The organism is Sphaerisporangium perillae (assembly GCF_023276435.1).
GTDB lineage: Bacteria > Actinomycetota > Actinomycetes > Streptosporangiales > Streptosporangiaceae > Sphaerisporangium > Sphaerisporangium perillae.
In genome coordinates, this window is record NZ_JALLPO010000011.1 from 56,205 (window position 1) to 170,923 (window position 114,719).

Here is a 114,719-nt window from a genome sequence, read left to right on the forward strand (position 1 = left end):
CGAGTCGAACATGACGCTCAACGCCCAGATGGAGGTGCGCTTCGACCCGCCGAGCATCGGCTGGTTCACCGGCGCCCCCACAGGGCGCCCAGAGTCCCGGGCGTACTTCCGCATGTCCGAGCCGCAGGACCCCGACCCCTTCGTCCTGGCGCTCGCCGTGGACGCGCTGCCGCCCGTCGCCTTCTCGGCCGGAGCCCGCGGCTGGGCGCCGACCGTGGAGCTGACCTGGCACCTGAGGGCGCTGCCCGCCCCCGGCTGGCTGAAGATCGTCGGCCATGGACGCCTGATCAGGGACGGCTGGTTCGACGAGGACGTCGAGGTCTGGGACGCCGGGGGCAACCTGGTCGCGCAGTCGCGCCAGCTCGCCAGGCTCGGGCGGGGCTGACCGGACGCGCGGGGGACGGTACCCCCGCAGGGATTACTCGAATGTGAGCATTCTTACCGAGAGCGATTGTTCACAGTCCCCTAGTGTTGGGAATCATGTCGGATATCGGGAGCGTCGCCCACGCGCCGTGGGTCAGCCTCATTGAGGCCCAGGACGAGCAGCTTGACCAGGACGGTCCCTCGATCGGGATCTTCGACAGCGGCGTGGGAGGTCTGACGGTCGCCCGGGCGATCATCGACCAGCTCCCGAGCGAGTCGATCCTGTACGTGGCGGACACCGCGCGCCAGCCGTACGGGCCGAAGCGCATCGCCGAGGTGCGTGCCTACGCCCTGCAGGTGATGGACCACCTCGTCGAGCACGACGTGAAGATGCTCGTGATCGCCTGCAACAGCGCCAGCGCCGCCGTCCTGCGCGACGCCAGGGAGCGGTACGACGTGCCGGTGGTGGAGGTCATCCAGCCCGCGGCGCGCAGGGCCGTCCGCGCCACCAGGAACGGCCGGGTCGGCGTGATCGCGACCCGCGCGACGATCGAGTCCATGGCCTATCACGACGCCTTCGCGGCGGCCCCCGACGTGCGGCTCACCGGCGTGGCCGCCCCCCGGTTCGTGGAGTTCGTCGAGCGGGGCGAGACCATGAGCGCCGAGCTCATCGAGGTCGCCCGCGAGTACCTCCAGCCGGTGATCGACGAGGGCTGCGACACGCTGATCCTCGGCTGCACGCACTACCCGCTGCTGACCGGCGCGATCTCCTACGTGGTGGGCAACGGCGTCACGCTCGTGTCCAGCGCCGAGGAGACCGCCAAGGACGTCTTCCGCGTTCTGCACGACAGGGGGCTCGCCGTGCAGAACACGACGCCCCGCCACCGGTTCCGCGCGACAGGTGACGGCGCCCTCTTCGCGCACCTCGGGCGGCGGTTCCTCGGCCCGGAGATCGGTGCCGTCGAACGCGCGCTGGTGGGGGACGTTTCGGGCGAAGAGGCGCTGACCGCGCCGAGTTAGGAGGCCGCCGTGAAGTTGACGATCGTAGGCTGCTCCGGAAGCTTTCCGGGCCCCGACAGCCCCGCGTCGTGTTACCTGCTGGAGGCCGAGGGCTTCCGCCTGCTCCTGGACTTCGGCAACGGCTCCCTGGGAGCTCTGCAACGGCACATCGGCCTGTACGACGTGGACGCCATCTGCCTGTCGCACCTGCACGCCGACCACTGCCTGGACCTGTGCTCCTACCACGTCGTGCGCACCTACGCGCCGTGTGCGCCGCTGCCGCGCGTGCCCGTGTACGCGCCGGACGACGCGCCGCGCCGCCTCGCCGCCGCGTACGGAATGGACGACGAGCCGGGCCTTGAGACCGCGTTCGACTTCACGGCGCTCGCGCCGGGCGTCTTCTCCGTGGGCCCGTTCGAGGTGACGGCCGCACTGATGAACCATCCCATCGAGACCTACGGGTTCCGGGTCTCGCACGGCGGGCGCTCGGTGGCCTACTCCGGCGACACGGGTGAGTGCCCCGAGTTGGTGAAGCTCGCGGCGGGCGCCGACATCCTGCTGTGCGAGGCGTCTCTGCTCGACCGGCCCGGCATCCCCGCCGGTCTCCACATGACCGGCCGCCAGGCCGCCGAGCACGCCGCCCGCGCCGGCGCCGGCACGCTCGTGCTCACCCATCTGGTCCCGTGGAACGACAAGGGCGAGGTCCTGGACGACGCCTCCCGAGGGGGGTACGAAGGCCGCGTGGAACTCGCTCGGAGCGGGGCCGTGTATGACCTAAGGTGAGGCTCATGGCACGTGAAGATGGACGCAGTCCCGACCAGCTCCGGCCGGTCACGATCAGCCGCGGCTGGCTCGCCCACGCCGAGGGTTCGGTCCTGGTGGAGTTCGGCAACACCAGGGTGTTGTGCGCCGCCTCGGTGCAAGACAGCGTGCCGCGGTGGCGCAGGGGGAGCGGGCTCGGCTGGATCACCGCCGAGTACGCCATGCTGCCCCGCTCCACCAACACCCGCAGCGACCGCGAGTCGGTGCGCGGCAAGATCGGCGGGCGCACCCACGAGATCTCGCGCCTGATCGGGCGGTCTCTGCGCGCCTGCGTCGACTACAAGGCCCTAGGCGAGAACTCCATCGTCCTCGACTGCGACGTCCTCCAGGCCGACGGTGGCACCCGCACGGCGGCCATCACCGGCGCGTACGTCGCCCTGGCCGACGCCATCGGCTGGATGCGCAAGCGCAAGATGTGCCCGGGTGACCCGCTGGTCGACTCCGTGGCCGCCGTCTCGGTCGGCATCGTCGGCTCGACGCCCCTGCTCGACCTCTGCTACACCGAGGACGTCGCCGCCGAGACCGACATGAACGTCGTCATGACCGGCTCGGGGGAGTTCGTCGAGGTCCAGGGCACCGCCGAGGGCCGCCCGTTCGACCGCTCGACCCTCGACTCCCTGCTCGACCTCGCCGCCGCGGGGTGCGCCGACCTGACCGTGCGCCAGCGCGAGGCCCTCGCGTGAGCGCGTTCCTCCTGATCCGCGACAAGGGGAGGGTTCTGTCATGAGCGCGATGCCGAGGGTGGTCCTCGCGACACGCAACGAGGGCAAGATCGTCGAACTGCGGCGCATCCTGACCGAAGCCGACCAGAAGATCGAGCTCGTCGGCCTGGAGGAGTTCCCCGAGATCGGTGAGGTCGCGGAGACCGGCCTGACCTTCGCCGAGAACGCCCTGCTCAAGGCGCACGCCGTCTCCTCCGCGAGCGGCCTGCCGGCGGTCGCCGACGACTCCGGCCTGTGCGTCGACGCGCTGAACGGCATGCCCGGCGTCTTCTCGGCCCGCTGGTCGGGGTCCCACGGCGACGACGCGGCCAACCTCGCGCTCCTGCTCGCCCAGGTCTCCGACGTTCCCGACGGCCGTAGGGGCGCCCACTTCGCCTGCGCCGCGGCGCTCGCGCTGCCCTCCGGCGAGGAGCGCGTCGTCGAGGGCACGCTCACCGGGTCGCTGATCCGCGGCCCGCGCGGCACCAACGGGTTCGGGTACGACCCGATCTTCGTGCCCGAGGGCGAGAGCCGCACGACCGCGGAGCTGTCCCCCGCGCAGAAGGACGCCGTCAGCCACCGGGGCCGCGCCTTCCGGGCCCTGGTCCCCGTGCTGCGCCAGGTGCTCGGCGCCTGAGAGGGCGGCCGCGGCGGCGGAGCGAGGTACGGAGAATGCTCCGTAACCAGGGCGTAAGATCCCGGCCGCGGGTACAGGCGTAGCGTTCCACCTGTGAACGACAACAAGACGCGCCCGCGCGGCCAGGCATGGGCAGCGGCGCTCATCGGCGTGGTGGCGGGAGCGGTCGCCCTGGGCATCGGCCAGCTCGTCGCGGGGCTGATCGACCCGAAGGCATCTCCGGTGATCGCGGTCGGCGACGCGGCCGTCGACCGCACGCCGGCCGCGCTGAAGGAATGGGCCATCAGCACTTTCGGCGCCAACGACAAACTCGTGCTGATCTCGGGCATCGTCGTGGTGCTCGCCCTCATCGCCGCCGGCATCGGGCTGCTGGCCCGCGACCGGATGGGCTTCGCCATGGCCGGCCTGGCCGTGCTCGGGCTGGTCGGCGTGCTGGCCGCCATGACGCGGCCCGACTCCGGCCCCCTGTCGGTCCTGCCGTCCGCGCTCGGCGTCGCGGCCGGGGCCTGGGCGCTGCGCATCCTGGCCCGCCGCGCGTGGCCGGCCGTGGAGCGCGGCTACGAAGACCTGCGCGCGCACCTCGAAGCCGAGGACGAGGCCCGCCCGCCCGCCGGTGACGATTCCGTCCCGGCCGCGGCTGACGGGGCCGCCTCGGCCGCGGAGGCTGCTCCGGCCGGGGGCGGCGGGGCGGTGGACCGCCCGGTGGTCATGCGGGCGGGCGCCGAACTGTACGCGTTCGACCGGCGCGGCCTGCTGACCGGGGTCGTCGCGGGCGTCGCCATCGCCGGGGCCGGCGGGCTGGCCGGCCGCGGGCTGGCCGGGCGGCTGGACGTCGACACCGAGCGCGCCCAGGTCCTGCTGCCCAGACCGGCGAAGCCCGCCACGCCGCTCCCCGCCGGGGTCGACCTCCGCCTGAAGGACCTGAGCCCGTTCACCACCCCCAACCGGGACTTCTACCGCGTGGACACGGCGCTGGTCGTCCCGCAGGTGGACCCGAAGACCTGGACGCTCAAGATCCACGGCATGGTGGACAAGCCTGTCGAGCTCACCTTCGCCGACCTGCTGAAGCGGCCCCTCATGGAGGCCGACGTGACGCTGACCTGCGTGTCCAACGACGTCGGAGGTCCCTACATCGGCAACGCGCGCTGGCTCGGCGCCCGCCTGGCCGACGTGCTGCGCGAGGCCGGCATCCAGGCGGGGGCCGACATGCTGCTGTCCACCTCCTCCGACGGCTGGACCTGCGGCACGCCGGTGGACATCGTGATGGACGGCCGCGACGCGCTGCTCGCCATCGCGATGAACGGCGAGGTGCTTCCCGTCTCGCACGGCTTCCCGGTGCGGCAGGTCGTCCCGGGACTGTACGGCTACGTGTCGGCCACCAAGTGGGTGACAGACATCAAGGTGACCCGCTACGACCAGGACGAGGCCTACTGGACGCCGCGCGGCTGGGCCGCCAAGGGGCCGATCAAGACCGAGTCCCGCATCGACCTGCCGCGGGGCGGTTCCACGATCCCGGCCGGGCGCACCGCCATCGCCGGCGTGGCCTGGGCCCAGCACCGGGGCATCGACGCGGTCGAGGTGCGGATCGACAAGGGTGCCTGGCAGCGGGCACGGCTGGCCGAGGTCCCGGGACCGGACACCTGGCGCCAGTGGGTCCTCGACGGCTGGCAGGCCACCCCGGGACGGCACACCATCGAGGTGCGGGCCACCGACGCGACGGGACAGACCCAGACCGCCGACTACGCCCCCCCGGCCCCGGACGGCGCCACCGGCTGGCACTCCGTCCTCGTCGTCGTGAAGTGACCTCCGGACGCCGGCTCCGGCCGCCGCCGGCCTGAGCCGGTCCGGGCCGTGGCCGCCGTCACGATGGAGCGACCGCGGCCGTGCTCCCGCCCGCGCATGTGGTCCCAGGTGAATGCCGGAATCGGCCGCCGGGTCCCGGCGGCACCCCTACGATCGGCCTTCGACCGGGTCAGTGCGGAAGTAGGGGGAAGCACATTGTCCGGAGCAAGTCACGGGGGTCCGTCGGGCGCGGGGGCGTCGCGGCGGCCGCCCACGGAGGCGGGGTACAACCCCGTCGTCACGACCGATGGTGTCCGATGGCGTGATTACGAGCTCGCGGCGGAGGTCCCCGCCGACGAATGGCGGCCGCTGTTGCGGCCGCTCACGATCAACCAGGGGCTGCTGTCCCAGCGGCACGACGGCCCGGCACCACACCAGGAGCCACCTGCGCACCAGCGGCAGGACGAGCCGGCGCTTCAGCGGCAGAGCGGGTCCTCCGCCCATGGCCAGGCTCAGGCGGTGAACGGGTCCCGTCCGCGATCGCAGGGCGGCACCTCGCTCCCGGAGGCGAACGGCGCCCTGGCCCTCGGAGCGAACGCGGCGTGGTCCGCCGGCCAGAACGGATGTTCCGGGCAGGAGGGGGCGTCGGTCCCATGGCAGGACGGGTTCGCCTTCCAGCCGCGGAACGGGAACGGTGTCGCGTCCCGGGGGTTCGAGGGCGTGCCGGTGGTGCGAGAGGCGCCTTCGCCGCCGGCGCAGGACGGGTCCTCGCGTTCGTCCCCAGGGCAGGAGCCGCGTTCGTCCCCAGGGCCGGACGGGCCCTCGCGTTCGTTCCCCGGACCGGAGGAGGTCTCGTCCCGGCAGAACGACGAGCCGCCGCGCTGGCCGGGGCCGATGGGCGACTGGTTCGACGCGCAGGACAGGCCGCCCCGGCTCGACGTCTCCCGGCCGTACGGCACGCCCGGCGGGCTGGCCTGGCCCGACCCGCAGGTCCAGCGCGATCTGTGCCAGGCGGTGCCCGACGGCGCCCGGTTCCCCGATCCGCGGGGCACCTGGATCCGCCTGATCAACGGGGAGGGCCCGTCGGAGGATCCCTTCCGGGCGACCAACTCACTCGACTGCGCGCTCGCGGTGCTCTCGACGTGGCACGGCGAGCCGGTGGTGGCCGCGCCGCGCCGGCCGGAGTACGACCGTCTGGGGCGGCCGTCGCTCGACGGCGAACCCGGCGGCGTCGCCCGCGCCGAACGCTGGCTCGGGCACCGCTTCGAGTACGTCGGGCAGGGCCGCCGCGCGTACACCGCGGTGGCGCAGCGGCTGGAGTCCGGCGGCCACGGCGCGGCGGCCGTGCTCGTCACCCGCTGGCCGTCCGGCGGCAACCACGCGTGGAACGCCGTCAACGCCGCCGGGGAGGTCGTCTGGATCGACGCCCAGCGCGGGCACACCTCGGTGGATCCGCCCGCCGGGCCGGTGACCGGGGTCTTCTGCGTCGCCGTCGACCGGCGCGGGAGGCGGCTGTGAGCGGAGTCCTGTGCGCGGTGATCGACTGGCGGGGGAGGCGGCCGTGAACGGGCGAGCGGTGTCCCCCGAGCAGGCGAGGGTGCTGGCCGAGGAGTACTTCAACGGCCCGCTCCCCGCCGAGGAGGCCACGGAGGTCGGGCTGTACGCCTTCGACGACGGCTACGTCGCCTGGGCGAAGCCGCCCGAACCCGAAGATCCCAGCACGCTGCCCGCCACCGTGGGCGGCGGGTGCGTCGTCATCGACCGGATCACCGGCGAGATCTCCATCCGTCCTCTGCTGACCCCGGAGACCGTGGCCGACCAGTGGGCGGGGCGCCGCCCCCGCTAGGCCGGTGCCCTGTCACGGGTGGCTGAGGACGTTCACCACGCGGCCGTTGGGATCGAGGACGAAGAAACGGCGTACTCCCCACGGCTCGTCCTGGAGCGGATGCACGATCTCCGCGCCGCTCGCGACCACGGCCGCGTGCACCGCGTCCACGTCGTCCACCTCGATGCTCATTTCGGGCTGGACGGCGGCGGACGCGTCCCCGGTCACGAACGTGATCTGCGCGGTGGGGTTGGACGGGGAGGCGAGCGTCATCACCCAGCCCTGGTTCATGACCTCCTCGAAGCCGAGCAGGCCGTAGAATTCCCGGCTCTGCCGCAGGTCTCCGGTACGGATGTCGGGCACGACACGGCGGATGGTCACAGGGTGGCTCCTTCTGGTCGGCGGACGCCGGCAACGGCGGCCGACCTCGATTGTGCGGCAGGAAGCCGCCGGCACGGTGGTCGGTATCGAACAGTTTGGCGAATAGAGGCGTCGGCGGCCCTCGCGCCTCGTACCCTTTACACCGAATGGAGGAGATGATCGATTCGGGTCACGGCCTCTTCCGTCTCGCTGACCGTCCACGAAGGTGCCGCACCGCGCCAGTAGCAGCAGCAAAGGAGAGCCCCGCGTGGCCACCGCCCCCTCCCGTCACGAGCCGCCCGTCGCCGACGACCACAACCTGATCCAGGTGATCGACCTCGGGCCGGGCGCGGGCCACGACGGCGGCAGGGTCGTGTTCACCGGCACCCCGGCCCGGCTGGTCGCCGACGCCGACACGCTCACCGCACGCCATCTCCGTGAGTACGTGGGATTCGGCGTGGGTGAGCGCTGACCGGGTACGACTAGTCGCTCCCCAGGGAGCCGACGATGGAGGCGCGGGCGGCCTTGCGCGCGGGCAGGGCCGCCGCGAGCACCCCGGCCGCGCCGGACAGGACGACGAACAGCAGCACCTGCGTGAAGGGCACCCGGAAGAGGATGTCCTCCACCAGGGTCTGGGTGGCGGCCCAGCCGAACGTGACGCCCAGCGCCACGCCGACGATGGCGCCGATGAGGCCGAGGATCAGCGCCTCGACCGACAGCATCCGCCGTAGCTGCGGCCGGGTCAGGCCGAGGGCTCGCAGCAGCGCCGACTCCCGGGTCCGCTCGTGCACCGACAGGCTGAGGGTGTTGGCGATGCCCAGCAGCGAGATCAGGATCGCCAGGCCGAGCAGACCGGCGACCATCATGAGCAGCATGTCCAGCGCGTCGTCGAACTCGCTCCTGACCTCGGTGGAGCTGAGGACCTTGGCGGTCGGGTACGGCTGCGCCGCGGCCTCGACGGCCCTTCGCGAGACGTCGGCGGTCACGCCGTCCTTGGCGTTGACGAGGAGCCGGGTGTCGTCCAGCGGGCCGAAGTAGCGCTCGAAGGCGGCCTCGGGCACGGTGACGTCCGGCAGCGGCACCGTGTCCGGGTCGAAGACCCCGAGCACCTTCAGCCGTACCGTGCCCGCCTTCGGCGTGGCCATCGCGATCGTGTCACCGGGCTCGGCCGTGAGCCTTCGGGCGACGTCGTCCGCCACCACCGCCGACGCGCCTTCGAAGCCGCGCAACGATCCCTTCCGCAGCGCGACCTCGTACGGGCCGTTGAACGTGCCGACCTGGTCGGTGGCGCGGTCCTTGCCGGCCTGGCCGCCGGCGCCGCCAGCACCGGTACCGCCGGTGGCGGCGTCCTCCGCGACCCGGGCCTGCGACTGCCGGATCTCCACGACCGAGGTCAGCTCCGGCCGGGCGCGAAGGCCGGCGGCCAGCGCCCAGGGGAGTGCGGCGTCCTTGCCTGCGGAGGCGGCGATCTGCGCGGAGACCAGATAGTCGACGGGGAACTGCTTGTCCAGCCGGGCGGTGAAGGTCGCCCGGCTCGTGGCGGTGATGACCGAGATCAGCGTCATGAGCGTCACGCCGATCGTCAGCGCGATCGTCGTGGTGGCCGAGCGCTTCGGGTTGCGGCGCGAGTTGTCCATGGCGAGCCTGCCGGGGACGCCGAACAGCGTGGCGGGCGCCCACCCGGCGAACGCGCTCAGCGGCCTGACGATCACCGGGCCGAGGATCAGCACCGCGCAGAAGGTGAGCACGCCGCCGGCCATGACGATGTACAGCGCCTGCTCGCCGGGGGACAGCAGGACGCCGGTGACCGTGGTGCCCACGCCCGCGAGCAGGAACAGCGAGGCGAACACCACCCGCAGCACACCCGTCCTGAAGGTGTGCTCGTCGGTCTGGGTGCGCAGTGCCGCGACCGGGGCGACCTTGGTGGCCGAACGCGCCGGCAGCACCGCCGCGGCGACGGTGACGACCAGGCCGATGGCGAGGGCGAGCACGATGGTCCGCGGCGCGAGGGAGACCCCGGCCGAGGGCACGTCCTGCCCGGCGGCCTTCAGCAGGGCGAGCGCGCCCGCGCCGAGCCCGAGCCCGGTCAGCAGGCCGAGGACCGACGACAGGAGCCCGACCACCACCGACTCCAGCAGGATGGAGCCGAAGACCTGCCTGCGCGTCGCTCCGATGCAGCGCAGCAGCGCCATCTCCCTGGTGCGCTGTGCCACCAGGATGTTGAAGGTGTTGTAGATCACCAGGGCGGCGACGAACATCGCCACCAGGCCGAACATCAGCAGCGCCGCGGCCATGACATCGATGTCGGCGCCGTTGCTCCTGGCCAGTTCCTGGGCGAGCTCCTGCCCGGTGTAGACCTTGTACCCTTTGCCGCCGAGCGCGGAGGAGACGGCGGCCTTCAGCCCCTCCGGGGTGACGCCGGCCGCCGCGGCGACGTCGATCTCCACGAAGCCCTTCGCCCCGGTCATCTCCTGCGCCGTGGCGGTGGTGAACCCCACCGCTCCCCTGTAGGCCAGCCCCTGGTCCACGCCCACGTCGAAGAGCCCGACCACCTGGAAGGCGTGCGGCTTGCCGTGCCCGTCGAGCACCTTGACGGTGTCGCCGGGCGCGAAGCCGCGGGTCTTCGCCGTGTTCGCGTCGATGACGACCTGGTCGGCGGCGGCCGGCGCGGCGCCGGAGGTGATCGCCGTACGGTTCAGCCCGCCGGTGGCGATCGAGATGCCCGCTGTGGAGAGGTCGCCGACGGCCTTGCCGTCCTTGCCGATCAGGGCGGCGTCCCCCTGGACCACGCCCTGCGCGTCCGCGACGCCACTGACGCCGCGGATCGCGGCGAGGTCGCCCGGCGGGAGCAGGGCGGGCTCGTCGCCGCGCGTGCTCTGCGGCACCACCGCCACGTCCACCTTGTCGGCCGAGGCCGCGATGCGCTCCGTGAACCCCGCCTGGATCGTGTCGGTGAGCACGAAGGTGCCGGCGATGAAGCCCACGCCGAGCGTGATCGCCAGCGACGTCAGCAGCAGGCGCAGCTTGTGCGCCCGCAGTCCCGCCAGAGTGGTCTTCAGCACCTCAGCCCTCCAGCTTCATCAGCGTGTCGAGCACGGTCTGCGGGGAGGGATGCGCCAGCTCGGTCACCAGCACGCCGTCGCGCAGGAAGACCACGCGGTCGGCGTAGGAGGCGGCGACCGGATCGTGGGTCACCATGACGATGGTCTGCTCCAGCTCGCGCACCGAGGTGCGCAGGAAGGACAGCACCTCGGCGCCGCTGCGCGAGTCCAGGTTGCCGGTCGGCTCGTCCGCGAAGATGACCTGGGGCTTGCTGATGAGCGCCCGGGCGACCGCGACGCGCTGCTGCTGGCCGCCGGACAGCTCGCTCGGCCGGTGCTTGAGCCGGTCGCCGAGCCCCACGGTACGGATCACCGTGTCGAACAGCTCCTGGTCGGGCCGGCGGCCGGCGATGTCCAGCGGCAGGAGGACGTTCTGCTCGGCGGTGAGCGTCGGGAGCAGGTTGAACGCCTGGAAGATGAACCCCACGCGCTCGCGCCGCAGCAGCGTTAGCCGCTTGTCGCTGAGCCGGGTGATCTCGATGTCCCCGATGCGCACCTCGCCGTCCGTCACGGTGTCCAGGCCGGCCAGGCAGTGCATCAGGGTCGACTTCCCGGAGCCGGACGGGCCCATGATCGCGGTGAAGGCGCCGGTGTCGAACCGCACGTCCACCCCGCGCAGCGCGTGGACGGCGGCGTCCCCCTTGCCGTAGACCTTCGTCACCCCTCTGGCGACGACGGCGGCGGTGGACGCGGCCGCCCGGCGGACGGCTTCCTCTCCGGTGACGGTCACGTCTGGCTCCTCAAGCGGTAAGTGTCTGAGCTGCGGAATCTCCGCGAGATCAACGCTATTGCCGCATGTGCCGCGATTCGTGGCCCCTGGGAACGGACTTGGGGTACGCCTGGAGAGGGTGCCGGACGGGCCCGTGCGACTGCTGAGGTACCGGGGACTCACCCTTTCGGCCGACCCCGCCGGCCGGATGCGGGTCAGTGCTCGGGCGCGGTGCCGCCGAGCGGAGTGATCAGGCCGGTCTCGTAGGCGTACACGACCGCCTGGGCGCGGTCGCGCGCGCCGAGCTTCGCCAGGATCCGGCCGAGGTGCGTCTTGACCGTGGCCTCGGCCAGGACGAGCCGCTGCGCGATCTCCGCGTTGGACAGGCCCCGCCCGACCAGCACCAGGACCTCGCGTTCGCGTGCGGTGAGCTGCCGGAGCCCGTCGGGCTCGGTCGCCTCCACGCCGGGCAGGTGGACGGTGAAGCGCTGCAGCAGCCTGCGGGTCGTGCTCGGCGCCACGACCGCGTCCCCCGAGTGCACCGAGTGGATCGCGCTGATCAGGTCGGACGGGGGCACGTCCTTCAGCAGGAATCCCGAGGCGCCGGCCTTCAGCGCCGCGAAGGCGTACTCGTCGAGGTCGAAGGTCGTCAGGATGAGCACCTTCGGCGGGTCGGCCATGGTGCCGATCAGCCGGGTCGCCTCCACGCCGTCCACGCGCGGCATGCGCACGTCCATCAGGACGACGTCGGCCCGCACCGCGCGGAGCAGCTCCAGCGCCGCGGCGCCGTCGGCGGCCTCCCCGACGACCTCGATGTCAGGCTGGGCGCCGAGGACCATACGGAAGCCGGCGCGGACGAGCTGCTGGTCGTCGACCAGCACGACCTTGATCGCCGCCCCGTCCTGCTCGCCGGGCATGCTCATGCGGCCCTGGTCACGGGGAGTCGTACGGCCACCTGGAATCCTCCTCCTGGGCAAGGGGAAGCGTGCACGCTGCCCTCGTACATCGCGACACGTTCGCGCATGCCGATGAGCCCGTGCCCGTCGATGCTGCGCGGCGCGGCCGCGCCCCGCCCGTCGTCCGTCACCCGCAGCATGATCTCCTGTGGACCGTACTCCATCTCGACCCGGGCCCTCGCGCCCGGTCCGCCGTGTTTGAGGGTGTTGGTCAGGGCCTCTTGGACGATGCGATAGATCACCAGCTGTTCCCCTTCGGGCAGGTCGCGGTGGGTGCCGGTGACGGTGTACTCGACCGGCAGGCCGGACCGCCGGATGTGGGTCACCAGCCCGTCGAGCTCGGCCACCCCCGGCTGCGGCGCGTACTCCTCCTCGCTCGCGTCGTCCTGCCTGAGCACGCCGACCAGGCGGCGCATCTCGGCGAGGGCCTGCCGCCCGGTGCTGGAGATCGTCTGGACGGCCCGTCGCGCCTGCTCGGGATCGCTGTCGATGGCGTACCCCGCCCCGTCGGCCTGGACGATCATCACGCTCACGTTGTGGGCGACCACGTCGTGGAGCTCGCGGGCGATGCGCGCCCGTTCGGCCGCGGCGGCGATGCGCGCCTGCTGGTCACGCTCGTGTTCGGCGCGCACCGCCCGCTCCTCCAGGCTCTCCAGGTACCGCCGCCGGGTGTTGGCGTAGATGCCGCCGATCCAGGTGGCGGCCATGAAGAGCGAGCCGGAGGCCAGGGCGAGCACGGTCAGCTCTCCCCAGCGGAGCAGCACCAGGCACACGCCCAGCTCGACGATCGCCCCCGCCGCGATGGCCCAGCGCAGGGCGCAGAGCGACGCGACGCTGTACATCGCGACCAGGACCGCGAGGTTGGCGGGGAGCGGCTCGACGCGCAGGAGCCACTGCAGGAAGCTGATGAGCGCGACGGCCGCGAACGCGTGGACGGGGCGGCTGCGGCGCCAGAACAGCGGGGCGATGAGCGCCGCCGACACCGCCAGGTATCCGGGGACGCCGAGGCCGATGGCCCCCGGCAGGTGGCTGGTGCCGCGGTCGTAGTTGGCCATCGACGTCAGGCACATGAGGAGGAGCGGTACCAGGAACAGCAGGTCCACCAGCTTGGCGTGGCTGGCCCCCCATGAGCGCACTCTCCCGAACACGTGACCAACCCTACGTTCGCCCAGCTCACCGCCCTTCCGCCTGGAGAGGGATCTGTGTCTACGACCCAGGTCGTACGGGACAAATGGCTTACACCGGTCTTACGGCTCGTCCGGCATAGTTCTTTTTGGGAGCACACCTTCGGGTGAGTAAAGGGAGAACGAGATGCAGGGGACAAAGACGACGGGTCGCGTGGCCGGGGGGACTGCCACGCGACCCCGAGACCCCGAATCCTCTCCCCTTTCCCTCGCTTGACGCCCTCTGCCCAGCGGGCCGATGCGGGAAAGAGCCGCCTCCACCACGTGGAGGCGGCTCTCGTGTGTCGCGGGGACGTCGCAGCCGTGCGTAGGGCCGCCTCGGCCCGCCTGTGCGGAGGCCTTGCTGCTTGCGCGGACGCCTCAGCGGCCGTGGCCGGTGGCGCCCACCGTCGCCTGCTCGGCGTTGGCCCAGTTGCCCGCCACCGTCCTCAGCGCGGGCAGCCACGTGCCAGGCTGATCGCGGCCGGCGGTGAGATGCCGTAGCGCGCTGTCGCGCATGGCGAGGCAGACACCGGCCAGATGGACGCCGGCCCCGCCGAACCCCGGAAGGCCCACATCGTTCCCTCCTGCCAGGGCGCAGGCCTCGTCGAGCGATTCGGACGCGCTGAGGTCGAGATCTCTGCCCAGGGCCTCGATGGAGGGGGGACGGATGCTCTTCAGGGCGTCGAGATCGGCGGCCGTCGCGCGACGGTACCCGGAGGGCAGGGAGGACTCGCCCCCGAGGTCCTTCGGCCACGGCACCGACCTGACGCTGTCGCGCATTGTCGGCGCGGCGCGGCCGAAGGTCTGGTAACCGCCCGCGGCGCCCAGCGTGCCGGCCCCGAGCCCCAAGATCACCGACTCCGAGACCCCGAGCCGGACGGCGAGGCCGGACAGCACCGACGCCAGCGCGCCGTTGACCTTGGCCAGGCCCGCCACCATCGACCTGACGACCGTTCCCGCCTCCACCATGGCCGTGTTGGCGACATAGGTGGCGGAGGCGTTCAGGCCGGGCACCACCGCGGCCGCGAGAAAGGGCGCCACGAAGCTGAGCAGCGCCGCCCCGACGGTCGCCGAGGACAGGCCGAGCGCGGTGTAGGAGACCGAGCTCGCCTTCAGCGCGTGGTCCATGTCGTCGTACATGCCGGCGGCCTCGTCCAGCGCAGCCTGGTAGGGCTGGAGCCGGTTGGCCATGAAGGCGTCGCGTCCTCGCTCCGTCCAGTCGTCGGCACGGGAGCGGCGCGTCACCGCCTCGGTCATCTGGTCGTTCGCCTGCCGGACCAGCCGGGCGACGGTGCCGTACCGGTCGGCGGCATGCCAGATCTGGGCCGGATCGGAGACCAGCGCCATCAGCGCGACCGCGACAGGCCAGCCGAGCGGGAAGACCCATGCCGCGGCGGTCGCGTTGGACGCCCCCCAGGCACTCGGCGCGGAGGTGACCACATCACTGAAGGCGACACCCATGATGATCGTTCTCCAGAGGAGGCGACGAACGACGGCGGGGTGGGGTCGGTGGGATTCGAACCCACACTGTCAGGTACCTAAAACCTGTGCCTCCTGCCGTTGGGCTACGACCCCGTGCCTGTGCGGCTTGCGCCATCTTAGTTGAGCGCGCGGCTCTCGCCGTACCGATCAGGCGAGACCGAGATCTTTGCGCAGGCGCGCCACGTGACCCGTCGCCTTCACGTTGTAAAGAGCCTTCTCGATCTTGCCGTCGGCGTCGATGACGAAGGTGGAGCGCAGCACGCCGACCGTCGTCTTGCCGTACATGGTCTTCTCGCCGTAGGCGCCGTACGCCTGGTGGACCGCCAGATCGGGGTCCGACAGCAGCGGGAACGTCAGCGAGTCGCGCTCGACGAACTTGGCGAGCTTCTGCGGGGAGTCCTTGGAGACGCCCAGCACGACGAAGCCCGCGGCGGTCAGCCCCGCCAGGCTGTCACGGAAGTCGCATGCCTGCTTTGTGCACCCCGGCGTCATCGCGGCGGGGTAGAAGTAGAGGATGACCCGCTTGCCGCGGAAGGATTCCAGACTGATGTCCTTGCCCTCGGCGTCGGGCAGGGTGAAGTCGGGTGCGGCATCGCCGGGCTCGAGTCTCGTCTGCGTCACGGGAACAACCTACCGGCACGCCCCCCGTGCCGGGTGGTCACCCGACCTGACAGACTGATCGCTGCAAGGTAGCGGCGAGCCGGGCGAGGGCGGCTCGCCCGGGAGCAAGAGAAGGGGATCGTCATGGCGGACACCGATCCCGAGGCGCTCGAGAAGGAAATCGAGCGCACCCGGGCGGAGCTGGCTGTCACCGTGGACGCCATCGTGGACCGCGTCAGCCCTAAACGGGTGGCCGAGCGCGGCGTCGCCCGGGTCAAGGCCAATGCCGAGCATCTGGTCACGGCGGCCCGCGACATGATCGGCGCCTCGTCCCCGGCGGGATACTCCCAGTACGGGTCCGACGAGGAAGGCTGGCAGGACGACTACCCCGCCAGGAACCTCGCCCCCATCCTCATCGGCGTGGGCGCCATCGTGGTCGTCGGCGCCGCCATCGCCCTCTGGCGCCGCCGCCGCTGACGTCGCGCCGGTCCGGGCCTGTTCGCGCGGGCGCTCAGAGGAAGGTCTTGCCCTCGCCGCGGTAGGTCGGCACGGTCTCGGCGATCCGGTCACCCTCGATGAGGTGCAGCGCGTCGAAGCGCTCGCACAGCTCGCCGGCCTTGGCGTGGCGGAACCACACGCGGTCGCCGATCCGGAGGTCGTGGGCGGCCCGGCCGAGCAGCGGGGTCTGCACCTCGCCCGCGCCCTCCCGGCCGCTGTAGCCGAGACCCGCGGGCAGGTACGGCTGCGGCAGGCGCGACGCGCCGGGGGAGCCTGAGGCGTGGTAGCCGCCGCCGAGCACGGTCACGACCCCCGGGGCGGGCCTGCGCACCACGGGGAGGGCGAACAGCGCGGCCGGACGCCCGGTGAAGCCGCGGTAGAAGTCGAACAGGCGCGGGTGGTAGAACCCCGACCCGGCGGCGATCTCGGTGACCGCCCGTTCGCGCGTGGTCTTCTCCAGCGAGCCGGTGCCGCCGCCGTTGACGAACTCGAGGTCGGCGACCTGCCGGACGGCCTCGACGATCCGTCCCCTCCGGACGATCAGCTCGCGCCGCGACCGCTCCTGCATCCACCGGACCACCCGGCCGTACGGGCCGGGAACCCGGTCGCCGACGCCCGCGATCTGCGCCTCGTAGGCCATGAGGCCGACCAGCCGGAACCCGGGGCGCTTGGTCACCTCGGTGGCGAGGTTCACGGCCTGCTCCGGCTCTCTGACCGGGGAGCGCAGCACTCCGGCGCGCATCGTGCCTCCCAGCGCGACGAAACCCGCGTCTATATCCAGACATATGCGGATCTCGTGGCGGGACGGCACGCCACCGACCGCCTCGTCGACCAGGTCGAGATGCTCGGGACAGTCGGCGATCAGCGTGATCTCCCGGGCCGCCCGCGTGTCGCCCGCGAGCCGGGCCAGCGCCTCCCTGTCCACCGTCGGGTAGGCCACCAGGATGTCGGTGAACCCCTCGGCCGCCAGCCACAGGGCCTCGGGCAGCGTGAACGCCATGACGCCCTCGAAGCCGTCCATCTCCAGCACGCTGCGCAGGATGGCCCGGCAGCGGACGGACTTGCTCGCCACCCGGATCGCCTTGCCGTGGGCCCGGCGGACCATGGCGGCGGCGTTCGACCGGAGCGCGTCCAGGTCGACGATCGCGAAGGGAGGATCAAGGTCCGCGGTGGCGCGGTCGTACCGCTGGCGCTCGTCCATGCCCGCAGCTTAGACCGGCGACATTAGATGAGCCTAGGTCACGTTAGCCGCCTGTCACCGGGGCGCCGTTCCCCGGCACGGGCTCGGAGCGCTCCCGCGTACTCCGTGGCGCTTCCCGGCCCGCGCGCCGCAGGCCCTCGAACGCCAGCCCCGCCGCCATGCAGGCCACCGGGATGACCGGGACGACGTACCGGTGGTCGAACGCCGCGATCAACGGCGGCAGCAGGAGCAACGTCATGGCGACCGCCCACGGCAGCAGCGCCGGGCCGCCGAGCCGCCGCCACCGCACGAGCACCCCGAACAGGCCGATCAACATGATCACGGCCAGGAACGGGCCACGTAGATAGCCCTGCTCCTGGTAGGCGCGCAGCCACCGGGCATAGGGCTCGACGAGCACCGTGTCCGCGCTCCGGCCCTGGTAGGCCGCCGTGAGCTGCGGGGCCGTGCGGCCGGACGACGCGATCTTGTCGGTGAACGGCTTCGCCGAGGGCGGGAAGACGTACGCGCTCTGCGGCCCGGGGGTGGGGTAGACCCTGCGCGTCCACTCGAAGCTCCACAGGGCGTCCCTGACGCCGGTCATCAGGAAGTCCAGCGGCTGCGCCGTGATCGCCTCCTTGGCGAACACGCCGGTCAGCCGCTCGCGGTCGGCGTCCTTGGCGACCTTGGCGAGCGGCGAGGCGGCGTCCCAGATGTAGGACGGTGGCGCGGGCCGCCCCTCTGCCGGCCCGGCGGGACAGAGGACCTTCTCCTCGCCGGCCGGCTTGATCTTCGCGCAGTCGGCGAAGCTCATCGTCCGCGCCCACAGCCAGACGTTGCTCCCGCCGAGACCGTAGACGCCGTGGTCGCTGTGGTACCAGGCCGCGTACCCGCCGAGGCCGACGACCGCCGCGAGCGCGCAGGCGAGCAGGACCCTCCAGCGTGCTCGTGCCAGCAGCATGCAGACGAGCACGACGATCAGCACGGGAAGCCCGACGGTGCGGGTGACGGTGGCGGCCGTGAGCAGCAGCCCCGCGGCGACGGCCGTCCCCACCCCCGGGCGCTCGCGCCAGAGCAGTACCGTCACCGCCGCCGTCACCAGGAACGTGAACAGCAGATCGGCCATGACCAGGTGCTCGAGCTGCACCATGTGCACGTCCAACAGCACCGGGACCGCGGCGAGCGTCGCCCCCCAGCCGGGCAGCCCGGCGCGGCGCCGGAGCACCGCGTAGACGCAGGCCGCCATGGCCAGCCCGAGCAGATGCTGGACCGTCACGACGGCGGTGAAGCTCGAGAGGGGCCGCAGAGCCCACAGGAAGAGCGAGTACCCGGCCGGGCGCGACTCCAGCGGTTGCGGATCGATCGCCGCATTGACGTACACGAACGAGTCGGCCCAGAACCACAGCGCCGGCCGGTACCCCATCATGGCGACCAGCCGCAGCCCGGCCCCTGCCGCCAACGCGACGAGGAACACCCAGTGGGCCGCGAAGCCCTGACGCGCCGCCGCGAACGACCACAGGGACGCGTGACGACCGCCGGAGGCCTCCGTGGCCGGGGTTGCGACCGTGCTCGACGTTGTGCCGGGCAGCACCGGAACCTCCTCAGGCAGACGGCGGGCCTCCATGTTAGGCGCCTTCCGAGCGAGCCTCCCCGACCCCTCAGAAGAACGCCGCCGCATCGGTCGCCTGTCAGGTGGCATCGCCGAACAAGGTGATCTTCAGTTTGTAACGGCCCTGATGCCTGCTCGCCTGGTGAGCGAAGATATCGAGGTTTACAACTCGTGGGACCGCTTGGACGCGGAAGCCGAGTTCAGGGCCGCGGTCAGCCTGCCGCCGGCCGCCCTCGCCGGCGTACGCCGGGGTGGGCCTGTTCATCGCGCCGATCTTCCCCACCGGCCTGCCATGGCTGTACCGGGCCATCCCGGAGGCCCGGCAGGCCGGCGCCTACGTCGTCGCCGCCTCCATGGTCGGGGGAGTGGCGTTCCTGCTCCTCGGCGCCGGGATCGAGCGGATCGGCACCGCCTCGGTACCGGTGCTGCTGTTCGGGGTGAACGCGCTCTGCCTCGGCGCCCTCTGGTGGATCATCACGGCCGAGCGCCGCTCCACCGAGGTCACGCGTGGGCGAAGGTTCGCCGGTAGTGGGCGGGGGCTGTCCCGACGAGGCGGGTGAAGTGGCGGCGGAGCATCGTGGCCGTGCCGAACCCGCATCGGGTGGCGACCTGCTCGACGGACAGGTCGGTGGTCTCCAGCAGCCGCTGCGCCTCGGTGATCCGCTGCCGGATCAGCCATTGGGCCGGGGTGGTGCCGGTGAGCGCGACGAAGGTGCGGGCGAACGTGCGCGGGGCCGTGCGGGCGTGCCGGGCCAGGTCGGTGACCGTGAGCGGCCGATCGAGGCGGGCGCGCGCCCATTCCAGCGTGGCGGCGACGCTCGACCGGGCGCCGGTCGGCTCGGGGACCGGCCGCTCGACGAACTGCGCCTGGCCGCCGTCACGATGCGCCGCGGTGACCATGCGGCGGGCGATCGCGTTGGCCACGGCCGCGCCGTGTGCCCGCCGGACGAGTTCCAGGCAGAGGTCGACGCCCCCGACCGTGCCCGCCGCGGTCCAGACGCCGTCATCCTCCATGAATAGCACGTCGGGGACGACGGTGATGTCCGGATGGTCGCCTGCGAGCCGTTCGGTGAGCAGCCAGTGGGTGACGGCGCGCCGGCCGTCCAGCAGACCGGCTTTGGCCAGGACGAACGCTCCCGAGCACAGGGAGGCGATCGTCTTGCCGCTCGTCCGCGCGGCGCGGAGGGCCTCGATGATCTCGTCCGGGACGGGCGCGCAGGGCTGCTCCCGCCCAGGGGCCACGATCAGGTCGGCGCCCGCCAGGCCGTCCAGAGTGTGGGTGGCCTCGACCAGCGCGCCCGGGTGCATCCGCACGGGCCGGCCGTCCACCGAGCAGCGGCGCAGCTCGAACGGCGGCACGCCGCTGTCGGTCCGGTCCATGCCCCAGACCTCGGCGATGACCGCGTAGTCGAAGGCCCGCATGTCGTCGTAGACGAGGGCCGCCACAGTGCGCATGGCAGGAATGTATCGCACAATGACATTCCTGCCACTCGCCCAGGTGCGGGGCGCCGGGCGAGGCTGGTGGCCATGAGCGAGAACAATGTCATGGTCACCGTCGAGGACAACGCAGCCCTTGTCGTCATCGACGTGCAGAAAGGCTTCGAGGCCGCCTACTGGGGCCGCCGCGACAACCCGGACGCCGAGGAGAACATCGCCGCCCTGATCCGCAAGTGGCGCGCCGAGGAACGGCCCATCGTGGTGGTACGGCACGACTCGCACACACCCGGTTCGCCCCTCGAGCCCGGGACGCCCGGCAACGAGCTGAAGGACGTCGTGACCGAGGCCCTGGGCGCGGACGCGCCGGACCTGTTGGTCACCAAGACCGTCAACTCCGCGTTCTACGGCGAGCCGGACCTGGGCGGGTGGCTGCGCGACCACGGGGTCCAGCAGATCGTGATCATCGGGATCCAGACCAACATGTGCAACGAGACGACGGCCCGCATGGCCGGCAACCTCGGCTACCGGGTGCTGTACCCGATCGACGCGATGCACACCTTCGACGCCGTGGGCCCCGACGGCGAGGTGGTCACCGCCGAGGACCTCACCCGGGCCACCGCGGCCAGCCTCCACCACGGCCGCTTCGCCCGCGTGGTCCGCACCGCCGACCTCCTGCGGGTCCCCGCCCCCGCCTGAGGACCACGGTCCGTCAGTTCGGTGCGGTGGGCGCCTTGGGCGGTCCCGGACAGAAAGGACCGCTGCAGGTGAAGTGGATCGGGGGCGCCGACAGCGCCGGTGCGACAGGAGCCTCCGGCAGTGCGCTCCCCTTCGGCAGGAGATGGGCGCACGTCTTGGCCGCCTGCTGGAACCGTGACGACACCGGGTCGAGGTCCTCGCCGGTCAGGTCTATCTGCATCCCCCCGCCCGCCGAGATGGTGACCCCGGGGAAGCCGGGTACGCCGTTGGCGCGCATGCACGCGGTGAACTCCTCGGCCTGCTTCGACCTGTCCCGCACGCCGGTGCCGGTCGGAGCCGGTGTGGCCACGTTCACTGTGGCGCCGGCCGTCGGGGTGGCGGAGGTGGTACCCGCCGCGGCACTGGGATCGGTGGCGCCATGCGCGGCGGTGCACGCCGCCGCCGCGAGCGCGAGAACCGCCAGGCCGACCCCCAGCCGGGCCGGCCGGATGCTGACTGCGAGCCTTCGGACGAACATGGTTCCCTCCATGGGGACGTGATGACCGCTTGTCGAGATCCAGCAAATCCCGGAGGGGGTTACCGGGGCGGAACGGCCGCTGTTACCGCGCTGTAACCCCGCGGCAGGAATCATGGGAATCCGGGCGCCTGGAAGGAGACCCATGCGGGTCCTGGTGGTTGACGATCATCGCGAGCTGGCCGAGACGGTCGCGGCGGGGCTGCGCCGTGAGGGGCTGGCGGTCGACGTGGCCTTGGACGGCCCGGCCGCGCTCGAGCGGACCTCGACCAACAGGTACGAGGTCGTCGTGCTCGACCGCAACCTGCCGGGGATGCACGGGGACGATGTCTGCATGTCCCTGGTCGCGCAGGGCAACCCGGCCCGCGTGCTGATGCTGACGGCGGCGGCGACGATCGAGGACCGCGTCGACGGTCTGACCTTCGGCGCGGACGACTACCTTCCCAAGCCGTTCGCGTTCGCCGAGCTGGTGGCCCGCATCCGGGCCCTTGCCCGGCGGAACCAGCCCGCGCTGCCGCCGGTGCTGATCCACGGCGAGCTGCGGCTGGACCCCGGCAAACGGGTCGCGCAGCGGGCCGGGCGGCGGCTGGAGCTCAGCTCGAAGGAGTTCGCCGTGCTGGAGCTGCTGCTGGCCGCCACCGGCAGGGCGGTGTCGGCGGAGGAACTGCTGGAGCGGGCGTGGGACGAGGCGGCGGACCCCTTCACCAACACGGTCAAGGTGACGGTCAGCCGGCTGCGCCGCAAACTCGGCGACCCGCCGCTGATCGAGACCGTTCCCCAGGCCGGCTACCGGATCGTGGAACCGTGACGTCGTATCGACCCGGACGGGGCTCCGCGCCCGGTACTTCCGGATGACGCTCCACCGGGTCCGAGGCCTGTTCCGGTGGACCGTCCAATTGCGGCTCACCCTCATGTACGGGGCGCTGTTCCTGGTGACGGGCGCGCTGCTGCTCGGCGTCACGTACATGCTGGTGGCACACTCTCTCGACTGGGTCACCGTCACGCCGTCCGTACCACCGGCGAACGTGCCGGCCGGAGGGCCGCCCGCGCCGCAGGCCCCGGTCCTCAGCTCGGAACCGCACCCCCAGGCCGCCCTCCAGCGGGCCAACGACATGCAGAGGCTGCTCGTGGCGTCCGGCATCGCTCTGGTGCTCATGACGCTGGTCTCGGGTGGGCTCGGCTGGCTGATGGCCAGGCGCGCGCTGCGGCCGCTGCGGACGATGGCGGTCACGGCGAAGGAGATCTCGGAACGCAACCTGCACAGGCGCCTCGCCGTACCGGGGCCGCAGGACGAGATCAAGGACCTGGCCGACACGTTCGACGGGCTGCTCAGCCGCCTGGAGGACGCCTTCGAGGCGCAGCGCAGGTTCGTCGCCAACGCCTCGCACGAGCTGCGCACCCCGCTCACCCTCGAACGCAGCCTGCTGGAGATCGCGCTCGCCGACCCGGAGGCGACGGCCACGGAGCTGCGTGAGACCTGCCGGCGGGTCCTGGCGAGTAACCAGGATCAGGAGCGGCTCATCGAGGCGCTCTTGACACTGGCCCGCAGCCAGCGTGGCCTCGACCGCCGCGTCGGCCTGGACCTCGCCACGGTCACCGCCGAGCTCGTGGCCGCCACCCGCGCCCATCCTCTTCGTGGTGCAGACGGCGGTGAGCCGGTGCGGGTCGAGGTGGACCTGGCGCCGGCACTCACCGAGGGTGATCTGCCGCTGGTGGAGCGGATGGTCGGCAACCTGCTGGACAACGCCGTTCGCCACAACGTGGCAGGTGGGTGGGTGCGGGTGCGGACGGGCGTCGACGGCGGCAGGCCGACGCTGCGCGTCACGAATAGCGGTCCGGTGATCCCCGCCGACCAGGTCGGCGCGCTCTTTCAGCCGTTCCACAGGATGAATGCCGTCTGGGCCGGCGGTCAGGACGGCCTCGGCGTGGGGCTGTCCATCGTCGCGGCCATCGCCACCGCGCACGCCGCCGACCTCCACGCCGAGCCGGTACCCGGCGGCGGCTTCGATATCCGGGTAAGGTTCCCGCCCACCTCGGGGGCGTCGTCACGGTTCCGCCAGTCCCGCCGCTCCACCACGACGCGGTAGCGCCGCTTTCCTCGCATCATCACAACTCGCATCACTACGACTCGCATCACGACGATGCGGTAGCGCCGGTCCCGCCAGGTCACTGAGCCCCGGTAGCCCCAGTCCGCCGCTTGCGGCTTCCACGCCGGCTTTCGGCGTTCAGCGGAGGAGCAGCAGAGCACCTTGACATCATCGCTCTATATAGAGAGCATTGCTCTCGAAGTGGAGCGATGGGCTAGCCGCTTCCCCCCATAGGAGTCACTTGTGAGCACATCCTCGCTGCGGTCCCGCCTCGGGGCCGCGGTCTTCGCAGTCGCTGGCGTGCTGTTCCTCCTGTATCCAGCGGTGCGGCCGTATTCCGACGAGAAGTCGATGGCCGGCGCCGAGGCCATGGCTTCCTCGGCCTGGGTGGCGGCCCACCTATTCGCCGTGGCCGGGTTCATCCTGCTCACGCTGGGTCTGCTCGGCCTTCACCTGATGCTGGATCAACGCCTGACGCTTCGTGCGGTCGTGGTGACGTGGATCGGCGTGGGGCTCGCCCTCCCGTATTACGGCGCCGAGGTCTTCGGGTTGAACGTCATCGCGCGCCGCGCCGTCCAGGATCAGAGCACCTCGTTGCTGCAACTGGCGGACGACTTCCGCTTCGGGCCTGCGGCGGTCACCATGTTCGCGGGCGGGCTCCTGCTGCTCGGCGCAGGCGTGGTGCTGGCGGCGGTCGCGGTCTGGCGTTCGGGAACGCTGGCACGCTGGAGTGCCGTCCCGCTCGCCGCCGGTTTCGCCCTGTTCATCCCGCAGTTCTTCGGCCCGCCCGCGCTCCGGATCGCACATGGCGCGCTGATCGCGATCGGCGGCGTCTGGCTGGGCCTGGAGCTGTGGCGAGCACGGCAGGAGGCTCTGCTCCGGTGACGAACGGGCTTCCGAGCCGAGACCTTTCCGGTTGCTATTTGGGCCGGTGCCCCCAGGCGCTGTGATCAGCGGCGCCGGCGGTCACGAAGAGACGGATCGGCAAGACGCGTCAACAGAACATGGCGGTATGCATCGGATGCCTCGGGACCGGAATCGTCACACCAGTCAGGCACACGCCAGTCATCACACACCAGTCATGTCCGATGGTGTGGCTCCGAGGCGTGTTTCCGATGGCGTGGGCCGGAGGCCCGCCCGAGGTAGGTGTAGGCCCAGCGGTCTTTCCCGGCGCGGCGGCGCTGGTATCGCTCAGGATGGCGGTAGCGGTCACGATTATGGAACTGACACGCTGGCCCGAGATTGGCCAGATCAGTCGGTCCTCCTTCGGCCCAACTGTCGGCATGATCTATCTGGCACATGGTGGCAGGCAAGGGACAGTCGTCAACCCAGCAGGTCGCATAACGGGCGAACACCGCCCGTCGCTGGGCGGGGGTGGCGAGCCGTACCCGGCGGCCCATGTTCAGTACCTGCCCCTCGGCGTCCATCACGATCCGGATCAGAGCGGACGTGCGGGCCAGGCGGTGGATGTCACCCAGCGGCAACAGCTGTCCAGTGGCCGGCAGCAGGGCGGGGAGCGCCCGGTCAACCCGGTACCCGCACGTTCGGCACACGTCATCAACTGAGCTGGTAGGTCTGGCGGAGGTTGTAGATCCAACAGGTCCAACAGACCCGGCAGCTCCAACAGCTCCAACAGGCCCGGCAGGCGTGCCCTGGGAGGTCTGCGTGGGTCGGCTGCCGCTGTCTCCCGCAGGGACGTCGCCATCTTCCGGGAACTGGGCGGGAGGGGCATCGGGCAGGGACCCGGCATTGACCAGAACCAGCAGCTCAGTACTGATCTTCTGCTCCAGCAGGGCGATGAAAGCGTCCGCGTTACGCACACGCAGTGGACGATCATCCCCCTCGGTCCGGGGCTTGGCGTAGGCATCCAGAAGGGTCTTCAACCGGGCGGCGGCCTCGCGTGGCAGGTGAAACTCCCCCTCCATCCCACCTGAAGCGCTCTGCCGCACGATGAGGAATCGTGCGGCGTGATCAGCGTCCGCGTCTCCGGTCAGTCCACCGGGGGTCAGCGCCTCGCGCAGATAGCGGCCCGCTTTGGCGACCTCGGCCGGGGTCGCCTCGTCGGCCAAACGGACCAGGATCGCCTCGGCCGGCCGCACCTGCTCATCGCTCAGAGACCTGGTAGCGGTACAGATGGCCGACACCATCCCTTCGGGCAAGACTCCCGACGCGAACCGGGCACGTACCACCGGAAGGCGCGCCAACTCCACCGCCAAACCCACGAGGTGCCCGGCACCGGCCATACTCATCCCGCACTCGGCCCGCAGCCACGTCTTCGTCGAGGCATGCCCCTGGCGCCTGGCCTCACCCGTCGTGTGCACCCGTCCCACTCGGTCCGCGATCGCCGAGGTCAGCCGATCTCGCGCGATCACAAGATCTTCCGCCTCGGCCATACAGATCGTCGCCGACTCTGGCACCCGCCCAACCGCCAGCGCCTCCGCCGCTTCCCGCACAGAATTCACCAAGGCCCAGGAGGCCCGGCCACCGGCCGGCGTATCCGTCTGCTCACTAGTGCGGGCGGAGCCGAACTCCGTATCAACGCCACCCACGTTCGGGTCACGCGCGCCGGTGCCGCGTGAATCCTGGTTGTATGCGTCCCGGTCGTGTGGGCCTTGGTGGCGTAGGTCCTGGTCGTGCAGGTCGTTCAGCGGATCGAAGCCATGCGCGGCGGAGCCATCACTGGACCAGCCGGAGGATCGAGCGACCAGTGCCGCCCACCACTCAGGGCCAAGTGAGCCCGAGCCCGGCGGTCGCGCCTGACCGTGCTTGGAGACCTCCGCCATCTACCCTCCCAGCAAATTCGAAAGCCTGTGCGAATAGTTTCACATTCCAGGAACCCTCGCAACCCGATTGTCGTCGACAATAAATGTGTAGTTTAAGTGCTTGGTCCCTGATTGCTACATATAGACCAATTGCCAACTTTGGTGGTGAAATTGAGCAAATCTGTTGCCGTGCAGCGAACCAGCCCATCGCTTGGGAGTGGCGGCGACTTTCCCGTACGCCTGGACAGGAACGGGAGGCGGACGACGGAAGTCCCCTGCCCTTTGTCGTCACTACTGAGAAAACTCGTGGGGGGAATGGGGACGGCGGATATCGGCCTTCCCCATCCCTGGCGAAACTGTCACGCGCTGCACAGAATCGAATGGGAGGACTGGGCTCGGCGCTCAGACCGGATCTCGCCCCGAGAGACAGGAAAGGCATCCGTCGTTCCCCTTACGCTCGTATCTCACCTGAAACCAGACCGTTCGGCCGGCGGCGTCCTCGTAGACGTCCCAGCGGTGAGAGAGCGTTTCGACGAGCATCAGGCCTCGCCCGCCTTCGGCGAACAGGTCTCCGCGGACGTGCGGCACCGTGTCGCCTCCGGCGTCCACCACGTCGACGTGGACGACGTCGTAGCAGTCGGCGAGGGCGAGCGTCACCCTTCCGCCGTTTCGGGAGTCCGAATGCACCACCGCATTGGTGACGACTTCGGAAACCAGCAGCGTCACGTCGTCCAGAGCCGGATGGTCGTCGCCGAGTTTCCGTCTTACGTACTCGCGCGCCAATGAGACCGACTGCGGGACGCCGGGCAGATCGATGACGCCCAGCAGGTTTCCCATCCTCATGCGTTCGCCTTTTCGCTCGTTCGCCGGAAAGTCGCATGTCCTTTCGACTTCGCTTTACCAGACTGTCAACGGGGACTTACGATCGGTAGCGAAACGCGTGCACACCGTATCCACAGTGCGCGTCAGCAAAACGGTCAGCCAGCCCGAGACAATCCCTTTGCATGGGTAGGTGAGATTTGTCCCCCCAAAGAGAAATAGACCCTCACGAGTCCCCGCGGGCCGTCTTCGCTTTCGAGCTACGCCGTTACCGCCAGGCGGCCCAGCTCACGCAGCGGCAACTCGGAGACCGCATGGGATTCTCCGATTCCATGGTCAACATGATCGAGCAGGCCAAGCGCCCGCCGTCCCGGCGCTTCGCCGAACTCTGCGACGAGATCTTCGGCCTCGACGGCACCATGGTGAGGCTCTACACCGCCACGACATGGAACAAGGCCCCGGAGTATCTGCGGCCATGGCTGGAGGAAGAAGAACACGCGACAGGCTTGCGGACGTGGCAGCCCACGATCGTTCCCGGCCTGCTCCAGACACAGGCGTACACCCGTGAGATCCTGGCCGCCACCCCTGGCCTCACCGTCGACGAACTGGAGAAACGCCTCGCGAACCGCATGCAGCGGCAGGCGATCCTCCAACGCGGCAAGCCTCCTACGCTCAACGTGGTCATCGACGAAGCGGTGCTACACCGGATGATCGGTGATATAGAAATCATGCGGGAGCAACTGACGCACCTGCTCGAAGTCGCCCGGCATCCCAATGTGACGATCCAGATCGTGCCCTCCACGGTCCGGGCGCACTGTGGGATGGCAGGCGGGTTCATCATCGCCGAACGGAACGGGTCCCCCTACGCCGCTTACACCGACGCGCAGCCTTTCGGGCGTACCTTCGACGATCGTCTCCTGATCGCCGAGTTGGTCCTCCGGTACGACGCGCTCCGAGCCGAGGCCCTTCCGTTCAGCCAGACACTCCGACTCCTAGAGGAAGCGGTGAGCCAAATTGGCGCAGAACCTTCAAGGTGCACGGTGGCGTAAGAGCCGCTATAGCGCTGACCAGGGCGAATGCATCGAGGTAGCATCGAACCTTCCCGGCCTGCGGGCGGTCCGGGACAGCAAGAACCGTGCCGCCCCGGCACTCGTCGTCTCCCCCGACGAATGGGCCGCCTTCCTGAGCGGTGTCAAGCGCGGCGAGATCGGATGATCTATACCGCCTGACCATCCGCGCGGATGCGCTCGCGGGCCGTCCGATCATGCACCCTAGATCGTCGGGAAGAACATCCTCTGCTGGAGAACATCCCGGCTGAAAACGTCCCGGCCGGAGTCGGAGACCATTCTCCGTGAGGATGACGACGCGGGATGGAAATAGAATCCGCGGCTTCCATCACGAATCAGGTCGAGCCGGGACGATAGCGGTGAACAAGACCCTCTGGTCGGCGGACCGGTGACGAGGAGGTTCGGAATGAACGACGAATTGGTGCTCGTCACCGGTGGGTCCGGATTCGTAGGTGCACACTGCATCCTGCGACTGCTGGACGCGGGTTATCGCGTACGGACGACCGTGCGCTCGCTCGAACGTGAAGCCGCTGTGCGCGCGATGCTGAGGGTCGGCGGCGCCGAACCGGGCGAGGCGCTCTCGTTCGCCGTGGCCGACCTCATGACCGACGCCGGCTGGCCGGAGGCCGTCGCCGGTTGTGACTTCGTGCTTCACGTCGCCTCGCCCTTCCCGCCGGGCGTGCCGAAGCACGAGGACGAACTCGTCGTGCCGGCCCGCGAAGGAACGCTGCGCGTTCTGCGGGCCGCGCGGGACGCGGGCGTCAGGCGCGTGGTGCTGACGTCCTCGTTCGCCGCGATCGGCCGCGGCCACCAGCGTGCGGATCGGCCCTTCACCGAGGAGAACTGGACCGACCCGGACGGCGGTGGCGTGGGCGCCTACGTGAGATCGAAGGCGGTGGCGGAGCGCGCGGCGTGGGACTTCATCGCCGGTGAGGGAGGGGCCCTGGAGTTGTCCGTCGTCAACCCGGTCGCGGTGTTCGGGCCGGTGCTGGGGCCGGATTACTCGAGTTCGATCCACCTTGTGCGGCGTTTGATGGACGGGGCGATGCCGGGCCTCCCGCGCCTGTATGTCAGCGTCGTCGATGTGCGGGACGTGGCGGACCTGCACCTGCGTGCCATGACCGATCCCGCCGCCAAGGGGGAGCGGTTCCTGGCCGTCGCCGGCGACTCCATGACCATGCACGAGATGGCCCAGGTCCTGAAGTCGCGCATGGGCGACGCGGCGGGCCGCGTCCCGACCAGAGTGCTGCCCGATTGGGTGGTGCGGCTGGCCTCGCTGGTCGACCCGGCGCTCAAGCTCATCGTTCCCGAGCTGGGCAAGATCACGAACGCCTCCAACGAGAAGGCCAGGCGCGTGCTCGGCTGGGAGCCGCGATCGAGGGAGGACGCCCTCATCGCGACCGCCGAGAGTTTGGTACGGCTCGGATTGCTACGGCAATCGGGAAGGGCGGCGGCCTGAGCCGCCGGCCGGGATCACGACGCCCTCGCTCCATGACCACTGACCTGGACTGGGTCCCTCGGACTCCTGGCGCGGACTGGTCACCTTTGGTCCGGCGGCCGACGAGTTCGCCTGCCCAGGCCCACTACGACGCCGGCTGACCAGCGGCCCGTCCGCGTACAGGGTGACCCAGCGGCCCGTCTGAACGCAGGCTGACCAGCGGCCTTTCTGAACGAGGTGAAGTGCGGCGAGGTCTGAGACCCGGCTATGGGGCGAAGCGGTCATCCGGGCTGGTGCAGCACCTTGTCGGCGAGGTTTTCGATGACCTGGGCGACCTCTGCGGGGTGCTTCAGGTCGGCGCCGTGGTCGCGTTTGTGCATGACGACCCAGTACGCCAAGGAGCTCCGCTCCGAGGGCATCCTGGTCAACGCCGCCGCTCCCGGAGCCTGCGCCACCGACTTCACCAAGGACATCCCGATGACGATCACCCGGACGGCCGCGCAGGGCGCCGCGATCGTGGTCCGCCTGGCCACCCTCGGCCCGGACGGCTCCACCGGCGGCTACTTCCACGACGACGGCCCGGTCCCCTGGTAGACGACGGCGGTACCGTCCCCGCTGTGACGATCGGCGTGACCGCCGCCGCTGTGGCCGGTGGCGGTTCAGGGCAGGCCCGCCGCGCCGGCGCCGTACATGATGATCTTCCGTTGCCTGGGCGACAGGCGCGGGACCGGTCCGGCGACGAAGCGGCTGGAGCCGGGCACGTCCGGCGAGGACCGCCCGCCGCGGCGGTGCCGCCAAGGCGTTCTGCACGGGTATCCCGGACGCGGCCGCGAAGGCCGCCACGCCGCCGGCCGACCACCTGCCGGGAATGTCCAGCAGAACCAGGCCGTCGGCGTCCAGCGCCGCGAGCCCGTTGACGCCCTGCGCCTCCTGCTTCGCCTTGTCGTTGAGGATCGTGCGGTCGTACCGGTAGTGATACAGCGAAGCAGGCGTGACCCGCGCCGAACGCCCGGAGGCGGTGTCGGTCACCATCAGTCTCCCCGCGTCCCAGGAGACGACCATCGAAGCAGCAGGCGAGCCGTACAACATCCCACCAGCGGGATGGAGCTCCGCCTGCGGCGCTAAACCGGCACCCTCACGATCATCCATCGCCACCCCGGCACGCCCTGAGAACCCCGCCCCCCGACCGAATCCACTCTCCAGCCTACGCGCTGACAGCGCGGATCTCGGTGCTGTCAGGGCAGGGCGTCGCTGGTGCGGTCCGGGTGTTCGGGGCTGTGGCGGTGCGGGGGTGGACCGGTGACCGGCCGGTCCCCGTGAGGCTGGGACCACCACACGCCCTCGCCGTGCGACAGGCCCCGGATCCGCCGCGCTGCCTCCGGTACGCTCCTGGCCGGGATCTCGCCCCTGATCAGCCACGTCTCCCGCACGGCCGAGGTGTCGGAGAGCCGCGCGCCGAGCCCGGCCAGCAGTGTGGCGGCCGCGCTGAGCGACTCGTGCGGCACCTCCAGCTCGAAGGCGTGACATGGCTCGAACACCGTCGTCCCCGCCTCGCGGAGGGCCCGGTGGACGACCAGCGGGGTCACCGTGCGGAAGTCGCCCGCCGTGCTGAGCGGCGCCACGAATCCGCCGCGGGTCAGCGTGACCGCGCAGTCGGCGACCTGCCAGCCGTACAGCCCTCGCTGGAGCGCCTCGTGCACGCTCTCCTCGATGGCCCGGTGGAAGGCGAGCGGCAGCGAGCCGAGGTCCACCTCGCGGCGGTAGGTGACGCCCGTACCGGGTTCGACCCGCAGCCCGACGGTGGCGTAGAACTCGTTGGGCCCGCGCCGGTCGATCTCCGTGACCGCCTCCGCGCTGCCGCGCGGGCGCTCCAGGCAGACCAGGCGGCTCTCCTCGAAGACGGCCTCCACCCCGAAGTCGTCGCGCAGCGTCTGGGCGATCACCTCCTTCTGCACCTCTCCGTAGAGCAGCACCGAGACGCCCTCGCCGGGGACCGTGCGGGTCTGGATCAGCGGATCCTGGTCGGCCAGGGTGACCAGCGCGGCGTGCAGCCGGGCGGCCTCGGCCCCGCGGCGTGGCCGCACCAGTGTCTCCAGCGTGGGCCGGGCGAATCGCGGCCGCTCGGAGAGGCCGGCCGAGGCCCCCACGCGGTCGCCGACCCGCACCCCCGGCAACCCCCACACCTTGGTGATCGCCGGAGTGGCGCCGACGGTCTGGAGCGCGGTGACCCGCCCGGTGTGCTCGCCGTCGGGGCGATGCAGGGTCAGCGGCCGGCGCGGGTGAAGCTCGCCCGCGAACAACCGCAGGTAGGCGACCTTCTGCCCGTTCTCGGCGCGTTCGACGGCGAAGACGGTGCCGCGCGGCGCTCCCCCGGCATGCGGGGCGGCCGGGAGCAGGCCGGTGATGCCGTCGATGAGCTCGGCCATGCCCTGCCCCCCGATCGCCGAGCCGAAGAACACCGGGTGCGCCTGCCCGGCCGCGGTCTGGGCGCGCAGGCGGTCACGCAGGAGGCCCGGCGCGGGGGCGCGTCCGTCGACGAGGTCGGCCAGCAGGCGGTCATCCTGCTCGGCCAGGGCCTCCGCCGCGCGCTCGATCGGCAGCGGCCGGGTGCGTACGGCCGGGGTGCCGATGCCCTCGACCGTGTTCATGGCGATCGCGTGCGGCGACAACCTGCGGCGGATGTCGGCCAGCACCTCGTGCTCCCGCGCGCCGGCCCGGTCGATCTTGTTGACGAGGATGAGGGTCGGCAGCCGCATGCGATGCAGCACCCTGGTCAGCACGCGGGTCTGCGCCTGGATGCCCTCGACCGCCGACAGCACCAGCACCGCGCCGTCGAGCACGCCCAAGGCGCGTTCGACCTCGGCGATGAAGTCGCTGTGCCCCGGCGTGTCGATGAGGTTGACCTGCAGGTCGCCGATGATGAAGGGCGCGACGGCGGTACGGATGGTGATGCCGCGCTGCCGCTCGATGGCGCCGCGGTCGGTCTGGGTGCTGCCGGAGTCGACGCTGCCGAGCCGTTCTATGGCCCCGGTGTGGAACAGCAGCCGCTCGGTGAGGCTGGTCTTACCCGCGTCGACGTGTGCCAGGATTCCGATGTTCAGGACGTGCATGGGCGTTGGAGACCTCGAATACTCGCGTGCCGATCGGGCGCTGGGAGATTTCGAGGTCCTGCCGCATCGCGTGCTCCTGTTTCGTCGGAAGAACGCACACCGTCCCACCGGCCACGAAGAACCGCAACCGATTTTCCGGCCGCCCGCCGTCGCGGGGCGGTGGGAAGGGCGAGTTCGAGATCAGGGCAGGGCTTCGCGGCCATGCGCGGTGAGGTCGAGCGAGGTCAGCACTCGATGACGTTGACGGCGAGGCCGCCGCGGCTGGTCTCCTTGTACTTGTCGAGCATGTCGCGGCCGGTGTCGCGCATGGTCTTGATGGCCTTGTCCAGCGAGACGAAGTGGCGGCCGTCGCCGCGCAGGGCCATGCGGGCCGCGGTGATGGCCTTGATGGAGGCGACGGCGTTGCGCTCGATGCACGGGATCTGCACCAGGCCGCCGATGGGGTCGCAGGTCAGGCCAAGGTTGTGCTCGATGCCGATCTCGGCGGCGTTCTCGACCTGCTCGGGCGTGCCGCCGAGCGCCTCGGTCAGGCCGGCGGCGGCCATCGAGCAGGCCGAGCCGACCTCGCCCTGGCAGCCGACCTCGGCCCCGGAGATCGAGGCGTTCTCCTTGAACAGCACGCCGATCGCCCCAGCCGTCAGCAGGAACCGGATCACGCCGTCGTCGTCGGACTGCGGCGTGAACCGGTCGTAGTACGTCAGCACGGCGGGGACGATGCCGGCGGCGCCGTTGGTCGGCGCGGTGACGATGCGGCCGCCGGCGGCGTTCTCCTCGTTGACGGCGAGGGCGAAGAGGGTGACCCAGTCCATCGTCTGGAGCGGGTCCTTCTCGGGGGCCTCGCTCTGCAGGCGGCGCAGAAGCTGGTTGGCCCGCCGCTTGACCTTCAGGCCGCCCGGGAGCACGCCCTCCTTGGCGGTGCCGCGCCGCACGGACTCGGACATGACGTGCCAGAGGTGCAGCAGCGCCGCTCTGATCTCGGCTTCGGTACGGCCGAAGGCCTTCTCGTTCTCCAGCATGAGCCCGGAGACGGACAGGCCGGTCTCAGCGCAGTGCCGCAGCAGCTCCGCCGCCGTGGTGAACGGGTGGGGGAGCTCGGTGTCGTCGGCCTTGATGCGGTCGGCGCCGGTGGCGTTCTCGTCCACGACGAACCCGCCGCCCACCGAGTAGTAGACCTTCTCGCGCACCGGCTCGCCTTCGGCGGTGAAGGCGGTGAAGCGCATGCCGTTGGGGTGGTGCGGGAGCGAGATCTTGCGCTCGAAGATCAGGTGCTCGCCGATCACGAATGGGATCTCGCGGGTGTCGTACAGCCGCACGGTGCCGGAGTCGCGCATCCGCGCGAGCCGGTCGTCGACGGTGTCCACGTCGACCAGCTCGGGCTTCTCGCCCGACAGCCCCAGCAGCACCGCCTTGTCGCTGCCGTGTCCCTTGCCGGTCAGCCCGAGGGAGCCGTAGAGGATGACCTCCACCCGGGCGGTCTTCTCCAGAAGGCCGTCCTCGTGCAGGCCTCGCGCGAACTTGTGGGCCGCCGCCATCGGGCCGCCGGTGTGCGAGCTCGACGGCCCGATGCCGATCTTGAACAGATCGAAGACGCTGATCGCCATTGATCTCCGTCCGTGTACATGTCGTGCGAGGTGTGTGCTCGGGCGAGCGCGGGTCGCTAACCGAAGTCGTTGTCCGCCCCGAGGGGGTCGCCATTCGGGACGTGGTGCGCCGCGGGCCCGGCGGATGGCCGGGCCTGCGGCCGGTGGTGGACGGGTGGGCTGAGTCAGGACTCGGCCGAGGTGACCGTGAGGTCAGGCCTCGGACGAGGTGACGGTGACGTACTCCTCGGAGGTGAGAAGGTCCTCAGGGGTGCCTTCGATGCGCACGCGGAACAGCCAGCCCTCACCATAGGGGTCGGAGTTGACCAGCGAGGGATCGTCGACGACGGTCTGGTTGACCTCGACGACCTCGCCGGTGACCGGCGCGTAGATGTCGCTGACGGACTTGGTGGACTCGACCTCGCCCACGGCGTCGCCCGCCTCGATGGTGCCGCCCACCTCGGGCAGCTGGACGTACACGACGTCACCCAGCGAGTCGGCGGCGTACGCCGTGATGCCCACGGTCACGGTGAGGCCGTCGTCGAGCCCGGCCACCCACTCGTGCTCCTTGGTGTAGCTGAGCTCCTCGGGAATGCTGCTCACTTGCTCCTCCGGTAAAAAGGCAGGTCAACCACGTCGACCGGTTCATGGCTACCACGGATGTCGACCGCGAGGCCCTCGGACAGGTTGGTGTCCACGTAGGCCATGGCGATCGGCTTGCCGAGAGACTGCGAGGGTGCGCCGCTGGTGACCTCCCCAACGACGGTGCCGTCAGTCAGCAGCACCACGGGATAGCCGTGGCGCGGCACTCGGCGGCCCCGCGCGACCAGGCCGGTGAGGCGCCGGCGCGGAGGGACGTCCTTCAGCGGCGCGAGCGCCGCGCGGCCGACGAAGTCGCCCGGCTTGTCGAACCGCACGACGCGGCCGAGGCCGGCGTCGAACGGGGTCAGGCCGGCGTTCAATTCGTTGCCGTACAGCGGCATGCCCGCTTCGAGGCGGAGCGTGTCCCGGGCGGACAGCCCGGCGGGACGCAGGCCGTACCCGTCGCCCGCCTTGGCCAGCTCCTGCCACAGCGACACGGCGTCGGCGGCGGCGACGAAGAGCTCGAAGCCGTCCTCGCCGGTGTAGCCGGTGCGCGCGATGAGGGCCTGGACGCCGGCGACGGTGCCGGGCAGGCCCGCGTAGTACTTCAGACCGGCCAGGTCCGCGTCGGTGAGGCTACTGAGGATCTCCTGCGAGCGCGGCCCCTGGACGGCGATCAGCGCGTACTGGTCGGACCGGTCGTCGACCTCGGCCTGGAAGCCCTCGCCCCGCGCGGTCAGTTCCGCGGCCACCCGCTCGTAGTTGGAGGCGTTGGCCACGACGAGGAACTCCTCGGAGCCGAGGCGGTAGACGATCAGGTCGTCGAGCACGCCACCGCCGGTGGCGCAGATCATGGTGTAGCGGGCGCGGCCCGGCACGAGCTCGGACAGGTTGCCGACGAGTGCGTGGTCGAGCGCCTCGCCGGCCTGCGGGCCGGTGACGAAGATCTCTCCCATGTGGGACAGGTCGAACAGCCCGGCGGCCGTGCGCACCGCGTTGTGCTCGGCGGACTCGCTGCCGTAGCGCAACGGCATCAGCCAGCCGGCGAAGTCGGTGAGCGTCGCGCCGAGGGTCTCGTGCACCTCGCGGAGCGGTGTGGATCGGGACATGATGCGCACCTCAGACAGGGTTGGATGAGAGCATCCTCCCCCTCTGTCATCGGTGCCTGAGAGTTTCGCCCGGGTTTTGGCCGGACTTTCACCTTCGGCGAGGCCTCGTGGAGGAGGCCTGCTTTCCAGAGATCACCTGGCCCGCGCGGTCCTTTGCCTTGTGAGGTTCGCGGGGAGGACTTGCTCCTTCAGGGGCCCTGACCGGATGTCAGGACGCTCTCCCGCACGGGATCATCGGTGTTCTCGACCACCCTACCAATGACCGCCCTACCTGTGACCGTCCGCCGTGGCGGCGTCGACCAGAGCCTCGAACAGGTGGCCTTCCTCGCCCGCCTCGGGGTGCCACTGGACGGCGAGCGCGAAAGGATGCCCGGCGAGCTCCACGGCCTCCACGGTGCCGTCGTCGCTGCTCGCCGACACCGTGAGCCCGTCGCCGAGCCGGTCGACGGCCTGGTGGTGGTAGTGGGCGGCGTCGACCTTCTCCGCGCCCAGCACCTCGGCGAGCCTGCTGCCCGGCACGGGGGACACCGGGAGGTGGCCGAACTCGCCGGGGGCGGGGGAGTGGCCGCCGTGGCCGACCACGTCGGGAAGGTGCTGGTGGAGGGTGCCGCCCAGGTGGACGTTCAGCACCTGAAGTCCCCGGCAGACGCCGAGGAACGGCAGCCCGGCGTCCAGCGCCGCGCCGACCAGCTCGAACTCGGCCGTATCACGAAATTTCCGGATATAGCCGGTCTGTTGGTGCGGGTCCTCGCCGTACCTGCCGGGATCCACGTCGCCGCCGCCGGCCATGATCAGGCCGTCCAGCCGCCCGGCGAGCGGGGCGGGATCGCCCGCCGGGGGCAGGATGACCGGCTGGCCGCCCGCCCGCACGACGTGCTCGACGTAGGTGTACGGCAGCAGCGCGGCCGGCATCCGCCACACAGTGAAGGCGGCGGGCTCGACGTAGCAGGTGATGCCGATGACGGGACGTGACATGGCCGGGCCTACAGCGGGGTCACGTAGGCGCCGGAGATCCCGCCGTCCACCAGGAACTCGGCCCCGGTGATGAAGCTGGCGTCGTCCGAGGCCAGGAACGCGACGGCGGCGGCGATCTCCGAGGCCTCGGCGAACCGGCCCACCGGGATGTGGACGAGGCGCCGCTGGGCCCGCTCGGGGTCCTTGGCGAACAGCTCCTGCAGCAGCGGGGTGTTGACCGGCCCCGGGCAGAGAGCGTTGACGCGGATCCCCTCGCGGGCGAACTGGACGCCCAGCTCGCGCGACATGGCGAGCACGCCGCCCTTGGAGGCGGTGTAGGAGATCTGGGACGTCGCCGACCCCATCACGGCCACGAAGGAGGCGGTGTTGATGATGGAGCCCTTGCCCTGTCGCCGCATGTACGGGATGGCGTGCTTGCAGCAGAGATACACGCTGGTCAGGTTGACGTCCTGAACTCGGCGCCAGGCATCGATGCCGGTGGACAGGATGGAATCGTCGTCGGGAGGGGAGATGCCCGCGTTGTTGAAGGCGATGTCGACGCTGCCGTAGGTCTCGAACGCCGTCTCGAACATCCGGCTGACGTCCTCCTCGCTGGTGACGTCGGCCCGGACGAACAGGCCGCCCACCTCCTCGGCGGCCTTGACGCCGCCCTCCTCGTCGAGGTCGGCGCACACGACCTTCGCGCCCTCCTCGGCGAAGCGGCGGGCCGTGGCGAGGCCGATGCCGCCCGCCGCACCCGTGATGACGGCGACGCGGTCGCGCAGACGTTGCATGGTGACGAACTCCCTGGTGCTGGTTCGGTTCCTGATGTGTGCGGCGGCCACCCGGACCGGCGCCTGATCCGCGTACGCGCCTCCGCGGCGCGCGGCGGTCAGTGGGCGATGAAGACGTTCTTGGTCTCGGTGAAGGCGGCCAGCGCGTCCGGCCCGAGCTCGCGGCCCAGCCCCGACTGCTTGAAGCCTCCGAACGGCGTCCAATAACGGACCGAGGAGTGGGAGTTGACCGACAGGTTCCCCGCCTCGACCGCACGGGCCACCCGCAGGGCCCGGCCGACGTCCCGCGTCCAGATCGACCCCGAAAGCCCATATTTCGTGTTATTGGCGATCTGGATGGCTGCCGCCTCGTCGTCGAACGGCACCACGCTGACCACCGGCCCGAAGATCTCCTCGGTGAACGCCCGATCGTCCAGCGAGTCGTGGGTCAGCACGGTCGGCGGGAACCAGAACCCCTTCCCCGAGGGGCACGTCCCCTGGTAATGCGGAGTGCCGGTGACGAACGACGCGACCCGATCGCGGTGCTCGGCGCTGATCAGCGGCCCCATGTCCGTGCCCGGGTCCAGGGGGTCGCCCACCGTGAGCGCGCCGACGGCCGTGCGGAGCCGGTCGAGGAACTCCTCGTACACCGGGCGCTCCACCAGGACGCGCGAGCGCGCGCAGCAGTCCTGCCCGCTGTTGTCGAAGACCGCGGAGGGGGCGGTCGCGGCGGCCTGCTCAAGGTCGGCGTCGGCGAAGACCACGTTGGCGCTCTTGCCGCCGAGCTCCAGGGTGACCCGCTTGACGTGCTCCGCGGCCCTGGCGAGGATCAGCTTCCCGACCTCCGTGGAACCGGTGAAGACGATCTTGTTGACGCCAGGGTGCTCCACGAGGCGGGCCCCGGCGACCTCCCCTGCTCCAGGAAGAACCTGGAGCACCCCCTCGGGGAGGCCGGCTTCGAGGGCCAGCTCCGCCAGCCTCAAAGCCGTCATCGGGGTCCACTCCGCCGGTTTAACGATAACCGTGTTGCCCGCCGCGAGCGCGGGAGCGGCGCCCCACATCATGATCGCCATGGGGAAGTTCCACGGCACGATCACTCCCACGACGCCGAGCGGCTCGGCGAAGGTGATGTCCACCCCGCCCGGCACCGGGATCTGCTTGCCGTGGTTGCGCTCCGGCGCCCCCGCGTAGAAGTGCAGGACGTCGCGGACGTTGCCCGCCTCCCAGCGGGCGTTGCCGATCGGATGGCCGGCGTTGGCCAGCTCCAGCCCGGCCAGCTCGTCGCCGTGCCGGTCGACCAGGTCGGCGAAGCGCCGCAGCAGCCGGGCACGGTCGCCGGGCGAGACCTCCCGCCAGGCGGCGAACGCCTTCCTGGCGCGCTCCACCACGCGGTCGGTCTCGGCCAGGTCGGCGAGCTCGACGTCGGCGAGCACGTCCTCGGTTGCAGGGTTGATGATCTTCATGTCACATCCGCTCGAATCCCCGGAAAAGCTCCCAGTCGGTGACCGCCGCGTCGAAGGCGGCCAGCTCGATCCGGGCGTTGTTCGCGTAGTGCTCGACGACCTGCTCGCCGAGCGCGTCTTTGGCGATCTTCGAACCCTCCCACAGCGCGAGCGCGTCCCGCAGGGTGGCGGGCACGGTGTCGGCGCCCGCAGTGTAGGCGTTCCCCGTGTACGCCTCCTCCAGCGGCAGCTCGTTCTCGATGCCGTGCAGCCCGGCCGCGATGAGCCCGGAGACCGCGAGGTAGGGGTTGACGTCGCCGCCCGGCACGCGGTTCTCGATGCGGAGCGAGGGCCCGTGCCCGACCAGCCGCAGGGAGCAGGTGCGGTTGTCCACGCCCCACTTGACCGCGGTCGGCGCGAAGCTGCCCGGGACGTACCGCTTGTAGGAGTTGATGTTGGGCGCGTAGAGCAGCGTCAGCTCGCGCATGGCGGCGAGCTGCCCGGCGATGAAGTGCTCTCCGAGCTTCGACAGCCCGTGCGGGCCGTCCCCGGCCATGACCGGCTCGCCGTCGTCGGCGCGCAGCGAGATGTGGACGTGGCAGGAGTTGCCCTCGCGCTGGTTCGGCTTGGCCATGAAGGTGATCGACATGCCCTCCTGGGCGGCGATCTCCTTGGCCCCGTTCTTGTAGATCGAGTGGTTGTCGCAGGTGGCGAGCGCCTCGGCGAACCGGAACGCGATCTCGTGCTGCCCGAGGTTGCACTCGCCCTTGGCGGACTCGACGTACATGCCCGCCCCCTCCATGCCGAGCCTGATGCGGCGCAGCAGCGGCTCGACGCGTGCGCCGCCGAGCAGGGAGTAGTCCACGTTGTACTGGTTCGCGGGGGTCAGGTCGCGGTAGGCCCTGGACCAGGCGTTCTCGTAGCTGTCGTTGTAGACGATGAACTCCAGCTCGGTGCCGACGTACGCCGCCCAGCCGCGCTCGGCCAGCCGGGCGGTCTGCCCGCGCAGGATCTGGCGCGGAGAGGCGGCGACGTCGGCGCCGTTCTCCCAGACCAGGTCGGCCATGAGCATGACCGTGCCCTCCTGCCAGGGCACCCGGCGCAGCGTGGCCAGATCGGGCCGCATCACGAAGTCGCCGTAGCCCCGCTCCCAGGACGACATGCTGTAACCGTCGACCGTGTTCATGTCGATGTCCACGGCGAGGAGATAGTTGCATCCCTCCGCGGCATGGTGCAGCACCTCCTCGAGGAAGTACCGCGCGGACAGCCGCTTGCCCTGGAGGCGTCCCTGCATGTCGGCGATGGCCAGAAGCACGGTGTCCACCCGGCCGGCGGACACCTGTTCACGCAGTTGGTCGACGGTGAGCACCGCGCCCCCTTCTCGCAAAAGTCTGGAAACAGACCATTGGAGGCATGCAAGCACCAGGGGCCGCCCCGCGTCAACGGTTGAGGAGACCCGAGCCGCCGAATGGACTAATCTCCAACCATTGAGGCCGGTCTGGGGAGGAAGTGATGGGCGAGCAGCAGCTCGTCGCGCTCCTGCGGCCGGTCCGGGCCGGCAACGCCTTCGAGGAGACCGTCGAACGCCTGCTCCAGGCGATCAAGCTCGGCGTGGTCGCGCACGGCGACAAGCTCCCGCCCGAACGTGAGCTGGCCGTCCAGCTCGGCATCAGCCGGGTCACGCTGCGAGAGGCGATCCGCGCCCTCCAGCAGGCCGGCTACCTCGACGTACGGCGCGGCCGGTACGGGGGAGCGTTCGTCGTCTACGAGCCGCCACGGCCGCGCCACGGCGACCTTCGCAGGGCCGTCAACCAGATGGGCGCCGACGATCTGGACGACGCGCTGACCTTCCGGATGGCGATCGAGTGCGGTGCCGCGCAGGTCCTCGCGGCCATCGACCTCACCGAGGAGCAGCGTGCCCTCCTCCGGCGGCGTCTCGCTGACGTCAACGACGCCGCGCCCGGCGACTACCGGCGGCTCGACACGGCCTTCCACCTGTCCATCGCCGAGCTGACCGGCTCGGCGCTCCTGGCGGCGGCCGCCGCCGACGCGCGGCTGCGGGTCACCGACCTGCTCAACGCCATCCCCGTGCTCGGGCCCAACATCGACCACGCCGCCGCGCAGCACGCCGCGATGGTCGCCGCCATTCTCGCCGGCGACCCCGAGGCCGCGAGGAAGGCCGTCGTCGAGCATCTGGACGGCACAGCCGCGCTCCTGCGGGCGTTCCTGGCCTGATCCGGCCGGCCCGCGACCTGCCCGGATCCGGCCGCTCGCCTCGCCGCGCCCATCGCCGGCGCCGTGGATCGGAGGATCACCCCCCGAGGGCCCGTAGCATCGGTACCGGGGGATACCTGTGGGAGTCTGGTTTCACGAGCGGATCATCGACACCGGACGTCTGCCGCTCTTCTGCTTTCTGACGGCGCTGATCGTCACGTTCATCTTCACGCGCGTCAACGTGCGGCTCATCCGGGCGAAGGTCGGCTGGTTCCGCAACGTCAACGTCGGCGACGTCCACGTTCACCACGTCGTGTTCGGCGTGGTGCTCATGCTGTTCGGCGGCGTCGCCGGGCTGATCAGCGCGGGCCTGTCCTCCGGGTGGTACGCCGTCACGGCCGCCGTCTTCGGCGTCGGCGCGGCGCTGGTGCTGGACGAGTTCGCGCTGATCCTGCACCTCCGGGACGTGTACTGGTCGGAGGAGGGACGCACCTCGGTCGACGCGGTCTTCGTCGCCATCGCGGTGACGCTGCTCCTGCTGGTCGGACTGCGTCCCTTCGGCTGGGAGGCGCCCACCCCCACGCCGGGCGGGTGGTGGACGGCGGCCCTGCTGTTGCTGCTCAACCTCGTGCTCGCGGTGATCACGCTGCTCAAGGGCAAGATCTGGACCGGGCTCGCGGGCCTGTTCGCCCCGTTCCTGCTGATCATCGGCGCGGTACGGCTCGCGCGTCCGGGATCCCCGTGGGCCCGCTGGTTCTTCGCCCCTGGCTCCCGCAGGCCCAGCCCGTACAAGATGGCGAAGGCCGTCCACCGGGAGGACCGCTGGCGCCGCCCCGCGATCAGGGTGAAGATCGCCGTCCAGGAGTTCGTCTCCGGCCGCCACGACCTGCCCTCGGCCTGGACCGGCGAGCGTGGCGCCAAACTGAAGTAGGAGCGGCCGGGCGCCGGTCACCTGCGCAGATGGGCCACCAGGCGCCTGATCTGCTCGGCGTAGTGCTCGGTGAACTCCTCCGAGGCCGGGTCCGCCCCGCAGATCGCGCGGACGAGGTGCGGGAAGGCGACGCCCGCGCTGGTCACGGCGAACAGCGCGAGGAGCAGGCACGCGGGGTCGAGGTCGGCGGGGAACTCGCCGTCCGCTTGGCGGCGCCGCAGATCGTCGAGGTCGCGCCGCATGTCGTCACTGAGACGGCGGCAGGAGAGCCTTCTCCTGAAACGGCCAAGGCCCCGCGATGGTGAAAGGCACGCGATGGCCGCTAGGTGCCGACGCCGCCCGACCCGCCGACCTGCAAGAACGCATGACCGGGGCATGGTCGGCGGATTCCAGGGGAGTGTGCGGGGACGGACGATGATCGGGGATCAGGGAGGCGCGGCACGATGGGCTTCATGGACAGGTGGAAGATCCGGGAGCTGAAGGCCCGGGCCAAGCGACGGTTCGGCGCGAGCACGGGGAACCGCACCATGGCCGCCGAGGCCCGCACCGAAGCGGCAGAGGCCCGGCTCCTCCAGACCGAACACGAGATCAAGGAGACGGCCCAGCAGATCCGCCGCGAATACGGCACCCGCCCCTGACACCCCGTCCACCGTCGCGCGGTGCGCGGCCTCGACTCCCGTCCGATGCGGCGCTTTGGACGGCACCCGCCCCTGACACCCCGCCCACCCGTCGGATGCGGCGCTTTGGTTCGCGTCGGGTGGGTGCGGGTCTGTGGGCGCCGCGTCGGCGGGAAGAGGGTACGGCGATGCCGGCGCCATGTACGGCGAGAAACCGGCCGGCGATCGTGGTTGTCGGACTGGGCGCCCGTGCCCGTGCCCGTGCCCGTGCCCGTGCCCGTGATCGGGATCGGGATCGGTCAGGGCAGGCGGCTGAGGAATGAGGCGATCACCTGGCGGATGTCGTCCCTGGCGAGATCGGCGTCGTGCCCCCCGGCGCCGAGATAGGCCGTCACGGGGTGGCCCGAGGCCAGGAGCGCGTTGCTGAGGTCGAGCGTCTGCGTCGGAGGCACCACGGTGTCCTCGTAGCCGTGCATGAGCAGGATGGGCACCCCGTTGCCGACGTGGTTGGCCGGCGTCGAGTCCGCGGTCATCTCGTCCCCGGGGGCCGGGACGTGGCCGAGCAGTCGCGCCCATGGGCTGCCGTCCTCGCGGCACTCGGGCCAGTCGGCGGCCAGCGGGTCGACGGGAGGGGCACAGGCGATCACGGCGCTCACGTCGTCGGGGGCGTCGACACCGCGCAGGCCCAGGTGGACGGCGAGATGCGCCCCCGATGACGTGCCCGCGACCAGCAACGGCGCATCGGGATGGTCCGCCCGCACCTTGCGCGCCGCCGACCGTACATCCTCCAGTTGCGCAGGCCAGGTCGCCTCGTGGCTCAGCCGGTAGGTGACCGGGACGACGTCGAGGCCGTGCTCGGCCAGGAGGGCCCGCGACCGCTCGCCGGCGTGTCGCTCCATCCACGCACCACCGTGCAGCCAGATCAATACCCGCCTCATGCATGGATGTTACGACCGCGCCGTCCCCCGTCGCCCGCACGACTCCGGCACCGCCCGCAGGATTTCGGCACCGCCCGCAGGATTTCGGCACCGCCCGCAGGAGTCCGGCACCGGCCGCAGGAGTCCGGCAGTGGCCGTACGGGGAGGTCGGCAGTGGCGTGGCGGGGAGCGCGACAGGGGAGGTTCTGTGCGTGACGGGCATCTTCACGGAGACGACGCCCGCCACCGTACGACGAGATGACTTGATGACTTGATGACGAGTAGATCGTCACCGAGACAGTACGCGGCATCTTGTGCCGATATCGGATACAGCAGACATGGAGCGGCACCCCATGCGGAACGACAACCCGGCACCGCCGGACCTCGCGGAACTCAGACGGCGCCTCGGCAAGACCGGCGTATGGCTCAGCATGCTCGGCAACCAGGACGCGGACACCGCCCGCAGGGTGGCCGCGACCATCGAGGAGCTCGGATACGGAGCCCTGTGGATCGCCGAGATTTTCGGCGGCAAAGAGTCCCTGGTCAACTCCGCCATCCTGCTGTCGGGCACCGAGCGGCTGTTCGTCGCCACCGGCATCGCCAACATCTGGGCCCGGGATGCGGCGGCCGTGGTCGCCGGGTCCAACGCGCTCGCGGAGGCGTGGGGCGGCCGTTTCGTCCTAGGCCTCGGCGTGAGCCACGCTCCGCTGGTCACGGTCCGAGGGCACGACTACGGCAAGCCGGTCGCGACCATGCGCGCGTACCTCGACGCGATGGACCAGGCCCCCTACGACGCGCCGCTGCCCGAACGGCCCGCCTGGGTGCTCGCCGCCCTGCGGACGAACATGCTGCGGCTCGCCGCCGAGCGTGCTCAGGGGGCGCACACCTACTTCGTGACGCCCGAACACACCGCCAAGGCACGGGACATCCTCGGCCCCGACCCCCTGCTCGTCCCCGAGCAGGCGTTCGTCCTGGAAACCGACGCCGGCCGGGCCCGGACGATCGCCCGCGACTACATGGCCTTCTACTTGAAGCTCCCGAACTACCTCAACAGCCTGCGCGAGCTCGGCTGGACCGACGACGACTTCGCCGGAGGCGGCAGCGACGGCCTAGTGGACGCGATCGTGCCGTGGGGCGACGTGGAGGTCGTCGCCAGGAGGATCCGCGCCCACCACGAGGCCGGCGCCGACCACGTCTGCGTCCAACCTCTGGCCACCACCCCAGACGACTGCCTATCCCAACTCCGCTACCTGACCCCAGCCCTAACCCCCCACTAACCCCAGCCCGCCAGTCCCGGCCTGCCCCGGCCTGTCCCCGGCCCGACCTGCTCGCCCCGACCCTGCCCGACCCGGCCTGCCCGACCCGACCCGACCCGGCTTGCCCGACCCGACCCGACCCGACCCGGCTTGCCCGACCCGACCCGGCCTGCCCGGCCTGCCCGGCCTGCCCTGCCCGGCCACCCGGCCCTGCCCTGCCCGGCCCTCCCTCGTCGATGTCGTGCTCCTACGTCTGGCGCCGGGTCGGTGGGGAGGGGTACGGCGGTGTCGGCGCCCTCGTACGGCGGGTGGGTGATCTCCGTGCCGGCCTCCCCCTCCTGTCCGGCCTCCCCCTCCTGTCCGGGGGTGGTGCTCCTATATCCGGCGCCGGGTCGGTGGGGCTGTCATACGGCGCCGGCGATGCCGCGGACGGCGAGGCCGGCGCCGAGGAGGACGACCATCGTGGCGGTGCCGACCGGGGCGAGACCCGCGATCCGGCCGGCTAGGCCCCTCCGAGCCGTGGCGAGCCTGTCCAGCCGGGCCGTCAGCTTCACGAGCAGCAGTCCGGTCGCCGTGAGGGTGGCCGCCATCCCGATGCCGTAGGCGCCTACCAGCGCGACACCGAACCAGGTGCGGCCCAGTGCCGCCGCCCCGAGGAGAACGATCAGCGCCGACGGGCTCGGAACCAGGCCACCCGCCACGCCCAGCCCGATCAACCCGGCTCGCCCGTGCCCCTGCCCCTGCCCCTGCCCGTGCCTGTGCCCGTGCCCGTGTCCGTGGCCTGGGGTGAGGCCTTGGTCTTGGGGCGGCTCGGGATCTTGGTCGTGCTCATGCACGTGTCCATGCCCATGCCCATGTCCATGTCCATGTCCATGTCCGAGGTTGTGGCCGCGGAGGGCGGACCAGAGTAGGCGGACGCCGACGGTGGCGATGAGGAGGCCGCTGGCGAGGCCGAGCCAGGAGAGCACCGATTCGCCGGCCACGGAGGAGAACGCGCTGATCAGGAGCCCTACGACCAGTACGCCCGCGGTGTGGGTGGCCGTGACGGTGGCGCCGACGACCAGCGCGTCGCGCGGGCGACCCCGGCGGCCGGCCAGGTAGGCGGCCATGACGGTCTTGCCGTGCCCGGGGATCAGCGCGTGCCCGGCGCCGAGCACCACCGCGAGGAGCACGGCGAGCAGGCCGAGCGGTACGGTCAGCGATGAGGCGCCGATCAGGCCGGTGAACGTCCGGTCGAGCCCCGCGAGCCAGTCCCCGATCGGGCCGGGAAGGGACGGACCGGCCAGCGAGGGGGCGCGGAGGAGCGGACCGGCCGGAGAGGAACCTCCGGGGGCCGGGGCCGCTTCCGCCGAGCCGGAGGTCGTGACGTTGAGGGTCACCGAGCGCTGGTCGAGCGGTTCGGCGAGCAGGTCATCGGGATACTTGCGCAGCTCGTCGCTCGCGCTGGCCGACGGCACGCTGGGCCGGTCGAACCGTACCCCTTCGGAGGTGGCGGTGATCTCGCGCCAGCCGATGCGCCCGCCGAGGAAGGAGTCGGTGAAGGCGACGGAGGACGAGACGGTCGCCGGGGCTGACAGGGCGCAGGTCAGGCGGCTGGTCTCCAGGCCGCCCTCCCCGGCGGCGTAGGTGTAGGACGTGGCGCCCACTCGCCACTGCACGGCGGTGCCGTCCACGACGAGCCGCTGGGCGCGGGCGAGCGAGGCGCAGGTCGCGGCGGCGTGCGCGGCGCGTTCCTGCGGTGAGGCGGCTCCGGACCGGTCGGTGTCTACCGCCGCCGCGGCCTGGAGCGTGGGAAGTTCGGCGTAGTCGACGATGGCGGTGTTCTCGACCTGTCGTGGCGAGACCTTGAGGCCGTCATAGTGGTTGACCGTGAACTTTCCCAGCGGGTGGGCCGCCACGGCGGTGACTCTCAGCGGGTGGCTGGCCACGACGGAGGCGCCTAGCGGGTGGGCCGCCACGGCGGTGGCTTCCAGCGGGTGGGTGGCTACGGCGGAGGCGCCTAGTGGGTGGGCCGCCACGACGGCGGCCAGGACGAGGGCGATCATGAGAACCTCGCGAGGGCGGGCATCGTGGGTGAGAAGCGCGGGTTGCTGTCCTTGACCTGGGTGAAGGAGTGCCGGGAATCGCGCCGGAGCGCCCGCTCGATCGTGCCCCGGTGGTAGTAGGCCAGGGCGTTGCGCCATCCCCTGGCCGTGGCCTTCTTGGCGTACGGCAGGGCTTCGCGTGATCTGCCCGCCTTGTGCAGCGCCCAGGCCAGGGCGTCGGCGGCGGCCATGTTGGGGTTCTTGACGTACTCGGCCTCGGCGTGCCGTACGGCTTCCGCCGGGGAGCCGTGGTCGGCCTCGAACTCGGCCCACGTGAGGTCGTCGCGGACGCCGTTGGCGGCCATGAGCTGCTTCTGCGCCCTCAGGAGCGTCCACTGCTCGCCGGGATCCTCACCGAGCTTCAGCAGTACCTCGCCGTACTCGACGACGTACTGGGAGAGAGGGAGCCGGGCGACGACGTCCGCGTAACCGGCGGCGGCGCGGTCCAGCCGCCCGCCCAGCGCCTCGGCCCGGGCTCGGCCGGCCAGGGCGGGGACGAAGTCGGGAAAGGCGCGCAACGCCTCGTCGTACATCTGGCCCGCGCGCTGGAGGTCTCCCGAGCGCAGTGCCAGCTCGCCCAGGTAGTACCGGCAGTAGGCGACGTCCTCGGGGGCGAACGCGTCGCGCAGCGCGGCCTCCAGCAGCCTCCTCGCCTCGCGGACGTCGCCGCGAAGTTCGGCGTCGTAGGAGGCCCGGGTGAAGGACGCGACGCCCGGCTTCAGGTCCATCATGCGGCGGACGGCCTTGGTGGCCCCGGCGTAGTCGCCGAGCTGGGTGCGGGCGTCGGCGAGCACGCCGTAGGCGGCGGCTCCGTAGGGGTTGGCGGTGATGGCCTGCCGCGCCAGCCCCGTGGCGACGGCGAACTCGTGCCGCCCGGCGGCCAGGGCGGCCCGCCCGGTGAGGACGGCGAAGTCGCCTGGCGCGAGGGCGGCCGACCGGTTCAGCGCCTCCTCCGCCTTGGTGTAGGAGGAGGGATCGGCGGTGATCCGAGCCTGCTGCACGTAAGCGGCGCCGAGTGCCGCCCAGGCCTGGTGGTCCTTGGGCAGCCGCTTCAGCCGCTCCCGCAGGCTGCTGACCGTCTGCGCCGCGCCGGCGGGCGAGAGCGGGACCTCCGCCCGCCCGGCGGAGGCCGGGCCGGCGACGGGGGCGGCGGGGGAGGGGGCCGAGGGTGGCAGCAGGGTCGCCCCGGCCGTGACCGCCAGCGCCAATCCCAGCGCGCCCGCCCCCATGACGGCCGCCGCGCGGACACGGCCGCGGCGGCGATCGAGGTGGGACATGGTGTTCCTCCTGGTGGTTCCCGGTTGCTGAGGTGGCGGCGCCCGCTCTGGGGGCAAAGGTGGCCTCGCCGGTGTCAGGGGCGGGGCGGCCGCTTCGGGGGGGGTGAGGCGGCCGCGTGGGTTCGCGGATCGGGGTGGCGGTGCCGGCTCCCGTCCCGGAGGCGAGAGCCGGCGGCCCGGTCAGCGCTGGTTGACCGCCGCGGCGCTGGGCAGCGGGATGTAGGGGAACCTCTGCTGGAACGGCCTGTCGTTGCCGTTGACCTTGTCGCCCTCGGCCAGGGCGTCGACCAGCTTGCCGGTCAGCGCGGCGCCCTCGACGGCCTGCAGCGAGATGTCCACGACGTCGTCACCGAGGCGGCGGCCGTTCGGGAAGCCCTGCAGGTCGCCGGCGAGCACGCCGAGCCGGTTGGGGTTCGCCGTGGGCGGGACCGCCATGTTGAGCCGCAGCATCTCCGAAGGCCTGAACGCCTCGGGATCGGCGTCCTTGTTCAGGATCTGGGAGTTGAGGTCGGCCTTGATCGGCCCGTTGGCCTTGGCGATGCCGGTCAGGAAGATCTCGACCAGGTCGGCGCGCGGCGTCTTGGGCGCGGGGATCTTGTAGATGCTCTCGATGAGCTTGGGCAGTTCGGGCTCGGTGACCCGCTTGACGACGGCGGGGATCGAGGCGTCCTTGTCCGGGCTGATGGCGTTGAAGGTGTCCTTCAGGCCTGCGGGGATGACGACCTCGTTGACCAGCGGGTTGCCCAGCCGCGAGACCTGCCGGTACCCGCCCGGGCTCCACTTCTCGGTGGTGGACCAGATGCCGATGACCGGGTTGCGACCGGCGTCGCCCCTCAGCGCCACTTCGTCCTTGGGCACCTGGATGGCGATGCTGTGGACGTTGTAGCCCTTGGTGGTGTCCTGCCCGACCTCCGACAGGTCGCCGCCGTACAGCAGGTCGAACACCCGCAGGTCGAGGAAGAACGCCTCGTCGGCCTGGCCGGCGAAGGTCTGGCCGCCGCCGGGCAGCCGCTGCAGGGACTGCGCGCGCAGCCGGGCGTAGTCGGGCATCGAGGCGGCGCCGGTGTTGCTGGGGGCCACGACGCCGTTCTTGATGAGGGTCGTCCACCCGTGCTTCGCGTCGAACTTCTTGAGCGTGTACCGCTGGCGGAACAGCAGGTTCTCGTCGTCGATCGAGGTGACGGGGCCGTTGTTGTACAGGAAGGTGGACGTGCCGCGCCGGTCCTCGTTGCGGAAGGTCCACTGGTAGGTGACGTCCGGCAGCCCGTTGCCGTTGTTGTCGATCTTGATGTTGTAGCGGGAGCGGGTGTCGAAGGTGTAGAAGTTCGGCCCGCCCGTCGGCTCCTCGAACGGGATCCAGTTGGCCATCAGCGTGACGGTGTCGGGCTTGTCGGGGCTGACGAAGGCGTACACATCGGTGTTGTCGTTGCGAGGGTCGCCGGCGATGAGCGGGGCCTCGCGGTGGGAGGACGCGCCACCGGGCTCGGGGCGCAGGAGGGTGAGCGAGGAGGCGGCCAGCGCCCCCACGATCCCCAGCGCGATCAGGGCTCGCCGGTTGATCCGGAGCTCCATGTCGTCGTGGTCCTTTCGGCCGCCGGTCGCGATGCGACCGGGCGCTGAGCGGTTGAAAGAGGTCCGGCCGGGTCCTCACGGGGAGATACGCGGCCGTGGCGCTTTCGGATTGGCCGATCGGGAAAATCATTTGGCGGCGCCCATCGATACGGCCGCCTGGAATAGGACGAACGGCGCGAGAAACTCACCCAGCGCGCGATGAGTCGCTTAACGGGACGTTTAGCCTTCATAGGGATACGGAACCCGCGGCGATCGCACTCTCGATCGCCCCAAAACCGATAAATCCTCATAAATGGGATATCCGTGCAGACCGAGGGGAGGCTGGGACCTAGAAGCGATCAGCCGGTAACGCTTCGCCGCTGAACATCCGTGGAGATCGGCCCAGGGTCCCATCGGCCAGGATGGGCTTCGGTGCCGGAGAGATCCGCGCCGGCCGGACCAGGTGGCCGGATCAGCCGGGGAGGGCTTCGGCGTTCGCGAGGAACTGGGTGGTGGCCAGTTCCCGGTAGAGACCGTCCTCGGCGAGGAGCTCACGGTGGGTGCCCGAGGCCCGCACCCGGCCGCCCTCCAGCACGACGATCCTGTCCGCGCTGGTGACCGTGGACAGGCGATGCGCGATGACGAGCACCGTCGTCGTGCCGGCCACCTCGCTGATCACCTCGCGCAGCCGCATCTCGTTCACGGCGTCCAGCTGCGAGGTCGCCTCGTCCAGCAGGAGCAGCCGCGGCCGGCGCAGCAGCGCCCGGGCGATGGCGACGCGCTGCCGCTCGCCTCCCGACAGCATCTGGCCCCGGTGGCCGACCGCCGTCTCGAGCCCTTCCGGGAGCCGGCGCACGAGTTCCTCCAGCCGCGTACGGCCGAGCACCTCGGCGACCTCCTCGTCGGTCGCGTCCGGCGCGGCGAACACGAGGTTCTGCCGGAGGGTCCCGGAGAGCACCGGAGCGTCCTGCTCGACGTAGCCGAGGGACGAGCGCCAGGCGGCCAGCGGCAGGTCGCGGATGTCCACGCCGTCGGCCGCGAGGATGCCGGAGGAGGGCTCGTAGAAGCGCTCCAGCAAGGCGAAGATCGTCGACTTGCCCGCTCCCGAGGGCCCGACGAGGGCGGTCATGCCGCCTGCGGGGATCTCGAAGGAGACGTCTCGCAGGGCCGGCGGGCGGTCGTCCCGGTAGCGGAACCCCACCCCGGTGAGCGTCACACCTGCGGGCCCGGTCGCCGTGACGCCCGCCGGGCCCATGGCCGGCACACCTGCGGGACCGGTGGCCGTCGCGCCTCCGGGAACCGTGGTCGTCGCGGTGGCCGGGTTCGGGACCGGGGCGATGCCGGTCGCCGCGGCCGGACCGTGGGACGTGGCCGGGGGCTGGGCCGATGTGATCGGCTCGGCGGGCAGGTCCTCGATCTCGCGCAGCCGGGGGATGACCGCGAGCCCGGCCTGCAGCTGCACGGCCGCCTGGACGAGCTGCGCGATCGGCGCCATCAGGTAGAACAGGTACAGCAGGAAGGCGATGAGCGAGGACACCTCGAGCGTGCCGCTGGACACCCGCACGCCCCCCACGCCCAGCACCGCGAGAAACGCCAGCTGGACGGCGAGCCAGGTCGAGGTGCCGGCCGTCGCGCTCCAGCCCGCCGCGCTGAGCCCTCGCCGCCAGGCCGTACGGGCCGCGTTCTCCACCGCGGCGGTCTCCCGCTCCTCGGCGCCGGACGCCTTCACGGTGCGGAACGCCTGCAGCGAGCGGTCGAGAGTCGCGCCGACCTCACCGAGGGCGGCCTGCGCGGCGTTCGTGGCCTTGCGGATGCGCGGGAGCACGAACAGATTGATCATTCCGATGGCGATCAGCACCGCCAGCGTGACCAGGAGCAGGACGGGGTCCATGGCGGCCATCAGCGCCACGCACCCCGTGAGCGTGAACACCGCCGTGATGCCGCTGGTGATGCCGGTCGTGCAGACGGCGCGCAGCAGCGTGGTGTCGGCCGTCACCCGTGACTGCAGGTCGCCCGGCTCCAGCCGGTCCACGTCGGGTACCCGGAGCCGCAGCATCCGCCGGACGAGCCGGAGCCGCGCGCTGAGCACGACGCTCTCCGCCGTGCGTTCGAGCACGTAACCGCCGAGCGCCGAGATGACGGCCCCCACCATGACCAGGGCGCTGAGTCCCAGTACGGGTCCGGCCAGCGACACGTCCTGCCCGAAGGCGTCGATGACGCTCTTGGCCACGAGTGGGGTGGCCAGCCCGGCGAGGCTGCCGACCAGGCCGAGGGCGCCGCCCAGCACCAGCGTCCACCTGTAGGGCCGGACATGTGTGAGGAGCAGCCGCCAGGAGCCGGCGGGCGGGGAGTTCGGGGGCTTCACGGTCAATGCAACGTAAAACGCGTAGTGTCGCGTTCCCTGATCCGGGTTGCGGAGTGGCCGTCATTGGTGAATGGCCGTGCGCCGCCGCGCGTACCGGCCATGACCTGCGCCGGTGCCGGTCCCGGCCTGCCGGCGCGCACGTGGCGGGTATGTTCGTGTTCTCCTGGTGAATGCGGCCATTCACCATCGGCAGAAGTTCCCCCGGCCGGAAAGCGTCCCTGCCGGAGGGGGCGGAAGGCCGGGTGGGATGAGGACGGCGGTCGCCGGCGTTGTCGATCGCGCGGGGTGGGTGCCCCCGGGGCCTGGAGGTGGAAGTGACGGACGGGGTCGAACGGCTGATCGAGGGCAGGCGCCTTTCTCCGGTGCAACAGCGCATCGCGCACTACCTGAGCGAGAACCTTCCTGACGCGATCTTCCTGTCGAGCGTCGAGCTGGCCGAGCGGGCGGGCGTGAGCCAGCCGTCGGTGACCCGGTTCGCGATGGCCCTCGGCTTCGCCGGCTATCCCGAGTTCCGCCACGCGCTTCGTCCCCTGGTGGTGGGCGGCGAGGGGGCAGCCGATCCCTTACGGTCGCGGCCGGACGGTGGATCCGGCGGAGTGCACTCCCTGCTGGAGATGATCGACCGCGAGATCCGCAACCTCACGGCCGTCCGCGAGCGCCTCGCCGGCGGGGCGCCGCCGTTCGGGCCGGCCGGCGGGCTGCCCGGGCGCATCCAGGGTCTCGGGACGGCGCTCGCGGCCTGCGAACCGCTGCCCGTGCTCGGGTTGAGGGTGTCCTCCGGGCTGGTCATGACCTTCGCGTACTACGCGCGGCGCATCCATCCCGACGTGCGTCCGCTGGTTCACGGCGGCTCGGAGCTGACCGATGGCCTGCACGCCGCGCGCCGGGCGGGGTCGGAATGGCTGCTGGCCGTCGTGCTGCCCCGCTACCCGGCCGAGGCGGTGCACGCGCTGGAGTACGCAGCCAAGCTCGGCCTGCGCACGGCGGTCATCACCGACCGGGCCGAGGTTCCCTTCCCCGCGGACGTGGTGCTGCCCGCGCCGGTGGGGGAGAGGCCCGTGTGCGACTCGCACGCGGCGCCGCTGACCATCGCGATGCTGCTGCTGGAGGCGATGGCCGAGGCGGCGCCGCTGCGCACCCGCGCCCGGCTGGAGGAGCATGAGCGGATGACCGGCCAGACGGGGGTGTTCCTGCAGCCGTGACCGGCCGCGGAGCGGGCGCCCGCGCGGATCACGGCCGTACGCCACCGCCGCCCCTAGAGTGATCCGCATGAGTGAACGACCTCTCGCGCTGATCACCGGAGGTTCCCGTGGAGTGGGCGCGGCGATCGCCCGGGCCCTCGCGCCGGAGTACGACCTGCTCCTCGGCGGACGCGACGGAGTCGCGCTGAGTGCGGTCTGCGACGAACTGGGCGCCCGGCCCTGGCCGGTGGAGCTGACCGACGAACGGGCGGTCGCGGAGGCCACGGCCGGCATCGACCGCCTGGACCTGCTCGTCCACAGTGCGGGCGTGGCAAGACTCGGCATGATCGCCGACCTGCCGGTGGAGGCCTGGCGCGAGTCGTTCGAGGTCAACGTGATGGCCGTGGCGGGTCTCACGCGGCTGCTGCTGCCGGCGCTGCGGGCGGTCCGGGGCCAGGTCGTGCTGATCAACTCCGGTTCGGGGCAGCGGGCCGACCCCAACTGGGCCGCCTACGCAGCGAGCAAGTTCGCGCTCCGCGCCTTCGCCGACGCCCTGCGGCAGGAGGAGGAGTCCCGAGGCCTGCGCGTCACCACGGTGTATCCCGGACGGGTCGGCACCGACATGCAGCGCGTGGTGCGCGAGGCGGAGGGCGGCCCGTACGAGGCCGCCAAGTACCTGCGTCCCGAGTCGGTCGCGCGGGCCGTCGTCGCGGCGGTGACGGCGACCGATGACGCCCACGTCACCGAGATCACGATCAGGCCCTCGGCGCGTCCGGTCACCTGAGGGCGGACGAATTACTTCACATACTCACATCAGGGCGAATTGATTCACATATAAGGACATACGTTGGCTTTTTCCCGGAGAGATTGGGGGAGTGTCCGACCTGTCGTACTGGTGCGAGCTGGCCTGGTTGCATCCCGGTGAGGCGGTCAAGGGTGTGCTCGTCCGGGTGCAGGGCGGCCGCTTCGCCGAGGTCGAGCGCGGTGTCGCCTCCCCCCCGCACGGGGCGGTGCGCCTCAGCGGCCTGACGATGCCCGGCCTGGCCAACGCGCACTCCCACGCCTTCCACCGCGCCCTGCGCGGGCAGGCGCAGGGCGGTACGGAGGGCTTCCAGTCGTGGCGCGAGCGCATGTACCAGGTGGCCGCGATGCTCGACCCGGACAGCTACCTCGCCCTGGCCAGGGCGACTTTCGCCGAGATGGCGCTGGCCGGCATCACCTGCGTCGGGGAGTTCCACTACCTGCACCACGGCGAGGGCGGCCGTCCGTACGCCGACCCCAACGCGATGGGCCACGCGCTGATCCAGGCGGCCAGGGACGCCGGCCTGCGGATCACCCTGCTGGACGCCTGCTACCTCACCGGAGGCATCGGCACCGCTCCGGCCGGGACGCAACTGCGCTTCGGCGACGGGGACGCCCACCAGTGGGCCGCGCGCGTGGACGACCTGGCGAGTGAGTACGCCGGGGCCGAGGACGTGGTGATCGGTGGCGCCGTGCACTCGGTGCGCACCTGCCCGCCCGAGCAGATGCCCGTGGTGGCCGAGTACACCCACCGCAGGGCGGCCCCGCTGCACACGCAGGTCTCCGAGCGGCGCACGGAGAACATCCACTGCGTCGAGACCTACTGCGCGACCCCGGTCCAGGTGCTGTACGAGCACAACATCCTCGGCCCGCGCACGACCGCCGTTCACGCGACCCACCTGTCCGACGTGGACGTGGCGCTGCTCGGCGGGTCCGCCACCCACGTGTGCGTGTGCCCCACCACCGAACGCGACCTGGCCGACGGCATCGGCCCAACCCGCAGGCTGTACGAGGCGGGATCCCCGGTCACGCTGGGCAGCGACAGCAACGCCATGATCGACCTGCTCGAGGAGGCCAGGACGGTCGAGCTGGACGAGCGTCTCACCACCGGGGAGCGGGGGACCTGGACGGCCGCCGACCTGCTGCGCGCGGCCACCATGGTGGGGCAGGCCTCGCTCGGCCACCCCGACGCGGGCTTCATCGTTCCCGGCGCCTGGGCCGACCTGGTGTCGGTGCGGCTCGACTCGGTGCGGACCGCCGGCGCGGGCAGCGGCTACCCGGGAGAGACCGTGGTGTTCGGCGCGTCGGCCTCCGACGTGCACTCGGTCGTCTCCGGCGGGCGGCGCGTGGTCGTCGAGGGCGGCCACGTTCTCGGGGACGTCGGCAGGATGCTGGCCGACGCCATCTCGGCGATTCGGGAGTGACCTTTCCGCCGGTCCGGGCGCCGATCACCTCATTCCATTTCCCGGGTGTTCAACGGCCTTTTCCTGGGGCATCCCTGAGCTCTTCAGGGGAGAACTCATACCTGAGGATGAGCCGGAAACCATTCTCTGGTCGTATCTCTTTTGGGAATCTTTGCCTTGGACTGGACGTTGATCCGGGCAGAAGAGGGGGAGAGGACGCGACACCGGCATCGATGGCCGGCGGGACGGACTCACCCGCACAACAGGGCGGGCGCGGCGAGACGAGGTGCCATAGGAATGGCAAGGCCGACGGGGAATCGGGCGCAGGATCAGCAGGGGGCCGAGAGAGATCTGCTCGGCACCTACCTGGCCGAGATCGGGCGGGTGCCGCTGCTCAGTGCGGACCAGGAGGTCGAGCTGGCCAAGCGCATAGAGGCGGGCCTGTTCGCCGAGCAGCTCCTGGACAGCGGGGTGCCGGAGCCGAAGGCCTCTGACGCCACCGACGAGGAGCTCGAACGGCTCGCGGTGTCGGGCCAGCGCGCCAAGGACGAGTTCATCCAGGCCAACCTGCGGTTGGTCGTGGCCGTCGCCAGGAAGTACTCCGGCAGGGGGATGCCGCTGATCGACCTGGTGCAGGAGGGCAACCTCGGCCTGGTGCGGGCCGTGGAGAAGTTCGACTACCGCCGGGGCTACAAGTTCTCCACCTACGCCACCTGGTGGATCCGCCAGTCGGTGGGCCGCGCCATCCACGAGCAGGCCAGGCCCGTGCGCCTGCCGACCCACGCGGGCGAGCAGATGACCCGCCTGATGCGGGTCCGCCGCGACATGATGGCCGAGATGGACGCCGAGCCGACCGACGCCGACCTCGCCGAGGTCCTCGACCTGCCGATCGAGCGGGTGCGCGAGCTGCGCCGCTGGGCCTCCGACCCGGTGTCGCTGCAACTCGGCGTGGGCGACGAGGACGAGACCGAGCTCGGCGACATGATCGCCGACGACACCTGGGCCGACCCCGAGCAGCAGGCCATGGACACCCTGGAGCGCGAGCGCCTCGAGGTCTGGCTGGACGGCCTGGAGGGCCGCACCCGCGAGATGTTGCGCTGGCGTTACGGCCTGGTCGACGGACGCGAGCACACCCTCACCGAGGTCGGCGAGCGGTACGGCATCGGCCGTGACCGGGCGCGCCGCATAGAACGCGACGCCCTCGCCCGCCTGCGGAAGCTCGCCCAGGCCGCGGCCTAGCAGAGCGGTCCACCCATCACGGCGCGTCCTTTGGGACGCGCCGATAACGTTTCACCGACCCTCCGAAACGTGGCCGAAACATCCCTGCCGCGAGTTTCACGTACGTGAAACACGCCAGGTCCAGACCTGAAACGGCAGAAGAACACGCTTTCGCCCAACGTCAGTGCGCAGCCGGTCAATGAAGCCCTGGAGCGCCCACTGCGGGAGAAATCGGCCACACGCCATTTGTAAGGAGGGTCGCATCGAATGAAGATCGATAGCGGCACCACAGCCTGGATGCTCGCGGCCACCGCGCTGGTGCTGCTGATGACCCCAGGCCTCGCGTTCTTCTATGGGGGCATGACCAGGGCCAAGAGCGTCCTGAACATGATGATGATGTCGTTCGTCAGCATCATCACCGTAACCCTCGCTTGGGTGCTCTATGGGCACTCCTTCGCGTTCGGTGTCAACGGCAACGACTTCCTCAACAAGTTCGTCGGCGGGCTCGACGCCATCGGGCTGCAGAGCCTGGTGGACACCGCCACCAAGGATGACGGCACCGGCATGCCGAGCCTGGTGTTCTCGGCCTTCCAGCTCACCTTCGCCATCATCACCGTCGCCCTGATCAGCGGTGCGATCGCCGACCGCGCCAAGTTCGGTGCCTGGGTCGTGTTCTCCGTCGTGTGGGCGACGCTCGTCTACTTCCCGGTCGCGCACTGGGTCTGGGGCGGCGGCTGGCTCACCCAGCTCGGCATCGAGGACTTCGCCGGTGGCACGGTGGTCCACGTCAACGCCGGTGCGGCGGGCCTCGCGCTCGCCCTGGTGCTCGGCAAACGCAGCGGCTGGCGCAAGGACCCGATGCGGCCGCACAACCTGACGCTCGTGCTGCTCGGCGTCGGCCTGCTGTGGTTCGGCTGGTTCGGCTTCAACGCGGGCTCCGAGCTCGCGGTCGACGGCACCGCCGGCCTGGCCTTCATGAACACTCAGGTCGCGACGGCCGCGGCGGCCGGCGCCTGGATCCTCGTGGAGAAGCTCCGCGACGGGCACTCCACCACGCTCGGCGTGGCCTCCGGCGCGGTGGCCGGTCTGGTCGCCGTCACGCCCGCCTGTGGATTCATCGACCCCTGGGCCGCCGTGGTCCTCGGGCTCGTCGCCGGCGCGGTCTGCGCGTACGCCGTCGGCCTGAAGTACAAGCTCGGTTACGACGACTCGCTCGACGTGGTCGGCGTCCACCTGGTCGGTGGCGCGCTCGGCGCCATCTCCCTGGGCTTCCTCGCGGCCTACCCGTTCCTGGACCCGCAGGCCAAGGGCCTGTTCTACGGCGGCGGGTTCACCCAGCTCGGACGCCAGGTCCTCGGCCCGGTCGTCGTCGGGCTCTACTCGTTCATCCTCGCCTGGATCATCGGCAAGATCATTGACAAGACGATGGGCTTCAGGGTCACTGAAGAGGACGAGGTCACCGGCATCGACATCACCACCCACGCCGAGACCGGCTACGACCTCGGCTCCGTTCACGCTTCGGGCGTGGCCTCAGTGAACGGTCCAGTCCCATCAGTGGCGAAGAAGGTAGACGCATGAGGCTCATCACAGCGGTGATCAAGCCCTTCAAGCTCGACGATGTCAAGGCGGCCCTCGAGCAGTTCGGGGTCAAGGGCATGACGGTCAGCGAGGCCAGCGGTTACGGCCGGCAGCGCGGCCACACCGAGGTCTACCGCGGCGCCGAGTACCAGGTCGACCTGGTGCCCAAGGTCCGCGTGGAGGTGCTCGCCGAGGCGGAGGACGCCGAGGACGTCATCGACGTCATCGTCAAGGCCGCCCAGACCGGCAAGATCGGCGACGGCAAGGTCTGGTCGGTCCCCGTGGAAACCGTGATGAGGGTGCGCACGGGAGAACGCGGACCGGAGGCCCTCTAACCGGATGATGAGAGGCGACGCTCGCTCATATGCCGCGGCCCGCAAGGAGCGGGCCGCGGACATCGACCGCTGGCTGGCCGACCTGTTCCGCACGGCGTGTCCACAGCCGTACGGACGGGAAGGCCGGATCGGGCCCGGGGGGGCGAAGAGCGGGTTCGCGCCCGGAGAGGATCGCGGCGGCGCCGGCGCCTCCTTCGGGGGGCCCGGCGCACCGCCGACGGGGGCCGGTGCGCTTCTGGCCGGGACCGGCATCGCGCTGGTCGCCGTCGGCAGCCTCGGACGAGGGGAACTGGCGCCGGGAAGCGATCTCGACCTGGTCCTCCTCCACAACGGGCAGGACGACATCGGCCGCATCGCGGACCGCATCTGGTACCCCATCTGGGACTCCGGTCTGGGGCTCGACCACTCGGTCCGCACGGTCGAAGAGGCCACCAAGGTGGCACGTGAAGATCTCAAGGCGGTGCTCGGGCTCATCCAGGCCCGGCACATCACCGGGGACCCCGAGCTGACCAGGGCGGCCCGCGAGGCCGTGCTCGCCGAGTGGCGGGCGGACTCCCGGCGCAGGCTCGGCGAACTGCGCGAGGCGGCCGACAAGCGCGCGGAGTCCTCCGGCGAGCTGGCCTTCCTGCTCGAACCCGACCTCAGGGACTCCCGCGGCGGCCTGCGCGACGTGCAGGCCATGCAGGCCGTGGCCGCCGCCTGGGTCGCTTCCGCGCCCGGTCCGCGGGTGCGCGAGGCCTACGAGTTCCTGCTGGACGTCCGCCACGGGCTCCATCTGGTCACGGCGCGCGGCGCCGACCGCCTGGTGCTCCAGGAGCAGGACGCCGTGGCCGGGGCGCTCGGCCTGCTGGACGCCGAGGCCCTGATGCGCCGCCTGGCGGAGGCGGGACGGACGGTCTCCCACGCCTTCGACGCGACGTGGCGCACCGTGGACCGCCTGCTGTCCGGGCCGGCTCCGCGCGGGCGGCGCCCGCTGGCCGACGGCGTGGTCGAGCACGGCGGCGAGGTCGTCCTCGCGCGCGGCATCAACCCCAAAGACGACCCGATCCTGGTGCTGCGGGCGGCGGCGGCCGCAGCCGAGGCGGGGCTCCCGATCGCTCCGGCCACGGTGTCGGTGCTCGCGGCCCAGTCGCCGGCGATGCCGGTTCCCTGGCCGGACGAGGCCCGCGACGCCCTCGTCGCGCTGCTCGGCGCCGGGCGCGCGGCCGTGCCGGTGTGGGAGGAGCTCGACCAGGCCGGCATCATCGTCAGGCTCATCCCCGACTGGGAGCGCGTGCGGCACCGCCCGCAGCGCAACCCCGTCCACCGTTTCACGGTCGACCGCCACCTCATCGAGACGGCGGCGGGCGCGGCGTCCTTCACCCGCGAGGTGTCCCGGCCCGACCTGCTGCTCATCTCCGCCCTGCTGCACGACGTCGGCAAGGGCTGGCCGGGCGACCATTCGACGACCGGCGAGATCGTGGCCAGGGACATCGGTGCCCGCATGGGGCTGGTCCCGGCCGACGTGGAGACGCTGGCCACCGTGGTCCGCCACCACCTGCTGCTCCCGGAGACCGCCACCCGCCGCGACCTGGACGACCCGGTCACCATCTCGCGGGTCGCCGACGCGGTCGGCTCCCGGGAGGTCCTGGAACTGCTGTCCGCGCTTGCCGTCGCCGACGGCAACGCCACCGGGCCGGCCGCCTGGAACTCCTGGAAGGCGTCCCTGGTCTCCGAGCTGGTCCGCAAGGTGCGGTCCGCCCTGTCGGGCAGCCCGCCGGCGCCGGCGCCCACGCTGTCCACCCAGCAGGCGTCCCTGGCCAGGCACGGCGGCGGCGCGATCCGCGTCAACGGCGGCGCGGTGACCGTGGTGGCGCCGGACCGGCCCGGCCTGCTCTGGCGGGCGGCCGGTGTGCTCGCGGCGCACCGCATGGTGGTGCGCTCGGCCTCGGCCGCGTCCGCGTCCTCCACGGCGGTGATCGAGTTCTCGGTGATCCCCGAGTACGGCACGCCGCCCGACCCGGCGACCCTGGAGGCCGATCTGCGCCTGGTGCTCGCGGGCCGGCTGGACATCGAGCAGAGGCTCGCGCGGCGCACCCGATCGGTCCGCCCGGCGCGGGTGCCCGTCGCCCCGCCGAGGGTCAGCCTGGTCGACGACGCCTCCCAGACGGCGACCGTCGTCGAGGTCCGGGCGCATGATCGTCCAGGTCTTCTGTGGCGCATCGGCCGGGCCTTCGGCGAATGCAACCTTGACGTGCGGGCCGCGCGAGTGGAGACTCTCGGCGCGGAGGCGGTGGACGTCTTCTACGTGGTCGACAGATCTGGACAGCCCATCACCGACGCTGCGCAGCGTGCGCAGGTACGGGAGCACGTGCTCGCGGCTCTGCGCTGACTTCGCAGGTCAGCAGAGCCAAGAACGCTCCGGAATTCATAACAATTATGTTGGGTGTCCCGGTTCTGTCCTCGGCATTGGTGACCTTGTGGTCGAATTGTCCCGGTTATGTACCTATCAGCCATGCCGTCATCCATGCATGGAAGAACGCGGGGGGTGGCGCGGTGAGCATGATGGAAACCGAGACCAAGACCACACTCCAGCCAGGGCCCGTCACGGGCACCAAGCGGCACAGGCGAGGGGGCGGCCAGGGCGGCCCCGGCCCCCAGCGCGGGCGCGGCGGTGTCGCGCGGCTGTCGCTGCGCAACTGGCGGGTGCCCGCGCGCCTGACCGCGCTCATCCTCGTGCCCACGATCGTCGGCGTGCTGCTCGCCGGCCTGCGCGTGGTGTCGTCCATCGACAGCGTCGCCGCCTATCAACGCACCGCCGCCGAAGCGGAGATCGCCGGCCATCTGCGCGACCTCAGCCTGCAGATGGGGTTGGAACGCGACAGGGCCATCTGGTTCCAGACCACTCGCCAGCAGAGAACGGCGCTCGCCGACCAGCGCAAGACCGTCGACGTCGCCACGACCAAGGTGCGCGACGACCTCGTCAAGATCGACTCCGGGTACGGCGTGCGCGCCGTCCAGGACGCCCTGCAGGTCGGGAACCGCCTGGACACCATGGCCGTCATCCGCAAGGGCGCCCAGGCCGCCAAGTACAACGATCTGATCGCCTCGCTGCTCCGGCTGCACGACGAGATCATCCAGACGAGCGAGGACCCGCAGCTCATCGGCGACGCGCGCGGTCTGAGCGCGCTCGCCCACGCCAAGGAAGAGGCGTCCCAGCAGCGCGGCACGCTGATCGGCACCCTGGCGCGCGGCGACCGGTTCACCCCCGACAAGCTCGAGGAGTTCATCGCCTCCCGGTCGCGGCAGAAGGCCGCGATGACCACGTTCAACGGCGAGGCCGGCGCCGACAACGGCATGCTGCTCGCGCTGACGCTCCGCGGCCAGCAGATGATCAGGGCCGAACTGACCAAGTCGTGGGCCATCGCCCTGGCCTCCCGCAACCTTCCGGTGCGGGAAGGCAACGTGGGCGGCGGAGCCGTCAAACAGTGGTTCGACGACAGCACCAAGACCATCGAGCTGCTCCAGCGGGTGGAGAACCAGGTCGCGGCCTCGGTCGCCGCCCGCGCGTCCGCTCTTGAGTCCACCGAGCGGCGCAACGCGATCATCGCCGGCGTCCTGATCCTCGCCCTCATCCTGCTCGTCCTGGCCACCACGGTGCTCATCGCCCGCTCGCTGGTCCGGCCCCTGCGGCGGCTGCGGTCCGAGGCGCTGGAGATCGCCGGATCCCGGCTGCCGGCCGTCGTGCGGCGCATGCGCGAGACCGGCGAGGTCGCCGAGGCCGCCGACGTCCAGCCGATCCTCGTCGGCACCCAGGACGAGATCGGAGAGGTCGCCACCGCGTTCGACGAGGTGCACCGCCAGGCCCTGCGGCTGGCCGCCGAGGAGTCACAGCTGCGCGGCAACGTCAACGCGATGTTCGTCAACCTCTCGCGGCGCATCCAGACGCTGGTCGAGCGGCAGATCTCGCTCATCGACGGCCTGGAGCGCGGCGAGCAGGACGGCGGGCGCCTGGCCGACCTGTTCAAGCTCGACCACCTCGCCACCCGCATGCGGCGCAACAGTGAGAACCTGCTGGTCCTGGCCGGGCACGAGGCCGCGCGCAAGCGCAGCCAGCCCGCCAAGCTGGTCGACGTGGTCCGGGCCTCGCTGTCGGAGGTCGAGGGCTACGAGCGCGTCAGCGTCAAGGTCCACCGCAACTCGGCCATCGCGGGACACGCGGCCAACGACGTGGTCCACCTGGTCGCCGAGCTGGTCGAGAACGCCCTCGCCTTCTCGCCGGGCAACACCCGCGTCGTGGTGTCGAGCAGCATGATCGAGGGCGGTGGCGCGCTGCTCGCCGTCAGCGACGCGGGCATCGGCATGACCGCCGAGGAGATCGCCGAGGTCAACCGGCGGCTCGCCGATCCGCCCGTCGTGGACGTCTCGGTGTCCCGCCGCATGGGCCTGTTCGTGGTGGGCCGCCTTGCGCTGCGCCACGACATCCGCGTCCAGCTCCGGCGCGGCGACTCGGCGGGCCTCATCGCCATGGTCCTGTTCCCGCCACAGCTCATCACCGTGGCCGGCGGCCGCGGGCCGGTGCTGCCGCAGCGCGGCGCCACCCAGGACACCCCCACGCCCGCGTCCGGCGCGGGGCGGGCGCCCAACGGGTCCGGTCCCGGCGGCCAGGGCGGCGAGTCGTCCTCCGCCTTCAACGCCGGGTCGCAGTCCAACGGCACCGGCTCCTACCCGGCCCCGAACGGCACAGGCTCCTACCCGGCCCCGAACGGCACAGGCTCCTACCCGGCCCCGAACGGCACAGGCTCCTACCCGGCCCCGAACGGCACAGGCTCCTACCCGGCCCCGAACGGCACAGGCTCCTACCCGGCCCCGAACGGCACAGGCTCCTACCCGGCCCCGAACGGCACAGGCTCGTTCCCGGTTCCCAACGGCACAGGCTCCTCGCCCGGCTCGGCCGGTGAAGGGCCGACGACACCTCGCCCGCTGGGGGCCTTCGGCGGGCCCGCGCCTACCGGGCCCGTCCCCGGGCACACCGGCCCGGTCCCGGCGTCCGGAGCCGCCGACCCGTCCCACCGGTCCGACGAGTCCTCGTTCGGGCCGGTCGGCCCGACCACCGGGCCCCGGACGGGACCTTTCACGCCCTCCGGCCCGCGTACCGGACCCGAGGGACCGTGGACCGGACCCGAGGGACCGCGGACCGGGCCTGAGGGGCCGCGCACCGGCCCCGTGACGCCCGGCGGCGCGGAGTCGCGGCTGGAGCGGGGTGACGAGTTCTTGCCGATCTTCGCCTCCGTCGAGTCGGCGTGGTTCCGCCGTCCCGACCCCGGCGAGATCGCCGCGACCCGGGGCCAGGCGCCGGCGGGCCCGGAAGCAACGGGAGGGGCACCGCGCGTGGAGCGGTTCGAGGGAGCAGGGCAGGCGAGTCCCGCCGAGCCCGTTCCGCAGGCACCCGAGCCTTCGCGACCCGCCACCGGCGGAGCGGCATGGGGCTCCACGGCCGACAGCGGATGGCAGGCGGCCGACGCGGTGAAGGATCCCACTCTGGGAGGGATCACTTCGTCCGGTTTGCCGAAGAGGACACCGAAGGCCAACCTTGTGCCGGGATCGGTCACCGGCCCGTCCGCTCCGGCGGCGGCGCCCTCACCGCCCCCGCAGGTGTCCGCCGAGCAGATCCGTGCCCGGATGTCGCGGTTCCAGCAGGGGATCCAGCGAGGCCGGGCGGACATCACGGAGACGGCGTCCCGCAACACCGATACCGACCAACTTGACTGACGCGGTACTGATGAGGAGGGGCTCGTGATTGAGCTGAGTCACGAGGCACGCAGGTTCGACTGGCTGATCACGGAGTTCGTGAGCGGCACACCTGGCGTGGCGCACGCGGTCGTGGTCTCGGCCGACGGGTTGCGGCTGGCGAACTCCGACGGGTTCCCGCCCGACCGGGCCGACCAGCTCGCGGCCGTCGCCGCGGGGCTGCTGAGCCTGACCGTGGGCGCCTCGCGCGTGTTCGACGGCGGCGGCGTGACGCAGACCGTCGTGGAGATGCAGTACGGCATCATGCTCGTGATGGCGATCAGCGACGGCTCCTGCCTGGCCGTGCTGGCGTCGCCCGACTGCGATATGGGCCTGGTGGCCTACCAGATGACGCTGCTGGTCGAGCGCGCGGGCCAGGTGCTCACCCCGGCCCTCCGCGCCGAGTTGCAGACCTCCAGGATCCGGTGATGCTCGAGGGTGACGGGAACGAGGACGAGCCTCTCTTCCGTCCGTACGCCGTCACCGGGGGCCGGGCAGAGCCGAACTACCACCTCGCGATGGAAACTCTGGTCTCATCGGCCCCCATAATGGGCGATGATTTGTCTCTGCTCACTCCCGAGCAAGAAGCGATCATCGTGCTCTGCCACTCCGTCCGTTCGGTCGCCGAGGTCTCCGCGCTGTTGCGGGTGCCGCTCGGCGTGGCCCGCGTGCTGATCGCGGATATGGCCGACGAAGGTCTGGTGCGCCTGCATTTGCCGCGGCTTAACCAGGGACAACCGGACCACAACCTGCTTGAAAGGGTTCTCAGTGGACTTCGCAGGCTCTAGCCGTGGCCCCGCGCTGACGTCGACGAAGATCGTCGTCGCGGGTGGGTTCGGCGTCGGCAAGACCACCTTTGTGGGAGCGGTGTCGGAGATCCTCCCGCTCACCACCGAGGCGGTCATGACCGACGCCAGCGCGGGCATCGACGACCTGGGTCTGACCCCGCACAAGACCACGACCACGGTGGCGATGGACTTCGGCCGGCTCTCGCTGGACCAGGACCTGATCCTCTACCTGTTCGGCACGCCCGGGCAGCACCGGTTCTGGTTCATGTGGGACGACCTGGTCCGCGGCGCGATCGGCGCCGTCGTCCTGGTCGACACCCGGCGCCTGGCCGACTGCTTCCCGGCCATCGACTACTTCGAGGAGGCCGGGCTTCCCTTCGTCGTGGGCATCAACGGCTGGGACGGGCACTACCCGCACGTCGAGCAGGAGGTCCGCGAGGCCCTCACGCTGGCGCCGCACATCCCGATCGTGCGCACCGACGCGCGCTCCAGGGACGCGGTGAAGTCCACCCTGATCACGCTCGTGGAGTACGTCCTGACCCTTAGATCGGCGTACGGCCGCACCAACTGACCGGCCCGCGCGGCCGAGCCGATCGGCCGAGCCGACCGAGCTAACCGGCCGAGCCGGCCCACCACGTCGCCGCGACCAGCTCGGCGACCAGGGTCTCCGTCAGCAGGGCCACCTCGGGGTCGCCGTCGCCCGCGTACCTGAGAGCGCGGGCGCCCTGCACCGTGCCGCCGACCGCGAGCACGGTCGAGCCGCGCTGCCGCACCCACTCCATGGCCTGCTCGTCGTAGCGCGATCCGGGGAACAGGACGGCCCGGTAGTCGAGGGTCTTGGTCAGGTACACGTCGACGTGCGCCCAGTCGCCGGTCTCGCACGCGTCGGCGGGGCGCCGCGGCCCTTCGCGGAACATCAGCGCCGACTGCTCGGCCGAGGACAGCCGTTCGGCGGGCGCGATCGTGTAGACGCCGTGCGGCCCGGAAAGCAGTTCCAGGACGTCGGCCAGCCAGGTGCCCCTGCGGTCCAGCAGGTCGCCGGTGGCGTCGGCGGCGCGGCGCACCAGCCCGGGGAGGTCGGCCTTGACGCCGGTGAGCCGTGCCTGCAGGGCGAGGAGCAGCGCGAGCGTGTGCTGGAACGTGCGGCAGGAGACGCCGCCGCGTTCCTCGCCCGCCACCATGTCCACCACCAGGTCGGCCCCGAGGGTGACGGGGGAGCCGGGGGTGTTGGTGAGCGCGACGATCGGCGACCTGCCGTGGTGGCGCTCCAGCGCGTCCAGGGTCTCCCGGCTGGCGCCGGTGGCCGAGATGGCGACGACCAGCGTGCCGGGCGCGGGCGGGTGGCCGAGCTCGGCGGAGGCGTACTCGGCGACCGCGTCGACGCCGGCGGCGCGCAGCCGCAGCGCCGCCACCCCGGCGGCGTAGCGGGAGCTGCCCATGCCGAGGAAGACGACCCGCCGGGGGTTCTCGGGCAGCCCGTCGAACGGGTCCCCCTCTTCCAGGGCGGTGGCGAGCGCGTCGAGCGCCGCGGGCTTGGCTTCCAGGTCGGCCAGGTAAAGCTCGGGGTTCACGCGATCTCCTCGGCGGGGGGTGGGACGGTCTCGACGGCGGCGGGGTGCGGCCGCGGGTCGCCGGGGAAGCGGCTCCGCAGCACGCCCATGGGGGCGTAGCGCCAGCGGGGCAGGTGCCGCGCGGCGTAGATCAGCTCGCGGCACTCCTGCTCGATCTCGAACGGCGCCAGCAGCGACTCCTCCAGCAGCGCCGGCCTGCCGTGCGCGGCAAGCCCCTCGCGGTAGGCGCGGAGCAGGACGCCGCGCGCGGTGGCGGCCCAGGCGAGCGCCCGCGCCGGGTCGGCGTCCCGGCGGCGGATCGCCACCTGGGCCACGTGCTCGAGGCTCGTGCGGAGCTGGGAGAGGTCGCGGGCGGCGGGCTGGAACGGGTCGGCGCCGGCGACCGTGGGGTTGCCGTCGAAGTCGATGACGGCGTACCCCTCACGCCAGCGGAGCGTCTGGCCGACGTGCAGGTCGCCGTGGATGCGGATCAGCGGTGTGGCCTCCACGCGGCCGAGGGCCTCCAGCAGGCCGGACAGGGTGCGCGCGTGCCCGGCGAGCCAGGCGCCGTCCTCGCCATCGGTGAGCGCGAGCGCCTCGGCCAGAGCCTGCCCGGCGCGCGCGGCCCACGCCTCGCCCGGACTTGCGGTGCGCACCGGGTCGGGGAAGTCCGGCGAGGGGGTGGCCATCGCGGCGTGCAGGTCGGCGGCGAGCCGTCCGAGGTCTGCGGCGAAGGCGGTGCGCCCGGCCACGGCCTCGTCCACGCACCACTCCCAGCCGTCCGTGGCGTCCGGCAGGTAGGCGGTGACCAGGGCGACCAGCGTCTCGGTCCCGCCGGGCGAGGGCGCCGACAGCGCGGCATAGGGCAGGGCGGTCGCGGTGAAGCCGACCGCCGTCAGGTGGGCGAAGATCTCCGGTGCGGGCTGGGGGAGCGGCGGGGGCGGGGTGAGCCACTTGACGACGACCCGCTCGTCGACGACCACCGAACGGTTGGTCTGGTCGACGTCGAACCCGCGTTCACCGGCCGTGGCCTCGATGGGCGGAAGTGGGTGGAACCGCACGACCGTGTGATTCCCCGGCACGCCCGCCCCCTGGGACAGGGCAGCGACCAGCGCCGCGGTCGCGCCGTCCCCGGCCACCGGCGTATTTCCGTGCGACGCGGGGCCGTGAGGATCTGTTGAACTCGGATTCAACTCAGGTACCAAACTACGAGCTAACAATGTCCGGGAAAGTCTTGCTCATGTTGATATGTGCTGCAACACTCCTGATTTGGTCTGCCGTGCGAAGGTCAGGCACTGCGGTCTCTCTCGTACCACAGAACCTTGAGAACCTAAGGAGTAGCGGCTGTGTCCCGAATCCGGTACACCCGTCATCTACCGGCTGCCACGGTGGCCGCCGGCCTTGTGCTTGCCCTCGCGGCGTGTGGCGGTAGCAGCTCGACCAGCGCCGACGGCGCGGCCCCGAGCGCGGCGGCCGAGCAGCTCAACCCCAACGCCGATCTGAGCAAGCAGTCGCTCACGATCACGATCTGGGACGGCTACAGCCCGAAGGACCTGGCCGACCAGGTCAAGAAGAAGCTGGGCTTCGAGCTGAAGACCGCCATCCACGACACCAACGAGACGGCGATGGCGAAGCTGACCGCCAACGCCGACAGTGGCATCGATGTGGCCTTCGTCTCCGGCCAGTACGCCCAGGCGCTCAACGAGCAGGGGCTGCTCGAGCCGCTCCACTCCGAGCTGATCCCGAACCTCGCGAACCTCTACCCCGAGGCCGCGCAGCTCTCCTTCGACAAGGGCAACAAGTTCTCGGTCCCCTACACCTGGGGCACGACGGGCATCTGCTACCGCACCGACCTGGTGAAGACTCCTCCCACCAGTTGGAACGATCTTCTTAACCCGTCAGCGGACCTCAAGGGCAAGGTCACCATGATGACCACCGAGCGCTGGCTCGCGCTTCCCGCCCTGAAGCAGCTCGGCCTCTCCATCAACACCACCGACGACAAGCAGCTCGCCCAGGCCAAGGACCTCCTGCTCAAGGCCAAGCAGGGGGGGATGCTCTACGACGACACCACCTTCGGCGCCAAGCTGGAGAAGGGCGAGGCCGCCCTGGTCGAGGCGTGGGACGGCTGGTGCCCGACCACCAACCCGAAGATCAAGTTCGTGGTGCCCAAGGAGGGCAGCGACCTCTGGTCGGACACCATGGTGATCATGAAGACCTCCAAGAACAAGGAGGCCGCGCACGCGTTCATCAACTACATCCTCGACCCGGCGGTCCACAGCTGGGTGGGCGAGAACATCCTGTACAAGGTGCCGAACAAGGCCGCCATGGACCTCCTGATCAAGAACAACCAGGATCTCCTCGCCAAGAACACCCCCCTGCAGATGACCCCGGCGGAGCTGCTGAAGGGCGAGTCCATCGTCGACCTCGGCGAGGCCTCCACCAAGTACACCCGCCTGGCCACCGAGATCTCCGCCAACCAGTGACGGTCTCGCGTTGACTGCCAAGCACGACATCGCACCACCCGGCGCACCACCCGGCGCACCACCCGGCGCGCCGGCCGGCCCCTCCACGGGCCGGCCGTCGCGCCGGAGCCGTGGCCTCGGGACGGCCGCCGCCCGCCTGGCGTTCCTCGGCCCGGGGCTCGGCTATCTGATCGTCCTGCTGCTCGTACCACTGGCCCTCGTGCTCAGCTACACCGTCTTCCGGAGGGGACGGTTCGGCGGGGTGGTGTACGAGTGGACCCTCGAGAACTTCACCCGGCTGTTCGATCCTCTCTATTTCGACGTCGTCCTGAGTTCGGTGAAGACCGCGACGCTGACCACTCTGGCCGCGCTGCTCATCGGCTACCCGACCGCATACGTGATCGCCGGGCTGCCGCGCAAGTGGAAGACCATCGCGCTGATCGCGGTCGTCATGCCGTTCTGGACCAACTTCCTCATCCGGGTCTACGCCTGGATCATCCTGCTCAGCGGGCCCGGCCTGGTGAACGAGGCCCTCACCGGCATCGGCCTGATCGACAAGCCGCTGCAGCTGCTCTACAACCAGGGCACGATCGTCACCGGCCTGCTCTACTCCTACCTGCCGCTGATGATCCTGCCGCTGTACGCGGCGATCGAGCGGCTGGACCCCCAGCTCCGGGAGGCGTCGGCCAACCTGGGGGCGCGCCCGGCCCGCACGTTCTGGTCGGTCACGTTCCCACTGACCGTTCCCGGGGTCCTCACCGGGTGCGTCTTCGTCTTCGTGCCGTGCCTCGGGAACTTCGTCATCCCCGAGATCCTCGGCGGCGGGCGCTCGATCATGGTGGGCAACCTGATCAGGGACCAGTTCCTCAAGGCGCGCGACTGGCCGTTCGGCTCCACGCTCGCGCTCGCGGTGATCGCCGTGCTGGTCGTGCTGCTGTTCCTGCAGGCGTGGGCCTCGCGGGTGTACGGCGGGACGGAGGGACGTCGTGCCTAGGCGGCGGCTGATCTACGTGCCCTTCTGGGCCACCTACGTCTTCCTCTACACGCCCATCATCGTGCTCGTCGTGATGTCGTTCAACGCCGGCAAGTCGCCGTACGTCTTCGAGGGCCTGAGCCTGAAGTGGTACGGCGAGCTGGCCGGGAACGACACCATCAGGCAGGGCCTGGTGAACACGCTGATCGTCGCGGTCGGCACCACGGTGCTGTCCACCGTGCTCGGCACGCTGCTGGCCGTCGGCATGGCGCGCCACACCCGGTCGCGGCTGCTGGACGCGCTCGGACTGCTGCCCGCCGTCCTGCCGGACCTCGTCCTCGCCATCGGCCTGCTGGTGTTCTACGCGACGATCAAGATGACGCTCGGGCTGCACTCGGTGATCCTCGCCCACACCGTCTTCGGTATGGCCTTCGTGGCCGCGGTCGTGCGCACCCGGCTCACCCACGCCGACACCTCGCTGGAGGAGGCCTCCCGCGACCTCGGCGCGTCGCCGCTCGCGACCTTCACCCGCATCACGCTGCCCACCCTGGCTCCGGGCATCGCGGCGGGGGCGCTGCTGGCGTTCACCTTGTCCATCGACGAGTTCGTCATCGCGTTCTTCACCGCGGCCCCGACCGAGCCGACCCTGCCCATCGTCATCTATTCGATGGTGCGCTTCGGGGTCACCCCAGAGATCAACGCGCTGGCGACGATCCTGCTCGCGGTGAGCTTCACCGTGATCATTGTCGCCCAGCGGATGACCCGACTGACGGAGTCCCTGTCATGAGTGCTGTTCCCGAGGCCCCTGCCGTACCGCAGACACTGGTGGGCATCGAGGGCGTCTCCCGGCGGTTCGGCGACGTGGTCGCCCTCGACGACGTCTCCCTGGACATCCGCCAGGGCGAGTTCTTCGCCCTGCTCGGCCCGAGCGGCTGCGGCAAGACCACGCTGCTGCGCATCCTGGCCGGGTTCGAGTCGCCCGACGCCGGCACCGTCACCCTCGACGGCGCCGATCTGCTGTCCCGGCCGGCGCACCGCCGGCCGGTCAACCTCATGTTCCAGTCGTACGCGCTGTTCCCGCACATGAGCGTCGCCAAGAACATCGCCTACGGGCTGGACCGCGAGCGGCTGCCCCGTGCCGAGGTCAAGGCCCGGGTGGCGGAGGTGCTGGAGACCGTCGGGCTCGGCGAGCAGGCGAACCGCCGGCCCCACCAGCTCTCAGGCGGCCAGCGGCAGCGGGTAGCGCTCGCCCGGGCCATCGTCAAACGGCCTCGCCTGCTCCTGCTCGACGAGCCGCTGTCGGCGCTGGACAAGAAGGTGCGCGCCGAGATGCAGCTGGAGCTCAAGCGCCTCCAGCACGAGGTCGGCATCACCTTCGTCGTGGTCACCCACGACCAGGAGGAGGCGATGTCGCTCGCCGACCGCATCGCCGTCATGCAGTCGGGACGGGTCCAGCAGATCGACGAGCCCGTGCGGCTGTACGAGCGGCCCGGCACGCCGTTCGTGGCCGGCTTCATCGGCGCCAACAACCTCTTCGAGGGGACGGCCACCGGCGACGGCCTCGCCGTCCCGGGCCTCGGCACGCTGCCCGCGGTGGGCGGCCCGGGGGCGGGCGCCCCGGCCCTGCTCGGCGTGCGGCCCGAGTCGCTGCGGCTCGGCGAGACCGGCATCCTCAAGGGCGTCGTGGCCGACGTGAGCTTCTACGGAGGCGTGTCGCACATCGCGGTGCGGGTGCCCGGCCACGACGGCCCCATCCTGGTCGCCGCCCAGGGGCCGACCCGCGTCCAGGCCGGCACCGAGGTCGGTCTGGGCTGGTCGGCCGCGGACGCCGTGCTGATCGCCAGGTGAGGTCAGTGGGCGGATTCCAGCGTGTTGCCGGTGACGGTCCTGGCGTAGCTCATTATGAGCTCCGCCGCCTCGTCGGGGCCGATCACCGGATGCCGCGCGGTGATGCGGTAGCCGTAGGCGTCCTCCAGCGCGACCAGGTTCCGGGAGATCGTCAGCGAGTCCCCGACGAGCGTGAACACGCCGAGCGCCGCGCCGGTGTCCAGGATCGACTGGTACATCGCCACCTGGCGGTCGTAGAGGGTGGTGAGCAGGACGGCGTACACCCTGTTGCGCGCCGCCGCGCCGCCCAACTCGTTGAGCAGCCGCACGCCCGGGTCGTCCGGCCCCACCGGCAGGCCCGTGCGGATCGTGACCACCAGCTTCTCGACGGGGTCGCTGGACCGCGCGATGCGCTTGACGCGCAGCTCGTAGAAGCGCTCCATGCCGGCGTGGTGGGCCTCCACCAGAAGCTCGCTCAGGTCGGGGTAGTGGTACAGCACCGCGCCCGACGACAGCCCGGCCTCCTCGGCGACGTGGTTCAGGTGCACGCCCTGGGTTCCGTGCCGCAGGATCGCCCGGCGGGCGGCCTCGATCAGGTCGACCCGCCGATCCGCCCGGCTCTTGCGCGAGCTCATGCCAGCCTCCCTCTGCCCCACTTGTTGAAGATGGAGTCTAAAGTCCTATATCCGCCTGCGGCCATGAAACCTGGCTTTTGACCGGCCGGCCCGCAGATATTTGAATCGTTCTTCAATTGCGATGGAGTACCGATGGCCACCATTCTGTTCATGCCGGAGAGCGCCTACGGGCCGACCAACAACTGCGTCGGCATCGGCGACATCCTGCGCCGCCGCGGGCACCGCGTGGTGTTCGCCGCCGAGGCGTCCTGGAAGGGCAAGCTGACGGCGCTCGGCTTCGAGGAGGACCTGGTCGACCTCGCCCCGCCGGCCGAGGAGGAGCAGGACGCGGGCCAGTTCTGGAAGGACTTCATCCGCGACACCGCCCCGGAGTACCGCAAGTCGACCCTCGAGCAGCTCGAGACCGTCACCAAGCCGATCTGGGAGGCGCTCGTCGACGGCGCCAAGTACTGCGAGCCGCAGCTACGGGCGATCATCGAGCGGGTGAACCCCGACGTCATCATCGAGGATAACGTCCTCACCTTCCCCGCCCTGGTCACGGCCGGCAAGCCGTTCGTGCGCATCGTCTCCTGCAACCCCCTGGAGGTCCCGGGCGAGGGCATCCCGCCGGTGTTCAGCGGCCTGCCCGCCGCCGACCGCGGTGAGTGGGAGGCGTTCCGCGCCGAGTACGACCGCACCCACCGGGAGATCTGGACGGCCTTCAACGAGTGGGTCGTCGAGCAGGGCGCCCGCCCGCTGCCCGAGCTGGAGTTCATCCACGAGGGCGACCTCAACCTGTACGTGTTCCCCGAGATCGCCGACTACACCGAGGCCCGCCCGCTCGGCCCGTCGTGGCACCGCCTGGACTCCTCGGTCCGCGAGACCGACGACGCCTTCGAGCTGCCGGCCTCGCTGGCGGAGCGGGATGGCGCGCTGGTCTACTTCTCCCTCGGCTCGCTCGGCTCCGCCGACGTGGAGCTGATGCAGCGGGTGATCGACGTGCTCGGCGCCACGCCGCACCGCTTCATCGTCTCCAAGGGGCCGCTCCACGAGGACATCAAGCTGGCCGACAACATGTGGGGCGCGGAGTTCGTGCCGCAGACCAAGATCATCCCGATGGTCGACCTGGTCATCACGCACGGCGGCAACAACACCACGACCGAGGCCCTGCACTTCGGCAAGCCGATGATCCTGCTCCCGCTGTTCTGGGACCAGTACGACAACGCTCAGCGGATCGACGAGCTGGGATACGGCGTGCGCCTGTCGACCTACGGCTTCGCCGACGGGGAGCTCACCGGCGCGCTCGACCGGCTCCTGTCCGACACCGGCCTGCGGGACCGCCTGGCCGAGGCGGGCGAGGAGATCCGCCGCCGCGACGGCCTGCGCAAGGCCGCCGACCTCATCGAGGAGACGGCCACTCGCGCGGCCTCCGCCTGAAGTCCCGTCCAGCGCCGGTCCCCCTCCCGCCCGCCGGCGGGGGGACCGGCGCCGCCGAGAAGAGAGCACTATGAACAGGACCCCCGTCAATCCCGCCACCGGCGAGCCGCTGGCCGAGGTGCCCGACACCCCGCTCCAGGAGGTGGCGGCGGCCGTGCGAGAAGCGCGGGACGCCTACGGGCAGTGGTCGCAGGCGTCGCCCGGCGAGCGCGCCCGGGCGCTGCTGCGCCTGGCCGACCTGGTCGAGGCCGACGCCGAGGAGCTGACCCGCCTGGAGGTGGCGGAGACCGGAAAGCCGGCGACGGTGTTCCGGGACGGGGAGCTGCCGTTCGCGGTGGACAACCTGCGCTTCTTCGCGGGCGCGGCGCGGTCGCTGGAGGGGACGGGCGCGGGGATCCTGAGCTCCGGCTACACCTCGGTGCTCGTGCGCCGCCCGGTGGGCGTGGTGGCCTCCATCGCCCCCTGGAACTTCCCGCTGGTCATGGCGGTCTGGAAGCTCGGCCCCGCGCTCGCCGCGGGGAACGGGGTAGTGATCAAGCCGGCCCCGCAGACGCCCGGCACGACGCTGCGGCTGGCCGAGCTCGCCGCCAAGGCGGGCTTCCCCGACGGCCTGGTGCGCGCCGTCACCGGCGACGCCGAGGTGGGGGAGGCCCTGACCGGCGACCCGGGCGTCGACATGATCAGCGTGACCGGCTCGACGGCGACCGGCCGGTCCATCATGCGGCGTGCGGCAGGAGACCCGGCCGCCGCCCGGTCCGGCCTGAAGCGGGTGCACCTGGAACTGGGCGGCAAGGCCCCCGCGCTGGTGTTCGCCGACGCCGACCTGGCGGAGGTGGCCAGGGGCGTCGCCATGGGCGCGACGTACAACACCGGCCAGGACTGCACGGCGGCGACGCGCGTCTACGCCGAGCGGGAGGTGTACGCCGAGACGGTGGAGGCGCTGCGGGAGACGTTCGCGGGCATCACCACGGGCGACCCCCTGGACCCGGCGACCGACATCGGGCCCCTCATCTCGGCGGGCCACCGCGAGCGGGTGCACGGGTTCGTCGGGCGCGCCGTCGCCGAGGGCGCCCGGGTGGTGTGCGGCGGCGCCGTCCCGGACGGGCCAGGCTTCTTCTACCCGCCCACGCTGATCACCGGGGCCGGCCAGGGGAGCGAGATCGTCCAGGGCGAGCTTTTCGGGCCTGTGATCGTCGTGCTGCCCTTCTCGGGCGAGGACGAGGCGGTGCGGCTCGCCAACGACACGCCTTACGGGCTGGCGTCTTCGGTGTGGTCACGCGACGTGGCCAGGGCGCTGCGGGTGTCCCACCGGCTGGACGTGGGCGTCACCTGGATCAACGACCACCTGCCGATCGCCTCGGAGGCGCCGCACGGCGGGGTGAAGGGCAGCGGGTTCGGCAAGGACATGAGCCAGGAAGCGGTCCAGGAATACTCCGTGACCCGGCATCTGATGATCAAACATGCGCCGTCCGAGGCCCGAGACGGTTTTCGTCCCGCATAGTTACGGAAGCGAGTTGACGGTTTTATCCAGGTAAGTATCAATTCGATGTTGTTTGTCCGGGCGTGTTCTGTTGGCCGATCTACTAGGGGTGTGCTCCAATTACCATCGCCTGATGGATGTCTCGGACGTCTCATGCGCCTCGCGCGTGACGTACCCCCCTGCACGCCAGGCTCGGTGAGAGGTTGCGAAAACCAGTGAGGACACAAGACCCCCGAGGCGCCTCGGGGAGAAACGGCCGTGTGGAGAGGTCCGAGCCGTCCATGGCGCGTACGCCCAAAACCGGAAGCCGGCTCCTGCTCAAGAACTGGCGCGTCCGATCACGGCTGATCGCCCTCATCATCATCCCGACGATCGTCGGCGTGATCCTCGGTGGGGTGCAGCTCACCAACGCCATCGCCACCTCCTCTGAGTACCGCCGCCTCACGGAGGTGGCGACGCTCGTCCAGAAGATCGACACCCTCGTCCACGAGGTGGACAGGGAACGCGACCTCACCGCCTGGTACCTCGCCGACGGCCGCCGCCAGGCGCGCCTGAGGAAGGTCCGGGCCCAGCAGGCCATCGTCGACCAGGTCAGAGATCCGGTGCTCAGCGCCGTGTCCACCCTCGACTCCTCCCACACCGCGCGTGTCCGCGCCGAGGCGGAGGAGATCCGCCGCTGGCTCGAGGGCCTGCCCGGCCTGCGCACCCGTATCGCGAGCGGCGTGCCCCCGCGAGCCGCGCTCGGCATCTACTCCAAGATCATCACGGTCCTCGGGTCGATGCAGAGCGAGCTGGGCGCCACCGGCAGGGACCAGCGCCTCTTCGGTGACAGCATCGCCCTCGGCGCGCTCAGCCGCGCCAAGGAGGAGGTCTCCCGCCAGCGAGGCCTCATGACCGTCGGCCTGGCCACCCTCGGCACCTTCGGCGGCGGGTTCGACTACGACGACTTCGTCGACTTCCCCGGCTCCTGGAGCCGCCAGCAGAGCGAGACCGCGACCTTCCTGGCCGAGGCCACGCCCGCCGACGCCAAGTTCTACAACGACAACGTGCGCGGCCAGCAGGTCGACAAGGCCGACTGGATGCGCGCCCTGGCGCTGGCCCAGCTCCGGCAGTTCAAGGAGATCCAGGACCTCGACCCGATCCGCCGCGACGACACCACCATCTGGTACACCTCCACCTCGGCCGTCGCCGACCGCATGCGCAAGGTCGAGGAGCGGCTGGTCGGCTCGGTCGTCCAGCAGAGCCAGGCGCTGCAGGAGGAGGCACAACGCCAGGCGGTCATCTCCGGCGGCCTGATCCTGGTCCTGCTGCTGCTGGTCCTGATCGTCACCGCCGTGGTCGCGACGTCGCTGACCCGGCCGCTGCGCCGCCTGCGCGCCGAGGCACTGGAGATCGCCGGCAGCAGGCTGCCGGAGACCGTCCAGCGGCTGCGCGAGAGCGGCGACGCCTCGGGAAGCACGGATGTCGTGCCCATCGGCGTCAACTCCCGAGACGAGATGGGAGAGGTCGCCCGGGCCTTCGACGAGGTCCACCGCGAGGCGATCCGCCTGGCGGGCGACGAGGCCCGCCTGCGCAGCAACGTCAACGCGATGTTCGTCAACCTCTCCCGCCGCAGCCAGACGCTCGTCGAGCGCCAGCTCAGCCTGATCGAAGGCCTGGAGCAGGGCGAGCAGGACGAGAACCGGCTCGGCAACCTGTTCAAGCTCGACCACCTGGCCACCCGCATGCGCCGCAACAGCGAGAACCTGCTGGTCCTCGCCGGGCAGGAGACCGCGCGCCGGTGGAGCCAGCCCGTGCCGCTCGTCGACGTCGTGCGCGCCTCGCTCTCGGAGGTCGAGAACTACGAGCGCGTCGACGTCAAGGTGCAGTCCACCACGGCCGTGGTCGGGCAGGCCGTCAACGACGTCGTCCACCTGGTCGCCGAGCTGGTGGAGAACGCCATCTCCTTCTCCCCGCGGGAGACCAAGGTCGACGTCTCCAGCAACCGCGTCGACGGCGGCGGCGTGATGATCTCGATCAGCGACAGCGGCATCGGCATGACCGACGACGAGCTCGCCGAGTCCAACTGGCGGCTCGCCAACCCGCCCGTCGTCGATGTGTCGGTGTCCCGGCGCATGGGCCTGTTCGTCGTCGGCCGTCTGGCCCTGCGCCACCGGATCAAGGTGCAGCTCCGGCAGCAGGACAGCGGTGGCCTGACCGCCATGGTGCTCGTGCCCGAGGCCCTGCTGGCCACCCAGGGAGCCCCGAAGATCCCCGGCATGCCGTCCGCGGAGACGGCCGGGGCGGCGGCGGGCAACGGCCAGTTCGGCATGCCAGGCCAGGCGTCGCCGTTCGGCGCCGGCGCCTTCGGCGCGCCGAGCGGCTTCGAGGCGCCCGCCTCGCGCGGGATGCGCGCCCCGGTCTTCGGAGCGGACGACCCCGGCGTCCACGCCGCGCCCGGCCCGCTGAACCGCGGGCCGTTCGAGCGAGGGCCGTTCGAGCGCGACCCCTTCGAGCGCCCACCGTCGGCCACCCGCGACCCGTTCGAGCGCCCGGCCGCGAACCAGGACGCCCGGTTCGGGATGCCGCCCGATGGGCGTGGCTCCGAGCCCGGCCCGTTCGGGCAGGACGGCTCCGCCGAGGAAGACCCGTTCGACCGCTACTTCGACCCCAACCCGCCGATCGACACCCCGTGGCCGGCCGACGTCCCACCCCCCGGCTCCGGTCCCGGCGGCGGCGGGGTTCCGTCGTGGTCCTCCGACCTGGCGAACCAGGACACCGCCTCGTGGCCCGCCGTGCCGTCAGCGGCCGGCGGCCACACCGGCCCCGTGACGGGCGCCGCCCCGATGACGGGCGGCTCCGCGGGGCCGATCACGGGCGGTGGCCCGGCCGGTCCGATGACCGGTGGTTCGGCCGCCGAGGCGCCGAACCGCTCGTTCGGGGCGAGACCCGATGACCACACCGGCCCGCTGCCGGTCGTCCACAGCTCGCCGCTGGACGAGTCGGAGGAGTTCCTGCCGATCTTCGCGGCGGTCGAGTCCGACTGGTTCCGCCGTACCGACCTGGAGCCGGCTCCGCGCGAGGCCGTGGCCCGGCCCGTGGAGGAGCCGCTGCCATCGGCGGAGTTCGAGGCCGAGGAGGCCGTCGCGGCCGAGCCGGCCGAGAGCGGGGGCTGGTCCTCCCCGGCCGACGCGGGCTGGCAGGCGGCCCGGGCGGCGAGCGACCCCTCGCTGGGTGGCATCACCCCCTCCGGCCTGCCCAAACGGGTGCCCAAGGCCAACCTGGTGCCCGGGTCCGCCGAGACCGGGCCCTCGGTCTTCACCCCCCAGCCCTCCATCTCCCCTGACCGCGTGCGCAGCCGGTTGTCGAGCTTCCAGCAGGGCGTGCGGAAGGGGCGGGCCGTCGCCCGCGGTGAGCAGGACGACGACTTTTCCCCCAATTGGAACGTTGAACGCAACAAGGAGGACTCGTGAGGGAGCTGAGCCAGGCAGCCCGTGGAGTCAACTGGCTTATCACTGACTTTGTGAACAACGTCCCCGGCGTGGCTCACACGGTCGTGGTGTCGGCCGACGGGCTGCCACTGGCCTTCTCTGAAGGCTTCCCCAAGGACCGGGCCGACCAGCTCGCGGCGGTGGCCGCGGGACTGATCAGCCTGACGCAGGGCGCCTCCCGGGTGTTCGAGGGGGGAGCGGTCACCCAGACCGTGGTGGAGATGCAGCGGGGCCTGCTGCTGATCATGTCGGTCAGTGATGGGTCGTGTCTTGCCGTGCTGGCCGCCGCCGACTGTGACATGGGTCTGGTGGCGTACCAGATGACGTTGTTGGTGGAGCGTGCCGGTCAGGTTCTGACCCCGGCTGTGCGTGCCGAACTGCAGGCGTCCCAACCGAGGTGAGGTGCCGATGACAGGAGGACGTTGTGGCACGCCACGGCTGGGCCGATGACAGGAGGACGTTGTGGCACGCCACGGCTGGACCGATGACGGTGATCCGCTGAGCGGCGGATCACCGTACCCGCCGACCGAGGACGCCCGCCGATACTCCGGCGCGGCGGCCCCTCTCCCAGTGCCGGAACCCGTGGAACGCAGTTCCCTGGTCCGGCCATATGCCATGACCGGGGGGCGCACCGCCCCCAGGACCTCGCTCGCCATGGAGGCGCTCGTCTCCTCCTCCACGTCCCCACACCAGGATCTGTCGACTCTCACTCCGGAAAAGCAGGCGATCAGCACGCTGTGCCGCCAGGTACGCTCGGTCGCCGAGATCGCCGCGATGCTGCGCATGCCTCTTGGCGTGGCCCGCGTCGTGATCGCCGACATGGCGGCCGAGGGCCTGGTCCAGGTGCACCACCCGCAGCTGGAAACGGGTAAGCCGGACCTCAACTTGCTCGAAAGGGTTCTCAGTGGACTTCGCAGGCTCTAGCCGCGGCGCGGCGCTGACGTCGACGAAGATCGTCGTCGCGGGTGGGTTCGGCGTCGGCAAGACGACTTTCGTCGGTGCGGTGTCGGAGATCGTCCCGCTCACCACCGAGGCGGTCATGACCGACGCCAGCGCGGGCATCGACGACCTGGGTCTGACGCCGCACAAGACCACGACGACCGTCGCCATGGACTTCGGGCGCGTGTCGCTCGACCAGGACCTGATCCTCTACCTGTTCGGCACGCCCGGGCAGCACCGGTTCTGGTTCATGTGGGACGACCTGGTCCGCGGCGCGATCGGCGCCGTCGTCCTGGTCGACACCCGGCGCCTGGCCGACTGCTTCCCCGCGATCGACTACTTCGAGGAGGCGCAGCTCCCGTTCGTGGTCGGCATCAACGGCTGGGACGGGCAGTACGCGCACTCCGACGAGGAGGTCCGGGAGGCGCTGACGCTGGCCCCGCACATCCCCCTTGTGCGCACCGACGCCCGCTCCCGCGACTCGGTGAAAAGGACGCTCATCGCGCTCGTGGAGCACGCTCTCACGATGCGCGTGGCGGTCCCCGGCTGGGGAGGACGCTGAGCCCCCTGGCCGGCGGCCCCCGGAGGTGACCTCGCCTCAGGCGGGACGTTCCTCAGGCAACACGAAGGCGACTCCCGCCTCAGGCCGGAGCCGCCTTCGTCATACGCGGCCGGGAAGCGCCCGGATGGATCTCTAGGCCCCGGGCACCTGGTCCTTGGCACGCACCAGCCGGCCCACCTCGGCGCGCAGGTGCACGAACGCCGGAAGCTCCCGGGTCGCGATCTGGTCGCGCGGGGACGGCAGGTTCACCGACAGCTCGCCGGCGACCCGAGCCGGCGACTTCGACAGGACGACGACCCGGTCACCGACGTACACGCTCTCGTCGATGTCATGGGTGATCAGCAGGATGGTCATGCGGTGGTGCTCGCGCACCCGCAGCACCAGATCCTCCAGATCCTCCCGGGTCTGGGCGTCCACCGAGCCGAAGGGCTCGTCCATGAGCAGGAGCGAGGGCCGGTAGGCCAGCGCGCGGGCGATCGCCACGCGCTGCTGCATGCCGCCTGACAGCTCCCACGGGTACTTGCCGGACGCGGCCGACAGGCCGACCGCCTCCAGCGCCTCCGCAGCGGCCGCGCGGCGTGCCGCGCGGTCCTTGCCGCGACGGCGCAGCGGCAAGGCCACGTTCTCGCCGACCGACATCCAGGGGAACAGCGACCTGCTGTAGTCCTGGAAGACGACGGCCAGGTCGCCCGGCGTCTCCGCGACCGCGGCGTCCCGGATGCGGATCTGCCCCTCGGTGGGCTGGATGAGACCGGCGATGGAACGCAGCAGCGTGGACTTCCCGCAGCCGGAGGGTCCGACCACGCACACCAGCTCACCTTCGGCGACCTTCAGGTCGATTCCGCCGAGGGCCTGGTGGGCGTTGGGTCCCTCGCCGTACGTATGACGCAGGTTGACGACATCGAGCACGGTGGTTCCTCAGGTTGTCTGCCGGGCTTGCCGGTGCCAGGAAAGGACGCGTCGTTCCACGAACAGGAAGGTCGCGTTCAGTACGTAGCCGAGGAGGCCCAGCAGCACCACGCCTCCCCACATCCCGGATAGGTCGAAGCTCTGCTGCTTGTACTGGATAAGGAAGCCGATGCCGTTGGTGGACCCGACCAGCTCGGAGACCACCATCAGGATCACCGCCATGGACAGGCTCACGCGCATCCCGGCGAAGATCTTGGGCGCCGCGGCCGGCAGGATGATGCGGAAGAACCGCTGCGACCTGCTCACCCCGAAGACCTGGGCCGTGTCGGCGTAGAGCCGGTCCAGGTAGCGGGCGCCGTCGATGGTGTTGATCAGGATGGGCCAGACCACCGTGTAGACGATCGTGGCCAACTGCATCGGCGTGCCGATCCTGAAGATGATGATGAACAGCGGGATGAGCGCCGGAGGCGGTACGGCTCTGGCGAACTCCGCGATCGGGTTGACGTAGTCGAACAGCGTCCTGGAGCGCCCGAGGGCGATGCCGAGGACGATGCCGAGGACGCAGGCGATCGCCCAGCCGCCGAACAGCCGCCCGAGGCTCGGCAGGAAGTTGTCGGTCGCCTCCTCGGTCAGGAAGAGGTGGCTCGCCGGTCCCGACAGCCACAGCTCGTGCATGCGCACGACGATCTGCGACGGCGGCGGGAAGTAGACGGACTCCGCCTGCCGGGTGCCGGCCTCCCATGCCACGATGACGACCGGGATCAGCCATACGCGGGTGAGCACCGCGGCGAACGCGCGGCGCCAGGTTCCGGACGACCGCGCGGTGGACGGGCCGCCCGCGCCGCGGAGGTCCTCAGGGGCGGTGGTGACGCTCACGTGGCACCTCCGGCCTTCACCACATGCCACCGGAACGCCCATCGGTGCGCACGCACCAGCAGGGCATTGGCGGCGAAGCCCAGGACGCCGGTCCAGACCGTGGCGGCGAGCACCAGGTCCGTCCGGAAGCCGGCCTGGGCGCGAATCATGTAGGCGCCGATGCCGTCCGATCCTCCGGCGAGCAGTTCGGCGCTGATGGTGACGATGAGGGCGATGGACGTGGCCACCCTGACCCCGGTGACGACGAACGGCGCCGCGCTGGGCAGCGACACCCTGCGCAGCACGGCGAGCTTTCCGAACCCGAAGCTGCGCAGTGTCTCCTTGGCCAGCGGGTCGACGTCGCGCAGTCCGTACATGGTGTTGATGAGCACCGGCCAGAGGGCGGCGTAGACGACCACCGTCATCTTCACCCCGTGGTCCCACGGCAGTAGGAACGTGACAAGTGGGATCAAGACGATGGAGGGGATCGGCCGCAGGAACTCGACCAGGGGCCGCGCCGCCAGGTCGGCCTTGGGCAGGCTGCCCAGCAGGATTCCGAGGGGCGCGGCGACCACCACGGCGATGAGCAGGCCGCCTCCCCACACAAGGAGCGTCCCGCTGATGTCGGACAGGAAACGCGGGTCCACCAGCAGTTCGGCCGCGCCCGCGAGCACGGCCGACATCCTCGGCAGCAGGACGGGGTCCACGACGCCGGATCTGCCGATCAGCTCCGCGACGGCCAGAAGGCCCGCGACGCCCACGACGCCGCGGACCACTCGAGCGTTGATCATTGAGGCAGCGGGACCAAGAGCGGAGCCACGTCCAACTTGCCCTTGAGGTAGCCGAACTCCTGCATCAGGTCGGCGACCCGCTGGATCCGCGTCGCGCTCAGGGAGGTGGGGAAGACGCCGAGGTTCATGACGGCGGCCACGTCCGGCTTGATCTGGGTGTAGTTCGGCAGGACCTTCTCAACGGCCTTCCGGTCGGAGGCCGCGACCTGCTGCGCCTTCAGGATGGCCCGCTGGAAGGCCGCCATGGTCTTCGGGTACTTCTTCACCCAGTCGGCGCTGCTGACCCAGCCGGCGATCGGGAAGTCGGCCATCGAGCCGGTCATGGTGTCGGCGATCTTGCGGGCGCCGGCCTCGCGCTGCACGTTGGTGAGGAAGGGCTCGGTCAGCCAGGCGGCGTCGATGTTGCCGGACGCGAGCGCGGCCGGTGCCTCCGGGAAGGCCAAGGGGGCCCACTGGACGCCGGTCTTCGGGTCCAGCCCCGCGGTCTTCAGGGTGGCCCCGACGGCGAGCTGCCCGATGCTGTTCAGGGAGGCGATGGAGACCCGCTTGCCCTGGAGGTCCTTCACCGACTGGATCTTCGAGTCCTTCTTCACGACCAGGTCGAAGATGTCCTGCTTGGCCTGGTAGGCGTCGGCGATGATCCGGAGGTCGGCGACCTTGGTCTCGGTGGCCGACATGACGCCGAAGTAGGCGACGGCCGCCACGTCCAGGCTGCCGTTGGACAGCTTCGGCAGTGCGGCCACGGTGCTCGGGGTGATCTCGGGCTTGACGGTCAGCCCTTCTTCTTTGAAGAACCCGCGTTCCTGCGCGATGTAGACCGCGGAGTGGTCGGCGATGGCGGATACCGCGACCGCGATCTCCGTCTTTTCGAGTCCGCCGGCGTTCGCGGATGACGTCGAATCGGTGTTCGAGTTTCCGCACGCCGCGAGTGCCAGGGTGGCCAGCGCGCCGACGATGAAGGTACGACCCCTAAGGCTTCTCATCTGAGGTGTCCTTTTTAGTTGTGAGGGGAAGAGTGCCTGTGCCGCCTCTGGGGAAGGCATGGTGGCACGGCGAGCGTGAAGCCTAGCGGAGGAAGATCTGGGCTTACAGAAGTAAGAGTCCTATGTCATCGAAGTCGTAAAAAAGTCCACTTTAGTGTGATATAGGGCATTTAGACTGCTCTGGTGAGTTGGAACGCTGTAACAGCGAGCTAGACGGCATGGTGACCCTCCGTGGCCCCGCCCTGACCGTGATCTCGCACGGGCCCTCTGGGCCGGATGTCCGTCACCGGAATAATTGTTTGGATCGTTCTAAATGCCCATAGCTATTGGTCGAACTCGTAGGCTTATGCTCCAATTGCCCCCTGACTAGCCATGTGTCACACAAGCACGTGGTCATCCCCCCCAAAAGCAGACCAGCTGGCGAGAGGTTGCGACCAGTGAGGACAGCAACAATCGAGAGCGGTCGCCGTACCAAGCCGGACGCAGCCCAACCGCCTTCGGACCCGAGTGCGCCCACCGACCAAGGACACAAGCCCGGAAGGTCGTTGGCTCTGCGTAACTGGCGGGTACGTACCCGTCTCATCGCGCTCATCCTGGTGCCCACCACGGTGGCCGTCTTGCTCGGTGGCCTCCGCGTAGCCACCTCGATCCAGAGCGCCACTGAATATGAACGCGTCCGGACGGTGGCGGAATTCGTCACCACACTGGGCGACCTGGTTCACCAGCTCGACCTCGAACGCGACCTCACGAGCAGGTTCGTCGCCAACGGTCGCCGTGGCACCCAGGCGAAATTGCTGATCCGCGACCAGCAGAACGCCGTCGACGTCGCGGCCCAGCGGGTGCTCGACCGCAAGGAGACGGTCCAGCCGGCCCTGGGCGACATCGGCCGCACGGAGTTCGACCGGGTGCTCGACCGCCTGTCGGAGCTGCGCACGCTGCGTCAGACCACCGGCGAGTCCCAGCTCCCGCCGCTCCCGTCGCTGCAGAAGTACAACCTGGTCATCGACGACATGCTCGCCCTGTTCGACGAGACGGCGCGCGGAAGTTCCAACGAAGCGCTGGACGCCAGCGCCGCCGCCTTCGCCTCGCTGGCCCGGGCGGCCGAGCAGTCGTCCCGGCAGCGCGGCCTCATGTCCATGGCGCTGATCGCCCGCAAGTTCGACCAGGCGACGCTGGACGCGTTCGAGACCGCTCGCTCCCAGCAGACCAGCGAGCTGAACACCTTCCTCTTCCGCGCCACGCCGGCCGAACGGCAGGCGTACTCCGACACCGCCAGCGGCCAGCAGGTCGACCTCGCCGCCGGTCTGGTCGAGCGCGTGCTGTTCCTGACCAGAGAAGGCGCCGAGTTGCGCGACCTCGGCGGCGGGCGCAGCGACATCGAGTACTGGTTCAACGCCGCCAACGACGGGCTGAACCGCATGCACGAGGCCCAGCGGACCCTGGGCCGCTCCATCGTCGACCGGGCCGCCGAACTGGCGCGCACCGACCAGCGCCAGGCCGCCGTCAACATCGGCGTCGTCGCCCTCCTGCTGATCCTCGTCCTGGTCATCACCACCGTCATGGCGCGTTCGCTGGTGAGCCCGCTGCGCCAGCTGCGCCGCGAGGCGCTGGAGATCGCGGGCCGCCGCCTGCCCGAGATGGTGCAGAAACTGCGCGAGTCCGAGGGCAACACCGGCCCTCCCGACGTGCGGCCGATCGGCGTGGCCTCGACCGACGAGGTCGGCGAAGTGGCCCGGGCCTTCGACGAGGTCCACCGCGAGGCGATCCGCCTGGCGAGCGACGAGGCGCAGCTGCGAAGCAACGTCAGCGCCATGTTCGTCAACCTCTCCCGGCGGACCCAGACCCTCGTGGAGCGGCAGATCACCCTGATCGACGGTCTGGAGCAGGGCGAGCAGGACGACAAGCGGCTGGGTGACCTGTTCCGCCTGGACCACCTGGCCACCCGCATGCGCCGCAACAGTGAGAACCTGCTGGTCCTCGCCGGGCAGGAGCCCGCGCGCCGCTGGAGCCAGCCCGTCCCGCTGCTGGACGTCACCCGCGCGTCGCTCTCGGAGGTCGAGAACTACGAGCGCGTCGCCATGAACGTCCCGGGCGGCGTCTCCATCGCCGGCCAGGCCGTCAACGACGTCATCCACCTCCTGGCCGAGCTGGTGGAGAACGCCATCTCCTTCTCGCCGCGCGATACGAGGGTGACGGTCTCCGGCAACCGCATCGACGGCGGCGGCGTGATGATCTCGATCACCGACGCCGGCATCGGGATGACCGACGAGGAGCTCGCCCAGACCAACTGGCGGCTCGCCAACCCGCCCGTCGTCGACGTGTCGGTGTCCCGGCGCATGGGCCTGTTCGTGGTCGGCCGCCTCGCGCTGCGCAACGGCATCCGCGTGCAACTGCGGCGGCACGACACCGGCGGGCTGACCGCGATGGTGCTGCTGCCCGAGTCCCTCATGGGCACGCCCACCCACCTCGGCGGCGGTCCCGCCTCGGCCGGGCAGCCGTTCGCCGGCACGCAGGCCCCCGCGTGGTCCGCCACGGGGCAGCCCGCCGGGCAGAGCATGTTCGGCTCGGCCCCCCAGACCAACGGCGCCTTCGACGTCCCGGCCGGTCAGGGCGCCTTCGGCGGCTCGTTCGCCGATCCGGGAGGATTCGGGGCCAACGGCGCGGGCCCCCTCGGTCCCACCACCGGAGGCGGGCTCGCCGGTCCCAACTCCGGCCCCGGAGGGTACGGCTCGGGCGGCTTCAGCGGCCCGCCCACGGGCTCGGGCGGCTACTACGGCCCGGGGTCGGGCGGCTTCGGCGGTCCCCCCACGGGCTCGGGCTTCGGCGGCCCGCCCACCGGTCCAGGCGGATACGGCGGCCCGGCGACGGGTTCGGGCGCCTTCGGCTCCGACGCCTTCAGCACCCCGGCGACCGGTTCGGGCGGGTACGGCGGCCCGGCCACGGGCTCGGGCGGGTACGGCGGTCCCCCCACAGGGGCGGGTTCCTTTGGCGGCCCGGCCACCGGAACGGGTTCCTTCGGCGGCCCGGCGACCGGCGCGGGTAACTTCGGCGGCTCCGCCACGGGGCCGAACTCCTTCGCCGGTCCGCCGACCGGCCCCGGCAGGGGAGGCGACGGCGGGGAACTGCCCACCCGCATGCGGCCGCGCCGGTACGACACATCGGACCTGGACGCCGCCGCCACCGGCCCTCTTCCCGTGGTGCACACCTCTCCTATGGAGCAGGAGGAGGAATTCTTGCCGATCTTCGCGTCCGTCGAGTCGGCCTGGTTCCGCCGGGTGGACCGCGAGCAGGACAAGGAGAAGGAGTCCACCGGCTGGCAGGAGATCCCCGCGGACGCCGGGTGGCAGGCCGCGGCGGTCGTCCAGGAGCCGGTGAGAGACGGGACCACGTCCGCGGGCCTGCCCAAGCGCGTACCCAAGGCCAACCTGGTGCCCGGATCCGCGGGCACGCCGGAGGCCGCCGCGACACCGCTGCCCGCCATGCCGGCGCTGTCGCCCGACCGGGCGCGAAGCCGCCTGTCGAGCTTCCAGCAGGGCATCCGGCAGGGCCGAGCGGTCGCCCGTGGCGAGCTGAGCGAGGACGAGGTTGCGTTCAACGCCGAGCTGCGGCGCATTCAGGGCGACAAGGAGGACAAGTGAGAGAGCTGAGCCAGGCCGCCCGCGGGGTCAACTGGTTGATCACCGACTTCGTCCGGGGCGTGCCGGGGGTGGCGCACACGGTAGTGGTGTCCTCGGACGGGCTGCCTCTGGCGTACTCGGAGGGCTTCCCCAAGGACCGGGCCGACCAGCTCGCGGCGGTGGCCGCGGGACTGATCAGCCTGACGCAGGGCGCCTCCCGGGTGTTCGAGGGGGGAGCGGTCACCCAGACCGTGGTGGAGATGCAGCGGGGCCTGCTGCTGATCATGTCGATCAGCGACGGCTCGTGCCTGGCCGTGCTGGCCGCCCCCGACTGTGACATGGGTCTGGTGGCGTACCAGATGACGCTGATGGTCGAGCGCGCTGGTCAGGTGTTGACCCCGGCCGTGCGCGCCGAACTTCAGGCGTCGTCACCGCGGTGACCTCCATGGGCGGCCCGGGCTGGGAGGACGGGTTACGGCGTTACCAACAGGAGCCGTCGTCGCCGGTCCGGCCCTTCACGGTCACCGGCGGGCGTACGACGCCGCGCACGCACCTGGCCATGGAGACGCTGGTCCACTCCACGATTCCGCCATATCAAGATATTTCCGGATTGATCCCGGAGTACCAGGCGATCAACTCGCTCTGCCGCCAGGTACGTTCCGTGGCCGAGATCTCCGCGCTCCTGCGGGTCCCGCTGGGCGTGGCCCGGGTGCTGATCTCGGACATGGCCGCCGAAGGCCTGGTCCAGCTGCACCAGCCGCAGTTGGACGCCGGCAAGCCGGATCTCAACTTGCTTGAAAGGGTTCTCAGTGGACTTCGCAGGCTCTAGCCGTGGCGGGTTGACCTCAACGAAGATCGTCGTCGCGGGCGGCTTCGGCGTCGGCAAGACCACCTTCGTCGGTGCGGTGTCGGAGATCGTCCCGCTCACCACCGAGGCGGTCATGACCGACGCCAGCGCGGGCATCGACGACCTGGGCCTCATTCCGCGCAAGACGACCACCACGGTGGCGATGGACTTCGGCCGCGTGTCCCTGGACAGCGAGCTGATCCTCTACCTGTTCGGCACGCCCGGGCAGCACCGGTTCTGGTTCATGTGGGACGACCTGGTCCGCGGCGCGATCGGCGCCGTCGTCCTGGTCGACACCCGGCGCCTGGCCGACAGCTTCCCCGCCGTCGACTACTTCGAGGAGGCGAAGCTGCCGTTCGTCATCGGGCTCAACGGGTGGGAGGGGCAGTATCCGCACAGCGAGGAAGAGGTGCGCGACGCCCTCACCCTCTCCCCGCACATCCCGATCGTCCGGACCGACGCGCGGCAGCGGGACTCGGTGAAGAGCACCCTGATCGCCCTGGTCGAGCACGCTCTCACCATGCGGGTCTCGGTGCCCGGCTGGCGGAGTTAGCGGCCCGCGGCCTCCCCGCCTTTCGCTCCATACGCGTGACCGGCCCGCGGAGCGGATAGGCTGGGAGGTCGAGTCGCAGACGCAACCCCGGACGACCCGTAGCGCAGAGGCTGGCCAATCACGTGTTCGAGACGCTTTCCGACCGGCTGACATCGGTCTTCTCCTCCCTCAGGGCAAAGGGGAGGCTGTCCGACGCCGACATCGACGCGACCTGTCGAGAGATCCGCATCGCCCTCCTCGAGGCGGACGTCGCGCTCCCGGTCGTCAAGGACTTCGTGTCCCACGTCAAGGAGCGCGCCCGAGGCTCGGAGGTCTCCCAGGCGCTCAACCCCGCCCAGCAGGTCGTCAAGATCGTCAACGACGAGCTGGTGCAGATCCTCGGCGGCGAGACCCGCCGGCTGAGGTACGCCAAGACCCCGCCGACCGTCATCATGCTCGCCGGTCTGCAGGGCGCCGGTAAGACCACGCTGGCGGGCAAGCTCGCCCGCTGGCTGCGCGAGCAGGGCCACGTCCCGCTCCTGGTCGCCGCCGACCTGCAGCGGCCCAACGCCGTCCAGCAGCTCCAGGTGGTCGGCCAGCGCGCACAGGTCGCGGTGTACGCCCCCGAGCCCGGCAACGGCGTCGGCGACCCCGTCGGGGTGGCCCGCGAGTCGATCGACCACGCCAGGCGCCAGCAGCACGACATCGTCATCATCGACACCGCCGGCCGCCTCGGCATCGACCAGGAGCTGATGAAGCAGGCCGCGGACATCCGCGACGCCGTCAGCCCCGACGAGGTCCTGTTCGTCGTCGACGCCATGATCGGCCAGGACGCCGTCACCACCGCCCAGGCCTTCATGGACGGCGTCGGGTTCGACGGCGTCGTGCTCACCAAGCTCGACGGCGACGCCCGCGGTGGCGCCGCCCTCTCGGTGCGGCACATCACCGGCCGCCCGATCATGTTCGCCTCCACGGGTGAGAAGCTCGAGGACTTCGACGCCTTCCACCCCGACCGCATGGCGTCCCGCATCCTCGACATGGGTGACATCCTCACCCTGATCGAGCAGGCGCAGCGCACCTTCGACGAGCAGGAAGCCGCCAAGATGGCGGACAAGCTCGTCTCGGGCGGCGGCTTCACGCTCGACGACTTCCTCGAGCAGATGATGATGGTCCGCAAGATGGGCCCGCTCAAGAACCTCCTCGGCATGATGCCCGGCATGGGGCAGATGCGCGACCAGCTCAACCAGGTCGACGAGCGCGACCTCGACCGGGTCGCCGCGATCATCCGGTCGATGACCCCGGCCGAGCGCCAGGAACCGAAGATCATCAACGGCTCGCGGCGCGCCCGCATCGCCCGCGGCTCCGGCGTCACCGTGACCGAGGTCAACAACCTCGTCACCCGCTTCTTCGACGCGCAGAAGATGATGAAGCAGGTGGCAGGCGGCATGGGCATCCCCGGGATGCCCGGTGGCCGCAAGGCCGGCAAGGCCGCGCAGAAGAAGGTCAAGAAGGGCCGCCGGGTCAGCGGCGACCCCAGGAAGGCCGCCCTTGGCAAGGCCGGAGCCGCCAACGGCGGTTCGTCCGTGCCGCCCCAGCTGCCGCCGGGCCTCGGCGGCCTCGGTGGCGCCGGCGGCGTGGGTGGCCAGCTGCCGCCCGGCCTGGAGCTTCCACCTGGGTTCGACCCCTCCAAGTTCCGGCTGCCCGGCCAGAAGTAGCCCCGCCGCGTGGTCCGGACGGTCCCGGGCCACCGCGGCGCCGGCCCGCGTACTGCGATCAGGAAGGCCCCTTGGGCCGTCCATGGAACGCCGATTCGTACAGGCGCCGAATCATCTGGCAGAATGACATGTTGGAACACCGTGACCGTGGGTGCCCTCTCACCCCTGCGCGTCATGTTTGTCCCTCGGGCGGTCATCCCGCCGTGCCCCACTCGGCGAGACGCCCGTCCACCCGTGCTCGAATCCAGGAGAGACCACACCCGTGGCAGTCAAGATCAAGCTCAAGCGGCTCGGTATGATCCGCAACCCGCAGTACCGCATCGTGGTGGCCGACAGCCGCACCAAGCGTGACGGCCGTGCGATCGAAGAGATCGGCATCTACCACCCGAAGGAGAACCCCTCCTTCATCCAGGTGAACTCCGAGCGGGCGCAGTACTGGCTGGGTGTCGGCGCGCAGCCGACCGATCCGGTCTTGAAGCTCTTCAAGCTCACCGGTGACTGGCAGAAGTTCAAGGGCGAGGACGCTCCGCCGGCCCTGCTGGTCGCCGAGCCCAAGGCCGACCGTCACGCCATCTACGAGGCCGCCGCGAAGGAGGCGCTGTCCGGTGACACCGGCACCAGCAACGCCACCACGCAGCGCAAGGCCAAGAAGACCGTGAAGGCCGACGACACCGCCGCGACCCCGGCCGAGCCGGCCGCGGAGGAGAAGCCGGAAGGCGAGGCCTGAGGTGCTTGAGGAAGCCCTCGAGCATCTGGTCAAGGGCATCGTCGAGCATCCCGACGACGTTCTGGTTCGTGCCCGCCGCATCCGCAGTGGGCGCGTCCTCGAGGTCCGGGTCCACCCCGACGACCTCGGTAAGGTCATCGGCCGTGGCGGCCGCACGGCCAAGGCGCTTCGCACTGTGATGAACGCCCTGGCCGACGGCAAATACGTACGGGTCGACCTGCTCGACCTGAACGAAGCCCGGTAACCAGACCACAGAGGCACCACCTCTGGACAGGGGACCCCCGGCAGCCGGGCGGTCCCCTGTCGCGATTGCGGGCCCCGTCCGTCCCCGGGGGCCCGAACTCTTCGAAGGAGCAGCGACGTGCAGCTGGTCATCGGCCGCATCGGCCGCCCACACGGCATCCGTGGCGAGGTGACGGTCGAAGTGCGCACCGATGACCCCGAGACGCGCTTCGCCCCCGGCGCCTCACTCGCGACCGACCCGCCGGGCACGGGCCCGCTGGTCGTCGAGAGCATGCGCTGGCACAAGAACATCCTGCTGCTGGGCTTCACGGGCGTCACCGGCCGGGAGGGCGCGGAGGCGCTCAGGGACACCATGCTCGTGATCGACTCGGCCGACGTCCCGCCCTCCGACGACCCCGACGAGTTCTACGACCACCAGCTCATCGGCATGTCCGTCGTCACCGTCGGAGGCGAGAGCGTCGGCGAGATCGTCGAGGTCCTGCACCACGGGCAGGACCTGCTCGTGGTCCGGCGGGGAGCGGACGAGGTGTTCGTCCCGTTCGTCAAGGCCCTGGTCCCCGAAGTGGACCTGGCCGCCAAGCGCGTCGTCGTGGACCCCCCGCCCGGCCTCCTCAACCCCGATGAGACGGTCTGACCATGGAACGACGGATGGGGATGTGCGGGAGGTGACCATGCGCGTCGACATCATCTCGATCTTTCCCGAGTACTTCACCCCCCTCGACGTCTCCCTGATCGGCAAGGCGCGGCACAGAGGCATCCTCGACATCCGGTTGCACCAGCTCCGCGACTGGACAGACGACGTGCACCGCACGGTCGACGACACCCCCTACGGCGGCGGCCCCGGCATGGTGATGAAGCCCGAGCCGTGGGGGGCGGCCATCGACTCCGTCATCGGGCCGGCGAGCCCCCCGCCCCGGCTGGTCGTGCCGACCCCGAGCGGGCGGCCGTTCACCCAGGAACTGGCTCTGGAGTACGCCAAGGAGCCGTGGCTGCTCTTCGCGCCCGCCCGCTACGAGGGCATCGACGCCCGCGTCATGGCCGAGTACGGCTCCCGCCTGCGCGTCGACGAGGTGAGCATCGGCGACTACGTCCTCGCCGGGGGAGAGGCCGCGGTGCTGGTCATCGTCGAGGCCGTCGGCCGCCTGCTGCCCGGCGTGCTCGGCAACGCCGGCTCGGTCGTAGACGACTCCTTCGCCCCTGGGGCCATGGCCGGCCTGCTCGAGGGTCCCGTCTACACCAAGCCTCCCGTCTGGCGCGGCCACGAGGTGCCGCCGATCCTGCTCTCCGGCAACCACGGGGCGATCGCCCGCTGGCGGAGGGACGAGGCGCTGCGCCGCACGGTCGCCAAGAGACCCGAACTCGCCGCGCGGCTCGACCGGGAAGCCCTTGACAAGCGTGATCGAGAGGTACTCGACGACGCTTCGTTTCGCTTCACGCCCGAAGATATGGCAGACTGAATCGCTGCTGCCAACTGTCATGTGGTTGGCGCGGTCGGCCCGGGCACACAGGCCCGGCCTCCGAGACGTATTCAGCCCAGTGCTCGTGTCTTCCTCGTCGCCGTGCCCCAGGCATGGCCGGGCGGACCTCCGAGCGCTCGCTTCAAATGAGGAACCGCTGTCATGCACACGCTGATCCAGGAGCTTGAGAAGGCCTCCACACGCAGTGACGTCCCGAGCTTCCGCCCGGGCGACACGCTCGAGGTCCACGTCCGCGTCGTTGAAGGCAACCGGTCCCGTATCCAGGTCTTCAAGGGATTCGTGCTGCGCCGCCAGGGCGGTGGCATCCGCGAGACGTTCACCGTCCGCAAGGTGAGCTACGGCGTCGGCGTCGAGCGTACGTTCCCGGTGCACAGCCCGGTCATCGAGAAGATCGAGGTCGTGACCCGCGGTGACGTCCGCCGGGCGAAGCTTTACTACATGCGCGACCTGCGCGGCAAGGCGGCCCGCATCCGCGAGAAGCGCGACGCGCTGCCCACCAGCAAGTAGGCCGGCGGCATACGTGGCCCGCACCCGCGAGGGATGCGGGCCATTTTGCTGAAATCCCGTAGGGCCAGGCCTCCGGCGGCCCCCAAAGGGCACCGGACCTGCGGCCCGGCGGCCGCGTGCCGGGCGCCGGGTCCCCGAGACACCGAGATCCTCTTGGTGTCGAGTTTCTTTGGACGCGGAGTTTCTTTGGACGCGATGCCGAGTCGGCGACCCACCGTGGAGCATGCATCATTTAGGCTCGACAGCGATGACTAGCGATGGCCAGGGGGCCGGCGGTCCGCGCCGTCCCGTCGAGGACGAGGTAGACGTGGTCGCGGAAGACACCAAGCCGACAGCCAAGAGCGGCAAGGAGAAAAAGGGCTCGTTCTGGCGTGAGCTCCCGGTCCTGGTGGTGGTCGCGCTGGTCCTGGCGCTCATCATCAAGAGCTTCGTGATCCAGGCGTTCTACATCCCGTCGGAGTCCATGGAGAACACCCTGCTGGTCAACGACAGGGTGCTGGTCAACAAGCTCGTGTACCACACCCGCGACATCGAGCGCGGAGACATCGTGGTGTTCTCCGGGGTCGACTCCTGGGCCAGCGAGGTCGAGGTACCCGACCCCTCCAACCCGGTCGCCGGCTTCTTCCGCTGGGTCGGCACGGCCTTCGGCGTGGTCCCCGGCGAGAAGGACTACATCAAGCGGGTCATCGGCCTCCCCGGTGACACGGTGAAGTGCTGCGACTCCAAGGGACGCGTCACGGTCAACGGTGTGCCCATCGACGAGAAGGCCTACCTGTATCCCGACGACCAGCCGTCGCAGAAATTCTTCGAGATCAAGGTCGAGAAGGACCGCCTGTGGGTCATGGGCGACCACCGCTCCGTCTCGCTCGACTCCCGCTCCCACCAGGGTGATCCCGGTGGCGGCGCCATTCCCAAGGACAAGGTCGTCGGACGGGCGTTCGTCATCGTGTGGCCGTTCTCCCGGGCGACGACGCTGCCGATCCCGGACACCTTCAACCAGGCCGCCCTGAAGACCGTCGCCCTGGCCGGTGACGCCTCGCCGCTGCTGCTCGGCTTCGCCGGGGCGTTCCCCCTGATGGCGCTGCGCCGCCGCTGGATCGTCAGAGCACGCGGGCGTACCGGCTGACCGCACGCCCCCGGCCTCCGGGCCGCCGGGCTCGCACTCCCGACCGTCACTTCCCCCGACCAGACGAAGGAGACGGGGCCGTCCTCCCCTGGCCGATGCCCGGGGGTGCCCCGCGATGCCGATGAGCGTCACAGAGGAGAAGCCGGAGCCGCAGAACCCGGCTTCCGCAGCAGCACAGAACGCCGAGCCCTCGAACCCCGCCGTCCACCCGGGCGCCGGCGTCGCTGACGCGAGCGCCAGGGACGACGGCGGCTCGGACTCCGGCGGTCCGGACAGCGGCAGTTCGGACGCCCGCGGTCCGGACAGCGGCGGCTCCGACGCCGGCGGCTCCGAGGCCGGCGGCTCCGACGCCGACCGCTCGGATACCAAGAGCTCGGACACCGACCGGCCGGACACTGACGGTGCGGCCACCGGCTCCCCGGACACGGGCTCCCCGGACACCGCTCCCGGGAAGAAGAAGTCCGGCTGGCGGGAGACGATCCTGCTCGTGGCCGCCGGGGTCGTCGCCGCGCTGCTGGTGCGCCTGTTCGTCCTGGACTCATTCTGGATCCCGTCGGAGTCCATGGAGGACACCCTGCTCATCAACGACAGGGTGATCGTCAATCGGCTCACGGGGGACATCGGGCGCGGCGAGGTCGTCGTCTTCAAGGGCTGGGACGGCACCACCACCATCAAGCGGGTCATCGGCGTGGGCGGCGACCGCGTGAAGTGCTGTGACGCCAAGGGCCGCGTGTCGGTCAACGGCGTCCCGCTCGACGAGGGGGCCTATCTCAACCCTCAGGACTTCCCCTCGCAGGACAAGTTCGACGTCACCGTGCCGGAAGGGCGGCTGTGGCTGATGGGCGACCATCGCGCCGCGTCAGAGGACTCCCGCGCGTTCAAGAGCGACAAGTACCACGGCACGATCTCCGCCGACGAGGTGATCGGCAGAGCGTTCGCGCTCTACTGGCCACTGTCGCGGATCGCCACACTGCCGGTGCCAGAGACGTTCTCAAAGGTGCGATAACGTACCCTTCCGCTCGAGAGGGGCGTAGGCTGGTGGCCATGGTCGCGCTCGCATCGCCGTTGATCGGCCAGAGGGCTCGACTCTCCCGCAGGTCCGTTCCCTCGCGGCGGGGCGCCGAGCCGTCTGCCTCATGACTGTTCTCTTCCGCCCGCGCCCCAGCGTCATCCGGCGGGACTCGGGGCTCTACGGGTACGAGCGCGCGCTCGCGCGGCGCGGACTGTCCCCGGTCGCCGGGGTCGACGAGGCGGGCCGCGGAGCCTGCGCGGGCCCGCTCGTGGTGGCCGCCGTCGTCCTGCGCTCGGAGATCGACGGCCTGGCCGACTCCAAGCTGCTCACCCCGGCCAGGCGAGAAGTGCTCCACGACCGCATCCTCGCCACGGCGCGTGCGGTGAGCGTCGTGGTGATACCGCCCGATGAGATCGACGCGCGTGGCCTGCACAAGTGCAACATCGCGGGGATGCGGCGGGCCGTCGCCGGTCTCGGGTGCGATCTCGGGTACGTTCTGATCGACGGGTTCCCGGTGCCCGGCCTGCCCGCGCCGTCATTGGCCGTGTGGAAGGGCGACCAGGTCTCGGCGTGTGTGGCGGCCGCGTCCATCGTCGCCAAGGTGAGCAGGGACCGAATGATGATCTCGCTGGACGACCGGTATCCCCAGTACGGCTTCGCCGAGCACAAGGGGTACGTCACGGCCGGCCACCGGCGGGCTCTGGCGGCTCACGGCCCAAGTCCACATCATCGGTTCTCCTTTGTGACGGTGAACTCGGTGGTGCGGTCAGGACCGGGCACTGAGATAGGCGAGAATGGACTGGGGGCCGGTGTCGCCTGATGGGTGGCGCCGGGGGAGGAAGGGAAGGGGAGGACCGGGATGAGCGCAGAGGATCTCGAGAAATACGAGACCGAGATGGAGTTGCAGCTCTACCGGGAGTACCGCGACGTGGTGGGCTTGTTCACCTATGTCGTTGAGACCGAGCGGCGCTTCTACCTGACCAACTCCGTCGATCTCGACGTGCGCACGGCCGAGAACGGCGATGTGTTCTTCGACGTCAAGATGCAGGACGCCTGGGTCTGGGACATGTACCGGCCTGCGAGGTTCGTCAAGAACGTCCGCGTGGTCACCTTCAAGGACGTCAACGTCGAAGAACTGGCCAAACCAGACCTCGAGATGCCCAAGGAAGGCTTCTCCAGCTAACCCGCCCCCCTAGGGCCGAGCCCCTTCCGCCTGGCAACACACGTCCCACCGCGGCCCTCCCACCTGGCAACAGCCGCGCACGCGCCCGGCCACACACGCGTCCTACTGTGGCTCTCCCACCTGGCAACAGCCGCGCATGCGCCCGGCCGCACACACGGGGACCGCGCCTCAGGCACGGCCGTCCACGCCCACCCCTCTTGCCCCTGCCGTGACGCCGCCCTCGGGCCGCGACGGCCTGTGGTCCCTCTTCCCCTGGTCTGATACATGCTCTCCGGGCGCCGCGGCGGCGAGGAGTGGTACGGCGATGCCGGCGCCTTCGTACGGCGGCCGCCTGGTGCGGCCGTGCCGCGATGGACCTGTGGTCGTCTTCCCTGGTGTGACGCTTGCCCTGTGGTCTGGTGTGATGCTTGCCCTCTGGTGGCCCGCGACGGCGAGGAGCGCTCCGCCGCCCCGCCTCCCGTACGGCGGCCGCTTCCCTGGTCTGATGCTTGCTCGCTGGGCGCCGCGGCGGCGAGGAGCGGTACGGCGATGCCGGCGCCTTCGTACGGCGGGTGACCTGGGAGCGTCGGCGGGCGGTACGTCCTCCGGGTTCGGGCTCGGTGGTTTGTCCACAGGGCGGGAGTGCTGCGGTCGGCTGTCTCTGTGGAGGACCGCCCCAGGGGGAGGCTTCGCAATCGCTGTGCATAACGGATGAATCCCGGTAATCCCCGACAGGTGTGGCCCTTGGCGCGGGTGGACGGTGGCCGTCGGGCCGCCGACTCAAGGGATATCCCGGGCATTCGGCCGGCGCAGTGCCAGGACGCAGATCCCCAGACGGGCGGCCTCCGCTTTTCGTTGTCCACAGAACGCGGTTCTGCCGCGTACGGGCGGTGTGACATGCGCGAAGGTCGGGGCCGGAGGTGGTCCCATGGCCGCGATACACGAGCTTGGAAGGCACGGCGAGCAGCTCGCCGTCGATTACCTGCGGGCGGCAGGTCTGAAGATCCTGGAGCGCAACTGGTGCTGCTCTGAGGGGGAGATCGACATTCTGGCCCGTGAGGGGCCGGTTCTCGTGGTCGTGGAGGTCAAGACCCGCTCGGGTCGTAGCCATGGCTCCGCGTTCGAGGCGGTGACCACGGCAAAGGTCGCCCGGCTCCGCACTCTGGCGGCCAGATGGCTGAGCGGCCAGTCGGAGTGGTTCTCCTCCATCCGCATCGATGTCGTAGCGCTTGAACGGTTCGCCGGGGAGTTCTCGATCCGCCACGATCGGGGGGTGTCGTAGATGGCGGTCGCACGCACGCGATGCGTCGCGCTGGTGGGCGTCAGCGGCCACGTCGTCGAGGTCGAGGCCGACGTGGGGCATGGCATCGCGGGCGTCCACCTGATCGGCATGCTCGACACCGCGCTGAGCGAGGCGCGTGACCGCGTGCGTTCGGCGATCATCAACAGCAGGTATCCCTGGCCGGACGCGAGGGTCACCATAAGCCTGTTCCCGGCGAGCCTCCCCAAACGGGGGAGCCTGTTCGATTTAGCCATTGCCGTGGCGGTGATCGGGGCCGCCGGGCTCGTTCCGAAGCAGCGCATCTCGCCGCCATTCTTCCTGGGAGAGCTCGGGCTCGACGGCTCGGTCAGGCCCGTACGCGGCGTCCTCCCGGCGGTGATGGCGGCCGTGGAGGCCGGCGCCGAGTGTGTGGTGGTCCCGATGGCCAACGCCGCCGAAGCGTCCCTGGTGCCCGGGGTGACGGTGGTTCCGGTGCGCACGCTGGCCGAGCTGATCGAGGACCTGCGAAGCGATGATGCCGCACAACTGCCGACCATGTCCGAGGCGGACGAGCCATCCTCGCGGACGGGTCCTGACGCACCCGAAGGCCGATCACTCGACCTGGCGGATGTCGCCGGCCAGGCCATGGCCCGCAGGGCGCTGGAGGTCTGCGCCGCGGGCGGCCACAATCTGTGGATGCTCGGCCAGCCCGGCACGGGCAAGACCATGCTCGCCGAACGCCTGCCCACCCTGCTGCCGCCTCTCGACCGCGACCAGGCTCTCGAGGTCACGGCCATCCATTCGGTGGCGGGCACCCTGCCGCCCGGGCGCCCGCTGTTGGAGCACCCGCCCTTCATGGCGCCGCACCATACGGCCACCATCGCGGCGATCGTCGGAGGCGGCAGCGGTGTGATCCGGCCGGGTGCCGTCTCCCTGGCCCACAGGGGGGTTCTCTTCCTCGACGAGGCTCCCGAGTTCCCGGCACGCGTCCTCGACTCGCTTCGGCAGCCCCTTGAGTCAGGGCAGGTCACCGTCGCACGGGCGGCGGGCACCCTCACGTTTCCGGCGCGATTCATGCTGGTGCTCGCGGCCAACCCCTGCCCCTGCGCCCAGCCGTCGACTCCCGAGAGCCCGTGCCAGTGCACGCCTCACCAGCGGCGACGCTATCTCGCCCGTCTCTCCGGGCCGCTCGTCGATCGCATCGACGTCAAAGTGCGGCTCACGCGTTCGACCCGGCGCGAGTTGCTGTCCGACCGCCAGTTCATCGAGCCGAGCGCTGTCGTGGCCGAGCGCGTGTCGCTCGCCCGTGAGCGCACGCTCAAGCGGCTCGCCGGCACGCCGTGGAGGTGCAACGCCGAGATCCCTACTGGGGCTCTCCACGGCGAATACCGGCTCTGTCCGTCGGCGATGTCACCCCTCTACCGGTGCCTGGACACCGGAGAGCTGAGCGCCCGCGGTCTCGACCGGATCATCCGGTTGTCGTGGACATTGGCCGACCTCATCGGCAAGGACAGACCCGACCTAGCGGAGACCAACGCCGCCCTCGGCCTATGGCTCGGCGCCGACTGAACCCCGCACAAGCGTTCCGACCTGAAGAGCCCCTGATCCACATGTCCTCAAGGAGAACCTTGACCTCCTCCTTTCTGAAGGAAGGGCTTCCACGGTCACCGTTGATCTTTCTGCCTCACCGCGGGTCTGCCCGCAAGAGAGGACTCTCTTGAGGCCTTACACCAGCTCCACAGGCGTTTCACCTACCCGCCGGCGCGGAGGCCAGGACACCAGTCACGCCGCGTGCGGCGACTTGGTCATCGCCACCGCTGGACACGGCACCAAACTCCGCGGCACCGCGCCGTGCTTCCTCTCCCGTTCGAAAACGGGAGTCTCCACGTTCAAGGAGATTCGATGAATGGCATGCGAACCGATGCCGGCACTCGCATCGGCTTCGCCGTCGCCGCTGCTGACGCCGGCGCCGACGGCCTCGGAGCCGACGGCGATCTTCAAAGTGGCACCGCCACCAGGCAGGTCGTCGAGTCGCTGGATCCGGGGCGGCGGCGTGGTTCTCGGCGTGATGCCGGGCGGTTGGCCAGGGTCACGCTGATGCGGGTCGCGGACGCCGGAGACGGAGTGATGGGGAGGCTGGTCACCGAGTACGGGCCCGAGGGAGCGCTCGGCCAGGTGCGGCGAGGTCGGCTCGATCCCGGGTTCGTCGAGGAGCTGAGCTCCAAGAAGAACCGCGCTCCTGATCTCGACCGCCGGCTGAGTGCATGGCGAGCCCGGCTGCCGGGGGCAGACCCGGTAGCGGACCTGACCGAGGGAGAACGAATGCGGGCCCGCCTCATCGTGCCGGGTGATCTTGAGTGGCCCACCCAACTCGACGATCTCGGGCCTGACCGCCCGTTGGGACTATGGCTTCACGGGGACGCCGATCTCCGTTTCTCCTGCCTCCGTTCGGTGGCGGTGGTCGGATCCCGTGCGGCCACGCCGTACGGGGGCCACGTCGCGGCAGAGTTCGGCGCCGGCCTCGCCGAAGGCGGATGGACCGTCATCTCGGGTGGTGCGTACGGAGTGGACGCGGCGGCACACCGTGGGGCTCTCGCCGGGTCGGCGCCCACCATCGCGGTGCTGGCATGTGGCATCGACATCGCCTATCCCGCCGGCAACCACGACCTGTTCGCGGCCATCCGGAGGAACGGCGTGATCGTGAGCGAGTGTCCCCTCGCCGTCAGACCGACGCGACCGCGATTCCTCGTCCGCAACCGGGTGATCGCCGCGCTGTCTCGCGGCACCGTGGTCGTGGAGGCGGCCCTGCGCAGCGGCGCTCTCAACACCGCCTCCCACGCGGTCGCCCTGCGCCGGCATCTTGCCGCCGTTCCGGGCCCAGTGACTTCGGAGAACTCCGCCGGATGTCACCGGCTCATCAGAAGGGCGGAGGCCGTCTGCGTCACCTCAGTCCGAGACGTGATCGAGTTGGTGGGGGCGATGGGGGACGATCTGGCGCCCGAACCGAGAGGGCCGGTGCTACCCCGGGACGCGCTCGACGACGAGACCCGCAGCGTCCTGGAGGCGGTTCCGGCGCGGATCGGCACCGGGCCGGCGACCATCGCCGTGGCGGCGGGAGTGGATCTCATGACGGTCCTGCGCTGCCTCGGTGCTCTGGCCGCGGCCGGGTACGTCGAACGCGTCGATCGAGGCTGGCGCCTCCGATCGAAAAGATCAGGCCAAGTACTCTGATCCTCGCGCTCGCCTCGTGGCCCGCACATCCGGGCCGGAGGACAGGGCACGTTGTCCAGTTGGCCTGCCTATCGGCGGCCGCGTGGCCTGCCTTGCCTTCATGGACAGTCTCATTGAAGACTCACAGCTTTGATCATCATGGATTGGTCGATCAACGACGGCGACCGATCCCATCGATGAGGCGGCGTCGAAGACCCAGGTCAGGCCCTCTCGTTGTCGTAGCGCTCCCGCGCGGCCCGGATGTCGTTGCGGTGCTCGACGGCCCACCGGTCCAGGGCGGTCAGGGGCACGAGCAGCGTGCGGCCGAGTTCGGTCAGCTCGTACTCGACTCGTGGCGGTACGGTCGCGTGCGCCGTTCGTTCGACCAGGCCGTCGCGTACCAGCGCGCGCAACGTGAGGGTGAGCATCCTCTGGCTGATGCCGTCGATAGATCGGTGGAGCTCGCTGAAGCGGTGTGTGCGCTGACCAAGCAGGACCACGATCAGGACGCTCCACTTGTCGCCGACCCTGTCGAGGACTTCGCGCACTGGGCAGTCGGACCCCATGGTCAGGACAGGGTCAGGCACATCGGTGTTCGCAACCGACATCGAGGTGCCTCCTTCCGTCATCCTCATATAGTTATGCATAATAGGGTAACGCACAATAAGTAACTAAGGTAGGCGATGGACGTACTCACGGCCGAGGAAGCGGCGCTCCCCTCGGAGCCCCGGCTCCCGGTGCAGCCTCACACCCGGCAGCAACTCCGGACAGGGCCCCCGCTCCAGGCCGAGTCCCAGACCTTGACTCGGTCCTCGGCCACGGCTTCGGAGCCGGCTCAAGCCCAGGTTCCGGTTCTGACTCAGGTCGAGCCGGGCGGGGGACGCCCCTCCGGGCATCTGGGACTCATCGTGCTCGGGTCCGGTGAGGCGCCTGTGTGCACGGACGGGACATGCCGGTGACCAGCGCGAAAACGGTGCACATCGAGGTCTGGTCGGACGTCGTCTGCCCCTGGTGCTACATAGGCAAGCGGCGCCTGGAGCGTGCGCTGGACCGGTTCGAGCACGCGGAGGAGGTCGACATCGTCTGGCGCAGCTTCCAGCTCGACCCGACCTTCCCCCGGGGCGTCCGGCAGCCGGTGCCCGAGATGCTCGCGAAGAAGACCGGTGGAACACCCGACCAAGTGCGTGCGATGCAAGCCCAGGTCACAGCGCTGGCCGCGCAAGAAGGGCTGGCTTATGACCTGGAACGATCGATCATGGTCAACACCATCGACGCGCACCGGCTGACCCACCTGGCGAAGAAGCACGGTCGCGGCGCGCAGGCTCATGAAAGACTCCTGCGCGCGCAGTTGATCGAGGCGCAGACCCTCGACGACACCGAGACCCTGATCCGGCTCGGCGTCGAGGCCGGCCTGCCGGAAGAGGAGACCCGTCGCGTCATCACCGGGCAGGATCATGCCGAGGACGTCGAGGCCGACATCCGTGAAGCACGCGATCTGGGGGTGACCGGCGTGCCCTTCTTCGTGTTCAACCGCACCTACGCCGTCTCCGGCGCACAATCCGACGAGACGTTCCTGACGGCACTCGCCACGGCCCACGAGCACGCGGGCACGTCGGCTCCCTGACCTCACGCCGACGCCACGGAACCTTTCCCGGAGACGCCTGCCCGGTGAGGTCGTCCTCCTCGCCGGTGAGGAGGACGGTTCCGTGGCAGGAGCCGGGATCCACGCCGCCGGGCCCATGTCGATCATGGTGGGCCCGGCGGGTCGGGCCATCGGGGGAGGAGGCGTACCTGCCCGAGGGCGATGAGCAGGAGTGCGTCGAGATAGCGCGTCTCGTCGATCAGCCCCCAGTGCAGGCAGGATGCCGCGCAGTGAGCGGTCGTCCCTTCGACGACGCCGATGATCTGACCGCGCTTCACGGTCTGCCCCCGCCGGACGGACGCGTGGACGGGGAGGTACGTGGTGCGCAGTCCTTCGTCGTGCACGATCATGACGACGCCTCGGCCGGCGAGGGGTCCGGCATATCCCACGGTGCCCGAGCCCGCAGTTCTCACGGCCTGCCCTGGCCGGGCGGCGAGATCGACTCCCCGGTGACCGGCGAGCCAGGGACGTGCCGGTGGGGCGAACCGGCGGAGGACCCTGGCCCGCCCGTCGAGAGGCAGCCGCCATCGGGACAGGCCGGTCGAGTCATCCTCGGGCGCGATGACGGCGGGTGCCGTGATGGTGGATCGCGTGATCGTCGCCGGAAGCGCCGGAAGCGCCGGAAGCGCCGGAAGCGCCCGAACTGCTTGAACTGCCGGGACGGCCGGAAGGGCGGGGACGGTCGTAATGGCCGGGACGGTGGCCGCGAACGGGGTGGTGGTCGTGGCGGCGTTTCCGGGCCGGGGAGGAGCCGCCGAGGTGGCGGCCAGAGTGACGAGGAACACCAGTGGCAGCCGCACGATGTGAAGGCGCATGGGAGGACACTGTCGTGGAGTGACCGGTCACGGGCCGGCCGAGCGAGATTCTGTGCATAACCCACGCGGCCGTCACGGGAGCGCCGTCCACATGGGTGCGGGTCATGCCGTGCGCCAGGTGAGAACACCGTGCGGCGCTCCGCGAGCGTATGCCGAGAGGTCCGGCCCCCGTGAGCGTACGGCAGCGTTGATCCCTGCCAGGTGGTGATCACAAGTGGTCCCTGCCGGGTGGGTGGGGCTCGAAAGAGCGCTCGGGAGTGAGGGAGCGGCCCATGGAGGTCGGCGAGGTCATCGGGGGTCTGGCGGCGGAGGTGGGCCTGGAACCGCCGGCGGCCCAGGTGACGGGGGAGGATCCGGTCCTCCCGTCCGTCTTCCGGGTCGGAACGGCCGCGGCCGCGAGCATCGGCGCGGTCACGGCGGCCGCCGCCCTGTGGCAGTGCGAACGCACGGGCTCAGGGGTCACGGTGGACGTCCGGGAGGCCGCTGTCGCGTTCAGGGATGAGCGCTGTTTCCGGATCGACGGAGAGATACCTGCTCTGTGGGCACCGCTGTCGGGGGATTACCGCACGGCGGACGGCTGGGTCCGGCTGCACTGCAACTTCGACCATCACCGGGACGCCGTGCTCCGCGCGCTCGGGCTTCCCGAAGGCGCTGACGAGGCCGCTGTGGCCACGGCCTGTGCCACGCGTACCGCGTCGGACGTCGAGGAGGCGGTGACCCAGGCCGGTGGATGCGCGGCCGCGATGCGGAGCCGCGCGGAGTGGCGGCGTCATCCTCAAGGCCGCGCCGTCGAGCGGCTCCCGCTCATCGGGCTCGCCCGGCTCGAGGCTGGCAGTGCAGCTGAGGTCGGCTGGACGATGGCGGGTGTGGGGGATGCCGGCCGGCCGGGTGGGCGTCCGCTTGCGGGGATCCGGGTCCTGGATCTCACCCGGGTGATCGCCGGCCCGGTGGCGACGCGGACACTCGCCGCCTACGGGGCCGAGGTGCTGCGGGTCGGTGCCCGGCACCTGCCCGAGGTGCCGGGCCTGGTGATCAGCACAGCGCTGGGGAAACGGTCCTGCGAGATCGATCTGCGCGCGGCGGAGGGCGCCGCGGCCTTCAGGGAGCTGGTGGCGGGCGCGGACGTGGTCGTCCAGTCCTACCGGCCGGGAGCGCTGGCGAGGCTGGGGTTCGGCCCGCGGGAGCTGGCCGCCATCCGGCCGGGCATCGTCTGCGTGGACATCTCGGCGTACGGCTCGTGCGGACCCTGGGCGGGACGGCGAGGGTTCGACAGCCTGGTGCAGATGGCCTGCGGCATCGCTCATGAGCAGGGAGACGGAGCCCGGCCCGTGCCACTGCCGGCCCAGGTGCTCGACCACGCCACCGGCTGGCTCGCCGCACTCGGGACGATCGCCGCACTGTCGCGCCGGGAGAAGGAGGGCGGGTCGTGGCATGTCGAGCTGTCCCTGGCCCGTACGGCGCTCTGGCTGGACGGGCTCGGCCGGGTCGACGGCATGGGGGTCGCGGAGCCGCGGGTGGACGATCTGCTGGAGGAGATGGACAGCTCGTTCGGCAAGCTGACCTACGTTCGCGCCCCGGGGGCGATCGGCGACGCCAGGCCGTTCTGGAGCTCGCCGCCGCCCCGCCGTGGGGAGCATCCCCCGATGTGGACGTAGACGGCGGTTGCTACTGGACGGGTACCCGGTCGGACGGGTCTGACGCCGGGTGGTGGAGCCTCGCCGCGAACGCCGAGCGCCGAAGGGGGGAGAACCAGACGAGGAAGATCCCGGATCCGGCGAGGGCGGCGCAGGCCCACAGTGCGGGGCGCAGGCCGATGAGCTCGCCGAGCACGCCGCCCACGACCCCGCCGAGCGTCATGACGCCCATGGTGGAGACCGTCATGATGGCGTTGACGCGGCCGAGCATGTCGGGCGGGGACTCGCGGAGCTGGAGGGTCCCGTAGCAGACGCTGAACATGACGGTGGCGGCGCCGCTGATCGCGAAAGCGCCTGTGAGCAGCGGGATCAGCACGGTGAACGGGCCGTGCGCCGATGCCACGGCGATGAACTCCAGGGGGAGGACGGCGGCGGCGCCCAGGATGACCCGGTCTTCGGTGAAACGGCGGGTGAGCCGGGGTGCCACGGCGGCGCCGAGAAGGCCGCCGATGCCGGCGGAGGCGATCAGCAGTCCGAGCACTCCCGTGGGCAGACCCAGCGTCTGCACGGCGAACAGGACGTACAGCGCCATCTGGGCGGCCGATGCGAAGTTGATCAGCACTCCGGCGCCGATCAGTGCCCTCAGGGTGCGGTGGGTCATCACCGTCCGCATCCCTTCCCGGATGTCGCGCAGGAGGTTCGGGCGGACGACGGCGGGGTCTGGTCGCTCCGCCTTCTCCGGTGACCGTATGGAACGCAGGCAAACGGCCGAGACGAGGAACGACGTCGCGTCCGCCACCAGGGCCAAAGGCGCGGTCAGGATCTGGACCAGGAGGCCGGCCAGTCCCGGGCCGCAGACGCTCGCGGTCGAGTAGACCATCTGGAATCCGGCGATGGCGGCCGTCCGCTGGTGATCGGGGACGACGCTCGGCAGATGGGGGAACCAGACCGCCCGGTAGAAGACGGCGCAGGTGCCCACGGTGAGGGCGACCGCGATCAGCCAGGAGATCGTCAGCAGTCCCGCGAGCCAGGCGAGCGGCACGGTGAACACGGCGACCGCTGAGACGATTTCGCAGCCGATGAGGATCGGGCGGCGTCTGGCGATCCGGTCGGCGTACGCGCCCGCGGGCAGGCCGATCAGCAGATACGGCAGGGTCGTGGCCGCCGTGAGCAGGCCCATCTGGATCGGCGTGACGTTCAGCAGCGTCGCGGCCGTGAGAGGAACGGCGAGGCGGGATATCTCGCTGCCGGTCTCGGACACGGCGCGCGCGGACCAGAGCAGCCGGAAGTCACGCTGCCGTCGGAGGGGAATGATCTCAACCATAGATGTGAAGCTAACACTTCATATCTATGAAAGCTACCCTTCATAGATATCCGGCGAGGTTCGCCGCCGTTCGTCTGGCAAGGGAGGAAGTCGATGGCCGAGGTTCGGTCGCTGCCTGGTTCTGGTGCGAAGTCCGAGTTTCATGCCGGTGATGAGGTGCGCGAGGCCCGCGATCCGCGGCGAGGCCGGCGAAAGGGGCGGCCGAGCGTAGAGGCCGGACGGCTGGCGGCTCGGGCCAACGGCGGCCGAGACACTACCGTTCGTTCTATGACTCAGCAGAACCAGCTGGTCGAGCTGGTCGAGGATCCGCGTGCCATGCGGGCACTGGCACATCCGGCCAGGTTGACCATCCTCAGGCGGCTCCAGCTGGAAGGGCCCGCGACGGCGACCGAGTGCGCGGAGGTGGTCGGGCTCTCACCGAGCGCGTGCAGTTACCACCTGCGCATGCTCGCCAAATACGGGTTCGTCGAGGATGCCCCGCCGCGCGGGGACGGCAGGGAGCGGATGTGGCGTGCGCCTCACCGGGGGTTCATCGTCGACGAACCCGACGAGCTGACCCCCGAACTGGCCGAGGCGAAGACCATCCTCGCCAAGACCGTCGTGGCGCAGTTCACCGAGGACCTGCTGCGCTACTTCGACGCCAGTGAGCGCGAGTCCAAGGACTGGCGGCAGGCCGCCACGCTCGCCCAGATGCTCATCCGGGTCAACGCCGAGGAACTGGCGGAACTCGGGCGGCGCGTGACGGAGCTCCTCGAGCCCTACCTCGCCAAGTCACGCTCGCCGGAAGAGGCTCCGCCCGACGCCCGCCTGATCCAGGGGATCATCCAGCTCTATCCACGTCCGCCGAGGTGACGGGCCCGCCAAGACGGGTCGCGGGCCGCCGGGGGTGGCCCGCGCGGTAGGGGAGTGCTGACCGGCCTTTGCCGGGAACGTGCGGGAACCTTGTCCGGTGGGCCGGGCGTGGCCGGGTTCCGGGTACACTTTTGGTGGCTCGTCAAGCGGGCCGACTTCGCACGCCCACAGGCGATTCGTCCTCTCGGTCCGGATCTCGATCCGGATGGGACGACTCAGGGCGTCAGGGCGGAGGCCGCAGGCTTCCGCATACAACCGAGAAACGCGCCTTCGCGGCGCTCTACCCAGGAGGACCATACTCATGGCCCCCGTCGTCACCATGCGGCAGATGCTCGAGAGCGGTGTCCACTTCGGGCACCAGACCCGGCGCTGGAACCCGAAGATGAAGCGCTTCATCCTCACGGAGCGCAACGGCATCTACATCATCGACCTGCAGAAGTCGCTGGCCTTCATCGACCGCGCCTACGACTTCATCAAGGAGACGGTCGCCCACGGCGGCACCATCCTGTTCATCGGCACCAAGAAGCAGGCCCAGGAGGCCATCGCCGAGCAGGCCGCGCGGGTCGGCATGCCCTACGTCAACCAGCGCTGGCTGGGCGGCATGCTCACCAACTTCTCCACCGTGCACAAGAGGCTTCAGCGTCTGAAGGAGCTCGAGGAGCTCGACTTCGACAACGTGGCAGGCTCCGGGCTCACCAAGAAGGAGCTCCTGATGCGCCGCCGCGAGAAGGACAAGCTCGAGCGCACCCTCGGCGGCATCCGCGACATGGCCCGCGTCCCGAGCGCGGTGTGGATCGTGGACACCAAGAAGGAGCACATCGGGATCAGCGAGGCCCGCAAGCTGAACATCCCGGTCGTCGCGATCCTCGACACCAACTGTGACCCCGACGAGGTCGACTACCCGATCCCGGGCAACGACGACGCGATCCGCGCCGTCAGCCTGCTCACCCGCGTGATCGCCGACGCCGTCGCCGACGGTCTGATGGCCCGCGCCGGTGCGACCCGCGGCGACGAGAAGCCGTCGGCCGCCGTCGCCGAGCCGCTGGCCGAGTGGGAGCGCGAGCTGCTCGCCCGCTCGGACGAGGAAGCCGCTCCGGAAGCCGCCGCCGAGGAAGCCCCCGCCGCTGCCGAGGCTCCCGCTGCCGAGGCCCCCGAGGCCGAGGTCGCTGCCGCCGAGGCTTCCGCGCAGGAGGACGCCGAGGCCGCCCCGGCCGTTCCCGCCGCCGAGGCCGAGGGCACCGAGCAGCAGGGCTGAGGCTCCGTCAGGCCGTACGGACACTGGCCGTACGGCAAGCAAGGCTCTTCACGGGTGGGTGTGCCTAAACGGGGCGCACCCACCCGATCCACGACGACTCGACGAGGAAAAGACAATGGCTTCCGTGAACATGGCCGACGTCAAGCGGCTTCGTGAGCTGACCGCGGCCGGCATGATGGACTGCAAGAAGGCGCTCGAGGAGTCCGAGGGCGACTTCGACAAGGCCATCGACATCCTGCGCGTCAAGGGCGCCAAGGACGTCGGCAAGCGCGAGGCGCGCACCGCGTCCAACGGCCTGATCGCCGTCAAGCACGAGGGCGAGTCCCTCGCCGCCCTGCTCGAGCTCAACTGCGAGACCGACTTCGTCGCCAAGGGCGAGCGCTTCCAGGAGCTGGCCGCCCGCGTCGTCGAGCACATCCTCGCCTCCCGGCCGAGCGACGTGCCGAGCCTGCTGGAGTCCGAGCTCGACGGCAAGACCGTCAAGGAGCACCTCGACGAGGCCAACGCGGCGCTCGGCGAGAAGATCGAGGTCCGTCGTTTCACCGTGCTCGAGGGCGGCTACGTCGCCTCCTACATGCACAAGACCGACCCGCAGCTCCCGCCGACCGTGGGCGTCCTGGTGCAGCTCGACACCCCCAACGCCGAGATCGCGAAGGACATCGCGCAGCACACCGCCGCGATGGCCCCCAAGTACCTCAGCCCCAACTCCGTCCCGGCCGACGTGGTCGAGAAGGAGCGCACGGTCTTCGAGCAGATGACCCGCGAGGAGGGCAAGCCGGAGGCCGCCATCGGCAAGATCGTCGACGGCCGCATCAACGGCTACTACAAGGACTTCACGCTCCTCGAGCAGGCCTTCGTGAAGGACAACAAGAAGACCATCAGCAAGCTCGCCGCCGAGGCCGGCGTGAAGGTCCTGGCCTTCGCCCGCTACAAGGTCGGTCAGGCATAGGCTTAGCCCCGAGAGGGATCTGACCAGCTCGTCATCATCACCGAGGAGGCCGCCGTCGTGCAGGAGAACCATCAATCCGCTGCGCCGGCGGCTTCGTCGTTCGACTGGCCGCTCCGGTGGAAGCGCGTCATGTTGAAGTTGTCCGGCGAGGCGTTCGCGGGCGCCGAGCCGCTGGGCATCGACCCTGTGGTGGTCGCCAAGCTCGCCGACTCGGTCGCCGAGGCCGTACGCGAGGGTGTGCAGGTCGCGGTGGTCGTCGGCGGCGGGAACATGTTCCGCGGCGCCGCGCTGTCCGAGCGCGGCATGGACCGCGCCCGCGCCGACTACATGGGCATGCTGGGAACGGTCATCAACTGCCTCGCCTTGCAGGACTTCCTGGAGAAGCGCGGCGTCGAGACGCGGGTGCAGACCGCCATCACGATGCAGCAGGTCGCCGAGCCGTTCCTGCCCAGGCGTGCGATCCGTCACCTCGAAAAGGGGCGCGTGGTCATCTTCGGCGCCGGGCTGGGCTCGCCGTTCTTCTCCACCGACACCTGCGCCGCGCAGCGTGCTCTGGAGGTCGGTGCGGAGGCCGTGCTGAAGGGCACTCAGGTCGACGGGGTCTACGACTCCGACCCGCGCAAGAACCCCGATGCCGTCCGCTTCGACCAGCTCGACTACAGCGAGGTGCTCACGCGGGGGCTCGGAGTCATGGACGCCACCGCGATCAGCCTCTGCATGGACAACGGCCTGCCCATCGTGGTCTTCGATCTGATGGGCGAGGGCAACATCCTGCGGGCGGTCCGCGGTGAGAAGATCGGCACGCTGGTGAGTCCGGCAGGGAAATAGGGAGCCGCTGTGATCGACGAAACCCTCTTCGAGGCCGAGGAGAAGATGGACAAGGCGGTCGTGGTCGCCAAGGAGGACTTCGCGGCGATCCGCACCGGCAGAGTCAGCCCCTCGATGTTCAACAAGATCAATGTCGACTACTACGGGTCGCCGACCCCGGTGCAGCAGCTGGCCTCGTTTCACGTTCCCGAGGCCCGCATGGTCATCATCCAGCCCTATGACAAGGGCTCGATGACCGCCATCGAGAAGGCGATCCGCGACAGCGACCTCGGGGTCAACCCCGGCAACGACGGCGCTGTGATCCGGGTGGTGTTCCCCGAGCTGTCGGAGGAGCGCCGCAGGGACTACATCAAGGTCGCGAGGAACAAGGCCGAGAGCAGCAAGGTCTCGGTGCGCAACATCCGCCGCCACGCCAAGGAGACCCTCGACAAGATGGTCAAGGACGGCGAGGCCGGCGAGGACGAGGTGCGCCGTGCCGAGAAGGAGCTCGACGACCTCACCCAGAAGCACGTCGCCAAGATCGACGAGCTGCTGAAGCACAAGGAAACCGAGCTGCTCGAAGTCTGAGCGCGGTAGCAGTTCACAGGTCAGGTTGGGGCGCTTCCACTCCGGTGTTGACCGCGGGTGGAGCGCCCTCGCCGCGTTCGGGCCCACCGCGCCCCCTCCCCGCCGCTCGGCGGTGCTGGCAGAGTGGGTCGCCGAGCGTGGTCGGCGTACGAGAGTGGGATCACTGTGGAAGGTACGGCGGCGGACGGTACCGGGCCGGCCGGGGGCCATCGGTCCGAGGAGCGTCCGCCTGAGCGTCCCGAAGCCCCGCCGGGGAGCACCACCGCCCATACCGAGGACACCGGAACGGGCTCCGCGAACGCCGGGGCCGCCTCCGGTGATCCCGGAGCGAACGCCGGCGCCGGCAAGGGGAACGACGGCGATCCTCCGGCTGATCCCGCAGGCGAGAACGGCGAGGCCGCTGAGATCGGCGGCGAGGCCGCGCAGGCCGGCAAGCCGGGCGGCATCCGTACCGGCCGCAACCTTCCCGCCGCGATCGCCGTCGGCGTCGCCCTCGGGGCGGTCGTCCTGGGCTCCCTCTACTTCGTGAAGGTGCTCTTCCTGATCGTGCTCCTTGGAGCCGTCGGCATCGGCGTCGTGGAGATGATCGCGGCGTTCGCCGTCCGGGCCATCCGGGTGCCGACGGCGCCGGTGCTGACGGGCTTCGTCGTGATGGTCGCCGGAGCGTACTGGGGCGGGCCGATCTGGCTGCTCGGCGCCTTCACGCTGACCGTGCTCGTCCTGCTCAGCGGGCGGATGTTCAAAGGTCCGGACGGGTACGTCCGTGACGCCGCCGCCAGCGTCCTGGTCTCCGTGTATCCCGCGCTGATCGCCGGGTTCGTCCCGTTGATGCTGGCCAAGCCCAATGGTGCGGACCGCGTGGTCATCTTCATCGCCGTCACGGTCTGCAGCGACATCGGCGGATACTTCGCGGGCATCCTCTTCGGCAAGCACAAGATGTCGATCATCAGCCCGAAGAAGACCTGGGAGGGTTTCGCCGGTTCCGTACTGGCCTGCGTCCTGTGCGGTGCGCTGCTGGTCCGGTTCCTCCTCGACGGCCAGTACTGGCAGGGCGCGGTGCTGGGTGTCGTGGTGGCCGTGTGCGCCACGCTCGGCGACCTCGTCGAATCGGTGATCAAGCGCGATCTCGGCATCAAGGACATGGGCAACCTCCTGCCGGGCCACGGCGGCCTGATGGACCGCCTGGACTCGCTGCTCGCCACGCTGGTCCCCGTCTGGCTCCTCCTGGCGATCTTCGTCCCCCTCTGACCGGCGGCCGGCGTCCGCCCGCCGTGGTGATCGGCTATGCCGCCGAAGCGGTCAAGGCCACACGTTCCAGGCATTCTCATCGCGGCGCTGCCAGGGTGCCTGTCTCAGGGGATGCGCCCGGACAGCGACAGCGCCTGGTGGCCGTGGTCGGCGACCAGCTGGAGCTCCTGCTCGGTGACCGGGACCAGCCAGAGCCACCGGACCTCGTCCCCGCTGAACCCGAAGCCGGACAGGTCGGGCAGGCCCGGCACCGCGTCGAGCAGTAGCACCCCCTGGTAGGCGGGGCCAAGCGGGAACGACGCGGCCTCGCGGTACCAGCGGGCGGTGTGGCCGTGCCCGAGCCAGGTGACCGAGTGCCATGGGTAGCGGGCCAGCCACAGGAACAACTGCGCCGCCTCCGTCGCCTCTCCACGGGTGGCGACGGCCAGCTCGATACGGGCGTAGGTGTCGGGCCGCTCGATGTACTGCTCGACGGTGGGCATGCGCTGGCAGCTCATCCCCACGGTGGACAGCATCGTGTACCCGTCCCGCGGCCGTTCGGTGATGCCCACGGTCGGCAGCCGGTCGCCGCCGATGTCCCAGTAGCGGGCGGCCGGACCGGCCCTGGCGTCCAGATGGCTCATCACGAACTGCTGGAAGGACGGCCAGGCTCCCTCGCCGTCACGCCATTCCCAGTACGAACGCGCCTTCGCGATGCGCGGCGCGAGCCCTTCGAGGGCCTCCCCGAGCGGCCAGGCGTACGGGGACTCGCCGACGGCGTCCCTCGCGTAGCCGGGCATCCCCCGTTCGAGATCCGACCAGCCGGGAATGACGGCCAGGAGCTCGCCGTTGCGATACAGGGCGGCGCCGTCGCCTTCCTCGAACCACAGCACCTCAAGCTCGGCCGCCGTAAGAGGCGCCGTGCCCTCGGGGACGCGCGTGTTGCCGAGAGGCATGACGGGGGTCTGCCCGGATTCGATCCGGACCAGGTCGACGGAGGAAGGCGCCGGACCATGGTTGGCGAGCCACACGGCCCCGTGGATCCCGCCTTCGGCGTCGCGAAGGTAGGCTACCGATGACAACCCGTCGTATTCGACGGTCACCACGCGACTACCGTAGGGGCTGGTGTCGGTGAGTACGACATCGGTGGTGCCCAACGCATATCCGCCTTTCCGGTGAACGTCTCCCCGTTCGGCCGAGGATCGCAATAGATCACACGGAATGGCTGTCCAGTACAGCTTCCGGCAAACCGTTAAGAGAAGGACATGTCCGCCGAGCTAACCTTTGTCGCCCCCCGACGGGCGAAACCGTCACGCCATCTGGCCGACCTGTCCATGGCGGAGCGCCGCACAGCTGTCGCGGAGCTGGGCGAGAAGCCCTTCCGCGCCGACCAGCTCTCCCGGCACTACTTCGAGCGGCTGACCACCGATCCCTCGCACATGACCGACCTGCCCGCGGCGTCGCGCGACCAGCTCGTCACGCGGTTGATGCCCAACCTGCTCACCTCGGTCCGCGAGATCACCTGCGACGGCGGCACGACCCGCAAGACGCTGTGGCGGCTCTTCGACGGCGCGCTGGTCGAGTCGGTGCTGATGCGCTACCCCGACCGCGTGACCATGTGCGTGTCCTCTCAGGCCGGATGCGGCATGAACTGCCCGTTCTGCGCGACCGGGCAGGCCGGTCTGACCCGGAACATGTCGACGGCCGAGATCGTCGAGCAGGTCGTCGCCGGCGCCCGCGCCCTGGCCCGCGACGAGGTCCCCGGCGGCCCCGGCCGGGTCAGCAACATCGTCTTCATGGGCATGGGCGAGCCGCTGGCCAACTACAAGGCCGTGATCGGCGCCGTGCGCCGCATCGTCGACCCCGCGCCCGAGGGCCTCGGCATCTCCGCCAGA

Annotated in this window: 108 protein-coding genes, 1 tRNA gene and 2 riboswitches (2 of these 111 cut by a window edge); of the genes, 70 read left to right on the plus strand and 39 right to left on the minus strand. The window is 70.6% G+C overall.

Annotated elements, in window-relative coordinates; translation table 11 throughout:
- From MYF83_RS12740 to MYF83_RS12775, 8 genes are all read left to right on the plus strand, one after another.
- A protein-coding gene (locus tag MYF83_RS12740; RefSeq protein ID WP_248960487.1) for a thioesterase family protein crosses the window boundary here: on the plus strand, nt 1-385 show its 3' end. Its footprint begins 407 nt before the window's first position; the window shows 385 of its 792 coding nt (coding positions 408-792); the start codon falls outside the window, past its left edge; it ends in the stop codon at nt 383-385.
- A 95-nt stretch (nt 386-480) separates the two neighbouring features.
- The gene (murI, locus tag MYF83_RS12745) at nt 481-1,383 is read left to right on the plus strand and encodes a glutamate racemase (RefSeq protein WP_248960488.1); all 903 of its coding nucleotides are present in this window, start codon (nt 481-483) and stop codon (nt 1,381-1,383) included.
- A 9-nt stretch (nt 1,384-1,392) separates the two neighbouring features.
- Nucleotides 1,393-2,145, plus strand: coding sequence for an MBL fold metallo-hydrolase (locus MYF83_RS12750; RefSeq protein ID WP_248960489.1), 753 nt, complete (start codon nt 1,393-1,395; stop codon nt 2,143-2,145).
- Nucleotides 2,146-2,150: 5 nt separating this feature from the next.
- Nucleotides 2,151-2,867, plus strand: coding sequence for a ribonuclease PH (gene rph / locus MYF83_RS12755; protein WP_248960490.1), 717 nt, complete (start codon nt 2,151-2,153; stop codon nt 2,865-2,867).
- A 40-nt stretch (nt 2,868-2,907) separates the two neighbouring features.
- Nucleotides 2,908-3,522: an RdgB/HAM1 family non-canonical purine NTP pyrophosphatase gene (gene rdgB / locus MYF83_RS12760; protein ID WP_248960491.1), complete on the plus strand. Its 615-nt coding sequence runs from the start codon at nt 2,908-2,910 to the stop codon at nt 3,520-3,522.
- Nucleotides 3,523-3,615: 93 nt separating this feature from the next.
- Nucleotides 3,616-5,325 carry a molybdopterin-dependent oxidoreductase gene (locus MYF83_RS12765; protein WP_248960492.1) on the plus strand — a complete coding sequence of 570 codons (1,710 nt, stop codon included), beginning with the start codon at nt 3,616-3,618 and terminating at the stop codon, nt 5,323-5,325.
- A 195-nt stretch (nt 5,326-5,520) separates the two neighbouring features.
- A complete protein-coding gene (locus tag MYF83_RS12770; protein WP_248960493.1) occupies nt 5,521-6,822 on the plus strand; it encodes a toxin glutamine deamidase domain-containing protein in 1,302 nt (433 codons plus the stop codon).
- Between the two features lie 43 nt (nt 6,823-6,865).
- Nucleotides 6,866-7,150, plus strand: coding sequence for an SUKH-4 family immunity protein (locus MYF83_RS12775; RefSeq protein ID WP_248960494.1), 285 nt, complete (start codon nt 6,866-6,868; stop codon nt 7,148-7,150).
- 12 nt (nt 7,151-7,162) lie between these two features.
- On the opposite strand, the gene MYF83_RS12780 is transcribed toward MYF83_RS12775, so the two are convergent.
- A complete protein-coding gene (locus MYF83_RS12780) occupies nt 7,163-7,510 on the minus strand; it encodes a VOC family protein (protein WP_248960495.1) in 348 nt (115 codons plus the stop codon).
- 247 nt (nt 7,511-7,757) lie between these two features.
- Here MYF83_RS12780 and MYF83_RS12785 point away from each other — a divergent pair, with 247 nt between their 5' ends.
- Nucleotides 7,758-7,961: a hypothetical protein gene (locus MYF83_RS12785; protein ID WP_248960626.1), complete on the plus strand. Its 204-nt coding sequence runs from the start codon at nt 7,758-7,760 to the stop codon at nt 7,959-7,961.
- Nucleotides 7,962-7,971: 10 nt separating this feature from the next.
- Here MYF83_RS12785 and MYF83_RS12790 read toward each other — a convergent pair whose 3' ends face one another.
- The 7 genes from MYF83_RS12790 to bcp all read right to left on the minus strand — a co-directional run bounded on the left by MYF83_RS12790 (nt 7,972) and on the right by bcp (nt 15,524).
- Nucleotides 7,972-10,551: an ABC transporter permease gene (locus MYF83_RS12790; protein ID WP_248960496.1), complete on the minus strand. Its 2,580-nt coding sequence runs from the start codon at nt 10,549-10,551 to the stop codon at nt 7,972-7,974.
- Between the two features lies 1 nt (nt 10,552).
- A complete protein-coding gene (locus tag MYF83_RS12795; RefSeq protein WP_248960497.1) occupies nt 10,553-11,320 on the minus strand; it encodes an ABC transporter ATP-binding protein in 768 nt (255 codons plus the stop codon).
- A 194-nt stretch (nt 11,321-11,514) separates the two neighbouring features.
- Nucleotides 11,515-12,222 (minus strand): response regulator transcription factor, encoded by a 708-nt coding sequence (locus tag MYF83_RS12800; RefSeq protein WP_248960498.1) that lies wholly within the window; start codon nt 12,220-12,222, stop codon nt 11,515-11,517.
- A complete protein-coding gene (locus tag MYF83_RS12805) occupies nt 12,219-13,403 on the minus strand; it encodes a sensor histidine kinase (RefSeq protein WP_248960499.1) in 1,185 nt (394 codons plus the stop codon). The genes MYF83_RS12800 and MYF83_RS12805 overlap by 4 nt, the downstream gene beginning before the upstream one ends.
- Before the next feature lie 396 nt (nt 13,404-13,799).
- Nucleotides 13,800-14,882: a hypothetical protein gene (locus tag MYF83_RS12810; RefSeq protein WP_248960500.1), complete on the minus strand. Its 1,083-nt coding sequence runs from the start codon at nt 14,880-14,882 to the stop codon at nt 13,800-13,802.
- 40 nt (nt 14,883-14,922) lie between these two features.
- A tRNA-Leu gene (locus MYF83_RS12815) sits at nt 14,923-14,996 on the minus strand.
- A gap of 54 nt (nt 14,997-15,050) precedes the next feature.
- Complete coding sequence (bcp, locus tag MYF83_RS12820; RefSeq protein ID WP_248960501.1) at nt 15,051-15,524, minus strand: thioredoxin-dependent thiol peroxidase; 474 nt, start codon at nt 15,522-15,524, stop codon at nt 15,051-15,053.
- A 123-nt stretch (nt 15,525-15,647) separates the two neighbouring features.
- Between bcp and MYF83_RS12825 the strand changes: the two genes are divergently transcribed.
- The gene (locus MYF83_RS12825; RefSeq protein ID WP_248960502.1) at nt 15,648-15,980 is read left to right on the plus strand and encodes a DUF3618 domain-containing protein; all 333 of its coding nucleotides are present in this window, start codon (nt 15,648-15,650) and stop codon (nt 15,978-15,980) included.
- A gap of 34 nt (nt 15,981-16,014) precedes the next feature.
- Here MYF83_RS12825 and MYF83_RS12830 read toward each other — a convergent pair whose 3' ends face one another.
- Both MYF83_RS12830 and MYF83_RS12835 read right to left on the minus strand, forming a co-directional pair.
- On the minus strand, nt 16,015-17,202 hold the full coding sequence (locus tag MYF83_RS12830) for an amino acid deaminase/aldolase (RefSeq protein WP_248960503.1): 1,188 nt from the start codon (nt 17,200-17,202) through the stop codon (nt 16,015-16,017).
- A gap of 43 nt (nt 17,203-17,245) precedes the next feature.
- A complete protein-coding gene (locus MYF83_RS12835) occupies nt 17,246-18,769 on the minus strand; it encodes a hypothetical protein (RefSeq protein WP_248960504.1) in 1,524 nt (507 codons plus the stop codon).
- A gap of 269 nt (nt 18,770-19,038) precedes the next feature.
- Here MYF83_RS12835 and MYF83_RS12840 point away from each other — a divergent pair, with 269 nt between their 5' ends.
- A complete protein-coding gene (locus MYF83_RS12840; protein WP_248960505.1) occupies nt 19,039-19,347 on the plus strand; it encodes a hypothetical protein in 309 nt (102 codons plus the stop codon).
- On the opposite strand, the gene MYF83_RS12845 is transcribed toward MYF83_RS12840, so the two are convergent.
- Nucleotides 19,289-20,260: a GlxA family transcriptional regulator gene (locus MYF83_RS12845; RefSeq protein WP_248960506.1), complete on the minus strand. Its 972-nt coding sequence runs from the start codon at nt 20,258-20,260 to the stop codon at nt 19,289-19,291. The genes MYF83_RS12840 and MYF83_RS12845 overlap by 59 nt on opposite strands.
- A 54-nt stretch (nt 20,261-20,314) precedes the next feature.
- Here MYF83_RS12845 and MYF83_RS12850 point away from each other — a divergent pair, with 54 nt between their 5' ends.
- Nucleotides 20,315-20,920, plus strand: a complete 606-nt coding sequence (locus MYF83_RS12850; protein WP_248960507.1) for a cysteine hydrolase family protein — start codon at nt 20,315-20,317, stop codon at nt 20,918-20,920.
- A 13-nt stretch (nt 20,921-20,933) separates the two neighbouring features.
- On the opposite strand, the gene MYF83_RS12855 is transcribed toward MYF83_RS12850, so the two are convergent.
- Nucleotides 20,934-21,437: a hypothetical protein gene (locus MYF83_RS12855; RefSeq protein ID WP_248960508.1), complete on the minus strand. Its 504-nt coding sequence runs from the start codon at nt 21,435-21,437 to the stop codon at nt 20,934-20,936.
- A 142-nt stretch (nt 21,438-21,579) separates the two neighbouring features.
- Here MYF83_RS12855 and MYF83_RS12860 point away from each other — a divergent pair, with 142 nt between their 5' ends.
- The 3 genes from MYF83_RS12860 (at nt 21,580) to MYF83_RS12870 (ending at nt 24,406) form a co-directional block, all read left to right on the plus strand.
- A complete protein-coding gene (locus MYF83_RS12860) occupies nt 21,580-22,242 on the plus strand; it encodes a response regulator transcription factor (protein WP_248960509.1) in 663 nt (220 codons plus the stop codon).
- A gap of 43 nt (nt 22,243-22,285) precedes the next feature.
- Nucleotides 22,286-23,521, plus strand: coding sequence for a sensor histidine kinase (locus tag MYF83_RS12865; RefSeq protein ID WP_248960510.1), 1,236 nt, complete (start codon nt 22,286-22,288; stop codon nt 23,519-23,521).
- Nucleotides 23,522-23,764: 243 nt separating this feature from the next.
- Nucleotides 23,765-24,406, plus strand: a complete 642-nt coding sequence (locus MYF83_RS12870) for a hypothetical protein (RefSeq protein ID WP_248960511.1) — start codon at nt 23,765-23,767, stop codon at nt 24,404-24,406.
- Between the two features lie 194 nt (nt 24,407-24,600).
- On the opposite strand, the gene MYF83_RS12875 is transcribed toward MYF83_RS12870, so the two are convergent.
- Both MYF83_RS12875 and MYF83_RS12880 read right to left on the minus strand, forming a co-directional pair.
- Complete coding sequence (locus tag MYF83_RS12875; RefSeq protein WP_248960512.1) at nt 24,601-26,304, minus strand: HNH endonuclease signature motif containing protein; 1,704 nt, start codon at nt 26,302-26,304, stop codon at nt 24,601-24,603.
- 381 nt (nt 26,305-26,685) lie between these two features.
- Nucleotides 26,686-27,126 (minus strand): ATP-binding protein, encoded by a 441-nt coding sequence (locus tag MYF83_RS12880; protein WP_248960513.1) that lies wholly within the window; start codon nt 27,124-27,126, stop codon nt 26,686-26,688.
- 176 nt (nt 27,127-27,302) lie between these two features.
- Between MYF83_RS12880 and MYF83_RS12885 the strand changes: the two genes are divergently transcribed.
- The 4 genes from MYF83_RS12885 to MYF83_RS12900 all read left to right on the plus strand — a co-directional run bounded on the left by MYF83_RS12885 (nt 27,303) and on the right by MYF83_RS12900 (nt 30,201).
- Nucleotides 27,303-28,151 (plus strand): helix-turn-helix domain-containing protein, encoded by an 849-nt coding sequence (locus MYF83_RS12885; RefSeq protein WP_248960514.1) that lies wholly within the window; start codon nt 27,303-27,305, stop codon nt 28,149-28,151.
- Nucleotides 28,117-28,317, plus strand: coding sequence for a DUF397 domain-containing protein (locus MYF83_RS12890; RefSeq protein ID WP_248960515.1), 201 nt, complete (start codon nt 28,117-28,119; stop codon nt 28,315-28,317). The genes MYF83_RS12885 and MYF83_RS12890 overlap by 35 nt, the downstream gene beginning before the upstream one ends.
- 258 nt (nt 28,318-28,575) lie before the next feature.
- The gene (locus MYF83_RS12895; protein WP_248960516.1) at nt 28,576-29,628 is read left to right on the plus strand and encodes an SDR family oxidoreductase; all 1,053 of its coding nucleotides are present in this window, start codon (nt 28,576-28,578) and stop codon (nt 29,626-29,628) included.
- A gap of 357 nt (nt 29,629-29,985) precedes the next feature.
- A complete protein-coding gene (locus MYF83_RS12900) occupies nt 29,986-30,201 on the plus strand; it encodes a Rossmann-fold NAD(P)-binding domain-containing protein (RefSeq protein WP_248960517.1) in 216 nt (71 codons plus the stop codon).
- Nucleotides 30,202-30,842: 641 nt separating this feature from the next.
- On the opposite strand, the gene MYF83_RS12905 is transcribed toward MYF83_RS12900, so the two are convergent.
- The 8 genes from MYF83_RS12905 to MYF83_RS12940 form a co-directional block, all read right to left on the minus strand.
- Nucleotides 30,843-32,717 (minus strand): GTP-binding protein, encoded by a 1,875-nt coding sequence (locus tag MYF83_RS12905; RefSeq protein WP_248960518.1) that lies wholly within the window; start codon nt 32,715-32,717, stop codon nt 30,843-30,845.
- A 224-nt stretch (nt 32,718-32,941) separates the two neighbouring features.
- Nucleotides 32,942-34,318 (minus strand): L-serine ammonia-lyase, encoded by a 1,377-nt coding sequence (locus MYF83_RS12910; RefSeq protein ID WP_248960519.1) that lies wholly within the window; start codon nt 34,316-34,318, stop codon nt 32,942-32,944.
- Nucleotides 34,319-34,510: 192 nt separating this feature from the next.
- Nucleotides 34,511-34,900, minus strand: a complete 390-nt coding sequence (gene gcvH / locus MYF83_RS12915; protein WP_248960520.1) for a glycine cleavage system protein GcvH — start codon at nt 34,898-34,900, stop codon at nt 34,511-34,513.
- Entirely contained in the window at nt 34,897-35,988 is a 1,092-nt protein-coding gene (gene gcvT, locus MYF83_RS12920; protein WP_248960521.1) for a glycine cleavage system aminomethyltransferase GcvT, read from the minus strand. The genes gcvH and gcvT overlap by 4 nt, the downstream gene beginning before the upstream one ends.
- A 33-nt stretch (nt 35,989-36,021) precedes the next feature.
- Nucleotides 36,022-36,124: riboswitch (glycine riboswitch) on the minus strand.
- A riboswitch (glycine riboswitch) is annotated at nt 36,125-36,222 on the minus strand.
- 33 nt (nt 36,223-36,255) lie between these two features.
- Nucleotides 36,256-36,963, minus strand: coding sequence for a gamma-glutamyl-gamma-aminobutyrate hydrolase family protein (locus MYF83_RS12925; RefSeq protein ID WP_248960522.1), 708 nt, complete (start codon nt 36,961-36,963; stop codon nt 36,256-36,258).
- 8 nt (nt 36,964-36,971) lie between these two features.
- Nucleotides 36,972-37,736: a 3-oxoacyl-ACP reductase gene (locus tag MYF83_RS12930; RefSeq protein WP_248960523.1), complete on the minus strand. Its 765-nt coding sequence runs from the start codon at nt 37,734-37,736 to the stop codon at nt 36,972-36,974.
- A gap of 98 nt (nt 37,737-37,834) precedes the next feature.
- Nucleotides 37,835-39,178: an aldehyde dehydrogenase family protein gene (locus tag MYF83_RS12935; protein WP_248960524.1), complete on the minus strand. Its 1,344-nt coding sequence runs from the start codon at nt 39,176-39,178 to the stop codon at nt 37,835-37,837.
- 1 nt (nt 39,179) lies between these two features.
- Nucleotides 39,180-40,526 (minus strand): glutamine synthetase family protein, encoded by a 1,347-nt coding sequence (locus tag MYF83_RS12940; protein WP_308201437.1) that lies wholly within the window; start codon nt 40,524-40,526, stop codon nt 39,180-39,182.
- Between the two features lie 143 nt (nt 40,527-40,669).
- On the opposite strand from MYF83_RS12940, the gene MYF83_RS12945 reads away from it, so the two are divergent.
- Together MYF83_RS12945 and MYF83_RS12950 are read left to right on the plus strand one after the other, a co-directional pair.
- Nucleotides 40,670-41,392, plus strand: a complete 723-nt coding sequence (locus MYF83_RS12945) for a FadR/GntR family transcriptional regulator (protein ID WP_248960526.1) — start codon at nt 40,670-40,672, stop codon at nt 41,390-41,392.
- 118 nt (nt 41,393-41,510) lie between these two features.
- A complete protein-coding gene (locus MYF83_RS12950; RefSeq protein ID WP_248960527.1) occupies nt 41,511-42,302 on the plus strand; it encodes a hypothetical protein in 792 nt (263 codons plus the stop codon).
- A 17-nt stretch (nt 42,303-42,319) separates the two neighbouring features.
- Here the strand turns inward: MYF83_RS12950 and MYF83_RS42640 are convergent, their stop codons facing one another.
- A complete protein-coding gene (locus tag MYF83_RS42640) occupies nt 42,320-42,679 on the minus strand; it encodes a TetR family transcriptional regulator C-terminal domain-containing protein (protein WP_279339458.1) in 360 nt (119 codons plus the stop codon).
- Nucleotides 42,680-42,745: 66 nt separating this feature from the next.
- Here MYF83_RS42640 and MYF83_RS12960 point away from each other — a divergent pair, with 66 nt between their 5' ends.
- A complete protein-coding gene (locus tag MYF83_RS12960; protein WP_248960529.1) occupies nt 42,746-42,940 on the plus strand; it encodes a hypothetical protein in 195 nt (64 codons plus the stop codon).
- 278 nt (nt 42,941-43,218) lie between these two features.
- Here MYF83_RS12960 and MYF83_RS12965 read toward each other — a convergent pair whose 3' ends face one another.
- The gene (locus tag MYF83_RS12965; RefSeq protein ID WP_279339459.1) at nt 43,219-43,857 is read right to left on the minus strand and encodes an alpha/beta hydrolase fold domain-containing protein; all 639 of its coding nucleotides are present in this window, start codon (nt 43,855-43,857) and stop codon (nt 43,219-43,221) included.
- 332 nt (nt 43,858-44,189) lie between these two features.
- Between MYF83_RS12965 and MYF83_RS12970 the strand changes: the two genes are divergently transcribed.
- A complete protein-coding gene (locus MYF83_RS12970) occupies nt 44,190-45,113 on the plus strand; it encodes an LLM class F420-dependent oxidoreductase (RefSeq protein ID WP_248960531.1) in 924 nt (307 codons plus the stop codon).
- Nucleotides 45,114-45,496: 383 nt separating this feature from the next.
- Here MYF83_RS12970 and MYF83_RS12975 read toward each other — a convergent pair whose 3' ends face one another.
- The 4 genes from MYF83_RS12975 to MYF83_RS12990 all read right to left on the minus strand — a co-directional run bounded on the left by MYF83_RS12975 (nt 45,497) and on the right by MYF83_RS12990 (nt 52,369).
- Entirely contained in the window at nt 45,497-47,137 is a 1,641-nt protein-coding gene (locus tag MYF83_RS12975) for a nickel/cobalt transporter (RefSeq protein ID WP_248960532.1), read from the minus strand.
- Entirely contained in the window at nt 47,134-48,453 is a 1,320-nt protein-coding gene (locus MYF83_RS12980) for a tetratricopeptide repeat protein (RefSeq protein ID WP_248960533.1), read from the minus strand. Before MYF83_RS12980 ends, MYF83_RS12975 begins: the two co-directional genes overlap by 4 nt.
- 180 nt (nt 48,454-48,633) lie before the next feature.
- The gene (locus tag MYF83_RS12985) at nt 48,634-50,025 is read right to left on the minus strand and encodes a DUF4331 domain-containing protein (RefSeq protein ID WP_248960534.1); all 1,392 of its coding nucleotides are present in this window, start codon (nt 50,023-50,025) and stop codon (nt 48,634-48,636) included.
- Between the two features lie 451 nt (nt 50,026-50,476).
- Complete coding sequence (locus MYF83_RS12990; protein WP_248960535.1) at nt 50,477-52,369, minus strand: ABC transporter ATP-binding protein; 1,893 nt, start codon at nt 52,367-52,369, stop codon at nt 50,477-50,479.
- 314 nt (nt 52,370-52,683) lie between these two features.
- Between MYF83_RS12990 and MYF83_RS12995 the strand changes: the two genes are divergently transcribed.
- From MYF83_RS12995 to MYF83_RS13045, 11 genes are all read left to right on the plus strand, one after another.
- Nucleotides 52,684-53,571, plus strand: coding sequence for a MurR/RpiR family transcriptional regulator (locus MYF83_RS12995; RefSeq protein ID WP_308201438.1), 888 nt, complete (start codon nt 52,684-52,686; stop codon nt 53,569-53,571).
- A gap of 67 nt (nt 53,572-53,638) precedes the next feature.
- A complete protein-coding gene (locus MYF83_RS13000) occupies nt 53,639-54,334 on the plus strand; it encodes an SDR family oxidoreductase (protein WP_248960536.1) in 696 nt (231 codons plus the stop codon).
- Between the two features lie 91 nt (nt 54,335-54,425).
- The gene (locus tag MYF83_RS13005) at nt 54,426-55,775 is read left to right on the plus strand and encodes a formimidoylglutamate deiminase (protein ID WP_248960537.1); all 1,350 of its coding nucleotides are present in this window, start codon (nt 54,426-54,428) and stop codon (nt 55,773-55,775) included.
- A gap of 276 nt (nt 55,776-56,051) precedes the next feature.
- A complete protein-coding gene (locus MYF83_RS13010) occupies nt 56,052-56,993 on the plus strand; it encodes a sigma-70 family RNA polymerase sigma factor (RefSeq protein ID WP_248960538.1) in 942 nt (313 codons plus the stop codon).
- A gap of 246 nt (nt 56,994-57,239) precedes the next feature.
- Complete coding sequence (locus MYF83_RS13015) at nt 57,240-58,550, plus strand: ammonium transporter (protein ID WP_248960539.1); 1,311 nt, start codon at nt 57,240-57,242, stop codon at nt 58,548-58,550.
- Entirely contained in the window at nt 58,547-58,885 is a 339-nt protein-coding gene (locus MYF83_RS13020) for a P-II family nitrogen regulator (RefSeq protein WP_248960540.1), read from the plus strand. Before MYF83_RS13015 ends, MYF83_RS13020 begins: the two co-directional genes overlap by 4 nt.
- Before the next feature lie 4 nt (nt 58,886-58,889).
- Complete coding sequence (locus tag MYF83_RS13025) at nt 58,890-61,256, plus strand: [protein-PII] uridylyltransferase (RefSeq protein ID WP_248960541.1); 2,367 nt, start codon at nt 58,890-58,892, stop codon at nt 61,254-61,256.
- 170 nt (nt 61,257-61,426) lie between these two features.
- Nucleotides 61,427-64,636, plus strand: a complete 3,210-nt coding sequence (locus MYF83_RS42645; protein WP_279339481.1) for a nitrate- and nitrite sensing domain-containing protein — start codon at nt 61,427-61,429, stop codon at nt 64,634-64,636.
- A 24-nt stretch (nt 64,637-64,660) separates the two neighbouring features.
- Nucleotides 64,661-65,083, plus strand: a complete 423-nt coding sequence (locus MYF83_RS13035; protein WP_248960542.1) for a roadblock/LC7 domain-containing protein — start codon at nt 64,661-64,663, stop codon at nt 65,081-65,083.
- A complete protein-coding gene (locus MYF83_RS13040; RefSeq protein ID WP_248960543.1) occupies nt 65,083-65,442 on the plus strand; it encodes a DUF742 domain-containing protein in 360 nt (119 codons plus the stop codon). The genes MYF83_RS13035 and MYF83_RS13040 overlap by 1 nt, the downstream gene beginning before the upstream one ends.
- A 13-nt stretch (nt 65,443-65,455) precedes the next feature.
- Nucleotides 65,456-66,013: a GTP-binding protein gene (locus tag MYF83_RS13045; RefSeq protein ID WP_248960621.1), complete on the plus strand. Its 558-nt coding sequence runs from the start codon at nt 65,456-65,458 to the stop codon at nt 66,011-66,013.
- 40 nt (nt 66,014-66,053) lie between these two features.
- Here the strand turns inward: MYF83_RS13045 and MYF83_RS13050 are convergent, their stop codons facing one another.
- Nucleotides 66,054-67,013 carry an SIS domain-containing protein gene (locus tag MYF83_RS13050; RefSeq protein ID WP_248960544.1) on the minus strand — a complete coding sequence of 320 codons (960 nt, stop codon included), beginning with the start codon at nt 67,011-67,013 and terminating at the stop codon, nt 66,054-66,056.
- A complete protein-coding gene (locus MYF83_RS13055) occupies nt 67,010-68,131 on the minus strand; it encodes a hypothetical protein (protein WP_248960545.1) in 1,122 nt (373 codons plus the stop codon). Before MYF83_RS13055 ends, MYF83_RS13050 begins: the two co-directional genes overlap by 4 nt.
- 207 nt (nt 68,132-68,338) lie before the next feature.
- Between MYF83_RS13055 and MYF83_RS13060 the strand changes: the two genes are divergently transcribed.
- The 4 genes from MYF83_RS13060 to MYF83_RS13075 are packed head-to-tail and all read left to right on the plus strand — an operon-like array spanning nt 68,339 to nt 72,275.
- A complete protein-coding gene (locus MYF83_RS13060; protein WP_248960546.1) occupies nt 68,339-69,475 on the plus strand; it encodes a polyamine ABC transporter substrate-binding protein in 1,137 nt (378 codons plus the stop codon).
- A 10-nt stretch (nt 69,476-69,485) separates the two neighbouring features.
- The gene (locus tag MYF83_RS13065) at nt 69,486-70,448 is read left to right on the plus strand and encodes an ABC transporter permease (protein WP_248960547.1); all 963 of its coding nucleotides are present in this window, start codon (nt 69,486-69,488) and stop codon (nt 70,446-70,448) included.
- A complete protein-coding gene (locus MYF83_RS13070) occupies nt 70,441-71,214 on the plus strand; it encodes an ABC transporter permease (protein WP_248960548.1) in 774 nt (257 codons plus the stop codon). Before MYF83_RS13065 ends, MYF83_RS13070 begins: the two co-directional genes overlap by 8 nt.
- The gene (locus MYF83_RS13075; RefSeq protein WP_248960549.1) at nt 71,211-72,275 is read left to right on the plus strand and encodes an ABC transporter ATP-binding protein; all 1,065 of its coding nucleotides are present in this window, start codon (nt 71,211-71,213) and stop codon (nt 72,273-72,275) included. The genes MYF83_RS13070 and MYF83_RS13075 overlap by 4 nt, the downstream gene beginning before the upstream one ends.
- 2 nt (nt 72,276-72,277) lie before the next feature.
- Here the strand turns inward: MYF83_RS13075 and MYF83_RS13080 are convergent, their stop codons facing one another.
- The gene (locus MYF83_RS13080; RefSeq protein WP_248960550.1) at nt 72,278-72,889 is read right to left on the minus strand and encodes a TetR/AcrR family transcriptional regulator; all 612 of its coding nucleotides are present in this window, start codon (nt 72,887-72,889) and stop codon (nt 72,278-72,280) included.
- 132 nt (nt 72,890-73,021) lie between these two features.
- Between MYF83_RS13080 and MYF83_RS13085 the strand changes: the two genes are divergently transcribed.
- From MYF83_RS13085 to MYF83_RS13110, 6 genes are all read left to right on the plus strand, one after another.
- Entirely contained in the window at nt 73,022-74,305 is a 1,284-nt protein-coding gene (locus MYF83_RS13085; protein ID WP_248960551.1) for a glycosyltransferase, read from the plus strand.
- A gap of 70 nt (nt 74,306-74,375) precedes the next feature.
- Entirely contained in the window at nt 74,376-75,806 is a 1,431-nt protein-coding gene (locus tag MYF83_RS13090) for an aminobutyraldehyde dehydrogenase (protein WP_248960552.1), read from the plus strand.
- 260 nt (nt 75,807-76,066) lie between these two features.
- Nucleotides 76,067-79,237: a sensor histidine kinase gene (locus MYF83_RS13095; RefSeq protein ID WP_248960553.1), complete on the plus strand. Its 3,171-nt coding sequence runs from the start codon at nt 76,067-76,069 to the stop codon at nt 79,235-79,237.
- Nucleotides 79,234-79,656, plus strand: coding sequence for a roadblock/LC7 domain-containing protein (locus tag MYF83_RS13100; RefSeq protein ID WP_114028917.1), 423 nt, complete (start codon nt 79,234-79,236; stop codon nt 79,654-79,656). The genes MYF83_RS13095 and MYF83_RS13100 overlap by 4 nt, the downstream gene beginning before the upstream one ends.
- 61 nt (nt 79,657-79,717) lie before the next feature.
- A complete protein-coding gene (locus MYF83_RS13105) occupies nt 79,718-80,179 on the plus strand; it encodes a DUF742 domain-containing protein (RefSeq protein ID WP_372500143.1) in 462 nt (153 codons plus the stop codon).
- Nucleotides 80,160-80,756, plus strand: a complete 597-nt coding sequence (locus MYF83_RS13110; protein WP_248960554.1) for a GTP-binding protein — start codon at nt 80,160-80,162, stop codon at nt 80,754-80,756. The genes MYF83_RS13105 and MYF83_RS13110 overlap by 20 nt, the downstream gene beginning before the upstream one ends.
- 132 nt (nt 80,757-80,888) lie before the next feature.
- Here MYF83_RS13110 and MYF83_RS13115 read toward each other — a convergent pair whose 3' ends face one another.
- The 4 genes from MYF83_RS13115 to MYF83_RS13130 are packed head-to-tail and all read right to left on the minus strand — an operon-like array spanning nt 80,889 to nt 84,294.
- Nucleotides 80,889-81,665, minus strand: a complete 777-nt coding sequence (locus MYF83_RS13115) for an ABC transporter ATP-binding protein (RefSeq protein ID WP_248960555.1) — start codon at nt 81,663-81,665, stop codon at nt 80,889-80,891.
- A 9-nt stretch (nt 81,666-81,674) separates the two neighbouring features.
- Nucleotides 81,675-82,541 (minus strand): ABC transporter permease, encoded by an 867-nt coding sequence (locus MYF83_RS13120; protein WP_248960556.1) that lies wholly within the window; start codon nt 82,539-82,541, stop codon nt 81,675-81,677.
- Nucleotides 82,538-83,311, minus strand: a complete 774-nt coding sequence (locus MYF83_RS13125) for an ABC transporter permease (protein ID WP_248960557.1) — start codon at nt 83,309-83,311, stop codon at nt 82,538-82,540. The genes MYF83_RS13120 and MYF83_RS13125 overlap by 4 nt, the downstream gene beginning before the upstream one ends.
- Nucleotides 83,308-84,294 (minus strand): ABC transporter substrate-binding protein, encoded by a 987-nt coding sequence (locus MYF83_RS13130; RefSeq protein WP_248960558.1) that lies wholly within the window; start codon nt 84,292-84,294, stop codon nt 83,308-83,310. Before MYF83_RS13130 ends, MYF83_RS13125 begins: the two co-directional genes overlap by 4 nt.
- A gap of 545 nt (nt 84,295-84,839) precedes the next feature.
- Between MYF83_RS13130 and MYF83_RS42650 the strand changes: the two genes are divergently transcribed.
- The 17 genes from MYF83_RS42650 to dprA all read left to right on the plus strand — a co-directional run bounded on the left by MYF83_RS42650 (nt 84,840) and on the right by dprA (nt 101,752).
- Complete coding sequence (locus MYF83_RS42650) at nt 84,840-87,932, plus strand: nitrate- and nitrite sensing domain-containing protein (protein ID WP_279339461.1); 3,093 nt, start codon at nt 84,840-84,842, stop codon at nt 87,930-87,932.
- Nucleotides 87,929-88,351, plus strand: coding sequence for a roadblock/LC7 domain-containing protein (locus tag MYF83_RS13140; protein ID WP_248960559.1), 423 nt, complete (start codon nt 87,929-87,931; stop codon nt 88,349-88,351). Before MYF83_RS42650 ends, MYF83_RS13140 begins: the two co-directional genes overlap by 4 nt.
- A 5-nt stretch (nt 88,352-88,356) precedes the next feature.
- Nucleotides 88,357-88,740, plus strand: a complete 384-nt coding sequence (locus MYF83_RS13145; RefSeq protein ID WP_248960560.1) for a DUF742 domain-containing protein — start codon at nt 88,357-88,359, stop codon at nt 88,738-88,740.
- Nucleotides 88,741-88,750: 10 nt separating this feature from the next.
- Entirely contained in the window at nt 88,751-89,311 is a 561-nt protein-coding gene (locus MYF83_RS13150; RefSeq protein WP_248960561.1) for a GTP-binding protein, read from the plus strand.
- 122 nt (nt 89,312-89,433) lie between these two features.
- Nucleotides 89,434-91,005, plus strand: a complete 1,572-nt coding sequence (gene ffh, locus MYF83_RS13155; protein ID WP_248960562.1) for a signal recognition particle protein — start codon at nt 89,434-89,436, stop codon at nt 91,003-91,005.
- Between the two features lie 262 nt (nt 91,006-91,267).
- The gene (rpsP, locus tag MYF83_RS13160) at nt 91,268-91,732 is read left to right on the plus strand and encodes a 30S ribosomal protein S16 (protein ID WP_248960563.1); all 465 of its coding nucleotides are present in this window, start codon (nt 91,268-91,270) and stop codon (nt 91,730-91,732) included.
- Nucleotide 91,733: 1 nt separating this feature from the next.
- The gene (locus MYF83_RS13165) at nt 91,734-91,976 is read left to right on the plus strand and encodes an RNA-binding protein (protein ID WP_248960564.1); all 243 of its coding nucleotides are present in this window, start codon (nt 91,734-91,736) and stop codon (nt 91,974-91,976) included.
- 117 nt (nt 91,977-92,093) lie between these two features.
- Nucleotides 92,094-92,609 (plus strand): ribosome maturation factor RimM, encoded by a 516-nt coding sequence (gene rimM / locus MYF83_RS13170; protein WP_248960565.1) that lies wholly within the window; start codon nt 92,094-92,096, stop codon nt 92,607-92,609.
- Nucleotides 92,610-92,646: 37 nt separating this feature from the next.
- Nucleotides 92,647-93,432, plus strand: a complete 786-nt coding sequence (trmD, locus tag MYF83_RS13175) for a tRNA (guanosine(37)-N1)-methyltransferase TrmD (RefSeq protein ID WP_248960623.1) — start codon at nt 92,647-92,649, stop codon at nt 93,430-93,432.
- Between the two features lie 162 nt (nt 93,433-93,594).
- Nucleotides 93,595-93,960, plus strand: coding sequence for a 50S ribosomal protein L19 (rplS, locus tag MYF83_RS13180; protein WP_248960566.1), 366 nt, complete (start codon nt 93,595-93,597; stop codon nt 93,958-93,960).
- A 247-nt stretch (nt 93,961-94,207) separates the two neighbouring features.
- Nucleotides 94,208-95,086: a signal peptidase I gene (lepB, locus tag MYF83_RS13185; RefSeq protein WP_248960567.1), complete on the plus strand. Its 879-nt coding sequence runs from the start codon at nt 94,208-94,210 to the stop codon at nt 95,084-95,086.
- Nucleotides 95,087-95,207: 121 nt separating this feature from the next.
- Nucleotides 95,208-96,092: a signal peptidase I gene (lepB, locus tag MYF83_RS13190; protein ID WP_248960568.1), complete on the plus strand. Its 885-nt coding sequence runs from the start codon at nt 95,208-95,210 to the stop codon at nt 96,090-96,092.
- A 130-nt stretch (nt 96,093-96,222) separates the two neighbouring features.
- Complete coding sequence (locus MYF83_RS13195) at nt 96,223-96,918, plus strand: ribonuclease HII (RefSeq protein WP_248960569.1); 696 nt, start codon at nt 96,223-96,225, stop codon at nt 96,916-96,918.
- 39 nt (nt 96,919-96,957) lie between these two features.
- On the plus strand, nt 96,958-97,281 hold the full coding sequence (locus MYF83_RS13200) for a DUF2469 domain-containing protein (protein ID WP_030511723.1): 324 nt from the start codon (nt 96,958-96,960) through the stop codon (nt 97,279-97,281).
- 907 nt (nt 97,282-98,188) lie between these two features.
- Nucleotides 98,189-98,542: a YraN family protein gene (locus MYF83_RS13205; RefSeq protein WP_248960570.1), complete on the plus strand. Its 354-nt coding sequence runs from the start codon at nt 98,189-98,191 to the stop codon at nt 98,540-98,542.
- Complete coding sequence (locus MYF83_RS13210) at nt 98,543-100,090, plus strand: YifB family Mg chelatase-like AAA ATPase (protein WP_248960571.1); 1,548 nt, start codon at nt 98,543-98,545, stop codon at nt 100,088-100,090.
- A gap of 333 nt (nt 100,091-100,423) precedes the next feature.
- Nucleotides 100,424-101,752, plus strand: a complete 1,329-nt coding sequence (dprA, locus tag MYF83_RS13215) for a DNA-processing protein DprA (protein WP_248960572.1) — start codon at nt 100,424-100,426, stop codon at nt 101,750-101,752.
- A gap of 200 nt (nt 101,753-101,952) precedes the next feature.
- Here dprA and MYF83_RS13220 read toward each other — a convergent pair whose 3' ends face one another.
- Complete coding sequence (locus tag MYF83_RS13220; protein WP_248960573.1) at nt 101,953-102,339, minus strand: winged helix-turn-helix transcriptional regulator; 387 nt, start codon at nt 102,337-102,339, stop codon at nt 101,953-101,955.
- Between the two features lie 365 nt (nt 102,340-102,704).
- On the opposite strand from MYF83_RS13220, the gene MYF83_RS13225 reads away from it, so the two are divergent.
- The gene (locus MYF83_RS13225) at nt 102,705-103,355 is read left to right on the plus strand and encodes a DsbA family oxidoreductase (RefSeq protein WP_372500146.1); all 651 of its coding nucleotides are present in this window, start codon (nt 102,705-102,707) and stop codon (nt 103,353-103,355) included.
- A gap of 122 nt (nt 103,356-103,477) precedes the next feature.
- On the opposite strand, the gene MYF83_RS13230 is transcribed toward MYF83_RS13225, so the two are convergent.
- The gene (locus MYF83_RS13230; RefSeq protein ID WP_248960575.1) at nt 103,478-104,188 is read right to left on the minus strand and encodes a murein hydrolase activator EnvC family protein; all 711 of its coding nucleotides are present in this window, start codon (nt 104,186-104,188) and stop codon (nt 103,478-103,480) included.
- Nucleotides 104,189-104,460: 272 nt separating this feature from the next.
- Between MYF83_RS13230 and MYF83_RS13235 the strand changes: the two genes are divergently transcribed.
- Nucleotides 104,461-105,843 (plus strand): CoA transferase, encoded by a 1,383-nt coding sequence (locus tag MYF83_RS13235; RefSeq protein WP_248960576.1) that lies wholly within the window; start codon nt 104,461-104,463, stop codon nt 105,841-105,843.
- A gap of 10 nt (nt 105,844-105,853) precedes the next feature.
- Here the strand turns inward: MYF83_RS13235 and MYF83_RS13240 are convergent, their stop codons facing one another.
- Nucleotides 105,854-107,146, minus strand: coding sequence for an MFS transporter (locus MYF83_RS13240; protein WP_248960577.1), 1,293 nt, complete (start codon nt 107,144-107,146; stop codon nt 105,854-105,856).
- A gap of 267 nt (nt 107,147-107,413) precedes the next feature.
- On the opposite strand from MYF83_RS13240, the gene MYF83_RS13245 reads away from it, so the two are divergent.
- From MYF83_RS13245 to MYF83_RS13270, 6 genes are all read left to right on the plus strand, one after another.
- Nucleotides 107,414-107,998, plus strand: a complete 585-nt coding sequence (locus MYF83_RS13245) for a winged helix-turn-helix domain-containing protein (protein WP_248960578.1) — start codon at nt 107,414-107,416, stop codon at nt 107,996-107,998.
- A 301-nt stretch (nt 107,999-108,299) separates the two neighbouring features.
- Nucleotides 108,300-109,253, plus strand: coding sequence for a 30S ribosomal protein S2 (gene rpsB / locus MYF83_RS13250; protein ID WP_248960579.1), 954 nt, complete (start codon nt 108,300-108,302; stop codon nt 109,251-109,253).
- A gap of 115 nt (nt 109,254-109,368) precedes the next feature.
- On the plus strand, nt 109,369-110,202 hold the full coding sequence (tsf, locus tag MYF83_RS13255; RefSeq protein ID WP_248960580.1) for a translation elongation factor Ts: 834 nt from the start codon (nt 109,369-109,371) through the stop codon (nt 110,200-110,202).
- Nucleotides 110,203-110,331: 129 nt separating this feature from the next.
- Nucleotides 110,332-111,030 carry a UMP kinase gene (gene pyrH, locus MYF83_RS13260; protein ID WP_248960581.1) on the plus strand — a complete coding sequence of 233 codons (699 nt, stop codon included), beginning with the start codon at nt 110,332-110,334 and terminating at the stop codon, nt 111,028-111,030.
- Nucleotides 111,031-111,039: 9 nt separating this feature from the next.
- Nucleotides 111,040-111,597, plus strand: coding sequence for a ribosome recycling factor (gene frr / locus MYF83_RS13265; RefSeq protein WP_248960582.1), 558 nt, complete (start codon nt 111,040-111,042; stop codon nt 111,595-111,597).
- A 165-nt stretch (nt 111,598-111,762) separates the two neighbouring features.
- Nucleotides 111,763-112,845 carry a phosphatidate cytidylyltransferase gene (locus tag MYF83_RS13270; RefSeq protein WP_248960583.1) on the plus strand — a complete coding sequence of 361 codons (1,083 nt, stop codon included), beginning with the start codon at nt 111,763-111,765 and terminating at the stop codon, nt 112,843-112,845.
- A gap of 104 nt (nt 112,846-112,949) precedes the next feature.
- On the opposite strand, the gene MYF83_RS13275 is transcribed toward MYF83_RS13270, so the two are convergent.
- Nucleotides 112,950-113,981 (minus strand): suppressor of fused domain protein, encoded by a 1,032-nt coding sequence (locus MYF83_RS13275; RefSeq protein WP_248960584.1) that lies wholly within the window; start codon nt 113,979-113,981, stop codon nt 112,950-112,952.
- 108 nt (nt 113,982-114,089) lie between these two features.
- Between MYF83_RS13275 and rlmN the strand changes: the two genes are divergently transcribed.
- Nucleotides 114,090-114,719, plus strand: partial view of a dual-specificity RNA methyltransferase RlmN gene (gene rlmN, locus MYF83_RS13280; RefSeq protein WP_248960585.1) — the 5' portion only. Its footprint extends 474 nt past the window's final position; only the first 630 of its 1,104 coding nucleotides appear in the window; its start codon is at nt 114,090-114,092; its stop codon lies beyond the right edge, outside the window.

Excerpts from the sequence above, each read along its gene's own strand:
- murI (WP_248960488.1), top strand. The coding sequence starts at position 481 with ATGTCGGATATCGGGAGCGTCGCCCACGCGCCGTGGGTCAGCCTCATT.
- rph (WP_248960490.1), top strand. The coding sequence starts at position 2,151 with ATGGCACGTGAAGATGGACGCAGTCCCGACCAGCTCCGGCCGGTCACG.
- rdgB (WP_248960491.1), top strand. The coding sequence starts at position 2,908 with ATGAGCGCGATGCCGAGGGTGGTCCTCGCGACACGCAACGAGGGCAAG.
- MYF83_RS12800 (WP_248960498.1), bottom strand. The coding sequence starts at position 12,222 with ATGAGCATGCCCGGCGAGCAGGACGGGGCGGCGATCAAGGTCGTGCTG.
- MYF83_RS12810 (WP_248960500.1), bottom strand. The coding sequence starts at position 14,882 with ATGGGTGTCGCCTTCAGTGATGTGGTCACCTCCGCGCCGAGTGCCTGG.
- MYF83_RS12825 (WP_248960502.1), top strand. The coding sequence starts at position 15,648 with ATGGCGGACACCGATCCCGAGGCGCTCGAGAAGGAAATCGAGCGCACC.
- MYF83_RS12830 (WP_248960503.1), bottom strand. The coding sequence starts at position 17,202 with ATGGACGAGCGCCAGCGGTACGACCGCGCCACCGCGGACCTTGATCCT.
- MYF83_RS12850 (WP_248960507.1), top strand. The coding sequence starts at position 20,315 with ATGAGCGAGAACAATGTCATGGTCACCGTCGAGGACAACGCAGCCCTT.
- MYF83_RS12855 (WP_248960508.1), bottom strand. The coding sequence starts at position 21,437 with ATGTTCGTCCGAAGGCTCGCAGTCAGCATCCGGCCGGCCCGGCTGGGG.
- MYF83_RS12860 (WP_248960509.1), top strand. The coding sequence starts at position 21,580 with ATGCGGGTCCTGGTGGTTGACGATCATCGCGAGCTGGCCGAGACGGTC.
- MYF83_RS12865 (WP_248960510.1), top strand. The coding sequence starts at position 22,286 with ATGACGCTCCACCGGGTCCGAGGCCTGTTCCGGTGGACCGTCCAATTG.
- MYF83_RS12875 (WP_248960512.1), bottom strand. The coding sequence starts at position 26,304 with ATGGCGGAGGTCTCCAAGCACGGTCAGGCGCGACCGCCGGGCTCGGGC.
- MYF83_RS12880 (WP_248960513.1), bottom strand. The coding sequence starts at position 27,126 with ATGAGGATGGGAAACCTGCTGGGCGTCATCGATCTGCCCGGCGTCCCG.
- MYF83_RS12895 (WP_248960516.1), top strand. The coding sequence starts at position 28,576 with ATGAACGACGAATTGGTGCTCGTCACCGGTGGGTCCGGATTCGTAGGT.
- MYF83_RS12900 (WP_248960517.1), top strand. The coding sequence starts at position 29,986 with ATGACGACCCAGTACGCCAAGGAGCTCCGCTCCGAGGGCATCCTGGTC.
- MYF83_RS12905 (WP_248960518.1), bottom strand. The coding sequence starts at position 32,717 with ATGCACGTCCTGAACATCGGAATCCTGGCACACGTCGACGCGGGTAAG.
- MYF83_RS12910 (WP_248960519.1), bottom strand. The coding sequence starts at position 34,318 with ATGGCGATCAGCGTCTTCGATCTGTTCAAGATCGGCATCGGGCCGTCG.
- gcvT (WP_248960521.1), bottom strand. The coding sequence starts at position 35,988 with ATGTCCCGATCCACACCGCTCCGCGAGGTGCACGAGACCCTCGGCGCG.
- MYF83_RS12925 (WP_248960522.1), bottom strand. The coding sequence starts at position 36,963 with ATGTCACGTCCCGTCATCGGCATCACCTGCTACGTCGAGCCCGCCGCC.
- MYF83_RS12930 (WP_248960523.1), bottom strand. The coding sequence starts at position 37,736 with ATGCAACGTCTGCGCGACCGCGTCGCCGTCATCACGGGTGCGGCGGGC.
- MYF83_RS12935 (WP_248960524.1), bottom strand. The coding sequence starts at position 39,178 with ATGAAGATCATCAACCCTGCAACCGAGGACGTGCTCGCCGACGTCGAG.
- MYF83_RS12945 (WP_248960526.1), top strand. The coding sequence starts at position 40,670 with ATGGGCGAGCAGCAGCTCGTCGCGCTCCTGCGGCCGGTCCGGGCCGGC.
- MYF83_RS42640 (WP_279339458.1), bottom strand. The coding sequence starts at position 42,679 with ATGCCCCGGTCATGCGTTCTTGCAGGTCGGCGGGTCGGGCGGCGTCGG.
- MYF83_RS12960 (WP_248960529.1), top strand. The coding sequence starts at position 42,746 with ATGGGCTTCATGGACAGGTGGAAGATCCGGGAGCTGAAGGCCCGGGCC.
- MYF83_RS12965 (WP_279339459.1), bottom strand. The coding sequence starts at position 43,857 with ATGAGGCGGGTATTGATCTGGCTGCACGGTGGTGCGTGGATGGAGCGA.
- MYF83_RS12970 (WP_248960531.1), top strand. The coding sequence starts at position 44,190 with ATGCGGAACGACAACCCGGCACCGCCGGACCTCGCGGAACTCAGACGG.
- MYF83_RS12975 (WP_248960532.1), bottom strand. The coding sequence starts at position 47,137 with ATGATCGCCCTCGTCCTGGCCGCCGTCGTGGCGGCCCACCCACTAGGC.
- MYF83_RS12980 (WP_248960533.1), bottom strand. The coding sequence starts at position 48,453 with ATGTCCCACCTCGATCGCCGCCGCGGCCGTGTCCGCGCGGCGGCCGTC.
- MYF83_RS12985 (WP_248960534.1), bottom strand. The coding sequence starts at position 50,025 with ATGGAGCTCCGGATCAACCGGCGAGCCCTGATCGCGCTGGGGATCGTG.
- MYF83_RS13000 (WP_248960536.1), top strand. The coding sequence starts at position 53,639 with ATGAGTGAACGACCTCTCGCGCTGATCACCGGAGGTTCCCGTGGAGTG.
- MYF83_RS13010 (WP_248960538.1), top strand. The coding sequence starts at position 56,052 with ATGGCAAGGCCGACGGGGAATCGGGCGCAGGATCAGCAGGGGGCCGAG.
- MYF83_RS13015 (WP_248960539.1), top strand. The coding sequence starts at position 57,240 with ATGAAGATCGATAGCGGCACCACAGCCTGGATGCTCGCGGCCACCGCG.
- MYF83_RS13020 (WP_248960540.1), top strand. The coding sequence starts at position 58,547 with ATGAGGCTCATCACAGCGGTGATCAAGCCCTTCAAGCTCGACGATGTC.
- MYF83_RS13025 (WP_248960541.1), top strand. The coding sequence starts at position 58,890 with ATGATGAGAGGCGACGCTCGCTCATATGCCGCGGCCCGCAAGGAGCGG.
- MYF83_RS42645 (WP_279339481.1), top strand. The coding sequence starts at position 61,427 with ATGATGGAAACCGAGACCAAGACCACACTCCAGCCAGGGCCCGTCACG.
- MYF83_RS13040 (WP_248960543.1), top strand. The coding sequence starts at position 65,083 with ATGCTCGAGGGTGACGGGAACGAGGACGAGCCTCTCTTCCGTCCGTAC.
- MYF83_RS13075 (WP_248960549.1), top strand. The coding sequence starts at position 71,211 with ATGAGTGCTGTTCCCGAGGCCCCTGCCGTACCGCAGACACTGGTGGGC.
- MYF83_RS13080 (WP_248960550.1), bottom strand. The coding sequence starts at position 72,889 with ATGAGCTCGCGCAAGAGCCGGGCGGATCGGCGGGTCGACCTGATCGAG.
- MYF83_RS13085 (WP_248960551.1), top strand. The coding sequence starts at position 73,022 with ATGGCCACCATTCTGTTCATGCCGGAGAGCGCCTACGGGCCGACCAAC.
- MYF83_RS13090 (WP_248960552.1), top strand. The coding sequence starts at position 74,376 with ATGAACAGGACCCCCGTCAATCCCGCCACCGGCGAGCCGCTGGCCGAG.
- MYF83_RS13095 (WP_248960553.1), top strand. The coding sequence starts at position 76,067 with ATGGCGCGTACGCCCAAAACCGGAAGCCGGCTCCTGCTCAAGAACTGG.
- MYF83_RS13125 (WP_248960557.1), bottom strand. The coding sequence starts at position 83,311 with ATGATCAACGCTCGAGTGGTCCGCGGCGTCGTGGGCGTCGCGGGCCTT.
- MYF83_RS13130 (WP_248960558.1), bottom strand. The coding sequence starts at position 84,294 with ATGAGAAGCCTTAGGGGTCGTACCTTCATCGTCGGCGCGCTGGCCACC.
- MYF83_RS13145 (WP_248960560.1), top strand. The coding sequence starts at position 88,357 with ATGGGCGGCCCGGGCTGGGAGGACGGGTTACGGCGTTACCAACAGGAG.
- trmD (WP_248960623.1), top strand. The coding sequence starts at position 92,647 with ATGCGCGTCGACATCATCTCGATCTTTCCCGAGTACTTCACCCCCCTC.
- rplS (WP_248960566.1), top strand. The coding sequence starts at position 93,595 with ATGCACACGCTGATCCAGGAGCTTGAGAAGGCCTCCACACGCAGTGAC.
- lepB (WP_248960567.1), top strand. The coding sequence starts at position 94,208 with ATGACTAGCGATGGCCAGGGGGCCGGCGGTCCGCGCCGTCCCGTCGAG.
- lepB (WP_248960568.1), top strand. The coding sequence starts at position 95,208 with ATGAGCGTCACAGAGGAGAAGCCGGAGCCGCAGAACCCGGCTTCCGCA.
- MYF83_RS13195 (WP_248960569.1), top strand. The coding sequence starts at position 96,223 with ATGACTGTTCTCTTCCGCCCGCGCCCCAGCGTCATCCGGCGGGACTCG.
- MYF83_RS13200 (WP_030511723.1), top strand. The coding sequence starts at position 96,958 with ATGAGCGCAGAGGATCTCGAGAAATACGAGACCGAGATGGAGTTGCAG.
- MYF83_RS13205 (WP_248960570.1), top strand. The coding sequence starts at position 98,189 with ATGGCCGCGATACACGAGCTTGGAAGGCACGGCGAGCAGCTCGCCGTC.
- MYF83_RS13210 (WP_248960571.1), top strand. The coding sequence starts at position 98,543 with ATGGCGGTCGCACGCACGCGATGCGTCGCGCTGGTGGGCGTCAGCGGC.
- dprA (WP_248960572.1), top strand. The coding sequence starts at position 100,424 with ATGAATGGCATGCGAACCGATGCCGGCACTCGCATCGGCTTCGCCGTC.
- MYF83_RS13220 (WP_248960573.1), bottom strand. The coding sequence starts at position 102,339 with ATGTCGGTTGCGAACACCGATGTGCCTGACCCTGTCCTGACCATGGGG.
- MYF83_RS13230 (WP_248960575.1), bottom strand. The coding sequence starts at position 104,188 with ATGCGCCTTCACATCGTGCGGCTGCCACTGGTGTTCCTCGTCACTCTG.
- MYF83_RS13235 (WP_248960576.1), top strand. The coding sequence starts at position 104,461 with ATGGAGGTCGGCGAGGTCATCGGGGGTCTGGCGGCGGAGGTGGGCCTG.
- MYF83_RS13240 (WP_248960577.1), bottom strand. The coding sequence starts at position 107,146 with ATGGTTGAGATCATTCCCCTCCGACGGCAGCGTGACTTCCGGCTGCTC.
- MYF83_RS13245 (WP_248960578.1), top strand. The coding sequence starts at position 107,414 with ATGACTCAGCAGAACCAGCTGGTCGAGCTGGTCGAGGATCCGCGTGCC.
- rpsB (WP_248960579.1), top strand. The coding sequence starts at position 108,300 with ATGGCCCCCGTCGTCACCATGCGGCAGATGCTCGAGAGCGGTGTCCAC.
- tsf (WP_248960580.1), top strand. The coding sequence starts at position 109,369 with ATGGCTTCCGTGAACATGGCCGACGTCAAGCGGCTTCGTGAGCTGACC.
- pyrH (WP_248960581.1), top strand. The coding sequence starts at position 110,332 with ATGTTGAAGTTGTCCGGCGAGGCGTTCGCGGGCGCCGAGCCGCTGGGC.